This is a genomic window from Aerococcus sp. Group 2, from assembly GCF_905125285.1.
Classification (GTDB): Bacteria; Bacillota; Bacilli; order Lactobacillales; family Aerococcaceae; genus Aerococcus; species Aerococcus urinae_E.
The window spans coordinates 346,029-458,918 of sequence record NZ_CAJHPA010000002.1 but is presented as its reverse complement, the minus strand read 5'-3'; the positions used below and the strand labels follow the sequence as shown (position 1 = coordinate 458,918).

The following is a 112,890-nucleotide window of genomic DNA, read 5'->3' as shown; positions in this document are numbered from 1 at the left end:
TTAATTTGAAGCGCTTATCATCGAGTTTGAGCGGATTATTTTGATAAACAATCAAATAAGCCATATCGATGATGCCAAATTTCACATCGGATATTAAGTTTTCGATGGCTTGCTCATGGATGGAAAATTGGACGCCTAATTGTTCTTGGGCTTGATTGATATGCTGGGTGACTAGTAAACCCTCAAAAGGGGAGTGGTAACCAATATTGAGTGACTGGTATAGGGCTTTATCCTCTCCTTGGAGTAAATGAATCGTGGTATCTAAATTATTGACCATGTCTTTAACATAGTTGTAGAAACGCTGCCCCACTGGGGTGAGATGGATACGGTTCTTTTCACGGATAAATAACTGAAAACCAACTTCCTCCTCTAATTTGCCGATGCTAATTGATACGGCCCTTTGACTAACAAAATTGTTATCTGCCACTTTTTGGAAACTTTTTCTTTCGACACTTTCTAGAAAGTAATTTAATTGTTGAAAATTCATTTCGTCCCTCCCGAAATATTATTTCTACTATCATACATTTTACCCTCTTCCTCATCTTTCAGCAAACGCTTACAATATATGTGAATGAAGTAACAATGCTTATAAGGAGGAATAAAAATGACGACTAAAACTTATGATGCCGTGGTGATCGGTTTAGGTGGTGCAGGGCTTTCAGCTGCTGTAGAATTGGTGGAAGCAGGTAAATCAGTCTTAGTGCTAGAAAAGGGTGAAGACTGGGGTGGCGCCAGCAAGTGGGCTGCCGAAGGAATCTTTGCGGTAGAATCCAAACATCAACGTAATGCTGGTTTTTATCCAACTAAAGACCAGGCTTTTAAACATTTAATGGAGTGGTCACATTGGCGGAATAACGGCCGTTTGGTGAGAAACTTTGTTAACCAATCTGCTGACACCATCGAATGGCTAGAAGAACATGGAATGAAAACCGTCCTTACTGGGAATATTCAAGACTATCACTGGGAAGATCCAGGCACCTACCATATGTTTGTCGATAAGTATGACTCTTTTGATCGCTTAGTGGAATACCTCAAAGAAAAGGGTGGTCAGGTAGAGACCAAAGCCGCTGCTAAAAAATTAATTATGGATAATGATCAATTAGCAGGGGTCGTCTATGAACAAGATGGTCAGGATATCGAGGTAGCAACGAAGACCGTCTTTGTGGCCGATGGGGGCTTTATCGGTAATGAAGAGATGGTTGAGAAGTATGTTGACCAAGACGTGAGTGATTGGTTTATCGCCGGAGAATGGAAAGCGACCGGTGACGGTATTCGCATGGTTCACGAAGTAGGTGGCCAAGTCAGAGCCATAGCTAACTTCCAAAACCATAATGCCTGTGTCTACCCAACCTTTGAAGCTGCTGGTGGCGAAAAGGGTAATTATTCCATCAACCAAATCTATTCCCTACCCTTGCTTTGGATAAACCGTCGTGGGGAACGCTTTACTGATGAGAAGGCTGTCTATGATAGTGTCCTATGGGGCAATGTGACCATGAAACAAAATGGGAAATATTTCTCCATTGTGGACCAAGCTACTTTAGACCGACTCAAATCAGAGAAAGTGCCTATGATTAATGCTTATACCCGCTATAATGCAGTACGTGAGTTTATCGACAACTTAGATGCTGATGAATTGGACAATCCAGCTGAACTTTCAGCGCAAAGAAGCTGCGAAGCGGTGACTGGCCCTTTAGAAAACCTAGATGCTGACTGGCAAAAAGCCATGGATGATGGCTATGTACTTAAGGGCGACAGCTTAGAAGACTTAGCGGAGAAAATGGGTGTTCCGGTAGAGAACTTTAAGGACAATATCCAAGCTTATAACCAAGCGGTTGAAGATGGCTATGACCCAATCTTTAATAAAGATGCTCGTCTCTTACAATTTAAGGTAGAGGAAGGTCCTTTCTATGCTATTAAGGTACGTTCAGCTGTCTTAGGAACAATTGGTGGGATTGAAGTGGACGAATACTGCCGGGCAATTGGCGAAAATGAACAAGTCATTGATGGGGTTTATGTCGTTGGTGCCAACGCTTCCGGTATGTATGATAATTCATACTCTGATATCGAAGGAGTTACCTGTGCCTTTGCCTGGGGATCAGGACGAATGGCAGCCCACCAAGCCCTTGACTATCTTAAATAAGTAACATCCTAATCCAACCGCAAATGCTCTTGCGGCAAAGACATTTGCCATAAGCTAAGTGGGACCCATAGCCCATTATCACTGCCTGTGTTATTATTAATAATGAAAGTGATAAAGGAGCGTGGAAATATGGCAAAAGTTGAAAGTTTTGATTTAGACCACAATAAAGTCAACCCCCCTTATGTGCGGGTGGCTGGTCGTGAAGAGGGAGAACATGGTGACCAAATCACCAAGTTCGATATTCGTTTAGTCCAACCCAATGAACAAGCGATTCCTACTGCGGCCCTCCATACCATTGAGCATATGTCAGCGGCTTATATTCGCGATTATCTGGATGGGGTTATTGACTTGTCCCCAATGGGCTGTCGAACCGGTTTCTATTTGATCATGTGGGGCCAAGCGGAACCCGAAGAAGTTGCGGTGGCCTATACTAAGGTTTTGCGTGACATTGTCAAAAGTGACTGGTCGGATGTCCAAGGAACTGAAGCGGTCTCTTGTGGGAATTATCGGGACCACTCCCTCTTTGGTGCCCAAGAGTGGGCCAAGAAGATCCTTGACCAAGGTTTCTCCAAAGATCCTTTTGACCGTCAAGTGGTAGAAGTTCCCAAAGACTAGTCAAGTTAAAGGCAAAAGAAAAAGCGTTATTCCCAATGTGCGGGTTTAACGCTTTTTTCTGTCTTCTAGAAGGATTTACTATCAGGATCAGGCGCTTCTACGTCAGCTACTGTATCCAGTAATTCTATATCGCGGTCAGTCAGTTGGATATCAAAGACATCTAAGTTAGCCTTGATATTTTCTGGCGTTTTTGAGCGAGGAAGTGGCACAAAGCCGTGTTTCAAGGACCAGGCCAGGGCGATTTGAGCTACGGAGTAACCTAACCGTTGGGCAATGGCTTGGACTTCTTCATTATCGAAGATCTCACCTGAACCGAGTGGACTGTAGCCTTCTAATAAAATATTATGTTTCTTGCAATACTCCACGATTTCGTCTTGGGTGAGTCCGGGAGTTAACTTAATTTGGTTAACCATAGGGATTACCTTAGCTGTTTCTAAGAGGGCATCCAGGTGGTAGGGGAGGAAGTTAGAGACCCCAATGGCCTTGGCTAGGCCTTTTTCATAGATGGTTTCCAAAGCCCGCCAAACTTCGGCGTTCCGTGCTTTATAGCCGGGTTCTTCTCGGTAAGGTTTGGGATTAGGCCAGTGGATGAGGAGCAGGTCGACATAGTCAGTCCCTAATTTCTCTAAGGACTCTTCAAAGGAGGCTAGGGTATCTTCGTAACCGACTTTATCATTCCAAACTTTTGTGGTTAAGAAGATGTCTTCACGGGGAACGGGACTCTTTTTGATGGCTTGGCCCACTTCGTGTTCGTTGCCGTAGTATTGGGCAGTATCAATATGGTGGTAACCCACTTCCAAGGCGTAGGAGACCGCATTGACCGCCATGTCGCCTTCTAATTTCCAGGTACCGAAACCGATGGCAGGAATTTCAACACTGTTAGATAACTTATAGGTTTTCATTGAAACTTTCCTTTCTCTATTTTGTCAGACTGCTTGAATTTGACTTCATAGTAACACGGATCAGATGAGAGACATAACAGTTTGATCTGATCAAGAGTGAATGGCAGAGGAATCCTTTTTAATAAAGTGGTGGTCGAAAAACTCAACCATGGCTTTGGTGGTCTCGATATCCACTAGGTGGCCAGCGTCTTCAGTTAGAAAATGGATATGGGCATCGGGATTTTGCTGAACAAAGGCTTCCGTCTGAGCAAAGGGCACGCGTTGGTCTTGGTGGCCGTGCCAGATAAACAAGGGACGTTGACCTAAGCGCTCACTGTGTCTAGACAGGTCATAGTTTTCTAGCCAGGCGATGAGGTCAAAGTAATCATCAGGCATGAAACGTTGAGCCGCTATGGCGTGTTGGTATAAACGCTCAGCATAGGCTAGAGGTTGGGGTGTTCCCATCAGGACCGCTGCTGCCTGGATCTCAGGGTGTTGGCTTAGGAGAGAAAAGGTGGTCATCCCACCCATAGATACCCCAGCAACCGCTACTTGGTCATTGGCTAGTTGACGCTTTTGGAAGAAGTTGACGATATAGGAAAATTCAAAAAGATTGCTTTGGATACTCTGCCAGAAGGTCTGCGAAGGAATGCCCTGGACCGGGACTTGGCGCTCTCCGTGGTTAGCCGCATCGGGAACGATGACCCGACAGCCTAAACGGGCCAGGCGGCGAGCGGCGGTGAGGTTTAATTCCTTGTGCGACCGCCAACCGTGGTAATAAATGATTAAGGGTAAGGCGGAATGCAGCTGGTCTTTGGGCGCACACTCCAGTAAAGGAATGGTGCCCAGCCAACGATGGCGGATAGTGATGGACAAGTGAAGCCTCCTTTTCTAGTTTAAAATCGTTTGGGACTTTTAAATAAGGATAAAACAAAGTGGAAGAAAAGTATAAAAAAGCGCCTGTCCGTTAAAAATATTTCGCCAGGAGGTATTGAGAAACAGGCAGACTTTTGCCATGATATAATAGAAAGGACCAAAGAGAGAGGATGTCAATATGGCAAAGAAAAAATGGCAAGCGCCCGTTAAGAAGAATCAAATACTCGATGTCACCATCACTGACCTGACCTATGAAGGGATGGGTGTGGCTAAGGTCGACCGCTACCCCCTCTTTATTCAAAATGCCTTGGTGGGGGAGGATTGCCAAGTTAAAGTGGTCAAAGTGCTCAAAAAGTTTGCCTTTGCGATTGTTTTAGAACGCTATAATGACGCAGATAGTCGTGTCCCCCTCCGTGATGAAAACGGCCTAAGAACGGGGACCATGCCACTCCAACACATGGCCTATCCGGCCCAGCTGGTCTTCAAGCGCCAACAGGTGGTCAACAGCTTACAAAAACAAGGCCTGCTGGATCAGACTGAGGTTTTAGAAACCCTCGGTATGGAAGACCCTTGGCACTACCGCAATAAGGCCCAGATTCCGATTGGAGAAGCGGATGGCCAGCTCTATACTGGTTTTTACCGCAAGGGGTCCCATAAATTAGTCCCTATGACTGATTACCAAATTCAACTGCCTGGGATTGACCAGACCTTACAAAAAGTAGTGACCATTTTTAACCAGTATCCCATTTCTGCTTATGATGAAGACAGCCACCAAGGCTTACTCCGTCACTTGATCGTTCGCCAGGGTTATTATACTGGCCAAGTCATGTTGGTGATTGTGATTAACGGGGAAAAACTTCCTGATGAAGAGAAAATTGTAGCAGAATTAAAAGCTCAAATCCCTGCCTTAGTTTCTATTGTGATTAATATTAACCAGAAAAACACCAATGTTATCATGGGCCAAGACCAGCGGGTGGTTTATGGTGAGGACCTTTATGAAGACCGCATGTTTGACTTGACCTTCCGGATTTCCTCTAAGTCCTTCTTCCAGGTCAACACCAGCCAAGCGGAAAAACTCTACCAACAAGCTCTTAAAGCCGCTGATCTCAAGGGGGATGAAGTGGTGGTGGACGCTTATTGTGGGATTGGGACCATTTCACTTTGCCTAGCCCAAGCCGCTAAAGAGGTTTATGGGGTTGAAATTGTTCCAGACGCCATTGATCAAGCCCGGGAAAACGCCCAGCTCAATGGACTGGATAATGTGACCTTCCAAGCTGGAAAAGCAGAAGAAGTCATCCAAGACTGGGTCCAAGCGGGACTCAAACCCGATGTTGTTGTCGTTGACCCACCACGCAAGGGGCTCGCAGAGGACTTTATCCAGTCTGTCTTAGAAGTTCAACCAAAGAAAATTGTCTATGTCTCCTGCAATCCTGCCACCCTAGCCCGTGACTTGGCCAAATTTGTCGACCAGGGTTATCAACTGGGTAAGGTTCAACCCGTCGATATGTTCCCGCAAACCCACCATGTTGAATCAGTCGTTTTGATGACAAGAAGCGACTAGCGACGCAGTCATCAATTACGAATGATTGATGCGATATCTCATAGCTCTTTGAGCGTAGCGAATGAGAGATATGACTGCAAAGCAAAGCGTAGAAGCTGTCGCAGATGCTGCAGCCATTCGAGCAAAGCGAGTTACGGATGGAGTATGCGTTAGCTACGCAGTGAGTTACAGCGTCAGCTCCGTAGCGATAGCGTAGGTGATTTTATGGGAGCGTTCGAGTGCAACGAGATTACGTTCCTAAATGCGTTAGCTGAAAAGAAAAGCTGATAGGGATAGGGTTTGTAGAGGTTTTAGATGTTGAGAGAAGCTCCAGAGATGGGGCTTTTTTCTGTTGGTTGGATAAAAATGGTAGAAATGTGGATAGGCGTATGGGGAAACTGATCGACTGAATAAGGTGGAAATGCAGGCAATGATAAAAAGCAACGACGATTTCAGACATCAAAGCCTTCTTGAAAACTCAGCACCAAGGGATGGTCGAATATGATGAAAGCTTAGTTCATCGTCTGATTGAGAAGGTTATGGTTGAAGATGGCCAGCTTGAAATAACCTTGAAGACGGGAAAAATTGTAAGAATAGATAAATAAGAGAAACCAGGTCTATGTTGTAGTGATGACATAGTTCTATGTCTCTTTTTTGTCACTACTACTTTACACGTACTACGCGTTGCGATATAATATAATTGAAAAAGGGAAAGAAGGTTATGAGATGGTTGCTAAATCAGATCTAGAAAATGAACTCCCTTTAACGGAGACGCATTTTCTGGTTTTATTAACCATGGTTCAACCGAATCATGGCTACAATGTGATGCAGGAAGTAGAAGCTATTACACAAGGTCGGGTAACTTTTGGGCCTGGCACTCTCTATGGAGCCATTAACAATCTCACTAAAAAAGGCTGGATAGAAATGCTGGAACACGATAAAGCAAATCGCCGTAAGATTTATCAAATAACACCCATCGGTCGGAAATTGCTCGATTTAGAGTTAAGACGAATGAATCAATTAATTATAGCCAGTCAAAATTATCTAGCGAAAGGAGAAGAATCATGTTAACTAAATTGAAAACTTTCTTAAATCCCATTGAAGGCAGAGAAAAATATCTCAATGAGATGGCTGATCAGGGCTATCGTCTGATTAAAAGTGGTAGTATGCTACAAAAATTCGAAAAGACAAATAATCATATACACCATTATATCGTTCAATATATCGGTCATATGTCCAACCGAGAGCGAATGAATTATTGTGATTTCTTACATGATTTAGGTTACAAAATTTTCTTTGCCCCTCTTAATATCGGCAAGGTTAGTCTGGGAAATGTCCGCTTACGTCCTTATAATCAAGGTAGAGCCGCTTTGGCAACCAACCCAGGCATGATCAATAAAGAGATCATCATTATTGAAACCGATGGATCCAAAAATATTCCAGCTTTTAGTGAGAAAGAAGGTCAGAAGAATGATCTCAAGCGGAGATTAAGGCCCGCTGTTTATCTAATGATTGTCTCACTAGTGATGCTTCTTGTCGGACTTTTGGTGCATCTCGATATGCCCCGAGATTGGTGGCATTGGACGTATTGGAGTTATCGCCCGGTTGAAAAAGTTTTATGGCCTTGGCTAGGTATCGGGGGATTGTTGCTCATCTATTCTGCTTGGCGTATTATGAAATTGCGATTTTTAATCAAAAACCTAGAATAGATGATAATCACTAAGAGACCTAGATCTATGTTGCATTAATCTAGGTCTCTTTTTTGACATATATATTTTTTGTTACGGGCATTCTAATACTCTTTATGGTTAACAATATGAGTGGACATAAAAATGGATAGAGCTAAAATGATTACATTTACTAAAACTAAAGCAATCAATGTATCGGTCAAATAGTGCTCAATATTTTGAATATACTTCTTAAACAGATCAACCTGTTTACCAAAAAGGGAGGTCATAGCAAACAAGATAAAGAAGGCACCCATCATAATGATACGACCATTTTCAGACCCATATTTTAGGAAGAAGGGAATCTGGATTGAGGTTAATAATACTGGAACCAGGATGATTAATAGTGAAAAAACAACAGCAATAGGAATCTCAGCCCCCTGTTGATAAAACAGATAGAGACTAGAAGCAAGACCTAGCATTGAAAAAACGAATGTGGGAACATATTTACTTGTCACATACACCCATCGGGGAATCGGTGTGGTAAATATAAACTTCGGAAAGTCAGCCTGGTCATCAAATCCAAAAGTTAGTCCACTGAAAATGACAGGCATGTAAATGAATAGTAAGGGAATGAGTAATGGCGTTCCCTGGTATAAGGCATAGCAAGAAATAGCGATAATGATCATAAAGCTGATCATATAAGACAGCTTAGCAGACATAAAGTCTTTATAAATTAGCGCTCTCATTGTGATCCTCCTTAATGGTATAGACCATGATATCTTCAATTGAGGAGATATTAAAAGAATGAATATTCAATCAAAGTACATACTCACTCCCTCATTTTCAATCCATAGCTTATCCACGATACATGTGGAAGCGGTCGTGGGTCTGACGCGGAAGTAATGACGGAATGATGTGGGAATAGTGAACCACTGAGTGCCTAGTATCAATGTCAGAGGCCTAAGTGAAGAGAAATTAATAAACAGCCCCCATGTCAAAAATTTCCAAGAAGTCGACTAAAAAGAAGGATGCTAAGCCCTCTCAAAGACTGCAAAAAGCTCTATTAGTGAATAGTTTTTAAAATTTTAGATCTTTGTTATAGTAAAATAAAAGGAGGAAGAGGGTATATGGCACTATTTGATAAAAAAGATGAAAAGAAATATGAACAAATTGTAGAAGATTTTAATCTTGAAGACCTTAATAAGGATGATTTAGAAGTACTATTGAACAATTCAGATGCAGCAGCTGGTGGCTTAAGTGCCTTGTTAGTCCAAAATTATATCATCATGAGACAACTTGATAGACTAAATAAAAATATAGAACAATTAATGAAAAAATAATAAGTAGAAGTCTAAAAATAGATTTATTATCGATAAACTCAAACAAGCAAAGTCACAAGCCGTGGAATTTCTTTATTCAAAGCCTAACTTGATTGTTCTTGGCTATAAGTAGATGAATTTTCAAAACAGAAGAATGATAAAATAGACCCGACAGGCCTCTTATATTAAAGAGGACCAAGTCGGGTCTTTTGCTTGCAAAAAAATAGCCACACCATATGAGGAATGTGAGGAAGATGATCAAGTAAGTTTCTCAAATCTAATAATTGAAGATTTGAAAATAATTCTTGACCTGTCCCTGAGGCTCCGTGATATCTTTAAATTGAAGGAGGGGATCATATGTTACGTGGTGAAGTGCAAAAGCAAACTGGATTAACACGGAAGGCAATCGAATACTATGAAGAAAAAGGGCTGGTTGCACCTCATAGGGAAGAAAATGGCTACCGTAGCTATAGTGAATTGGATGTTGAAAAATTACATAAGATTGCTACATTAAGAAGGTTAGGGTTAAGACTGAATGAAGTTGAAGATATCTTGAATAATGAGAACCAGCTTGCGACTATCCTTCGAGAAAAACAAATAAAAAGCGAGTTAGATCAACGCAAATATCAACTTCTGCAAAGATTAATTACTGGAGCCTCTATTCAAGGAATTAATCAAAAAATATTAGCGATTGAAAAAAATGAAAGCATGTACGAACGCCTGCAATTGATTTTTCCAGGTTACTTTGGTCAGGCCTTCTTTTATGCCTATCAACCTTTTTTGAATGAGCCAGTAAAGCAGCAAAATGAAGCAGCTTTCACAGAATATATTCATTACTTAGACTCCTTGCCCATGATTAATTTTTCTAAGGAAGAAAAAGACTGGATTGAAAAAATTGCTTCAGACATTGATCTATCTATGTTAGATAAAGTGAATGATAGCAAGCAGGCTGCGGTTGAGGAGCCTAATCGATGGTTTGAAGATAACCAAGAAGCTGTCGAAGCATACCTGGCGTATAAAGAAAGTGATGACTTTAAAAGCAGTCCCTTATATTCGATGAACGAAAAAATCAGAAATTATATGCGTGATAATCACTATTATGAAAAGGCAATCCCCTTAATAAGGAAGTTTAGTCCACAGTATGATGCCTACTATAAAAAATTGCTGAACGCAGATAATTTATTGAAGGATAAATTATAGGAGTAGAATTTTTGTGAGAGTAAGGGATGAGGTTTAGGAATATAATTTGAGTGTAGAGATAAGCTCCAGCAATGGAGCTTTTTTAATGGGATAAATTTTATACCGGATAGTATTTAAATAATTAATAAGATAAATTAAGATATTTAAAATAATAAATTACCATTTGTTTAATGTACACGCTTGATCGGTAAATGATAATTCATTTTTAAAAGTCCCATGATAGAATAACTTAATCATAATGAACTTAAATACTATTGATATTAGATTTAAGTAAAGGAGGAAAAAAGATGAATAAACATTTTACCACACGAAACATTGTTGCAGTCGCTATTGGAGCAGCCTTATTTGGGATTTTGATGACTTATGGAGGGATTCCGGTTTTTACTAATACCAAGTTATCCACGGCTTATATCGTTCCTATCGTCGTTGGCGCCCTCTTTGGACCGGTTCAAGCAGGCTTAGTTGGTTTGATTGGAAACGTCTTTGCTGATGCCTTAGGCGGCAGCGGCTTCTGGGTGGACTGGACCGTGGGCAATATGTTTGCTTGTTTCTTTATCGGCGCTTTAAAACTTTATGGAGCGGATATTCGGCGGGGCATCTTTACCGCTAAACACGCGGTCATTTATGCCTTGGTATCGGTGGTTGGTTTAGAACTTTCCTTTGGTTTGGTCACCCCGCTCTTGACTAAAGTCTTCTACGGTGGTGAATTAGCCATTACCATCACTCAAGCCCAAGTGGCTGTTTTAACTAATTCCATCGTCGTTCTTGTCGTGGGAATTCCATTGCTCTTTACTCTAGCCAAGCGTTATCGGGGGACAACAAATTTGGTGGATGAGGACTAATGGAGCACACTAGCCTTTCACCAATCATTCAATTTAAAGATTTTTCTTTTACCTATGCGTCTGCCCAAGAACCAGCCCTCAAAGACATTAACTTGGAAATTTATCCAGGGGAAAAGATTTTGATTTTAGGCGCCAGTGGGAGCGGGAAATCAACCCTGGGACAGTGCATCAATGGACTGATCCCTAACCAGTTTGAAGGAACTATCACTGGGACAGCGACGGTCGCTGGACACGCGGTGGGATCTTCATCGGTTTTCGATTTGTCCCAAGAGGTAGGGTCTGTTTTGCAGGATAGTGATGCCCAATTCGTTGGTATTAACGTGGCTGAAGATATTGCCTTTGCCCTGGAGAACCGTAATACACTTAGGTCTGTGATGAAGACTTTCGTTGACAAAGTCGCTCGGCGGGTTGGTGTGGTTGACCAGCTAGACTCCCTTCCCTACTCCCTCTCAGGTGGACAGAAGCAAAAAGTTTCTGTGGCCGGGATTCTAGGGGAGAAAAATCAGATTTTGCTCTTTGATGAACCCCTAGCCGCCTTAGATCCCCAGATGGGCCTATCCATGGTTGAACTCATCGATTCCTTGAATAAAGAGGATGGGAAGACTGTGATCATCATCGAACACCGCTTTGAAGACGTCCTCCACCGTCCCATTGATCGAGTGGTCTTGTTGGACCGAGGGCAGATTGTGACCGTGATGACGCCAGATGAGCTGATTGCTTCCGACCTCTTGATTCAATATGGGATCCGGGAACCCCTTTATATTAGTGCCTTGAAGAATATGTATGGAGGCTTGAAGCAAGAGGAGGGCTTAACCCAGTTAGAGACTCTCGACCTTTCTTTCTACCAAGGTAAAAAGCCCTGGCTAGCTGGTGAGGAGTCTGCTTCCAAAGAAGCTGAAACAGGTGGCCAGGATCCGCACAGTGAGGATGAACCGGTCATTATCCACTTAGAGGACTTACGCTTTGGCTACGATCCCAAGCAACCGCTCATTCAAATCCCCAAGCTAAGCATTAGACGGGGAGAACGTATAGCCATTGTGGGGGAGAATGGGTCGGGAAAATCCACCTTGGCTAAGCTGATAACTGGCGTTCTAAAGCCACAGGCGGGTAAGATCGAGCGCCTAGGAAACCCTATTACTATCCAAGAAATCGCTCAACTGATTGGTTATGTCATGCAAAATCCTAACCAAATGCTGGTGACGGATTCAGTCTACCGGGAGATTGCCCTGGGATTGGAATACCGCCAAGTCGATCAGGCTGAAATCGATTATCGGGTCCAGCAAGTTCTCCAGGTCACTGGACTCTATTCTAAACGGAACTGGCCAATTTCGGCTTTAAGTTACGGGCAGAAGAAGCGCTTAACAGTGGCTATTGTGCTGGCCTTGGAGCCAACCTGTATTATTTTAGATGAACCGACTGCTGGATCGGATTATGCTCATTACCGCGAAATTATGGAGTTTATCGATGACTTGAACCAGACCTATCAAATGACCATGATCTTCATTACCCATGATATGCATCTGGCCCTAGAATACACCGACCGGGGCCTGGTCATTGAAGACGGTCAGTTAATCGCTGACCGGCCGATTTTTGATATTTTAGCGGATGATCAACTGGTTGAGCGGGCTTCCTTGAAGAAGACATCCATTTTTGACTTTGCCCAGCGTTTGAATTTACCGGTGGCTGACTTTATCCAAGCCTTTATCAAAAGTGAAAGGGAGGGGAAGTAGATGCATGACCAATTGATTATCCGTTATGACATTGGCGATGGTTACTTTGACCGCCTGGCGGGTTCAACCAAGCTATGGGTCTTTGTGACTGCGCTTGCCCTAATGATGGTCTCTTTCGACCTAAGGATTATCCTTCCCCTCTTTCTCATCCATGCTTGGATTTTTAAGCAGGTTTACCGGAAAAGTCGGGCCCTGAAGTTTATCTTTCGTTTTATGTTAATCATGAACCTGATTAATGTCTTTCTTTATTATTTGGCTAACCCTTTAACCGGGACCGAGCTAGCTGGACAGGTAACGGTTTTGTATCGCTTTAACGATTACTTTGTCGTCACCTATGAGACCTTGGTTTACTTCTTAGCCAGAATTATGAAGATGATCGGCAGTTTGATTATCAGTCTGTGCTTTATCTTAACCATTACCCCCACCCAGTTAGCTAGTGGTTTGTATGCTATGGGAGTTCCTTATCAAATTGGCACCATGTTCTCCTTGGGGCTGAGATATATGCCCGATATCTTCCGTGATTTTACCGCCATTAAGGAATCTATGCAGATGCGGGGCTTGGAGCTCAATCCTAAGCGGGCCGGCCTTTTTAAACGACTCAAGGCCAACACCGCCATTCTCTTGCCCTTAATTATTGTCTCCTTTGACCAGGTGGAAACCATTTCTAGCGCTATGGACCTGAGGGGGTATGGCCAAGGAAAGAAACGGTCATATTATGGGGACCTTGAGCCTGGGGACCACGATAAGCAGATGCGACTCTTGGCCATCGTTCAAGGAGCAATCTTTATTATTTATATGTGGTTACGGCTTACCGGAAGAATCCATGAATTGTGGGTCATTTAGCTAAGTGATGACCAGTAAGGAGAGTCGTAGTCACTGTTCACAGTGATTGGACGCCATGATAGAAGGGAGACCATTAACAAATTGAAACCTATTTTAGTATTTCAGACCGATTTTACCTATAAAGAGGCCGCTGTTAGCGCCATGTATGGGGTGGTCAAGTCAGTCGACCGCGACTTAGAAATTATTACCGGAACCCATGAGATTTCTAATTATGATATCTGGAGCGGCTCTTTCCGCCTCTACCAACCCATGCAATTTTGGCCTAAGGGCACTATTTTCGTCTCAGTCGTTGACCCCGGTGTGGGCACGAGTCGGCGAGCTTGTATTGCCCAGACCAAAAACGGCTACACCATTGTGACCCCTGATAACGGGAGTTTGACCCATGTCGCTGAGCACTTTGGTATTGAACGAGTGGTTGAGATTGATATTGACCGTCACCGCCTCAAAGGCCAGGGGACGGAAGGAATCTCGGTCTTTCATGGCCGTGATGTCTTTGCCTATTGTGCCGCCCAGCTAGCCAGCGGACAGGTGGCCTTTGAAGATTTTGGGACTGAATATCCGGTTGACGAGATTGTCACTTTTGATTTGATCGAGCCGGTGCAAGCCAAGGATCGGTTGACAGGCATGGGGGAAATTATTGATCCTAACTTTGGTAATTATTGGACCAATATTCCCTTTGCTTGGTTAAAAGATCAAGCCGGGAAGTCAGTTTGGGTTATTGTTCGATCAGAAAGTGGAGAAGTGGTTTTCGATGAGCCGATTCAAATTCATAAGACCTTTGGCGAGGTGAGTCTGGGCGAATTAACTATTTACCAGAATGAATTTGCTAACTTGAGTCTAGCCATTAATCAGGGGAGTTTTATTTCTAAATATGACCTGCCGTATGGGGTTGGTGTCAGTGTTGAAGTAGTATTGAGTGAGGAGGAATAGAGAATGGTTGTTGATTTCAGTAAATTACCGGCTTTTCGTCAGCAATTAGTGTTTCAAAGTGACTTTGGACTGAATGATGGAGCGGTATCGGCCATGACGGGAGTGGTGGTGACAGTCGATGAGAGCTTGAGCATTCATCACTTAACCCATAATATTCCCCCTTATGATATTTATTTGGCTGGCTACCGGCTCTATCAGACCTATTCCTACTGGCCTGAGGGGACCATCTTCGTATCGATTGTGGACCCGGGCGTGGGCTACAAGCAAAAGTCAGTCATTGCCTTATTAGACAGTGGCCACTATATCGTCACCCCTAATAATGGGACCCTGTCCTTCCTAGCCAAATATGTGGGAATCCAGGCGGCCTTTGAAATTGACAAGGAGAAAAACTTGTTACCTTCGACCAACCAGTCCTATACTTTCTATGGCCGTGACTTGTACGCCTATACGGCAGCTCGCTTAGCCAGTGGTCAGCTGGACTTGAGTGAGGTGGGTGAAGAACTTGATATCAGCGAGCTTAAGCTCTACGAGATTGATGACTTCCAGATTAATTCTGAGGAAGGTGTACTCAGCGGTCACGTTGCCATTCACGATGAACGTTTCGGCTCGCTCTGGACCAATATCCCTTATGAGTCTTTGCAGGACTTAGAAGTAAAAACAGGAGACCAACTCCATCTCAAGATCAACCACCAAGGGCAAACGGTCTATGATGACGTCGTGCCCGTGGTCCAGTCCTTCCAATCTGTGCCTCAGAGTCGGGCGTTGATCTATTGTAACTCGCTTAGGAATTTGGCGGTTGCCCTTAATCAGAACAGTTTTGCTCAAGCCTACAAGGTCGGTTATGGATCTGATTGGCAGGTCAAGTTTCAAAAAATTAAGTAGCTAATAATGTTTTCGTCTGTGTCTTTAAGGTTATAGAAGAAAATTTGTGAATTGAAAGAAGCTCCAGAAATGGGGCTTTTTTTAGCGAAAAAGGATGAATTGGTTGATGTTTGTAGCAGTTAGACCACTTTGATAAAATTTCATATCATTGAAAAGAAACATAAAAAAATATGAGAAAAAATGAATAATATTGTTTTATGTATAGAATGATTTGCTATAATAGACTTAATTTAAGAAATCCGAGGTAAAAAAGACATGGTAATTTTAATTTAAGCATCTGAGCAAATGAATTCCCACAATTTAGGGGGATCAGTGTGTACTCAGACGCTTGGTTAATTTAGCCATGTCTTTTTGTGTACACATTTTTAGCTCACATTTATTTATTGATGATAGGTGTACTGAACTTAAAGGAGAGCTAAAGATGGAAATGATAAAATTTTTACATGTTTCGAAGATCGTTGCAGATCGTCAATTATTTCAAATTGACCAGCTAATAGCCAATCAAGGAGATAAGATTGGCCTTATCGGCAAGAATGGCGTGGGAAAATCAACATTATTACGCGTCTTGGTTGGATTAGATGAGGACTTTACCGGACAAGTGTTTATTCATCCAAGTTATGCCTATCTTCCTCAACTCAAAAAAACGACTGAAGAATCTGGGGGAGAGCAAGAGAAAAGACTCTTGGAAGAAGTTTTCACTAAAGGGGCAGATCTACTAATTCTCGATGAACCTACTTCTAATTTGGATGTTAAAAATATTGATTGGTTAAGCCAAACTTTAACTAAATATTCGGGGACAGTTTTGTTGGTTTCTCATGACCGCCGATTATTAAATCAAGTTGTGGACCAGATTTGGGAACTCGACCAAGGAAAACTGACTAAATATGTAGGCAACTATGACGACTATCAAACAGCTAAGGCAAAAGCTGTTCAAGGACAGGAAACTGCTTATAAAAATTATCAAAAGAAAGTGCATCAGTTAGAAAAAGAGATCCAAGAAAGAAATCTGCGGGCCCAAAATTTTAAAAAGAAGAAAAAGAATCTTTCCCGCTCAGATTATAAAGTAAGTGGCTACGCGGGAAAGTATGACGGTCAACAGAAAGGTTTAGCCAGGTCAGCTAAGGCCTTGCAAAGAAGAATTGATCAGATTGAACCAGTCAACACTCCCAAGAAAGAAGGGCAGTATCGCTTCAAAGCAGTTGGTAATTTAGCGGTTAAAGCTGGGCAGAGCTTGCTCCGATTAGAAGCAGGTCAAGTCCATGTCGATGAGCGTTTATTATTTACAATCCCAGAATTTAAATTGCAGGCAGGAGATAAAGTAGCTATTCAGGGACGCAACCAAGCAGGAAAAACCACTTTTCTTAGCCAGTTATTCCATCGTCAGCTCCCCGGCTATTACATGGAAAATTTGAATATTGGCTATTTTAGGCAAAATTTTGATCAGCTTCACTTGAATAAAAGCATTCTAGAAAATATTAGTGAAGAAAGTTTGCAGTCGGATGACCTGATTCATCGGGTTTTAGCCGCTTTGGGCTTCGATCAAAACAGAGTGACGGACAAGGTCAATTGCCTATCAGGAGGTGAGCGCGTTCGCTTGGCTTTCGCTAAATTATTACTAGGAGACTACCATCTCTTGCTATTAGACGAACCGACTAATTATTTAGATATTCAAACCCTTGAAAGCGTTGAGGAGTTTATCAGAAGTCATCCTGCTGCCATTCTGTTGGTCTCTCACGACCAGGAATTTGTCAATCATTGCGTGGATAAGCAATTTATCATTAAAAACAAAAAGCTACTAAGTCCTTCTTATCAGAAAGATAATCAGGATCAAGTAGAAAAAGAAATTATCCGCTTAGATTTCCGACTCAATCAGATGATTGCCGATAGAAGCGTAGGCCTAGAGGAGATTAGAGAGGTCCAAAATAAGATTAGGCTATTAAAAGAAAAACATAATATAGAATAAGCATTTATTAATATAGGAGGATAACTGTTGGGAAAATCCGAATAGTTACCAGAAAAGGGAAAGAAATTGAGTAATGTAGGAATTACGCTCATCGTAGTTCACTATTATTCCAAAACAAAACATATTGTGACTTTACTATTCGATTAAACGGCTGATAAGCTTTATACTGATTGTGTATGGATGGAATGCAGCCTAGCTACTCCTATTTGATAGAAGAGAGGAAAAACTAGAAGTCCTATATTTAGGCAAGAAAATAAGGCTGACTAAAAAAGCTAGAGAAGGTGAAGACATGTCTTTTGAAACTGAAGATATTTTTAGAAATATTCAAAAATTCCTCGACCAGCATAGCAGCGAGTTTGAGGATGGGGAAGCAGCCATTACCCACGCTATTCATTTGCATAATGCGGGCTTATTGTCCTTTGATGATGAAGATGAATCGAGTCGCGCTATGGATTTGTTTGAGTCTGCTATGTATACAGAAGATCCAGACCAACAAGCAGTCTTGTTAGAAGAAGCCTATGCTTTAGATTCTGACAACCTAGATATTTACTGTGCTTGGGCACTCAGTCATTTCTCAGATATCGAGGCGATTTCGAAGCTTCAAGCCAAAGCAGATGATTATTTCAAGGCCCACCGTAAGGAAATCAAAGAGTCTGGCTATTTTGCTGTAGAAAATCGGCCTTATTTCCGCGTACAAAATACCTTGTTAGATTTATACAAGGAGGGTTTGTTCATGGAGGAAGCTGAAAAAATAGCTAAGCATATCCTGCGTTTTAATTCCAATGACAATATGGGGGTGCGCTATAAGCTGATGGCGATTTACGTCAATTCATTTCAACATAAGCAGGCCAAAGCGCTTTTCAAAAGAGACTCCAGTTATCGATCAGACGATCAAATGCTGTTCTACATGGCCACCAGTCTTATCTTAGCAAGGGATTTTAAACTGGCCCAGCAACGTATCAAAGATTTACAAGAAATCAATTCGGATATCCTTTATTTCTTTGAAGATGAAAACTTTAATGAACTTAAGGTCTTTGTCAACTTGCCTAAAGAGGACTATCGCCCAAATTCTAAGCAGTCTTTGGCTATCGCTTTAAACGAGGTCTTACCACTCTTCAGCCAGTCTAATCTCCTCTATCAGCACTTTAAACAAAGTTTAAGGGAACTCATTCCTAACTACTTTGACGATGTGCAAGCTCAAAAAGAAAAGAATATTATGTCCTATTTCCAAGCCGATAAACTATCGGGTAAGGGAATTTTCGCTAATATCGCTAGCCAATATGTCCGTGCCTTACTCTTAGAAGATTTGGAAACTGCCGATGACTTTAAAACAAAAACGGAAAAAGAAGTCCTAGCCATTAATGGTATCGGTAAAGGCACAATTAATAAATTAAAGGCCAATGGGGTCCGCTTTAAGGAAAGTTAACTTTAAAAGAAGTTGCCCCCTAAGCGCTTTGCGATTGATAAAAAGTTTAAATTAGCTTCAAAACTCCTTATAAGAGGTATATAATTTAGCCTAATAAAATGCTAGTCCAGCAAGTATTCTAATGATTACTTGAGGCATTTTTATACCTTTATCCATAGGAGATGAAAGTCTATGATCAGATCTATTCAAGAGACTCATGCTAAAGCGATTCAAGAAATATGCCAGGTCGCACTCGGCTACGATGCTGATCTGAATCTTGTCCAATCACAAATCAAAAAATTATCCCAAGACCATGATCACCATATTCTAGCTGTTTATGAAGAGGAGACTGCTTCTAGGGCGGTTGCTTTTGTTCACGCTGAGATCTATGAAGGACTCTACAGTGAAACGGGCTTAAATATTCTTGGCCTTGCGGTAAATCCTGACTATCAAGGCCATGGCATTGGTAGGGAGCTCATGTCTTTTGTAGAAAATTATGCGATTAACCACCAACTCCACTACATTCGCTTAAATTCAGCGGTCCATCGCCAGGAAGCCCACCAATTTTACCAAAGCATTGGTTATCGTCACGATCGTACTCAGAAACGCTTTACGAAGACATTTTGATAGATCGATGAGTCTATTATCACCGACCTATATATTAATGGTCTATTTATCTTTGGGATGATCGACTTAGCTATTATTAATCACTTTTAGGAGGAATTATCATGGCGATCACAGCAATAATCATGGCAATCTTCGGGCCTCTATGGATTATGGGAGCTCTATTTTTGAATTATAATATATATAAGCTGGTACTGATTGATGCTAAAGCAAGAAAAATGAAGCGTCCCCGCTTATGGGCCTTGCTAAGTATGGGCCACAATAACGGGAGTGCCTTTTTACCGATCTATTTCTTCAATAGGCGAAAGTATCCGAGAAAGGCATTCAGTCCTCAGGAAGCTGAAAATTACGAAAGATATAAAAAACAAGCGAAAGTTTCCTTGGCTCTATTTCTAATAGGAGCAGTGGTGTTTTTTATCTGTTTTATTCATTATTTTAAAATTTGGGAGTAGCTGTTTTGCTACTCAATCCTTTGCCGGGCAAAAAAGAGACACAGAGTCATGTCGTTATAACTACACGCTCTGTGTCTCTTTTATTTGTATTAGTTATAATATTTCAAATGAGGTCAGCTTATTGAGCTTGACGCTCTTTGACTAAGTTAGAAATCGCCTTGAAGTGTGGGTTCTTGGCATCTTCAAGCAGGTAGTAGAGTAAGCTCTCACTGGATAAGAGTCGGGCGCCATCCGCTTGGAGTTGGCTGAGAGCCCATTCGTGTTCTTTTGCACTTCTAGCGGTTACTGCGTCACGGACCAAAGTGACTTGGATTTGAGGATAGTCGTCTAATAACTGATGGGCGGTTTGCTCGATGCAGATAGGGGTTTCCATCCCGACAATCACTACATGTTCAATGACAGGAGTGATGTGGTTGACGACTTCGGGAATGCAGGCATTGAAACGGGTCTTCGTGTAAACTGGTGCCTCACTCAAACTACACTTGATGGCAGGATGGGTAGCGCCCAAGCCTTGAGGGTATTGTTCGGTAACTACCTTCTTAACGCCTAAGTGGTTCAAGCCTTCAAGAAGAAATTGCAGCTTAGTCAGATAAGTATCGGAATCATGCATTGCGGGAACCAGCTTTTCTTGGACATCGATCACGAGAACTAGGGTATTATCAACAGTCATTGAAGTCATGGTGAACTTCCTTTCTAAGAATCTTATTTCTTCTTTAATTATAGCAAGCACAAGACCTGATGCCTAGGTTTCTAAAAAATCTCCTAGGAATATAATGAGGCTTAGCTCCTTACAGGAAAGAGTTTCCTTTTTATTGACTGAATTGAGAGTGGTGATTTTTAGGAGATATTCAATGAGAGAATCATCCTGAAAAGCATTTTACAGGGGTAATGTATATACATTTGGATAGTCATTTGGTAAAATAGGATTGAGGAGGCGATAGTATGCAAACGAAAATTGCCCAATGGGGAAATTCAAAGGCGATCAGAATTCCATCAGCGATAGTTAAACAGCTCAATTTAAAGGATAATCAAGTGCTCTCACTTGAAATCAAAGATCAATCCCTAGTGATTAAGCCTAAGGAAGCAGAGACTATTCAAGAATTATTTGCCGATTACAAGACTTCTTTCACTTATGAGGAAGAAATGGATTGGGGACCAGCAGTGGGAGAAGAGATCGAATGGTGATGCGGCAAGGGGATATTTTTTATGTTAATTTTAACCCAAGTATCGGACATGAACAGAGAAATAGTCGTCCAGCCATTGCATTAAGTCATGATCTCATTTTCCAGACGAGTCACATGGCGATTGTTGCGCCTATCTCAACGACAAAACGAAACTATCCAGCCTATTACGAGCTCCAAGAAACTGATCAGATAAAGGGTAAAGTCCTTTTAGACCAAACGAAAGCTCTTGATCTTTATCATCGTCAAGTCAGCCGAGAAAATTTTATTGAACGAGCTAAACCAAATGAATTTAAGCGCATTATTCATCGTTATAAATTGTTATTCGATCTGGTAGATGATTATCAATAGGCAATAATAAAACGCTGAGATTGAAAGAAAACCATTGTTGTGATGGTTAGACTCTATTCAAATTTGTTCCAAGGGCAGAGCAAGCGTCGACTTCAGAAAATGACGATCTTGCTCTTTTTTGTTCTTATCATACTCTTATCCTTATTTGGCGATTAATCCAAACACTCTTCATTCATGAAATATTGTAAGCCTTCTTTTTCAAGCCTTATGAAGTGGACAAGGCAGCCCTTATCCCTTGCTACTTGGACTGGATGGCGTCTTATCTTGCTTATGAATGAACTTATGAATAGCTAATAAGGAAAGACTATAAATTAAGAGCTGTCCATAACCCACATAGGCAAAGATTTGCCAACTTTTTAAATCAATGAGTGATGCGACAAAGCTTCCCAGAGGTGCGAAAATACCGACGATAGTAAAAATGAGAGAAAAAATACGTCCCAAGAAATTGGAAGCGACTGAGACCTGCATGTGGGACATGAAACTGACATTAAACATAGAGACTGTGGTCGAAAAAATAGCGAATAAGATTAAAAGCATGGCTTGATAATTTTTGAAGACCTCTAGGAGGATTAAGGCGATGGCTCCTGGCAGGAGAAGATGGAAGAAGCCTTGCCCTGCAATTTTCAACTTCATCGTTGCAATAAGCAAGGCACCTAAAATACTCCCTAGGGATTGGGCAACGAGAATATAGGCATAGATATTAGAAAACTGTGAGAAGGTTGATGTAAAGGGAAGGTAAAAGTTATAGACCGCCTCTAAAAAATTAAGGAAAGCGGTAGCGCAGAGAATTATAAACAACATTTTATCTTGATAAAGATATAAAAAGCCTTCCTTTAGGCCTGCCAACAAGGGGAGTGGGTGATTTTCAACCTTATGCAAAATATAGAAATGATATTCGCATAAAACTGAAACCATAAAGGAGAGAGAATTGATCAACATACCGTATTTAAAACCAAATTGCTTAATAATAAAGACAGCAACTAAGGGAGCACCAACCCCAACCATTTCGGCGATTATTTTGGAGAAGGAGTTATAGCGATAGATTCCCTTCCTAGACAAGAGATCTTTGATGATGGCCTTATAAGCAGGGCCATTAAAACTGAATAGGAGGGCCAACAGACCGTTCACGATCACTAGGGCCCAGATGTTTTCTGGATTATAAAATAGAAAGAGTAAAAAAGTAGCAATAGCGGCAATCAAATCGGTTAGGATTAAGACCTGCTTGCGGTTAGAAAAATCGGCCAGGTAGCCGGCAAAGAGATTGAAGACGAGACGAATAATGGATTCACTGGATTGGTAGAGCATCATAAAAAAAGACGATTGGCTAGCCAATTGAGCAATTAAGAGCTTATTGGCATAATCAAAAATGATATTACCAAAGTTTGTGGTTTGTCCTCTTACCAACAAAAGAAGCGTATTTTTATGTTCTTTGTTCATGGGAATAATCCTCCAAATGGGTATAATTTTTTAAAGAAGTTTGACTCTTTCGTTCAACATGGATTTCATTGAATATGTCCTTGGTAGCCTAAAATTTTCAAGGCGTCTTGTATATTTCCAAAAGCGCGGAACACTTGGTCGAAATTCAATAAAGTCGCAGACTGAAGCTTTGACTGGGTGATTCCCATTAGTATCGCCATGCCTGCGTACATATCTTTTAAATCAAAGACTTGTCCTGGGCGAGAATAATTCGTTCTTCTTCCTTGGCTTTTTAGGGCGCCGTTTTCGAGATCTTTAATCAAAATTCCCAGTTTTTTTAATTCAGGAATATGACTGGTCCGGTGACTAAAGACTTCATCGAATAAAATGGAGGGAATATTTTCTAAAGCAAAAAATTCCGATAGAATGGGCCCTAAGTCCGTACTGATGAAGGGAGCAGCACCTAAAGGCAGAAATTCAAAATAATTTGAATCAATGGGAGCCGTTTTTTGAAATTGTAAGCTATGCTTATTTTCATACAAGCTCAGACCTAATTTTTTGAAAAAATGATGGTAACTTGCGGGGATATCTTTGATTGTTAAATTATCAAAGAGGATATGGTCTAGCTGATTCCAAAATAAAAGGACATAAGCAACTAACATTGTCATATCAGGTGGGACTTGAATTTCAGTCTCAGTGACTTCGATAAAGTCTACCTTAGGGATGATAATTTTATCTGGACTAAGATAACAAACCTGACGATTGCTGGCTTGTTCAAGTAGTCGAATTAAATAGTTAACGGTTGGGTTTGGCGATAAGCCATTTATTCGAATTTCATTGGGATAGACATAGGCAAGGTTGATCGCGTTAAAGAAGGCACCGACACTTTTACTTCCATCGCCATAACAATTCAGGCTAATATTCTGATTCAAGCGGTCTTTTTTCTGAGCATAGAAAATTTGACTGTTTGAATCATATCGATAGCTAGCTACAGTCGAAAGCATGTCCAAGTGCAGGTCGATAGGACGATGACCAAAATTATCGCCGCCTGGAAAGCTAAAAAGAAGTTTCTGGTAACGATAAGTCAATCCGGAAATAATTCCGATACTTGCACGACTGATTTGATTGAGGGAGACAATATCTTGAGGAATATTATTAGAACGAATGTGAATGGTGTCTCCATGTGTAGAGGTCTCTGACCAGCCATGGTAGCCCAATTCGTATAAGATATTAAGAAAATCAAAGGCTTGCGGACAATTTTTAAGGGTTAAATCATGTTTGTCCAAAAATAAATGGGACAACAAAAGGTGGATAGCAATAACTCGATCACCTTCGATTTTGATATGTGTTGGTTGAGATGCAGATAAAGAATGACTACTTTGTCTCTCTAAGTGGAAACAGAAATGTTTGGGAATTTGTCTGCTTTGTGGCTTAGTGGGTGATTCCTTTAAAGGGGTTTCTGTTTGGTCAAGATGATTTTCTAAGTCTTCAAAAGAGATTTCTAATAGTTTGGCATAGGCAAGCAAATCTCGAAGGTTGATTTCCCGAGAGCCGTTCTCCCAGTTTGAAATGGCTTGCCGACTAAGCTTTAATTGATGGGCGACAAATTCTTGGGTAAAACCCATAGCCAGTCGACGCTGTTTTAAAAAATTACCCAGCATAGGATGAGCTCCTTTCTTTAAATTTGAGCTCTACTATACTCCCTTGATAAGAGATTTCAAGAAATTCTTGGCAACGATTTGTGGCTCTAGTGTGCAGTATTAAAGAAGTCATTCGCTCATTTTAATTAAGAAAGGATCAGCAGCTTGCACCTGGGTTGAGAATATGCTTTACTAAACAGGATGAATTTTTCAGATTGATACAAAATTTACTAATAGAGGGGATTTGCCGATGAAGCACCGTTATCCAAGTGAACAATTAGAAGTGGAAGTGACCGGACTTTCTGAGAAGGGGCTAGGTTTAGCCGAATATCGTTTTCCGGATACAGAATTAGGAAAAGGGCGGAAATTAAAACTTCAAATTCCTAAGGCCCTACCTGGGGATAAATTGCTAGTCACTGTACCCAATGCAAGGGGACGGAGACGGGCAACCCGTACCTATGACCGGATTTTAGAGCCTTCGCCCAGCCGGAATGGGGGATATGAATTAGATGGTCCCCAAGTTGGTGGGGCACCCTTGGAGTATATGAATTACCCGGACCAATTGACCTATAAAAGAGAGCTGACCCAGACCTTTTTAGCTGACCAAGGTTTTGATTCCAGTGTGGTGGGTGAGGTATGGGGGATGGATGACCCTTATCATTACCGCAACAAGCTCGAGTTAAGTTTCTCGATCGATGGCGACTTGGGTTTCTTCGCCCAAGGTGACCAATATCAAATTGTCGATTGGCAGAAGAATATCCTGGCTCCTGAAATCTTCATGACCCTAAAGGAAGAGGTTCAAGCCTGGCAAAAGGCTTGGGGATTAGCTGGTTACGAAAAACAGTCTAAGCAAGGTTTGCTCAGACAATTACTCTTGCGCCAAGGCCAGCAAAGTGGCGAAGTCATGGTAGCGGTTTTTGCTCAAGAGGATGCGGAAAATCTCGATTCGGATGCCATCCACGATCTCATCCAACGCTTGCAGGCCTATCCTGAGATTAAGAGCTTGATGTGGATTAAGAATACCGCCATTGCTGACCGGATGGGGGCTGACAAGGTGGAAGTCCTGGCTGGACGTGACTATATCCGTGATGAGTTGGCTGGCTTTAACTACCGCCTTTATTTCGATACTTTCTTCCAACCAAATCCCACCCAAGCCCAACGAATGATTGATTTAGCCTGTGACTGGGCTGACCTCGATCAAGATAGTCTGGTGATAGATCTTTTCTGTGGGGTCGGTAGCTTTAGCCTACCTCTGGCTAAGCGAGCTAAGGCCTTAGTGGGGATTGAAATTGTGGAACAATCGATTGAATCAGCTAAACGCAATGCTCGGGATAACGGCATTACTAACGCCCACTTTATGGCTCGCGATGCCCGTCATGGCTTGGCTGAAATTGAAGAAGAATGGGGACAAGCGGACCTGCTCTTACTCGACCCACCCCGCAATGGTGCCGGTGGAAAAATTATGCGCCGAATCGGCCGGATGGGTTTAGAGAAGATTATTTATGTTTCCTGCAATCCCAAAACCCTAGCTGAAGATCTAGTCTGGCTAAGAGAGTTCGGTTATGAGATTGCCAAGATCCAATTAATCGACCAGTTTCCTCATACTCAGCATGTTGAATGTGTTACGCAACTAGTCAAAATGAATTAATTGAATGCTTAGTTACAGATAAATCTTATTGAGTCCGATGGATAGTTGGAAAAGAAATAGAATGAAATAAATTGCAGAAGAAGCTCCCGAAAGGGGCTTTTTTATTATTGAAAAAAATGGTGGAAAGGTAGATGTGTTTATGTAGAAATTGAATGACTTAATAAGTTGGGAAAAGTAATTCGAAGCTAAAACTTTATAAATAGTTTCTTTTATAACATAGTTAGCGTTTCATTCAAGATATAAACGGAAACTATGATCAGACAGTGGGGAGCTAACCAGCTTGAAACCACTTTGAAAGCGAGGGGAGTTGTCAGAATAGAAAATAAGAGAGGTCTAGAGCTATCTTGTATCGATAACATAGTCTATGTTTCTCTTTTTGGTATAATGACTTAGAAAGAATTAATCGTGAGTGAATCGTGCGAAAATCGTGCAAAATAATATCAGAATGTTGATTTAATGCGGTGTAGATTAAGAATTAATCGTGAGTGAATCGTGCGAAAATCGTGCGAAATAATATCAAAATGTTGATTTAATGCGATTTATATCAAAATAATCGTGAGTAAATTGATATAAAGAATGGGGGGGCATTCAAGTGAAAGAGTCCGAAGTATTAGAAATTAGTGAGGGAAAATATGTCGAGCTTAAAAAGGCCAAAAATAAAATTCCTGATTCCTTTTGGGAAACATATTCTGCCTTTGCAAATACAGATGGCGGTATAGTTATTTTTGGCGTGGATGAAAAATCAAGGCAAGTTGTGGGAATAGAACAACCAGAAAAAATGAGGGACGATCTATTTAATATGGTAAATAACCCACAAAAAGTAAGTACTAATCTGATTAACGATGATGATGTGCATATTATAGATGTAGACAATGGTGTTCAAATAATGATGGTGAAGATTTCAGAGGCGCCTTATCAACTGAAACCAGTTTATTTAAAAGGTAATCCGCAACTCGCTTTTGAGAGATTAGGTGAAGGGGACAGAAGGTTGACACCTGATAAATATAAGGAATTAGTTGTAGAGTCTCAACCTGAGACAGACAATGAATTGTTATTAAATTATGATTTGTCAGATTTATACATCGATGATTTGGAAGTTTATCGAAAAGAATTATATGAACAAACGAATAATACTCGATACAAGAACATAGATTTTAGAGAATTATTAATAGAAGTAGGCGCTCTTCGAAAGGATCGACAAGGTGACGGTCAATTTCATTTGACGGTGGGTGGCTTGCTATTCTTTGGAAAATATACGTCTATTACTGATCGTTTTCCAGGCTTTCAGTTAGATTATTTTGAGAAGGAATCTTCACTTGATGTAGATTGGAAAGACCGAATATCGTCAGGGGATGCGGCGTTTCCCCAATTAAATGTATACGGCTTTTATAGAATGACACTAGATAAATTAAATGGAACGCTTAAAGATGAGTTTATGTTGGACGAAAATACCAAGTCTAGGCTTCCTTTTAGAACAGATTTATATACAGCTGTTAGGGAAGCTCTAGTTAACTCACTAATGCATGCTTATTATGATTCGAACAGTCCCATCACGATAACAGCTTATCCAGATTACTATGAATTTTCTAATCCAGGGAAAATGAGAGTTACTGAGGAAGAATTTGTTCACGGTGGTCATTCTGATATCAGGAACCACACAATGTCTACAATTATGCGAAGAATAGGTATTTCTGAGAAAGCTGGAAGCGGAGGGCCAAGAATATTTGATGTTGCTTCCAAATATAATTTAAAATTACCTGAGGTTATTAGGGAGCAATATAAAACAACATTGAGAATTTGGAAGGTTGATTTGGAGAAAACATTTGAAGGGTATTCAGAAGATCAGAAAAAGATACTTTATTATTTAATTGAAAATCAATCGATTGCTAGAAGCGAGGCAAAGGATCAACTTTCGATGGATAATTATACCTTTAGAACGACGATCAATCAGCTTTTGGAGAAAGATATGGTTGATGTTATGGGTAAAGGGAGAGCTACTCGATATATCTTGAAACTTTCATCACCAGAACAGTCCTATAATATGAAAAGAATTTTAAGGTTTATAGAAGATAACATTATTAATAGAGGATAGATTGCTACTACACGCTTTATTTACTCATACTTTAGTTTCGACATACCAAAACCAATCCATAGCTTATGGGTGACACATGCTGAATCAGTCGTTGCGTTGGATAAGAAATGAAGTTATCGAAAAATTGCAGAAGACGTTCCTGAAAAGGGGCTTTTTTGCTAACTTATGCAATAAGTTTAAACCACTAAATCTTTTCAATCTATATAATTGATAAACACTTGATTCTGTTTTTGATATGCATTATCATTATATACGAAATGGAAATGCATATAAAGACAGGTGGTTATATGAAAAATATCCAAGTAAGAGTGAATTCGAATATAAAAGATAAATCTGATGAAATCTTTGAGGCGTTAGGAACGACTACAAACGAAGCGATAAAAATATTTTTGAGCGCAGCTATTAATGAAAAAGGGTTTCCGTTTAAAGTTAAGCTACCAAAAAATAATACTTTGGAGGAATATGTTAACGATCACATGCTTCCATTAAGTGATAAAGAAATCGATGAAGGCTATTTCTTCGTGGAGGGCTCTTTTAGCAAATCAACAGAGTTTTTACAAGGAGTTTACCTCGAAAATATAAAAATAAAAGGTTTTCTATTTGAAGAACAAGAGGATAGTATTACAGTAGCAGAAGCTAAAATTATGACAATCGATGGTAGCCGGGAACATATAGCTGAGGTGGCTGACGCGTTTTCGGGTGATACGGAGCTTGTTGGTAGCACAATGATGTACAATAGTAAAGTTGTAGATGCGTATAGTAAAATTGCTATTCTGGATGAATTCTTTGTTTTTTCACAATATGCTACAGCTAAGACAAGAGTGAAATTGTTTGCGGAATATGTGCTCCCTTATTTAGCGGATCGCGATATTGAATATGTAGGATTTATGAATGCTGGGCTATGGAGAACTGAGAGTGCGGAAGAGAGAAGGGCACAGACCAAAGCTTTGAAAGAATTAGATATACTAACAGAAAACTTTAAGTCTGAAAAATGGGCTGAAAGCGTGAATATTATAGAGATTGATGAGATATAGAAGTATTTTATAAAAAGAAGCTCCTGAAAGGGGGCTTTTTATTATGAGAAAAATAGTTGGAAGGAAGTCTTTCTGACAAACCATTATTAATAATATATTAAATAAAATATATAAATAATGAACTTTTATTCATATTTATATTTATTTTCGCTTTGATATGAATTATAATTCATAAAAGTAAAATTTTATGGAGGGCATCATGGCTAAAGATAATAAAGAAAAGTTAATTAAAGCGACTGATCGCTTGCTTAAAGATCGAAGTATTAGCTCGATTACAACTAAGGAGATCACCAAGGAAGCGGGAGTGTCTGTTGGTGTTTTTTACAACTATTTCAATAGCAAAGAAGAGGTCTTTACCGAATTGGTCAAGAGCTTCTTCAATTATTCACTAGCAGAACTGGAAAAACTTCAAGCAGAAATTACGGGCAATAATCTCCGCTCAGAATTAAAGTTTAAAGAATTTTTGGTCAAGGGGATGGATAAGAACTGGGAAAATCGGTTCTTAAATAGCGATATTCTGATGTTGACTCGAAAAGACCAGGTCTTTAAAGAGATGATGCTGGATTTTAATGAGCGGATGGTTGCTATTATTGTTGCTATTTTAACCATTATTCAATCATATGCTCAGGAGAGCGAGTTGACTATTAAGGCTAAATTAATCATGAATTTGATTCAAAATTCCTACCCTGTTTTTTCTAGTTTTGCAGACGACCAAGAGCAAGAAGCATATATGGAGAAAGTGGTCAATATTATTTTTGATCTGAGCTTTAATGAATAGAGGACGAAACTATGGAGAATATATTAACCGTCAAAGACCTATCGAAAACCTATAAAAACGGGAGAAAAGCCCTAGACCATCTGAATTTTCAGGTGAAAAAGGGTGAAATCCTGGGCTTTTTAGGCCCCAATGGTGCGGGGAAAAGTACCACTATTAATATTTTATCCACGCTGTTAAGGGCGGATGAAGGCAAGTTGACCTACTTTGGTGATGAGAGCTTATCCCTTAAGGCCATCAAACAAGAACTCGGCATTGTGCCGCAAGAACTGGCTATTTATGAAGATATTTCTGCCTTTCAGAATGTGAAATTCTTTGCTTCTCTCTATGGCATCAAGAAAGCTGAAATGAAGGACAAGGTGGACAATGCACTCAGAAAGGTCGGTCTTGAAGAGAGAAAGTATGATAAAGCCGCTACTTTTTCGGGTGGGATGAAACGACGGTTAAACATTGCCTGTGCCATTGCCCATGATCCACAATTAATTATTTTTGATGAACCCACGGTGGGAATTGACCCTCAGTCTCGAAACCACATCCTCGACTCCATCAAGTCCTTGCGGGATGAAGGAGCCACGATTATCTATACCACCCATTACATGGAGGAAGTCCAGCAAATTTGTGACCGGGTCATCATTATGGACGGGGGAGTAGTTTTGTTAAATGATCGTTTGGATAATATCCTGGATGATTACAGCGATTCCACTTATCAAATTAGCCTCGACCAGCCTATTTCTCAAGATTTATTGGACAAGGTCCGTCAGCTCCCTCATGTGCTGACGGCTGATCAAGACAGTAATTTGCGTTTGAATCTCAATATGGAGGCTTCAGACTCTTCATTAAATGCTATCTTGTCGCTTTTGCTGCAATCCCACATTGATATTAACGCTATCCAAACCAAGAAGAAGAACCTAGAGGATGTTTTCTTAAGTTTAACTGGGAAGACCTTAAGGGACTAAAAGGGGGGCTGCTTATGTTGACCATCATGAAACAAGATCTGATGAATCTCTTTAAAAATAAGCCGATTATGACCTATCTTTTACTCTATCCGCTGCTCTTAATTACTGTGACAGGCTTTGTGTTTTCTTCGCTTTTTAGCGATGACTTACTCACGGCCCATGATTATTATGGCGTCACTATGATGATCTATTTATCCATGGCCACGGTGATTATCCTGCCCGAGCTCTTGTTTGGTCACCAGGTCAAGTATGCCAATTATCGGATTGTCTATGCGCCCATAGCCAGGTATAAGGTTTACCTTTCTAAATTAATCGTGGCTATTCTGGTTTCCTATACTATTCTAGCCAGCTATATCTTGGTTTTTAATAGGATTGGATTGGTTAACTATGGGGGAAGGTATGTGGGTGATATCTTATTACTTGATTTAAGCTTGGTTATTTTTTCGATCAGCTTTGGGGGAGCTTTTTGCCTCTTACTAAAAAGTGAAGATCTGGCCACTAAGATTCTAAATTTAGTGATTAACCTTTTTGCGATTCTGTCGGGTTTATTCTTTCCCATGTCTATCTTTGGCAAGCGGGCTAGTCAAATCGCTAGCCTGTCACCGATTGGGCAAGTGATGAAGAGCTTTTTTGAGATCATTTACGATGACAATGCTCATTCTCTTTTAACGACCATGATGACCTTATGGTTAGCGTCACTAGGCTTTTTAATCATTATTCACTTAAAGTATCACCCCGAGGATTTTGGAGAATAAAAATGAAATTTATCATTCTAAACAATAATTTAAAGCGACTATTTCAAGCAAAATCTTATCTCTGGCTGTCTATTTTGATTGTTTTTGTAACGGTTGGCGCCAGTGCTTTTGTCCTTACCATGGATCCTCCTAAGCCCATAATAGGAGTCGATTCAAGTGCCAGTGACTTGTTAGCCATGGATAATGATGATTTAACTCTTGAAGAACTGTCAGGAGAGAAGCAGAACTATAGTCAGTTAATTACTGGTCAATATGACGCCTACATCAGTAAGGACGAAGGTAAATACCATGTGACCACGGTAAGAAATGCTGCTTTAGGGGAAGGCTTAAGTCAATGGCTCAATGAGGGAAAAATTCCCAGTCAACCTGCGTCGAGTGATGATCATTTTAAAGTGATTCTCAGCCTTTTAGCCATGAGCTCAATGATCCTCTCCTTAATTCTTTATCGCTTTTATTTTGATGACCGTCAGGGGATTGATCAACGGATTTATTCCAGCGGGCTTTCGACCCTTTCCTACCTTTCCCAGCAAGTGCTTTTTACTTTCTTGTTGCTGTTTACCATTAATGCCTTAGCGTGTGGTATCGTCTTACCTTGCTTTGACCTGGACCTATCTGGGGGCCTTTTCTTAGACTTATTTATAGTTGAATTATTTGCGGCCAATTTTGGCATGGTCTTATCGAGTCTGACCCAGAAAAATCAAGGAGCACTCCTAGTTGGTACCATGTTATCGGTTTTGACTATGCTGCTTTCGGGGGCCCTATTAGCTGTAAAGGAAGACTCTTTACAAGAACAGATCCAGCCTATTTTCCCGCAATTCTACATCGCCAAATTAGGCTCAGCCTTGGATGGTCAAGTAGAAGCATTGAGTCAATCTCTAGGGGTTCTTTTACTATATAGTTTGGCCTTCTTTGTAATCGCGCTGTTGATGCAAAAGCGAAGGATAGTCGATTGATGTAGAGCGCCGGATTTTCCCGTTTTTTGGGAGTTTGTTACAATAAGTCTAGAAATATTTATAAAGGGGATTCGATGACTGGCATAGTTTTTACTGATGAAGATAAGCGGTTAACTGTCGATATTCTTGGTTATGAATTCAAAGATCTATCTGAAAGTGATGATGTTTTTGATCGGAATTGGTTAAAAGTAGGGTTTAGCTATTCGGATTCAGTCAAGTCCTTTAAACAAGTGGATCCTTGCCTATTAAGTTTTGAACTGGGAGAAATCATTGAAAGTATCCATTCGCTGATATTGGGGAAGAAAACGGCTGTCTTGAAGAAATTTACAGAGCCCTATCTGACCCTGGCTATTACGCAAATCGATCATTCCTATACTTTCCAAATAAGCTTTGTCTATGACACTAAGGATAATGATTGGAAAGAAGTCTGCCTGTGTCAAACATTGAATTGTGAAGAGCTTAAGCAGTTGAACCTTCAACTAAAGGATTTCTTTCAAAGATATCCAGTAAGGTAAGAGTGTCATAAATTGCTTTAAAGGAGAAAAAGTTCCAATATGTTTGTATGGAAGAAAGCTGATGAAGTTATGATTAAGCTGTAATTAGGAGGTAGGAAATGACCAAACAAGTCCGGGCTTGCCAAGAACTTTGGGCGCAAAATAAATACCTGGTATTGAGTAAGTCGCAAAAGATTTACCTAAGAATTCGGGAGTATTTAAAAACAGAAGCCCCTGAATTAGCCGTGCTAGAAGCTTACATCGACCAAGCTCAGGCCATGCCCGAAGACCGGGGTCAAGTGATCAATGCCTACCAGCATGTCTGGGGCTACTTTAAAAATAGGGCGACCGACCAAGAGAAGGCTGATTTTATAAAGCTCTTGTCGGCATACCAAAAGGGCGAGGCTAGTCAAGAGGACTTGGCTCAGGCTGTGAAAGACTTACTGGATATTTATCCTAATACTTACTTGGAAAGATCTAGCTTATTAGATAAAAGTTAACGAATGGATTTCAAATCGATTTTAGAAATTTTGAAAGCTCCTGCATGGGAGCTTTTTTAGCGCTTACATGATACTTGCAGCCTACTATTTATCAGGATATAGTGAAGATAATAGATGACTACATTGATAAGTGAAGGAGTTTTAACATGAATTCCCTACTTTTAGTGGAAGATAATCCCATGATTGGCCAAGAGATTGTCGACTTTTTGACCAAGCATGGCTTTGATGTCCAGCTGGCGAAAAATTTTGCTGAAGGGCGAGCGGCTTCTAAGCAGGCTTATGATCTGGCTATCCTGGATTTAAATTTGCCGGATGGGAATGGTTTTGATCTTTTGGCGCTCTTTTTACAGAACCATATCCAAGTGATTATTACTACTGTGGTTGCTGATGTGGATTTTATTGCGGAGGCTCTCGATGCGGGGGCGTCGGACTATCTCACCAAACCCTTTAATCTGAATATCCTGCGGGCCCGGATTGCGGCTTGTTTGAGGGACTTTGGACCTATGGAAATGGACAGCGATATAGTCCTTAAAGAAGACCAGGGGATGATTTGTTACCAGGGGCAGGAGGTTGCTTTGACGGCTTTGGAATATCGTCTTTTGGCCCACTTTATCAGACACCGGGGCCAGCTTCTGACTCGAGACCAATTGCTGGAACGTTTCTGGGATGCCCGGCAGGCCTATGTGAATGACAATACCCTGACCGCCACGATTAAGCGGATCCGCGACAAGACCTCCAAAGACCTGATTGAAACCGTCCGCGGCATCGGTTACCGGTTGAAGCTATGATTTATGTATTGTGGCTTCTAAGCATACTTGTTGTGGTCTGCTGGTTGAAGTTCCGCCAGCGCCGACGGATTCAAGAGCTGACAGACCTGATCGACCAACTCTACCAGAAAGATTATCAGATCCCCATGAAGCAGGATGATTTCTCCCAGTTGGAAGACCAGATCTATAAGTTATTTATTGAGCTCGTTGAAGAAAAGGAAAAGGTTCATCAACTTTCCCAAGATCAGAGTCAGAATATCGAAGACATTGCCCACCAGATTAAGACGCCGATTACGGGCATGCTCTTTGCCTTGGAAAATGATAAGACGGATCCGGCGACTTTCTCCCAGCAATTAAACCGGCTCAACGACTTGTCCAATGCGCTCTTGAAGTTGGCCAGTCTGGATAATAACCTTGAGGGCTTCAAGTTATCGCCAGTTCACTTGAGGGAAGTAGTAGACTATGCTCTGGATATCTTGAGTGATGAGATTGATGACCGAGGAATTGTTGTCGATATCAATATAGGGGAGGCGGTTATGCTTGGCCACTTCAACTGGCTGAGTGAGGCTGTCATTAATATCCTAAAGAATGCCGTCAACCAGGAAGGCACACGTCGAATCTGGCTAAGGGCTAGGGAAAATCCTATTTATTTGGAATTGTCTATCCAAGATGATGGAGGAGGGATTGCTGAAGGCAAGCAAAAGAAGATTTTCCGGCGTTTCTATAAGGATCCTGATTCTAAGGGCTTTGGGATTGGCCTCGCTATGGCCAAGCGCATTGTCGAGAAACACCAGGGGCAAATTAGCTGCCGAAATACCGAACACGGGGCAGAATTTATCCTGCAATTCTATAAGTGAGAGGGAAGTAATCGCGGAGATAATTTTTTCTCTTTTTAGCCGCTTTGTCACCGACTTGTCACCTTCGTCCGCTATAGTCAGACTAGGAGGAGATCTTATGGAAATACTTCGCGTTGAGAATTTGACTAAGATTTATGGCCAAGGAGAAAAGCAAGTGCGGGCTGTCGATGGGGTGAATCTGTCCGTCAACAGGGGAGAGCTTATCGCCATTGTCGGGCCGAGTGGGTCGGGTAAGTCTACCCTACTCCATATGCTTGGCGGAGTGGACCGGCCTAATGAGGGGAAGATACTCATTGAAGGGTCCGATATTGCCAGCTATTCGTCTAAGGAAATGGCCTTGTTCCGGCGGCGCAAGGTGGGGCTGATCTACCAGTTCTACAATCTCATCCCCAATCTGACCGTGGCACACAATATTAAACTGCCCTTGAAGTTAGATGGCCGCCAGGTGGATGACGCCTTCTTTAATGACCTGGTGACTAAGCTGGGCTTATCTGATAAGTTGCAGGCCTTTCCCAGTGAGCTATCGGGAGGTCAGGAGCAGCGTGTGGCCGTGGCCCGCAGCCTGATCTACCGGCCTTCGATCATCTTAGCGGATGAACCGACCGGGAACCTGGACCGGAAGAACTCTCAGGAGATCATTGACCTCTTGAAGTACTTCAACCAGACCCTCAAGCAGACTATCCTGATCATCACCCATGATGAAAAACTGGCCCTTCAGACCCAGCGGATTATCACCATGGTCGACGGGGCTATCGTAGGAGATGAGCCCAATGAATAAGAAGAATTTACCGATTTTCATTTCACTCCTGATTGTTAGCCTCTTTTTCACAGTAATTTTTTACTATGGCTATACCAATATTTCGTCAAGTAACCGCCAGCTGAAGGCAACGAATTTCTACGATGCCCGCTTGTCAGAAGACCTGTCCCAGGAAGAGATCGCTAAACTCAACCAAATGGAAGCGATTGACCTGGCGGGTGGGACTTCTGCCAGAGCCCACAGTGCTAAATACAAGGACCATCTCATTTCTATGGTGGGACAGGATGTTCAGGTCAAGCAGATGCGAGAAGAGTCTTATTTGTTGGCTGGGCGCTTTCCTGAGTCGGCGGATGAAATTGTCCTGAATGAATCTCTAGTTAAGCAGGAAGACCTCTCCCTAGGCGATGAGCTAGCCATCGAGCTAGGGGAGCGCCAGGTGGACGGGAAGACGATCGATGCCCGGTCGACCTATACCGCTGAAGAAAGCTTTGAAACCACAGAAAGGCGCCACTATACCCTAGTTGGTGTCTACAAAGATTTCTATAATGAGAATTTAAAAATCAATTACGGCATGCCTCTGGTGGATGACGACGAAGTATTGATCCCTTTGATCAATTTTCATGACTTCAAGGCAGCCTATGCCCAGAGCGAGGCTATCCAAGATGAGATTCAAGATCTGCTAGGAAAAGAAGTGGAATTGGACTTTAATGACTCCCTGGTCCGCTACTACGGCCTGGATGTCAGCCAGAGTAAAAACCTGATGACCAAGCTGGTAAATGCCCTTTCCCTCCTCTTATGTATGGGAATCTTTGTTTTCTTTATCAAAAATATCTTCTGGGTTTGGGGTCTGCAGAAGATTCGCGAGCTCTCCATGTATAAATCCATCGGGTCGACGAACTTTCAAATTTATCTCTTATTGGTGAAAGGGGCAGTCACAGTCTCCGTCCTGCCCGTTTTAATCGGTCATGTCCTAGGCTTCTTCCTTATTCGTTATCTCTTTGAAGTCGCCAATAGTGGCAAAGCTGAAGTGGTTTTCTTTAACCAGGTTCACTTTAACTGGATCTTGTCTCTGGTCATTATCCTGGTGGCCCTAGCGGTTGTCCTAGTCGCGGTCATCTATCCGGCGCGCAAGATCGCGAAGATCGATATTATTGAAGGACTCAAGGGAAATTTTAGCCTGTCTAAGAAGAAGGGCAAGAAGCGAAGTTCCAAACTCTGGAAAGAACTTCGGCTGAATAATATGGCCAGTATCAAGTCCCAGCGCTATATCTCAGCTATTGGCATCCTGATTGTGGTCATCTTCTGTATTGTCTATGCCATTGCCGACTACAATCGAGACTTCTATGCCTTTGATGATGGCTATGATCTCACGGTCCACTACTACAATGACACCGGTGAATTACCCCCTATCCTGCCAGAAATTCTTGCTGACTATGAGGGGGAGGGCTATATTTCTAAGGAAAAGAACCTAGCCATTGAACCTAACTTAGAGCTATCCCAAACCGCCCAATCACTGGGACTGGATGAGCAATTGGAGCAAATGATGGCTGACACCAAGCCCCAATACATCAGGGGAATTCTGGTCGCCCTCAAAAATGACGACCTCCAGAAACTGGGTGGCAGCCCAGGGGAATTTACCCTCTACAACCAGGTCCAAGCAGATCCCAACGAGCCCCTTGCTCAGGCTGAAAAAGTGCCGTATTTTGATCATCCTGATCAATTAGAGGTTAGTATTAATGAGAAGCGGCGCAGCCTTCCCATTGCGCAGACCATTGATGATCTTGGCCCCTACCAAACTCGGATCCTGCCCTTTAATGTTATGATCTATACGGATTTTGAGACTTATCAAGAGCTGATGGAAGCGGCTCAAGACGATAAAAACTTCAATTACCCCTTCGAATTGAAGCTGAAACTTCCCGAAGGACAAGCTGGCCGGGCAAAGGAGGAAATCACTAGTCGCATCGAAAATACCATAACTTATAATGAAAGTTTCAAGGTCTTCACAGATGAGGAGATCCAGGCCGAACAGTTTACAGATATTCAAAGCTTCAAGCTGATCATCTATGGGATTGCGGCCATCATCTTCCTGATGAATATCACCAACGGCTATTCCTCCATCAACCTCAGCCTGATGAACCGGCGCAAAGAAATCGGGACCCTCTATTCGATTGGGATGGATATCCAAGACTTGAGAAATCATTTCAGTCGCGAATTTCTCTTTGAACAAGGGAAGTCCTTCCTCTTGTCTGTCTTGATTACTTTAGGGATTATGCTAGGGATTGCCGGGCTATTCAAGAGTGTTGATATGAAGTCCTTAATCTTATACTTCCCCTACCTAGTCTTTCTAGGCTTCTCACTCTTAGTTTATGGCTTGAACTTGCTCATTTACTGGACAGGTCTCAGTGCTATTCTAAACCATGAACCGATTGATTTGATCCGAGGAATATAATAAAGATTGAATAAAAAGTAACCGACTTTTTGAGCCTGTTTTTAGGAGGTGAAAAGTCGGTTTTTTTATTGAGGAGAAAGACGCAATGAGTGGGCATGGTACTTTGCTGGTTTATTTTCTCATGGTAAGCTAAAAGCGTAAATTGTAACTCGTGGGGAAGTGACTAGTGTCTCCCACTATTCCGTTAAGGAGGTTACTGATCATGAAATCATTGAAAGAATTAGAAGAAGCTCAACAGGCCGCCCAAGAAGTGTTGATTCATTTAGATAAGGGAATTGAACTGCTCCAATCGGCCTCCAAATGGGGGATGTGGGATTTACTGGGTGGGGACTTTCTGCCTAGTTTGATCAAGCGGCGAAAAATTCAGGCGGCAAACCAAGAAATTGAGGCTCTTGGTCAATCTTTAAGATTTTTAAACCAAGAGTTAGCAGATGTCAGCATGGCTTTGCCCCAAGGAATGGCTGATGGGCTCAAAGATAACTTCTTTGATACCTGGTTTGACAATGTTTTTACGGATGCACGGGTCCAATCAGATATTAAAGACCAGCTCCAAGCCCTACAAAGGATGCGTCGGTCGATCAATCAATTAAAGACAAAATTGGACCGGCAGATTAAAGAATATTAGCCAAGTAAAAAAGACGAACAGTCGTGTTTTCACGAGTTAACTGTTCGTCTTTTTATATCTTTTAATTGATTTTACCTAGGCCTGGTACTGTCCTCTCGCTTTCGGCCAGATCGCTTCTTGACCGGGTTTATCCACCAATTTCTTACCCCAAGTCTCCAGGACTTGGTTGACGTAGGGAAGGATATTATGACAGTATTCCACACAGCCAAGGTAGTGGCCGTCTGCGTCATAGATTCCCTTAAAGGTACAGATAATCCATTCACCTGGAGATGTGGAAGAAATAAAGAACTTTTCGTTAGTCTTCTCTTTAGATTTAAGAGCAGCTAGGATATCTTTGATGGTTTCATGTTCCGTTTGGGGGTAGTTATAGTTTATATCTAGCCCCACTGAGCTGACGGTTTTAGGGTTCAACATTTCATCGACGTCGTTCTTATAATTGAAATAAAGCAGGCGGTCATCCTGGTCATAGTAGGCTACTTCTACAGGGATCTGTTTTAAGAAATGGTTCAAGTGAGAAACCGTGAGAAGGCCGCGGTCTAAGCAGACATAGTCTTGGCCACTGGCTGGATCTTTAGCCTCGATTGCTTGGTCGAGCCAGTGGTTATCAGGATAGACTTGACTTTCTAGCCGGTGGGGAGCTTGGGATCCCTGGGTCCAGTCGTCGAACTTCTTATCGACAAAGCGGGATGAGCGACTGTCTAAGATCACCTGTGGCTTAGACTTGGGATCAGCAGCCTCGTCATCGACCATCTCCTGGCCGGTCATCTGGCAGTAATACTCCAAAATCGGCAGGTTGTCTTGCACCCATTCCATGGTGCCTTCATAGCTCCCATCAGGATTATAGAAGGCCCGGTGGTTATGGGTGACGAAACGCTCGGTCTCACTCCAATTCGACCGCAAAACCACCCGGGGAACTTGGTGAGTCCGCATTTCATAGATGAGTTTGGCGACACTCTCAGCCACTCTTTCGGGGTGGATGTTGAAGAGGGCTTCGCCGACTGCTTCAGGGTTACGTTTGGCGACCATGTCTTCTTTGGGCTTGTGGCGGTTGTAGAAGAGGTATTGGTTATTGGCGTCGCAAGTGGTCACCTCATGGTCAATATTGGCTAAGAGCTGGTTAATTTGATCAACGCTTAATACGCCACAGTCGAGCTTAACTGCATCACTAGCACGAGCCGCCTGGGTTTTCTCGGCAGCGACTTCTACCCAGTTATCGAGAGAACGGTCGATGTCAGTGATGGGGCTTTTCATGGGGTGTTCTACTTTAAGATCTTCAAGGTCTGTATATTTCAATGCTTGGCCTTCCTTTCATGGCTTAATAAAAGTCTAAAACAAAGTGACCTTTTGGGTGATGGAGACGGTCGGAATGGACTTGGTAGGTTTCTTCAATGATGGATTCGCTGAGGATCTCTGCGGGTTTTCCGCCGGCGACTAATTCACCTTCTGAGAGCAGGTAGGCATAATCGCAGTAGCGCAAGACCTGGTTGAGGTCGTGGAGGATCATAACCACAGTGAGACCTTGGTCTTCATTGAGTTGACGAATCAGATTCAGAAAGTGAATTTGATTGCGGATATCCAGGTAGGTCGTCGGTTCATCGAGAAAGAGGAGGTCAGGCTCTTGGGCCAGGGCGAGGGCCAGCCAGACTAATTGTCGCTGGCCGCCCGAGAGTTCCTGGAGTTGTTTATCGCGGTAGTCACTTAAGCCCACCATGTCAAGGACTTGGTCGACAATATCTTGGTCGGTCTTTGAGGATGAGGTCAACCAGGACTGGTAGGGGCTCCTTCCCAGGCTAACAATATCCCTAACCGAAAGCAAGAGCTGGTTGCGGTGGCTTTGTTGGACTACGGCAATCTTTTTGGCCCGTTCCTTTAAGGTGATAGCATGTAAGTTCTGTCCTTCAAAAATGACCTGGCCGTTTGCTAGAGTCTTACGGCCATTCAAGCAGTCAAAGAGGGTGGTCTTGCCCGACCCGTTAGGACCGATTAATCCGGTAACACTTCCTGCTTGAATAGATAGAGAGATATGACTCAAGTGAAAGTCTGACTGCCTTCCATAAGAATAGCTGATATCTTTGGCTGTTAATAAGATGGTCGATCACCTCCGAGTTGATTGGCGGTAAAGCAGGTAGAGGAAGAAAGGTCCTCCAATTAAGGACATGGTGGTCCCAATAGGAATTTCCAAAGGAGCGATGACCGTTCGTGATAGGGTATCAGCCAGAATAAGTAAAATCGCCCCCAGGATTCCGGTAAAGGGGATCAGCCGACTATGCTTGCCACCAACCAATAGACGGGCAACGTGGGGAATGATTAATCCCACGAAGCCGATCATACCCACAAAGGAAACCGTGATGGCAGCTAGGTAAACACCCACCAGAGCCACCATCAAGGCAATGACCTTGGGTGGATAGCCCAGGGAATGGATCAGTCCATCCTCTAATTGCAGTAAATCCATCTTGGGATGGATGAAGAAGAGACAGAGATAAGCCGGTAGGGCATAGAGGAAGAGCAAGAGAATATCTTGCCAACTATGGCCACTGAGATTACCATTTAGCCAGAGGATGGCCCCGTGGAGGCGGTCACTATTCATGGTAACGATCACGCTTTGCAAGCCGCCCAATACTGAGCGGATGGCTAGACCCGTCAGTACAATCCGTACCGAAGAATAACTTGACTGAAAGGCTAAGAGCCCCACCAGGAGAAAGGCTCCCACCCCGCCGACAAAGGCGAAAAGGGGAACCATGGCGGTCTGCTCCGGAAAGAGGATCAAAATCACCACTGCTAGTAGGCTAGCTCCCGCGTTAATCCCTAGAATATTGCTATCGGTTATCGGATTTTTGAGGACGCTCTGGATCAGTAGTCCGGAAAGGCCTAGGTTTAGTCCTGCTAAAAGGGTAATCACGATCCGGGGGTAGCGGATACTCCAGAGAATCTGCCCCCGCTTAGTGGCTTGACCGGTGAAACTTGATAAGATGTCTTCCAGATTGACGGGTATACTCCCTAGTCGCATGCCGATCAGGGCAAAGATTGCCAGCACCACCAGCAAAAACAGAAAGAGCAGCCAGCGACTTCTGCTTTGTTTGATCACACTAATTTTCTCCTAATAGAGCTTTCTTAACGAGGGCCAGGTCATCTGCTAGGCCTAAGCCACCATTGATACTAATATCATTGGAGGTTAGGGAGATAATGTGGTCATTCTTACCTGCCTTGGTTTCTTGCCAGATTGGTTTTTGTAATTCTGCTTCGATTTGCTCTTGGGAAGTGTTTTCGTCAGCGGTCCCCTTGTTCTTTAAGTTAAAGACATTGGAGAGTGAATAGCTGATAATATAGTCTGGATCAGCATCAATAATGGCTTCTGAGCTGAAGTTGACTAGACTACCGTCAGTAATCACATCACTGCCTGCTTCCAGAGATTCATCAGCAATGTTTTTCATGCCTAATTTTTCTAAAATTGAAGCTAGATAGCTATCATCAGAAGCTACAGAACTGCCTTCTTCGGAGTTAAAGATAATGACGAAGGTCTTTCCGTTCAGGTCTTCGGTACCTTTTAAGACCTCTTCTTCTTTGGCGTTGATGTCATCGACAATGCTTTGGGCCTTATCTTGGCGACCGGCTAATTTCCCAATGTCTAGGAGGGTTTGTTTGACGTCGTTATAGCGAGTATAGTCAAAGTAAACCGGTTCAACCCCAGCGCCTTCTACTTGTTGGCGAGTCATGGCTTCCAGTTTCTTATTGTTCAAGTAGTAATCAGCTTCAGTAGCTGCTAGGGTTTCTAAATCGATCTTGGGACCGCTACCCACTTTAGGGAGGTCACGATAGTCTTCAGGTAATTGATCGGGAGCGTGCGAGGTGACGCCGACTAGGGGAATCTCTAAAGCATCGGTCATTTCAGCTAGGGATAGGGTTCCTGCAACGAGGGCTGGTTGTTCTTCGCTCCAGTCAGATTTTTTAACAGAGTCTTTTTCTTCTTTGGGAGCCTCTGCTTGGGACTCTTGGCTAGCCACTTCTTCGTTCTGGTTAGAGGAAGCGGCTTGGTCGTCATTACCATTGCCATCGTTTGAACAAGCGGCTAAAAGCGCCAAGGATGTAAGGGCAGTCAAGGTTATCTGTAATTTTTTTCTCATTTAACAATCTCCTATCTCAAATATTTATTATTTATATATTATTTTATCATGAAGTATACATACAATGTAAGCCTTATCAAAAGTTGAGCGATATAAAAGTCCTATATTGTTCGCTATTTAACAAAATTGCTTGGAGTTGCATACTAGGATTCTTTTTGAAAAAGGGGTTAAATTGGGAAAAAAGAGTGTCGCTTATATTTGACAAGTCAATTATTTGTGACTATACTGATATTTAAAGATGAAATATGACTGATTGAATAGGGAGATGATCAAAAATGGAAATTATCACCACGAAACTTATTGCAATTATTGTCATCCTAGTATTGCTCGCTGGCCTTACGGTTTACGTGATCCGTAAAGCTAAAAAGCCTACTTCATCCCATGACCATAAGGCTAAGCACAAGGAAAAAGAAGCCGATGACCATATTGGTGTGGGGATTGCCCTGGGATTATTCGTAGGGGCTTGCTTCGGGGTGCTTTTCGATAATATGCCTTTGGGGATTGGCATTGGCCTATGCATCGGTACCGCTATTGGGGTGAATTATTAAGCTTTCAGTTTTTAGCTTGGTATGAGCTCTTCCACTATTTAGATCTCATCTCGATAGAGGAAGCAATCCTTCTCGTGGGAATAAATGATTCCGCAGGCTTGGAGATAGGAGTAGATAATGGTGGGCCCGACAAAGGCCATCCCCCTCTTTTTGAGGTCTTTAGCAATAGCTTGGGATAAGGGGCTAGTGGTTTTCCCTAATTCTACCTGCCTTTCGCCTTGGGTAAAGCGGCATAAATAAGCGTAAAAGGAGCCGTATTCCTCCTGGATATTTTGAAAGACTTGGGCATTTTGAATACTGGCTCGAATTTTGGCTTGGTGGCGGATGATTTTCTCGTTAGCTAGTAATTCTTGCACTTTATCCTCACCGTATTGGGTCACCTTATTGACATCGAAATGGTCGTAGGCCTGGCGGAAGGCTGATCTCTTGTTTAAAACGGTTTCCCAGGAAAGTCCGGCTTGAAAGGATTCTAAAATCAGCATTTCAAAGAGATAATCATCCTGGAAGTTAGCCAGACCCCATTCCCGGTCATGGTAGTTGACGTATAAGGGATTAGCTAAATTGCACCAGTGGCAGCGTTGCATTAGTCTGACCTCCTTTGGGCCAGGTAAATTGACGCATATCCTGGCCTTCTAACTTGAGCAGTTGGTATTTATTCTCTAAGCCACCAGCATAGCCGGTGAGTTTCCTATCCTTGCCCACTACCCGGTGACAGGGAATGATGAGACAAATCGGGTTCCAACCGACCGCGCCACCCACCGCTTGGGCCGACATGCTAGTGATGTGACGTTTTTCAGCGATTCTATCGGCAATTTCCTGGTAGGTCATGACTTGGCCGTAGGGAATGCTTAGCATGATTTCCGCTACCTCTTGACGGAAGGAGGTAGGGTCTTGGAGCCGGAATTTAGGGCTAAATTGAGGTTTTTCTCCAGCAAAATAAGCATCTAACCAGGCGATACTTTCTTGGAAGGGTTGGCTGGTCTTTTTAGCGTTTTCTTGCTTCAGTCTGCTAGCATCCTTTGCCCCCGCAAAATAAAGCCCCGTCAAGGCTTGACCATCACTACTTAAGATAATATCATCGAAAGCTTTAGGGGTGGAATAAGTCCAAGTGAAAAACAAAGTGTGCCCTCCTTTTTTGTGGGAAAATGGTTATCAATCGATCAGTCTTATTGTAACATGTTGCTTTTGGAGAGCCGTGTCCGGTCCAATAATGATTGTTTCTTTATCCTTGACAAAGGCTGTTTATATTCGTTTTTTGTTATAATAGAAGTAGATAGATAAGTAAAGCTTAACTACTAAAAGCAGGAGTGAGTCTTATGAAAAACGGTTTATTTATTCGCTTAGTCGCTTATTTTATTAGTAGCTTTTTTACCTTTGTCGTCTATTTCTTATTGACGGATTATTTTGGGATTGAACTCACTCAATTTCCCGGTCTTTTATTGGGGGTCTACTTAGCCCTGGCTTGGTTCCTCTTTCCGAAAGTCGTATTAACTCTCCCATACGATTCTGAGGCGGGCTATATGGTTACCAGTAAGATTCTCTATCCAATCTATTTCTTAATTAGTCCAATCTTATTCTTATATTGGCACTTTAAACGGGTGCTTTAGAGCTGTAGATTTAGGAAGCATTGGTTCACGAATTAGGAAAAATAATAAAATCCGCCTAGTTTTTACCACTGGGCGGATTTTTCAAGTTCACTTCAATAATCAAAAGGGGCTGAGCCGGGGAAGACTACTTTGCCCAACAGACATGGTAAACTATTTTGGAGAAAGATTCGTTCAGATGCTTAAAAAATAGAAAGGAATGGGAGTATATGGAAGGCGCCTTTACTGTGAATTTTATCCAGATTGCGGGGGTACCTCTGGTGGAGATCTATTCACAAGAACAAGAGTCTAAAGATATCGTGATTGGCTACCATGGTTATCAATTGAATAAGGAAGCCTTGATTAAACAAGGATTGATCTACGCTGCCAGCGGTTTCCATGTCTTCTTGCCAGATGCGCCCCTCCACGGTGACCGCCAAGTTGATCCCTTCCCCGAGACTTCTATTAAGATTATGCCCGGAATTATCGTGCAGAGTTTTACCGAGTTTCCCCGTTTACTGACTGCGATTCAAGAACGGCAGGCGGTTGACCGGGTCTTTGTCTATGGGGCCTCTATGGGTGGCATTATGGCTGCCATGATCGGGACGGCATACGCGGAGCGATTAAGTGGGTTAGCTATTCACATTGCTGGGATTAATTTAGAGGACCAGCTACAAAGAATTTACGGGGACCGCTATCCCGAGGAGTTGGATTCAGAAGCTTTAGACATTATCTTAAAGAACAGCCCAAGTGCTCATCCGGACAAATTTTTAAGCCAGCCGGTCTATGTTTACAATGGGGGCGCTGACGATGCTGAAATCTTGGAATTCAACCAGCGCGATATTCAACAGTTAAGGGCTGACTTTCCCCAAGCCCGCTTGGAATGGACGGTTTTAGATGAAGTCGGCCACCGGGTCCCGAGTCAAATCAGCCGGCAAACGGCAGCATTCTTTAGATCTAGCCGATAAATTTATTAGCCAAAAAGCAAAAAAGAAGCACAGTTCCTTGATAAGGAGAGCTGTGCTTCTTTTGCTTTTATTCAATATCCAAATCGATGCGGTCGTTCATGGTTTCGCTAACATATTTGCCATCTTTCTTACGTTGCTTGACACATTCGGTAAGCAGGTATTCGATTTGCCCGTTAAGGGAGCGGAAGTCATCCTCGGCCCAGGCAGCTAATTGCTCATAGAGCTTTTGCGAGATGCGGAGCGGGACCTGTTTCTTAGCCATTAGTAAAGACTTCCCGAGTTCACGATGGGGGAGACTTCGCTATTGCCACAGAGCACGACTAAGAGGTTGGAAACCATGGCTGCCTTGCGTTCCTCATCTAAGTCGACGACTTGCTTGTCTTCAAGCTTGTCCAGAGCCATCTCTACCATGCCAACTGCGCCATCAACGATCATAGCCCGGGCGTCAATGAGGGCAGAAGCTTGTTGACGTTGTAGCATGGCTGCGGCGATTTCAGGCGCATAGGAGAGATGGGTGATGCGGGCTTCGACAATTTCCAGCCCGGCAAAGTCCACCCGATTTTGGATTTCTTCCTTAATTCTAAGGGCAACAATTTCACTCGACCCACGTAGGGACCCGTCATCGGGTTCACCATCTCCGGTGGTATCAATTTCAAATTGTGGATTCACATCATAGGGATATTGGCGAATAATGTTACGAAGGGCAGAATCGGTTTGTAAGGACAGGTATTCTTTATAATTGTCAACATTGAAAACGGCCTTAGCGGTGTCACTCACCCGCCAAATGACTGCAATGCCAATTTCAACCGGGTTGCCCAAGTAGTCATTAATTTTTTGCTTACTGTTATTTAAGGTCATGGCCTTGAGGGAGATTTTCTTGCTAGGGCCAAGCGAAATTTCCATTCCATTTTGATCTTTGGCCGACTTCTTTTCGGCTTTTCGGACGTCTCCACTTTGACCGAGATAGGTGCCGGCCGCAGGATTGATGGCTTGGCAGAAGGGGTTAACAAAGTAAAAACCTTCGCCCTTAAGGGTACCAATATATCTACCAAAAAGGGTCAAAACTAATGATTCTTGTGGGCTTAACACTTTAAGTCCAAAGAGAATTAACCAGGCTAAGGCCAGGTAGGCAAACGCTAGTAGGTTCACTAGGGGGTGTACTTGGAGGATCAGGAGGATGGCAGCGAGGACAAAACCGATAATATAAGTGATCAGTACGGTCATCCCGTTTTTCTTACCTGTTAAAACAGTTTCCGTAATGCCAGTATCTAGTTTTTCATCTGTATTGGCCATGGAAATCTTCCTTTCTAATAAGACCAGTGACGATTAGCCCCTGATAGGTAAATGACCAGGTTGACCGGCTGAGAATGAATGGCCATTGCTATCCTAGGGCTAAAAAGAACTTTTTACCTTTCGACTCAGCTTTTAAGTGCCTATCTATTTGATATCTTTATGATATCACTTTGAAACGGGATAGGCAAGAAAAGAACGATTAAATCCAAAAAATACCGTTAATAAGATTTGTGAGTTAATTTAAAAGTTGTTTTAGGGCTAGTTTTTAGGGATAAATTAGTATATGATGGTAAAAATTTAGCTTTACAAGCAATTGCAAGATGAGCGTTTTTTTACAAGCGCTAAGTAGCAGGTCAAGTGAATCGAGGAGGATGAAGCATGCTGGAAGTAATTGGTGTAGGAATCGTGGTTTATTATCTACTGGGCTGGAAAAAGCAGAGAAGTCAAAACACTTCTGATTCCAAGCAGCCTTTTATGAGCTCACTTAGCTGGTCGCTCTGTTTACTGGCCTGTATGGGGATTATTTTTCATAAATTGCCTCTCTATTTAGGTTTAGGGCTGCTTCTCTTAGTCATTGATTATTTTGATAGGGCTTAGTTATTCCTTTAGATATCAGCGAGTAAAAATAACGGTCTAGCTGGCTTTGATAGCTAGCTAGACCGTTATTTTTATTTTATAGCTTCGACAATGGACCGAGTAAATTGACGGATTGGTTTTTCGGCCTGGTCTTGGTATTGGTCAATCAATTTAATGATAGCAGACCCGATAATTACCCCATCAGAGAGGTCAGCCATTATCTTAGCCTGGCTAGGATTTGATACCCCAAAACCGATGGCGGCTGGAATATCAGGGTTGGCTTGGCGAATGGCTTGAACCATGGAGGCCAGGTCAGTTTGAATGTTTTGTCTGGTCCCGGTCACTCCCAGTGAAGACACCACATAAAGAAAGCCTTCTGCTTCTTTGACAATTTTATGGATGCGGTCATGGGAGGTGGGGGCGACCAGAGAAATTAAGGCGACACCGTATTTTTGACTGTAGGGGAGGAGTTCGCCTTTTTCTTCGTAAGGCACATCAGGCAGGATTAGGCCTTGGATCCCCACTTCCTGGCAGCGGCGCATAAATTTCTCAGGGCCGTAACCAAAGACGATATTGGCGTAGGTCATAAAGACGAGGGGAATGTCGATCTTCTCTTGGAGGCGTTCGACCATGGCGAAGACGTCATCGGTACGCAGGCCAGCCTTTAAGGCGGTTTCAATGGCGTGTTGGATGACAGGGCCTTCCGCGGTAGGATCGGAGAAGGGAATGCCGACCTCAATTAAACTGGCACCCTCCTCAGCCATAGCTTGGATATACTTTTCCGTGCTGGCGAGGTCTGGGTAACCAGCGGTGATGTATGGGATAAAGGCTTTTTTATTTTGGAAAACGGATTGAATACTAGTCATAAATTTCTTCCCCCCGGTAACGTGCAATAGCGGCACAATCCTTATCACCACGACCAGACAAGGTAATACAGATAATTTGGTCGGGGCGCATGGCTTTAGCTAATTTGATGGCGTAGGCAACGGCGTGAGCGGATTCGATGGCGGGAATAATCCCTTCCACCCGGCTAAGGTATTCAAAAGCTTGGACCGCTTCTTCATCCGTGATGGGAACATATTGGGCCCGCTTTCTGGCAGCTAAATCGGCGTGCTCAGGCCCAATGCCTGGGTAGTCAAGACCAGCAGAGATGGAATAAACCGGATTGACCTGGCCATCCGCATCTTGGGCGATGATGGTCTTCATGCCGTGGTATACTCCTGGACGTCCTACTTGCATGGTGGCAGCAGTATCTGGACTATCTACCCCATGACCCGCGCCTTCGCAACCGAATAATTGCACTTCAGGGTCATCGATAAAGGCAGCAAAAGACCCAATAGCGTTAGATCCGCCACCAACGCAGGCCAGGACCGCATCCGGCAAGCGACCTTCGCGTTGGAGAATTTCTTGACGCATTTCTCTTGAAATCACACTTTGGAAGTCACGTACCATGGTTGGGAAGGGGTGGGGACCCATGGCCGAACCGATGCAATAGTGGGTGTCTTCCATCCGCCGGCTCCATTCTTTCATGGTTTCATTGACGGCATCCTTTAAGGTCCCAGTACCTGAATCAACGGCCACCACTTGGGCACCGAGTAACTTCATCCGGTAGACATTTAAGGCCTGGCGTTCAGTGTCGTGCTTACCCATGTAAACCACACAGTCCAGGTTCAATAAGGCGCAGGCCGTAGCAGTAGCAACACCGTGCTGGCCCGCCCCGGTTTCAGCAATGATCCGGGTTTTACCCATTTTTTTAGCCAGGAGGACTTGGCCGAGGACATTATTTATCTTATGGGCCCCAGTGTGGTTGAGGTCTTCCCGTTTGAGATAGATCTTTGGTCCGCCTAGGTCTTCGGTCATATTCTTGGCGTAATAGAGTAGACTGGGGCGTCCAGCATAATTATTTAATAAATCGGTCAATTCGCTTTGAAATTCAGGGTCATTTTTGTACTTATTATAGGCAGCTTCCAATTCAATAACAGAAGGCATCAGCGTTTCTGCGACGAATTGGCCACCGTATTCTCCAAATCTTCCTTTAGACATTCTTTACCATCCTTACTATTGCTTTGATTTTCTTTGGGTCTTTGTATCCTTGACTTTCTACTCCCGTTGAAAGGTCCAGCCCAATGGGATTTACTTGTTCCATAGCCGCTTTGATATTATTGGCATTGAGTCCTCCGGCGAGGATAAAGGGGCGGTCGAAATCCTCTAAGAGCTCCCAGTTAAAAGACTTGCCACTGCCGGCCTCCTTATAGTCGAGGAGAATCTGATCAGCTGGACTGGTTTTAGCCTTTGCTAAGTCGCTAGCCTCACTAATGGCAAAGGACTTCCAAATGGACTTGTTAGTGAGATTTTGTAAATAGATAATGTCAGCTGGGCTTTCTTGGCCGTGGAGTTGGGCGATATCGATGACGCCTTCATTTAATAAGTCAGCAATAACTTCTAAATTGTAGTTGACGAAGACGCCCACTTTTTGAATCTTGGGATCGACGGCTTGACTCAAGTCATTGAGGGTGGAGAGGCTAACTGAGCGCTGACTTTTGGGATAGTCGACAATGAAACCGACATAGTCAATGGGTAGGGGGTTACAGTAGCTGATATCGACTGACCGCTTGAGGCCACATATTTTAAGCTTCATGGATCAAACTTGCCTTTCGAAAGACTTGGATAAGGGCGCTGGGGTCGGCTTGACGCATCAAGGCTTCTCCCACTAAGACGGCATCGGCGCCAATTTCATTCAGGGACTGAATATCTTCTGGTCCTTGTACCCCGCTTTCTGCGACAAAGAGAACCGAATCTGGAATCCGACTCCTTAGCTCGGCTGCATGGTTGAAGTCGACTGAGAAGTCCTTCAAGTTGCGGTTATTGACCCCGATAATCTTAGCGCCACAGGCTAAGGCCAGGTCGATTTCTTCCAGGTTATGGGTTTCCACCAGGGCACTGAGGCCTAGGTCATTACAAATACTTAAATAATTTTCTAACTTCTTGGGGTCTTGGTCTAAGAGGGTGCAGATAATCAAGACCGCATTGGCGCCCATGATTTTAGCTTCATAGATCTGATAGGGGTCGACGGTAAAGTCTTTTCTAAGCATGGGCAGATCAACGGATTGTCGGATTTCTTCAAAGATTTCCTTGGAGCCGAGAAACCACTTGGGCTCGGTCAAGACAGAAATGGCATCGACTTGGTTAGCCTGGTAGTTTTTAGCAATTTCTAAATAGGGAAAGTTTTGAGAAATGATTCCTTTAGAGGGAGAGGCTTTCTTGATTTCAGCAATCAGGCTCAGTCCTTCCTTGGCCAAGGCCTGTTCAAAGATAAGCTCTCCCTTAGCAAGACTGAGTGCGCGCTCTTTAACGGCTTCTAGGGGAAACTTGGCCTGACTGGCTTGGACCCGTTCCTTACTATGTAAGGCTAACTGCTTCAAGATCATGGGCGACTCCTTCCTGGCTAGCGGAAATATAATCTTGTAAAAGTTGGTAGGCAGCGCCAGAATCAATGATTTGACGAGCCAGTTCAATTCCTGCTTCTAGGCTATCGACTTTTCTGGCCGCATAGAGACCGGCTGCGGCGTTGAGCAGGGTAATGTCGCGTTTGGCCCCTTGTTCTTTGCCAGTTAAGATGTCGATAGTAATTTGAGCGTTGTCAGCTGGCGTTCCTCCGACTATATCAGCCTTTTGGTAGTTAGGGAAACCGTAATCTTCTGGTTTGATGGTGAAGCTTTCTTCATAGTCACCATCAAAGAAGAGGGCAGATGTAGGGGCAGAAATGGAAATTTCATCCATCCCGTCTTGGCCGTAAACCACCAATCCACGTTCAACCCCTAAATTCTTAATGACTTTGGCCATGGGTTGAATCAGGTCTTCTTGGTAGACCCCCAACACTTGGTATTTAGGTTTGGCTGGGTTAGTGATGGGTCCTAGGATATTGAAGATGGTTTTAATTCCTAGGTCTTTGCGAACGCCACTGACATTCTTCATGGAAAGGTGGTAGTTTTGGGCAAAGAGAAAGCAGATTCCCACTTGGTCCAATAATTGATTGGCTAGGTCAGGATCTTGGTAGAGATTGATGCCTAGTGCTTCAATACAGTCAGCTGCACCTGATTTGGAAGAGGCTGACCGGTTACCGTGCTTAGTAACGGGAACGCCAGCTGCGGCGATGATTAGGGAAGCGGTCGTTGAAATATTGAAGGAGTAGGATTGGTCGCCACCAGTTCCCACAATTTCTAGAGTGTCTTTTTGGGTGTCGATACTTTTGGCTTGGTCACGCATAGCCGCTGCAGCTCCTGCAATTTCTTGGTCACTGGCGCCTTTGATGGCTAGGGCGGTCAGGTAGGCAGCCATTTGCGCTTGGCTGACTTGGCCAGACATCATGGCCTTAACCGCTTGGTAGGATTCTTGGTAAGATAAGTCTTGATGATTAATTAACTGTTCGATTGCTGCTTTCATTGTTGTTCTCTCCTTTTTAGCTCTTGATAGACAAAAAAACTTGCCCTTATAACTAACTTCATTGCTGATTAGTTATAAGGACAAGTTGTTTAACCTGCGGTACCACCTTGATTGGCATTCTTTGATGCCCACTCAGGAGCGGTCATTCTGACCACCCGGGCTGATAACGCCAGCCTTGCGTCTTGCTTCTGGCTTTAGTTAAAGCCCTTGGCAAGCCTTCCAAAGGTCCATCGCTAAGGCCAGCTAAACGTCTTCCATCAACACGTTCTTGCTCTAAGCTAGCTACTTAGCTATTCCTTCGTCATAAGTTTGATTTGCAAATAAAAAAGCGTTTATCCATAAAACATTAAAAAAGTTAATGTTCTAAGGACAAGCGCTTTTCAACCTGCGGTGCCACCTTAATTGATCGCCTGGGCGATCCTCTCGAGATAAGCTAAGCAGCCTATCCCTCAACCCGGCTAACGGGGGTCAATCCGTTATGGCTACTCTCCGGTTCACCATACCCTCCAAGGCCCATCCATTAAACTAATCAGACGCTCTCACCCTTCGTCCTCGCTAATGATTAGTGGTTTAATGTTACTTCCTCTTTAACGGTTTCTTGATTTCATCCATCATAGCCAAGTCTATTAATAAAAGCAATATAAATTTAATTTTTATGAATTTTGATTATATGATCTAAATTGATCGCCTGAACCGATCCAGGTTAATTAACATGATCCTGACAATAATAGTTAATGGCTTTTTGGGAAAACTTTGCCGTACCTTCTCCTGCAAAGTTGTCGATGTTTTTGGTGAAGTTCTAAGAATAAGATTTTGTGAGTTAATCAGACTTTTTATGATTAGGAAGAGAATGGTATACTTAATAAACCGAGATGTCAGGAAAGGAGCGGTAGAGATGGCTGAGAGAATATTTGTGGTTGAGGATGATCCGGTGATTGCGGCCGGCCTGGAGCGGGAACTGACCAAGTGGCACTATCAGGTCAAAAAGGCAGAAAACTTTGAAGCGATTGACCAGGAATGTCGAAGTTTTGATCCCCATTTAGTCCTCTTAGATTTGAACTTGCCGTCTTATGATGGTTATTACTGGTGTCAGATGATCCGTAAAGACAGTGCGGTTCCCATCCTTTTCCTATCGGCCCGCGATACCAGTATGGACCAAGTCATGGCCATGCAGGTGGGTGGCGACGATTATGTCACCAAACCCATCGACCTGCCCCTCTTACTAGCCAAGGTCCAAGCTCTCTTACGCCGGGCCTATCGCTACAGTTCAGCCAGTGAGCTCTTGTCCTTTGCTGGGGTCCAACTGGATCCCACTAAGGCTAGGCTGCTTTACCAAGGCCAGGTTAGCGACTTAACAGCTACGGAACTGCTCATCCTTAAGCAACTCTTTCAAGCTCAAGGGGACTATGTCAGCCGGGAAAGCTTGATGGAGGAATGTTGGTTGGGGGAGAGTTATATTGATGACAATACCTTAGCGGTCAATATTTCTCGCTTGCGTAAGAAATTAGCTCAGCTGGGGCTGGCAGATTTTATCAAGACCAAGAAGCGGGTAGGCTATGCCTTAAATGAGGAGGTTGCTAGTCAGTGAAAGACTTTCTTAAGCGTCAAGGGTTGACCCTTTTTACTATGGCTTTTACCTTTCTGGTTTTAGTATTAGCGGTCCTACTTTTTGATTTAGATGTCATGGTCGCCCGTTTTCTCTTGCTTTTCTTGGCTTTCTTTTATGGGCTGACCTTGCTGTTGGCTTACTGGCTGTCAGGGCGGCAGGTGGACTACCACCAACTCTATCTGGAGAGTCAGGCTAAGGCTGAAGCTGACCGGGTCCAAGCTGACCTGGTCAAGCAGGAGCAGCAGGGCTATTTTTTGACTTGGCTTCATCAGATTAAGACCCCAATCGCAGCCGCCAAGCTCCTCATCCAGGACCTAGAACCTCAAAGAAAGGATGACTTGGAAGCCCAACTGTTAGCGATCGAGAATTATACCACCATGGTTCTCACCTATTTGAAGGTAAGTAATGAACAAAAGAACCTGCAGATTAAAGCCGTCAGTCTGGATGCCCTCATTGCTCCCTTACTTAAAAAGTACCGACGGATCTTTATTAATAGTCATACCCGCCTCCACTACCAAGCCATTCCTGATCAAGTCATGACTGATCCGACGGCTTCAGAAATCATGATTGAGCAGGTCCTCAATAATGCCCTGAAGTATGCTTCTGGTCGCGAGATTTGGATTACTTATCAAGCGGACCAGGCCTGCCTGACTATTAGGGACAATGGCCGGGGGATCAAGGCCAGTGACTTGCCCAAGGTCTTTGACCAGGGCTATTCGGCCTTCTTAGGCAAGTCTTTGCGACGGTCAACGGGGATTGGTCTCTTTCTGGTCAAGCAATTGGCTGATCGCTTAGATCAACCGGTAGAATTAGACTCTACTTGGGGTGAGGGGACCACAGTTAGGATTTACTTCCACCAAGATGCCTTTAGCGCGTCTTAGCTTACAATTTTGTAAGATTGGGTCCTGCTTTTGTTAGTTTAGATAAAAGCAGGGCGCTTTTTTTCTTTCTATAATAAAGGCAAAGAATGGAGGAAAGAAGAAATGCTATTAAACGTGATTCATTTAGAAAAAATATACGGCCAGGGTGGCAATGCCACGACGGCTTTACGGGACGTGACTTTTCAAGCAGAAGCTGGCGAGTTCGTGGCTATTATGGGGGAGTCCGGCTCAGGAAAATCTACCCTGTTAAATATTATTGCTACTTTGGATAAGGCGACGGGTGGCCAAGTCTTCTTAAATGATCAATCCTTGGCTGCCTTAGGAGAAAGTGACCTCGCTGCCTTTCGCCGCCAGGAGCTGGGTTTTGTCTTCCAAGATTTCAATATGCTGGACACTTTCACCAACCGGGATAATATCCTCCTACCCTTAGTGCTTTCCAATATGGATTATCCAGAAATGGAGCGGCGTTTAGCTAAAATTGCGCCCTTACTCGGGATCGAAGACTTATTGGACAAGTATCCCTATCAGATTTCTGGCGGACAGCAACAGCGGGTGGCCATTGGTCGGGCCATTATTACCCAACCTAGCCTGATTCTTGCAGATGAACCCACTGGAGCCTTAGATTCTAAAAACAGTGAAGCAATCATGAAGCACTTCACCCAGTTAAACCAACAAGGCATGACCATCTTCATGGTGACCCACTCCTTACGTTGTGCGGCTTATGCTAAGCGCGTTCTCTTTATTAAGGACGGGGTGGTCTACCATGAAATTTACCGGGGCGAGGATTCCTTAGCTGATTTTCAGGAGAAGATCGCCGATAGTCTCTCCTTTTTAAACCGGGAGGAGGTCTAGTATGAACCGACGCTTAACTTGGCAATTAGCCAAACGTAATTTAAAGGTCAGCAAGGTGATTATTCTCCCTTTTCTCTTGGTGAATTCGCTTTTGTTTGCCCTTCAATATGTGATGATCTCTTTAATTGGCAACCAATTTGTCTTAGAACGAAATCCTTATTTTCCAACGGTAATGACCTTTGCAGCCGTTATTAGCTTTTTCTTAGCCCTAGCCTTTATCCTTTACGCCAATAACTTTATTCAAAAGCGGCGTAGCAAGGAGTTTGCCCTCTATAGCGTATTGGGCATGGAAAAGCGGCATATCAAGTCCCTACTCGCTCGGGAAAGTCTCTTACAGCTGGGATTTATCCTTCCCTTATCCCTAGTTGGTGGCCATCTGATTGGGACTTTTGCCTTTATGGCCGTCAACAAAGTCATGCGCCAATCGGGGATGACCTTAATGGACTATCCCGTGAAGTGGGAGGTCGCTTTGATCACTATTCTTGAGATTCTTTTGGTGCATGGCCTGATTTATCTATTAAACCGCCGCCGTATTCAAAAAAATAACCCCCTTGAACTGATGGAGAGGGGTCAGGCAGGAGAAAAAGTCCCTAAGGGGAATATTTTTGTGGCCTTACTCGGTCTGGCCTTGGTGGGGACCGGCTACTACATTTCACTGACCACAACCAATATTATGCAGGTCATTTATCAATTGCTCCTAGCTATTGTCTTAGTTGTCTTGGGGACTTATTGCCTCTATAATTCTCTATCAATTATGTTTTTAAACTGGCAGAAACAACGGAAGTCCTATTACTATCAACCTAAGCATTTTCTAACGGTTTCCGGGATGCTTTATCGGATGAAGGCCAATGCCTGGAGTTTAGCTTCCATTGCCGTTCTTTCGACCGGGGTTATGCTGGTCCTCGGTTTAACCGTTTCAACTCAACGGGGGATTGAAAATTTGATTGACCGTTTTCAAGCCAGAGACTATAAAATTGAATTGCGGGGGCCAGTGGTTGAGGAATCATTAGACCAGCAACTCGAGCGTTTAGAGACAGCAGTTGATCAAGTTAGTCAGTTAGCCCCTTTGGAAGAGGTTAACTACCAGTTGAGCTTTGGCCAGTTAGCTCTTAGCCAAGTGGAGGATAAGAGCTTAGTCTTACAAGCCTTTACCCCAGATAACCAAGTCACTGAGGGTCTGGTTTTCTTTGGAGAAAGTTTGGATGGCTATAACCAAAACTATGCCAGTCAAGAAAGTTTGGCAGAAGACCAGGTCTTAATGGCCACTAGCCAAGACCAATTGGATAAGGTAGACCAAATTAAATTAGGGGATAAGGCTTACCAAGTCAAGCGTATGCCTAAGGACCGTTTACCGGTGGTGGCGGGGCTGGATGCCTTGATGCTGGTTTTTCCTAGTCAAGAGGCCTTAGTGCAAGCCTACCAAGCGGCCAATACTAGTCAAGACATTGGTTATCTCAAGAGCCCGCTAAGTTATAATGTGACTTTTGATGCTAAGGACAATAAGGATGTCATTGACCAACATTTGGAGGATTATGATGGAGAAGGGATTGAAATCACTTCTAAAACAGTTTTTCGAGAATCTTTCTATCAGCTCAATGGCAGTTTTATTAGTATCGGCGCCATTGTTTCTCTAGTTTTATTGATTGGTTGTTTCTTGATGCTCTACTACAAGCAGCTCTCTGAAGGGCAGGAAGATATGAAAAACTATCGAATTATGCGCCAAATCGGTTTGCCAAATTCCTTGATCAAGGCAAGCATTCGCCAGCAGATTTTCTGGGTCTTTGTTTTACCGCTCTTGACCGCGGTTATTCATATGGGCTTTGCCTATCCCATTCTGCGCCAGGGTTTAGGTCTGATCGCTATCAAGGACCGGGTGCTTATTTTAAGCAGCTTCTTTGCGGTCATTGTTTGCTTTAGCCTGGTTTATTATCTCATGTACGTCTTGACTTCTAAAGCCTATTACCAGATGGTCACTGCTGACCAGTAATTGAGTCGGCTATTTTAGACTGTTAAAGTGATACAAAAGGAGGTTGCATTGATGACTGAAGAATATACAACAAAAGGGAAGGGTTGGGGCCAGCGTTTCTTGGATATTTTGAAATGGTTGGCCTTGATGGTTTGGGCAACCCTGCCTTTTGGATTAATGTTTGTGGTTAACAGCCGTTCCCACATGTTCTCCTGGCCCGTAGTGGCTGAGCTGACGCTCTTAGTGCTGGTATTTGCCTATCTGACCTATCGCTTTCTTTATAAGTTTTATTACAAGCGCGCCCAAGGCAAGGATAACTTTGATCGCTTGGGGTGGAAAGATATTGGCATTAGCTTTCTCTATTATCTTGGCTTCCGAGTGGTGGCGGTAGGTTTGACCATGGCCAACCAAGCCCTCTACGGCAGTGAGCTATCGGCCAATGACCAGCTGCTATTCTCGGGAGATCCCAACCTGGTATCGCCGATATCCAATATTACCTTTTTCGTAATGATGGGCTTTGTGGTACCTGTCCTAGAAGAATTGGTCTTTCGCGGCATCTTCCAGCACCTTTTCTTTAAGGCCGAAAGTTTCTGGTGGCCGCTAGTCTTGAGTTCGCTAATTTTTGGTCTCAACCACATGTCTAATAACCCCATTGAGGCGCTCATGTATATTCTCCTGGGTGCCGCCCTCTATCTAGCCTACCGGCGACGCAGGAACATTAAGGACGCCATCCTACTCCATATGATGAACAACGGTGTCGCGGCAGTTATCCTGTTAGGCTCCTATCTCTACCAAGTTTTCGGCTAAGTCACTACTCTCACTCCCTTTAAGTTGGGAGCCTAAATTAGATGGCTAGCTTTTCAAGGCAGTCTTTCTTTCAAATGATTGAAAAGACTGTCTTTTTACTATATAAAAATATTTTCAGGTAAGATTTTTCATCTAGCGGAATGGTTTTTACTTGAAAATGAAAGCGCTTTATATTAAATTATATAGGAAGGCTATTTTACTTATTCAAAAGGAGGAAAAATCATATGGCAGATTATGTTGCAGGTACTGAAGTTAAGGACTTAAAAATCGTTAACTTATATGATGTAGAAGAAGAAGCTAGAGAAATTATCCCTGAAGCAGGATATGGTTACATTCGTTCTGGTGCAGGGGATGAATTCACTCTAAGAAGAAATATTACCTGTTTTAACAGCAAAGGGATCCTACCACGGGTGATTGGTGATGTTGAACATCCAGATACATCAACTAGTTTCCTAGGAAAAGATTACTCAGCACCCTTCTTCTATGCACCAATCGCTGCTTTAGGTATTGCTCATGAAGAAAAAGAAATTGGTATGGCTAAAGCCTTTAACGAATTCGGCACCGCCTTTTCAATTTCCTCTTATGCTGGATCAAGCTGGGATGAAATGGCTCCTTCCTATGAAGACTATGAAGACCGCCCACGTTACTTCCAGTTATATATGAGTAAGAACCACGACTTCAATGAAGCCATGTTAAATGAAGCCAAAGACTTTGGTTGCCAAGCTATTATTTTAACTGCGGACTCTACCGTTGAAGGGAACCGTGAATTAAATAAACGAAATCATTTTACTTATCCATTTGGTATGCCAATCGTTGAACGCTACTTAGCAGGTTCCGGCGAAGGAATGGCGCTAAAAGATGTCTATGCTTCCTCTAAACAAAAGATTTCACCAAAAGACATTGAATACATTAAATCCATTTGTGACCTACCCGTAATGCTTAAAGGGGTACAAACGCCTGAAGATGCTTTGAAGGGTATCGGTGCTGGTGCGGATGTTATTTACGTGTCCAACCATGGGGGACGTCAATTAGACGGGGCTCCTGGATCCTTTGAAACCCTTGAAGCGATTGCTCAAGCCGTTCAAGGCGAAGTGCCAATTGTCTTTGACTCCGGTATCCGTCGTGGTGAACATGTCTTTAAAGCCTTGGCAGCAGGTGCAGATGTCGTAGGTATTGGACGTCCAGCCCTATACGGCCTCGCTCTAGGTGGACATAAGGGTGTTCTTTCTGTATTGAACTACTTAAAAGACGACTTAACCCGGATTATGCAGTTAACCGGTTGTCAAACTATTGAAGACATTAAGAATGCACGTCTAACCGACCTACCTGCATATAATGAAGCGGAATTAAGACACCACGGTTACTAAAATCAAATAAATAACTAAGAAGAGACGCTAACGGACGTGACCAAGCTGTTTTTACTGAGCTTTTGGGGCCGTTAGGGTCTTTTTTTGCTTTGAATTTATTTTCACAACCGAAGAAAACTTTGCTAGTGACGACAGCAAAGTCCGCTATAACAACATGTGAAAGCCAATAAAAACTGGGATTTTTTTGTAATTATTTGTCATTTTAATTACCAATCTTTAGTTTAGTAAGGTATAATGGGGTTCGTACAAGTCGTTATAGATTTTAGGAGGTATATTTAATGGCTTTTTTAGTAAATGGTAATGAAATTTTGAAGGACGCACGTCGCAACCAATATGCGGTGGGAGCCTACAATACAAACAATCTCGAATGGACCCGTGCCTTAGTGAGCGGCGCTAAAGAAACCAGAACCCCATTATTGATTCAAGTATCTACTGGTGCTGCTAAATATATGGGTGGTTACAAATTAGTTCGTGACTTAGTGCTTAACGTGATGGATAGCATGGATATTGATGTTCCAGTTATCTTGAACTTAGACCATGGTGATTTCGAATCAGCCAAAGAATGTATCGAGTTAGGTTATTCTTCTGTTATGTTCGATGGTCATAAATTACCAGTTGAAGAAAACCTTGCTAAAACTAAAGAAATCGTTCGTTTAGCTCATGAACGTGGTATTGCTGTTGAAGCTGAAATCGGTAAAATTGGTGAAAACCAAGGTGTCGGTGAATTAGCTTCTGTTGAAGATGCGATTCGTTTTGCTGAAGCGGGCGTAGACCGTCTTGCTTGTGGGATTGGTAACATCCACGGTGTTTACCCAGAAGGTTGGGAAGGCTTAAACTTCGACCGCTTGAAAGAAATTTCTGACGCTGTTGATGTTCCGCTTGTTTTACACGGTGGTTCTGGTATTCCTCAAGACCAAGTGAAGAAAGCTATTTCTTTAGGTATTGCTAAGATCAACATCAATACTGAATTCCAATTAGCCTTCCAAAAAGCTACTCGTGAATACATCGAAGCTGGTCATGACCAAGACCGTTCAAACAAAGGTTTCGACCCACGTAAATTGTTAAGACCTGGTACTGACGCAATTACTGAATCCATGAAAGAAATGATTTCTTGGATGGGTACTCGTCCAATTGACGACAGAGACTCTAAATTTGTCTTCGATGAAGCTTCCTTAAACGAAGAATAATCAAGTTTATATACATAAAAAGAAAGGATTGTGACTTAGTCGCAGTCCTTTTTTCTATAAGCAAAATATTTTTAATTGGTCTACTGGCTTGCTATACTCTGTATATCGTTAATGTAAAAAGCCAAAAAATGGAGGATTTAATTTATGACACAATTTAAAGATCTTGCTGCTAAGCGTCGTTCGATTTACCATATTGGAAAGAATACTGACCACAGTTCTAAAGAAATCGTTGACGCTTTAAAAGCAGTCTTAAAAGATGTGCCAACGGCCTTTAACAGCCAAACTTCACGCATTGTGATTGCTTTTGGTGACAAGCACCAAGCCTTATGGGATGAAATTTACCAAGTCCAAGAAGGTGTTTTAGAAGGTGACATGTGGGAACAAATGTCTGGCGTGATTCAAGGTGCTAAAGAAGGTTTAGGAACCATTCTTTTCTTTGAAGATTTAAATGAAGTTGAAAATATGCCAGCTAACCCAGAACGTTCAACTGCTTACAAGGAAAATAACAGTGCCAACCACCAATACGCTGCTTGGTTAACCTTAGCTGAATTAGACTTAGGAGCAACTTTGCAACACTTTAATATTGGTTATGAACAAGGCTTCGATAAGTCTATCCGTCAAATGTTTGACTTACCAGATTCATACGCCATGTTAGCGCAAATGCCTTTTGGTTCTATTGAAACCCCTGCTGGCGACAAAGACTATATCGACCAAGATGAAAAAGTACGTGTTTACGAATAAAAAATTGTAGTTCAATAAAAGTTAAAACAACCGGTAGGGAGAAAATCCTACCGGTTGTTTTTATTAGCTATTGCTTAATTCTTGGGCTGCGCTGATCCAATTTTTCCACTCTAGGGCCAGGTGGAGGCAGTGGTCTTTAACAATATAGCTGGGACAAGCAGCAGGAAATTCGACTAGGGTCTTGGCTTCCATGCCGGTCTCGGTATTCCTAAATTGGTGACGTATCCCCCCTACTGGGATGCCATTGGCCAAGTAAGCCAGTCCCACCATTTGTAAGGGATAAGCAGGATCAGCTTGACTGACCAGTCCCTGGTCGCTTGAAAAATCAATAAAAAATTGTATGGGCAGGGGACTGGCCCCGGCGGTCTCTATTACCTCAAATAGTTGTCCCCTTGGCTCTAGGACATAGTGCTCAGGATTAGCTTCCAGGTTAATTTGGCGAATTTCAGTACTATCCTTGCTGACGAAATCTTTGGCCAGGGGAGCAAATTCTTCGATAGTTAGTTCATCCACTTCAAGAGTACAAGCGGCATATTTTACCCGGCCAAATGAAAGCCGACTAATATAACGCATAACAAGAGCCATAAGCTTTAACTTCCATCCCAAGCGGTGGACGATTTCTTCATAGCTTAGTGATTGCTTCAATTGATTGAGCTTATTTCTCAGTGTTGTTAAATTGTCTGCAGGCTTAGGCGGATTTCCCAGATTTTTAAGCGCCTGGCGGGTGTGCCGATATTCCCAGTTATCTAGTTTTTCCTGACAGACCACTTGGCCGGCTATGGTTATTTTCATGATGTTTACCTCTAGTTGATTCTTAGTAGTAATGAATTATGGCTTATTTTTGCCTTTAAGTCTACAATTTATTGTCAAAGTATGCTATACTAATCGTATTGATCCAATTTGATCTCGGGATGTAGCACAGCTCGGTAGCGCACTAGCATGGGGTGCTAGGGGTCGCAGGTTCAAATCCTGTCATCCCGATTGTATATTTTCTTTCTAAATGGAAGGAAAGTTAACGCATAAAATCGCTTGAGGAGACCACAGATGTCTGCTTAGGCGATTTTTTCATTGATGTGGTTAATTTCATGATCATTTTTAGCGATCACAGCTAATAGAATAAATATAGTTATATGGAGAAATCCTATCATATCAAGCTTTTTGCTGATAGGATAAGCAAAACAAGATGGTTTTCAAAAAGAAGTCATGCTAGAATAGATTGAGTTTGATAGAGGGGGAGAATGACTATGACTAATAAAATTTTGACCACACATGTAGGTTCCTTACCACGGACAGAGGCCTTGTTGGAGGCTAATAAACGCCGTACTGCGGGTACGATTGCTGAAGACGAATTTAACCAAATTATTGCTGAGTCGGTTGACCAAGTTGTGAAAAAGCAAAAAGAAATTGGGATTGACCAAGTGAATGATGGGGAATACGGTCACGTGACTTCAGGTGCGGTCGACTATGGTGCCTGGTGGAACTATTCCTTCTACCGCTTACGTGGACTAGAGATGACGGATGAAGACCGTTGGGCCAAGAGTGAAGCCATTCGTTCCACTCCAGGGAATATTAAATTGACCAACTTTCCTGACCGTCGTGACCGGCAAAAATTTAGAGCAGCCTATGAAGACCCTGATTCAGGGGTTTTAGGCAGACGTAACAAGGTGGCTAACCCAGTTTTTGCCGATAAGGTGACCTATATCGGCCAAGACCAAGTCAACCGTGACGTCAAACTCTTGACCGAAGCCTTAGAAAAATATGATATTAAACAAGGCTTTATGGCGGCCATTTCTCCAGGAGCAGCGGCGCGTTTGGAAGACCGTTATTACCACGACGAAGAAGCGCTCTTAAATGATGTTGCCGATGCCTTACATGAAGAATACAAGGCCATTACGGATGCGGGCTTAATTGTCCAATTAGATGCTCCAGACCTAGCCGAAGCTTGGGACCAAATTAACCCGGAACCAAGTCTGAAGGACTTCCAAGCTTGGCTGCAAAAACGTGTCGATGCAGCTAACCGGGCCTTGGAAGGTATTGACCCTAGCTTGGTCCGCTTACATATCTGCTGGGGGTCTTGGCATGGACCGCATACCACCGATATTCCGTTTGAAGATATCGTGGACCAATGCTTACAAATCAAGGCGGGCTCTTTCTCCTTTGAAGCTTCAAGCCCTCGTCATGGTCATGAATGGCGCGTCTGGGAAAAAGCAGGGCGCTTGAAAGCCGGGCAAAAGATTGTCCCAGGCTTTGTTTCTCATTCCACCAATGCAGTTGAACACCCACAATTAATCGCAGACCGGATTGAACGTTTTGCTCAATTAGTGGGGCCAGAAAATGTCATTGCCTCAACTGACTGTGGTCTGGGTGGTCGTTTGCATGAGCAAATTGCCTGGGCGAAACTGGAATCCTTAGTTGAAGGGGCAGCCATTGCTTCTAAGCGTCTCTTTGGCTAATCAAAGAGCTTCAATTAGAAATAAGACTTTTCCAAAAGCTGTGACTTTGTTCCCAGCTTTTTTGATTGCCAATTTTTTCAGTGACAGCCTTTTAAATTGTTTTTATGGATAGATAAAATTATGGTAAGCAATTTTTTAATGATAAAATAAGCGTAAAGAGTGAGGAAAGTGTTTTTGGGATCAGGCTAGTCTCTGGTCGTTTGTGTGCTCTTGAAGCATTGAAAGGATGGTTAACCATGCGGATAGGCAAGGTCTTAAAGCGAATTGACCGTGATGAACGCTACGTGGTGGAGAAAGATACCGGTTTAGTTCACGGCCAGGTCAATGGTTATACTTTATTAGTTGATATGATGCATTTAGGTCAAGAATACGATATCGTTTTTCATCTAAGCAAAGAGGGCCAGCTGCCTGACCGGCAAGAACTTCTCTCCAATATGCCTAAGCATAAAAATTTGAAAAATGTGCAGGTTGAAGGCAATAAGGTTACCTATAAGGCGCGAACAGCTTTTTTAGTCCAATCCACTGTAGATAGTTTATTTGAAATGGTGGATTTAATTACTCAAGTCCTTAACGACTTATCCTACCAAGACGCCTCCTAGCTTTGTCGAATGACATGATTAAGCGAAGTAAAAAAGCCATGTTGTTTTTTTCAACATGGCTTTTATTGTTTTCCTTGTGTGTAAAGGGCTTAATTTTGTTTGGCGTAGAGGGATTCGCCGATGGCATTGAGCCGGTCTTCCCATTCTTCATCACTGAGTTCGTGTTCTTTGACGTAGAGATTACGTGGGTGGCGGCGACATTCTGCGGAACAGCCCCGTAAGTATTTATCTTCGTTTTCCTTAGAAGAGAAGAACTGCTTATTGCATTCAGGGTTAGCACAGTTAACGTAGCGGGCACAAGCTTGGCCGTCGTAGTGGTCTTTGGAGATGATGGTTGGGTTGACGTGGTTGATCGGAACTGAGATCCGTTCGTCAAAGACATACATCTTGCCTTCCCACAAGTCGCCTTGTACTTTAGGGTCTTTGCCATAGGTATCGATACCACCTTCGAGTTGGCCGACCTTGTCGCCGATACCTTCTCGTAGCATCCAACCGGAGAATTTTTCGCAACGGACACCCCCGGTACAGTAGACGGCGACTTTTTTATCCATAAATTTTTCCTTGTTGTCTCTAACCCATTGGGGGAGTTCACGGAAACTACGGATATCAGGGCGGATGGCACCTTTGAAGTGGCCAAGGTCATATTCGTAATCGTTTCGGGTATCTAAGACCACGGTATCCTCATCTAAGAGGGCTTGGTGGAATTCTTCAGGTTTCAAATAGTCACCGGTGATATCCAGTGGACTCAAGTCGTCATCCAAACTCAAAGACACGATTTCGTTACGAGACCGCACAAACATTTTCTTGTGGGCGTAGTCATCGGCTTCATCAATCTTGAACCAAACATCTTCAAAACCGGGAAGAGAGTGTAGGTGGTCCATATATTGGTCAGTTTGTTCTACTGTTCCTGACACCGTCCCGTTGATGCCTTCTTCACTGACCAGAATGCGGCCTCTTAAGCCAATCCGTTTACAGAAGACCAGGTGTTTCTTGGCAAATTGGTCGGGATCGTCAATGTCTTGGTACTTGTAATATAGTAATACGCGATAGTCTTTACTCACGTAAAATCTCCTCCTTTGTAGTTGCAGGCTACAAATCACTCTTATATTCACTATACTACCCAGGAGCGGGAATTACCAATTTGCTGGCTTAGTTGGCTACTTTGGATAGAGTCAGGGCATCGTTTGAAGAACGAATTCAAAAAAGGCTGCGACATTTGTCACAGCCTGGTTTTCTGTTTAACTAATTAATATTTTAATTAATAAACGTTATTAAAGTAAGCATCGATGGCATTAGCGGTTGCTTGAACTAATTTGTCTTGGTAATTAGTATTTCTCAAACGACTTAATTCTTGGGAGTTGTCACCAAAACCATATTCAATCAATACGGCAGGAATATCGGTTTCACGTAGGACTGCAAAGGTATTGGATTGAACACCACGGTTTACAGCGCCGGTAGAGCCAATCAATTGATTTTGAATTTGTTTAGCTAAGTAGGCACTATTGGTCAGCCGTTGGGCATTATTGTGGTAAGGGTTAATTTGAGATGGATAATTGGTAAAGTATTGATAATAGTAAGTTTCAATCCCTTGGGCGGTGCCGCGGTTAGCTGCTCCCATGGAGTTATGGTGCATGGAAACAAAGATATCGGCATTGGATCCGTTAGCGATTCGACTCCGTTGGGTTAGGTCAGTATCGCTAGTTCCAGGACGGTCAGTGAGGACGCGGTAGCCGCGGTTTTGTAGGACTCGGGTTAATTTATCGGCTAAGTTCTTATTTAGCGTTCCTTCGTTGACGCCGGCGTATGCGGCACCTGACCAATTACCATGGCCTGGGTCTAACATGACTGTCCGCACCCCATCATAGGTTTGAGTGATGTTCATCGGTTTGACCGGTGCGTTCGGAATTTGTAAGACTTGACCATGAGCCAGATAGTTACCGCTGATGCCGTTCGCATTCCGGAGGGATTGAGGACTGATACCAAAGGCGTTAGCAATACTGTTGACGGTTTCGTTAGGGCCAACTGTGTAAACTAAACTGGTGGTTACAGTGCTTACTTGGTCTTTAGGAATGGTTAGAACTTGGTTAGTGTAGAGCACATTACTGCTTAAACCACTGGCTTGACGGATACCCTCAACGGTTACGCCGTATCTTTGGGCGATGGACCAGAGTGACTCGCCGTGGCTAACCACGTGTTGGTTAGGGCCAGGTGTCTTGGTGCCGCGTTGGACGATTTGGTCGACGGGTTGTTTAGTTACTTTTTCATCAATTTGTTGACGGCTGACTTCCTTACCGTCTTGGTAAGTGACTTCATAAGTGACGGTCTTTTCACCATTTTCACCTTTTTGTAAGACTTTTTGGCTGCCAGCCTTGTAGTCATTATTGTCGGTATACTTGGTTTGGAAAGGAATGCTTACTTTTTGGGTAAGGATTTTTTTCGTGCTTAATGCCTTAGTCCCCACATGGACAACTTTATCTTCAGCCGGAACATATTCAATCGTCTTTTCAGAACGGTTAATTTCTTTACCTGCTTGGCTTTGGATGGTGGTTTCAACTACGCGTTTGCCTTCCTTGCCTTCTTGGACAGTTTTTTCTTGTCCTAGAGCTAATTGGTCATCAGCAACATATCTCACGCCCGGGTGGATAATGAAGGTCTTTTGAAGGCTTACTGAAGTGATTTCGTCAGCTGGCTTTTCTTGATCCTTATTGGTCTTGTCTTCTGCTGTCTTTTCTGGAGCGGGTTGACTAGTTTCGGACTTGTCCTTAGTTGTTTTTTCAGGAGCCGGTTGACTGCTTTCAGCTTTGTCCTTTTCCTTATTGTCGGCTTTGGGGTTGGACTCTGCTTGAACTTCTTTTTCCTTCACTAACTTTTCAGTTGGCGCTTGGTCTTTGTTCTTAGTTTCCTGAGCCTCTGAATCTTTGTTTGTATTGGCGTCTTCTAATTTTTCATCAATAACAGTTGGTTTTTCTTCACTTTCTGCCTTGTTTTGTTCTGGTTCAGCCTTTGCTTCAGTAGCCTGTTGATTTTCCTTACCAGCGTTTTCTTCTGGCAGGGCAGTGTCAACGGATGCAGGATTTTCTACGATGTGCCCGCTAAGACCGCTTTCTGGGTTTACCGGTTGAGAATTGCCTGGTGCGCTGTTTACATCACCTGCTGGTGCTTGGCTTTGAGGGGTTAAGACCGTAATCTTCACATTTTCAGCTAAGTCTTTTTCAATAGCTGCCTCAGTTGCTGCTGGGCTTAAATCAGCACTGGCTTGGTCTTGACCTTGACCGTTGGCTGGCGCCTTTGGTGCGCTAGTTTCACTGGTGGTTGTCGCTGGGCTAACTGTTTTAGTTGATTGAGTCCCACCATTATTTTGGCTAAGTGGGGAGAGGACCCCAGTTAATAAGTCACCAGTAAAGATTAGGTGGATATTGCCTAAATGGTTAGCTTGAGCCAAGCTGTTGAGGTCTTGGCCAGTCGCTTCAGCGAGTACGCTGAGAGTATCTCCCCATTGAACAACGTAAGCTTGGTAGCCGGCTGCTTGTTGGCGGGCGATCTCAGCCTTGACTTGGTCGACACTGTTCTTGGTCCAAGTTCCTTTAATGCGTTTGAGCGCATCCTGACTGGCTTGTTTGATTTGTCCATTTTCGCTCAGTTGGTCTTTACCCGCAAAGTCAGAACTGGAGAAATTTTTAATTCCTTGACTGGCCAGGGTGTTGACATTGGCTCTTACTTCTTCATTACCTAATGAAACCGCACCTAGTGAGCCGGCTAGGAGTAAACTAGCGACCACCCATTTACCTTTTGATTTGTGCATTGTTTTTTTAGATTTTTTCTCTTGGAAAAAATTGCCTTTCATGCTGATACTCCTTTTATGAATTGTTTATTATCTTGTTTTTTAAAGTTTAAATCTTTTTAAAATTGGTTAGACAAATAATATTGTAACAGGAATTTTAAAAATGTTCATTAAAATACGAAGAAATTCACTGATTTTGTTTTTTTATCACCTAATAAAATCGCTTGGCTTTTATAACAAGAACTGCTTGAATGAAGGAGTATCTGCCAGGGGTTTATTTCGCGTGATTATGGGGAAATATGCTATGATAACCATGATTGTATTAGTGAAAAAGAAAAGAGGTATTTATGTTAAAACGAATTGCGAAAATTCCAGCGGGGACTTTCTTAGTGCCAATGATTATTTCTATGTTATTGATCTCTTTCTTCCCCGGAATGTACGATGTTTTTGGTGGAACCACCCAGGCGGCTTTCCAGAATGGAACTAGTGTGGTGATTGGCTTCCTGGTTTTTGCAGCGGGAACGACCTTAGATTTTGAAAAAATTGGTCCTTTACTAAAGCGGCACTTGCCTATGGTTGTCTTCAAGTTGATTTTATCCACCTTGTATATTTTGGCTTTCTACTGGCTCTTTGGTCTGGAAGGGATTTGGGGGATTAATCTCTTAACCTTTGCCTGTGTCATCTATTCTTTAAATCCAGCTGTGGCTTTAGCCATCCATAGTGAGTATGGTGATCAGCAATTTGGTGCTGTTTATGGGATCTACGGTATTCTTGGTATGTCTTTTACCCCTTTAATCCTACTCAGTGTCCTTACTGCGAGTGGGAGCGGTAGTGCTGGAATGGACTGGAATCCGATTATCTCGATTTTTATCCCCCTTATTGTAGGGGCTGTACTGGGGAATCTTGATCCTGATTTTGCGGATTTCTTCTCGCCTCTGATCGGTAAACTGCTTCCCTTTTTAGGTTGGAATTTAGGGGTAGGGATGAACTTGATGGATGCGATTTCTTCTGGCCTATCCGGTGTATTGATGGCAGTGCTTTTCATGGTCTTGATGCTACCTTTAATCTTATTTGATAAGTATGTGGCCAAGGTTAATGATGGGGTAGATGGTGTGGCTATCATGAATGTAGGGGGCGTGTCGGTAGCTAACCCGGCCATTATTGGAGCCGCCTTACCTGCTGCTTTTGCCAATCAAGTGACCTCGGCGACCGCTATCGTGATGATGGTATGTATTATTACCTCTCTTGTTTCACCAGCCTTGGCTCAAAAGCTATCCAAGGAAAGCGAAGACGAACGCTTAGAGAGGGAACTTTCTTAAAAAATATTAGGAAAGAAAATAGAAAAAGCACTTAAATCACGCTGCTTAGGAGTGGCTGTTTAAGTGCTTTTTGTGTTTTTAAAAGCTAACTTCTAAAGGATTGGAGCTTTATGATCGCATTTTATGATCATAGACCATAAAAATTAAGGGCTTGTATCTGACATAAAAAAATATATAATAGACCTATTGAAAAATTACTTATTTAAAGTAAGTGAAAGGGTGACATTGATGTTTGATTTATTGGCATTAATTACGATTCTATTATTATTTTTAGTTTTACGCTGGCAGGCGAGTCAGGGCAAATCCTTTACGGTGCGGGTTTTGACCGCGACCTTTTTAGGAATCGGCGCTGGCTTGGTCTTTGCTGGTCATACGGCCTATGTGGGGGCGATTGGTACCATATACGCTCATTTATTGAAGGCGATTGTGGTACCGGTCCTCTTTTTCTCTATTATCTCAACGGTTTCTTCATTAGGAAACCTAAAAACTTTAACCACAATTGGGGCTAAGACTATTGGCGTGCTTTCCTTGCACAATGTTTTAGCCTCAGTGACCACCATTGTTGCGGCTTTGACCTTAGGGGTAGGGCGTAACGCGCACATTGATCTCCCCAGCAATGTGGAAGTCAAGGAAGTTCCGACTCTCACCCAAGCGGTGATTAATTTCTTCCCGCAAAATATTATTGAGGATGCAGCCAATAACCGGGTGATTCCTATTATTGTCTTTTCTTTATTTGTTGGGATTGCTATTCTGACTTATCAAAATAAGGCAGAAATTAAGGCTTTCACTGATTTTATCGATGCTGGCCACCAAGTGATCTTCAAGGTAGCTGCTTTGATTACCCGCTTTACCCCCTATGCCGTTTTAGCGCTCTTAACTGATAAGCTGGGCGGCTTGAACTTAGCCTCCTTAGGGTCTCTATTATTAGCTTTAGCGACTTTATATCTAGTCACTCTCTTCCATTCATCAGTGACCACTGGGGCAATTATTGGCCTCTTAGGTCGGCTGAATCCCTGGATCTATTTAAAACGTTTCTTCTCAGTGTGGATGATTGCTTTTTCAACCCAAAGTTCAGTAGGCTCGGTTCCTGCTAATGTTAGTGCCCAAAAGGAGATGGGGGTTCCCGAACACATCGCTTCCTTTACTTCTTCCATTGGAACGACTTTTGGGATGCCAGGTTGTGCTGCGGCTTGGCCGGTCCTCTTAGCTATCTTTACCATTAATGCTTTGGGGTTGGATTTTGGTCTACTTGATTATCTTTATATGGTGGTTGTTGCCCTCTTAGTATCAGCGGGGACAGTCGGTGTTCCCGGCACGGCGACCATTACCGCAACGGCTATGTTTACCGCTATTGGCCTACCGGTAGAAATGATTATTGTATTAACTCCAATTTCAGCCATTGCCGATATGGCTAGAACCGCAACCAACGTCACTGCTTCGGGGTCGACGGGACTTTTGGTTGCTCGCTTTGAAAAGGTCTTAAACCTTGACCAATACTATGACAATGATGGACAAGAAGGTAAGGCTTACGCCAATTCATAAGGAATAACTCGAAAGAAAAAGAGTGTGATTAGTCCACTTGGAATGGACTAGCCACACTCTTTTCTTTGATTATTGGTTAATCTCGCGTCGATTTTCTACAACTAGGTTACCTAAGAAGCGGTAGAGCGGCAAGATGTGAGTTTGCTTAGGAAATTCAAAGGTCAAGCTTTGGGTATCTTCCTCACGGGGACGACGGTAAATGTTATTGAGATAAGTGATGGTGATTTCACTATCATCAAAGGCCAAGCCGGCACTCTCCATTTCTACATCAACGATATGGCTGAGGTAAAGGGAACGGAAGGCAGTTTTCTTCCCGCTAGCGCCTTGTTTATCGACTAAGATGATCCGAATATTAGTAAAAATGATAGCGTCCCGGACCAATTGGTAGCCGGAATAAATTTCTTCATCCTTAAAGAGAAAATCGCCGTATTCCTCATTGAGTTCGTCTTGATCTTTTTGGGAAAAGTTTCCCAGGGCTCCTTGCATTAAGCTATTCAAATTAAAAGCCATCCAAACATACTCCTTCTCATACTATTTATCCCATCCTAACACAGTCCGTTCGAGAGAGAAAGAAATTGCCCTTTGTTGGATAAAAAGACCGCTAAGGCTTAGCCGATTGATGCTAGACTTTAGCGGTCTTTATGATTTAAGGATTGACTGACTGTTGTTTATTTTTCATGGCAGCGTAGAGACTGAAGGCGCCAGCGACTAATAATGCTGGCAGAAGCCATTCTAAACCTAGTTGACTAAGAGGAAGCTGGTAAGTGAATTGGGCGAGTGGGCCAAAGAGGCTTTCGAGCACGCCTAACCCAGTGCCAGCCAAGGCTTGAATCAGACCCACGGCTCCAGCGCCAATAACGGCTCCCGTATAGGTTAAGTCATAGCTAATTTTTCGGTCAAAGACGGAGAAGAGAATCAGCACCATGAAAATAGGATAGATGGTGGTTAAGACAAAGGAAGCCAGGTAAATGATCTGGTTAGTCCCTAAGAGAGAAATCAAAAATTCAATGGCGACAGCTACCAGGGTGATGGCTTGGTAGGACCAACGTCCCTTGGAGACTTCCACAAAGAAGTTACTAAAGGCAGAGGTGAGCCCAATAGCGGTGGTTAAACAAGCGAGGGCTACACAAATTCCCATAATTAAGTGCCCCCATTGCCCTAGGATCGCGGTCACCGTGCCGTTGAAACTGGCCGTGCGGTCAATATCCGCGCCCATCAAGCTGGAAACCGTTGAACCCGCGTAAGTCAGGGAGAGGTAAACCACAGCTAAGAGAACAAAGGCAACCAGACCGACTAAGGCGCCGGCCTTGATCTGGGTATTCTTGTCGCTGTAGCCACGTGCCCTTAATTCTGACATGACGATGCTTGCCATTAAAGAGGCTCCTAGAGCATCCATGGTTTGATAGCCTTCTTTAAAGCCATAGGCGAAGGGTTGGCTAATTTGACTGGGAGCTGCAGGAGCTGGCGGATTGAATAGGGTAACCAAAACTAAGAAAAAGAGAATAATTAGAATCCCGGGGGTAAGATATTTACCGATATTATTAATCACTTTACTTGGATTTAAGGCCAGATAAGCGGTCAAAGCAAAGAAAACCAGACTGCTTAGCCAAATCGGAATATTGGGCCATAGGGATTGGATAAAGACCTCATGGGTGGTTGCTCCAGTCCGCGGTACTGAAAAGAGCGGTCCGATTAAGATAATAGCGATTCCGGCTAGGACAGTCCCGAATTGAGGGTGGATCCGCTTACCCAGGTCGTTGGCCCGACCGCCCAGGTAGATGGTCACTAAGACCCCTAAAATCGGAAAGAAGGGGTCTGAGGTGAGAAAGCCTAGGGCAGCACTCAGCCAACTTTCCCCACTGACGATCCCTAGGTAAGGAGGAAAGATTAAATTCCCAGCGCCAAAAAAGATCGCAAAGAGGGCAAAGCCGATAATTAAAATGTCTTTGGTTTTTATTGTCATGATCAATACTCTTTCTGTCTATTTCGTGCTTATTTTTCTCTATAATCAAATCAATAGGACATATCATAGCATAAAATTGTTCCCTTGCGACAAAGGAATCAGTAAGCTGGGCAAGTTTTTATAGGAAAACAGCAGATTTAAAAGTTTACTTAGTCGGGCTTTGTTTTTATTAAAGTCAAGCAAAAAAGTGGATCAAATATTTGCCTAAAGGACTTGTCAACTGGGGGCGATTTGTTTATATTGGCTAGTAATGATTAATCGTGTCTGAACAGAAAGGGGTTTTTAGTCCAGGCAGATTGTTGGGACAATGATAGGGAGAAAGGAAGAAAGTTTATGGCAATAACGGGCGCATTGGTGAATGCTGGCTTAATTTTACTAGCTGGCGTCTTGGGGAGGTTCTTTGGGCATTTTATCCAGGATGATTTGGCTAAGGCCATTAATCAGGTCTTGGGTCTGTCGGTGGTTTTGATTGCTATTCAAGGCGCCTTGACCACAAAGAGTATTATCGTCGTTATTTTATCCATGGTGGTGGGGGTCATTATAGGCCAGCTGATGGATATTGATGGCCGGCTTAACCGCTGGGGCAATCGGATTCAAAGTCGACTTGCAGGTCCAGACCCTGAGTCGCAATTTGCGGAAGGCTTAGTTACAGCGGTTTTGATTACTTGTGTCGGTGCCATGGGTATTGTAGGAGCCATCCAATCTGGCCTATATCATGACCATGCCACCTTATTTGCTAAATCGATTTTGGACTTTATTATTGTGCTTATTCTTGGGGCAACCTATGGGATGAGTCCAGCTTTTGCCAGTTTACCGGTTCTCTGTTATGAAGGGGGCATTGCTCTCCTAGCTCAGTGGCTAGCTCCTTACTTGCCGGAAGCTTCTCTCAATGAGTTATCAGCAGTTGGGTCACTTCTGATCGGGGTGATTGGCCTTAGTCTTTTTGAGGTCAAAGATTTCAAAGTCTCGAACATGTTGCCAGCTACCTTCATCCCCCTGATCCTGGTTCCGCTCTTTCAATATTTGGGCTTATATTAAATAAAAAATGCTTCCGCAGCTGGAGTGCTAAGCGGAAGCATTTTTTAATATATTTCAAATGTTTTATGACAAATTATTGGTCACTGGACTTAATTTTTTCCTGGTAGATTTTATCGATAAAGACAGCGATGGCATTGTCTCCAGATACATTAGCAGCAGTTCCAAAGCTATCTTGGGTGATATATAGGGAGATCATAATTTGTTGCATGGCCTGACTAGCGATCCCAATCATAGGTAGGAAAGGTAGAGCAGACATAATCGCACCCCCAGGAGTTCCTGGAGCAGCTACCATAGCAACCCCTAACATTAAGATAAAACCGAGCATCATCAAGAAACCATGAGGCATATCATAAATCAATAACAGGGTCGTTGCGCAGGAAGTGATGGTGATAATCGATCCTGCTAAATGAATAGTCGCACAGAGCGGTACCACAAAGTTAGCGATCCCTTCAGAAACGCCATTCTTTAAAGCACATTTAACATTGACTGGAATGGTGGCAGCTGAGGATTGAGTTCCTAGGGCAGTCATGTAGCCAGGGATTTGATTTTTGATGAGTTCGATCGGATTCTTGCCGGCATAGGTCCCAAAGACAAAGAAGAGGAAAGTAATGTAAAGTAAATGCATAATCAACACGCAGATAAAGACCTTCCAAAAGACATTTAAAATGGCAAAAACTGTCCCTGTGTATGCCAGGTTAGCAATATTACCAAAAATGTAGACCGGTAAGAGCGGCACAATGATGGTGGCCAGTACTTGGCTAATAATTCCACCAAAGTCACTAAAGGCTTCATAGAGGACCTTTCCGCGGCCACGTTGGCGTAGCCAGGAAATTCCCAATCCCATCATAAAGGCAAAAATAATCGCTCCCGTCACATCAAAGAAAGGTTCTAAGGGAATAGTAAATAAGGGCTTGATCCCTTCACCCGCTTGGCTGAGTTGGTCGACTAGGTCAGTAGTGATGAAGAGGGGGAAGAGGTTTCTGGCAACCAAATAGGCCAGTAAACCACCAATGACGGTCGAAATATAAGAGGTTAAGACTGTGATTCCTAATAATTTTCCTGCCCCGTGGCTCAAGTCAGCAATTCCTTGGACCACAAAACCAATGATCATAAAAGGAATCACAAAGCTGAGGAAGTCAGAAAAAATCGTAGTGAAAGTTGCAAAAATTTGTAGTACAAATTCGGGAACAATTGGTAGGCGGCCCACAATAATTCCTAAAATAATCGCTAAAATAATACGAGGAACCAAACCAATTTTCCGTTTTTCAAGACGCTTGGTCATAATCATGCTCCATTCTAAAAAAATATTAAGCTTGATCGCTTGATATAATAACTATCCTACCAAACTTCATTCAAATTTGGTATAGGCTTTTTTGTGATTTAATAGGAAAAGTTAAATTTTTATAAATACTTTTTAGTTTAAAATAAAGCGATCTGCTTTTCTTAAAGTATCGTAAAAAAATCGTCGCCTGATGAGTCCCTGTTTCCTCAATTTCCCATAGAAAAAAGCCATGACAGCTGGAAGGCTAACATGGCTTTTTTCGCTTATATTAGGTCTTTATCGATTTAAGCTTTTTCCAGCTCTCCTGGATAGTCTGGAACGCCTTTTTCAACGTTGGTGACGTCAAAACCGTTTTCATCTAAAATTTCGCTGGCTTTTTTGGAGCCTTTACCATCATGGCAAATCGCATAGTAATGCTTGTCTTTATCTAATTCATCAAGATGGTCTTCAATTTGTGAAAGAGGAAAATGTTTGGCTCCAGGCACGTGACCTTCTTCATAGAGTTCGCGTGGACGAACGTCTAAAATGTTAAGATCATCTTCATTCTCGACAATTTTATGAAATTCTTCAATAGTAACTTCTTTCATATTCTGTACCTCCTCTTAACTATATAACACACTAACTAAGTATAGAATAACAAACTTACCTATACATATAAACTATTTAGCCTCTGTCAGCTGTCTTTCCCTAAGTCTTCATAAAAATTTGGTGACTTAAATTGAAAGAAAAGGGCAGCATTTTGCCTGTGTTAAGAGGAATTTCTAAGAGTTAGCTGTATAGTCCATAAAAACCCTTATCATATTTTTTTGAAAAGTAAAATCGTCATGTTATATTTAGCGTAAAGGATTTATATTATTTAAAAAAATTATTCATGATGGAGGAATGTTTTTATGAGAATCATCGTAGCAGGCGGAGACGGATTTTGTGGTTGGCCTACCGCCTTATATCTATCCAAACAGGGTCATGATGTGGCAATTGTCGATAATTTGGTGCGTCGGCAATACGATAAGGAGCTCAACTCTAATTCCATCACGCCCATTGCCTCCCTCAACGAACGTGTTGATAAATGGAAAGAATTAACCGGTAAAGCTATTACTGTTTACCAAGGCGACTTAAACCACTATGACTTTCTTTCCATTGTCTTTAAAGAATTTCAACCAGAAGCTTTTGTTCACTATGCAGAACAACGCTCTGCGCCTTATTCCATGATTGACCGAGACCACGCCCGCTATACCCAAGCTAATAATGTCTTAGGAAACCTCAATGTCCTCTTTGCTATCCATGACTATGCCCCAGATTGCCACCTGATTAAATTAGGCACCATGGGAGAGTATGGGACGCCAAATATCGACATCGAAGAAGGCTGGTTAGAAGTTGAACATAAGGGCCGCCGTGACCGCATGCTTTATCCTAAGAAACCGGGCTCTTTCTACCATTTAACCAAGGTGCATGATTCTCATAATATTGAATTTGCTTGCCGGTCCTGGGGGATTCGGGCAACTGACTTAAACCAAGGGGTCGTTTATGGGGTCAACACCCAAGAAACCGCTATGGATCCCGTTCTATATAACCGTTTTGACTACGATGGTATTTTTGGGACGGTCTTTAACCGCTTTATTGTTCAAACCGCCAATGATCTCCCTATGTCGGTTTATGGTAAGGGTGGTCAAACCCGGGGCTTCATCAATATTGAAGATACCGTCCGCTGTATTGAAATTGCCGCTCTTAATCCAGCTGAACGGGGAGAGTTCCGCGTCTTTAACCAAATGACTGAACAATTCTCAGTCATGGATATGGCTCACAAGGTAGAAAAAGTGGCCCAAGAAATGGGCTTAAATCCTGTCATTAACCATGTCGATAACCCACGGGTGGAAGAAGAAGAACATTATTTCAATGCGGTAATGACTGAGTTGAAAGACTTAGGCTTGGATCCACACTACCTAACCGATGAAGTGACTAAGAACCTGCTGGAACTGGCCATGGAGAACAAGGACCGTGCTCACCAAGAAGTGATCATGAATTCACCTTCCTGGAAGTAATGCCATGAAGATTGTTATAATCACGGAAACTTTTTTGCCGGCAACGGATGGGGTAGTAACCCGTTTAACCCATGCCATTGACTATATGTTGGACCGTGGTCATGAGGTGGTTATTTATGCTCCTGAGATGGAGGATATGCCCATACAATATAAGGAGGCTTTGATTATTCCTTTTAAAGCGGTCTGGTTTCCCTTCTATCGTTACCGGCCCTGGGCCATTCCAACTACTGATATTCAAAAGCAGTTAGCTATTGATGAGCCGGATATTGTGCATTCGGTTAATCCCGTAGGCTTCGCTGCTGCCGGAATCCACTACGCGGTCAAGATGGACATCCCTTTGGTGGCGAGTTTCCATACCAACGTTCCCAAATATCTCTCTTATTATCATTTAGATGTGTTGTCTCCAGTCATCTGGTCCTATTTGCGCCACTGGCATAATTTAGTCGCGGCGAATATGGTGACCAGTCAGGCCATGTATGACTTATTGGCTGATAATGCTATTGAGAACTTGGTCATTTTGCCTAAGGGAGTGGACCTTGACCAACGTGATCCTAAATTTTATTCAGATAACATGCGGGAGCGTTTGACGGCTGACCCCAAGCGGGACAAATTATTGCTCTTTGTGGGCCGGGTTGCTGCGGAAAAGGAGATCGATAGCTTACTCCCTTGGCTAGAGCAACGTGATGATGTCAACTTAGCTATTGTAGGTGATGGCCCGGAAAAAGAAGCCTTGGAGGAAAAATTTGCCCAGCTACCGGTGACATTTACCGGTTTCTTGCATGGGGAAGAACTGTCAGCAGCCTATGCCAGTGCGGATGCCTTTATTTTTCCCTCGGTTAGTGAAACCTTGGGTCTAGTGATTACTGAAGCCATGGCTTCGGGACTGCCAGTGATTGCTGCTGAATCAGCTCCAACTAAGGAACAGATTAAGCACTTAGAAAATGGGCTCATTTATCAACAAGGGGATACGGATTCCTTAGACCAATGCTTGGCACTCCTAGACCAAGAAGAGGTCGTAGAGAATATTGTGGCTAAGGGGCAAGACTACGCCCAACAGTTTTCCTGGGAAAATGCTTCCCGGGCCATGGTGGACGTGTATGAGTCTGTCTTAGAAAAACAGAAAAAGTAGAGTAAGGACACTCTAATTGAGGTCGAATAATTGTAAGGAGAAGGCGGTGGCTGCGTGAAAGAAAATAAATGGGAGTTCTCTCAGCTGATCTCGGGAATTCTCTGGATATTAGCCGGACTAGCCTTTATCTTATGGCAGGGACAGGCTTTATTAGGCTTGAATAGTTTGGTGGCTTGGGTTATTGGCCTGCAAGGGATTTTTCGTATATTAGCCCAAGTGATTTTTGATAAAAATGCTGGTGGGGCTAAGAACCGTATTTTTCAGCTCTTTGTCGCTTTAGGACAGGTTGTCGTTGCTTTTATTATGCTGTCTTTCCCTATTTCATCGACCTACTTTTTGATGCGGGTGATTGGGATTTACCAACTATTAATGGGCTTGGTGTCCTTTGTAAGTTATTGCTTAATGCGGATCGACCATGTGCCTGGCCGACTTAAGCGGCTTTTATTTGCCTTGATCCATTTGATTTTTGCTTTGGCGAGTTTGTTTTTGCCTATCCAAGACCATAATGTCCTCTTCTGGTTAGGCCTTTATCTGGTCTTTATTGGACTGACTTATATCTCTGATGCTAGGACCAGCTTGCCGAGTCGAAGTCAAGATCAGAAGATTAAGCGGCGCTTTCGTTTTCCAGTGCCTATTGTGTTTAACCTATTAGAGCCAAATCGTTTGGCCAATAAGTTAAATCATTTTATCCGTCAAGAGGTAGAAGATGAGCTGGCCTTTAGTACGGCTTATCAGGATTATATGGAAGAAAATGAGACCGGTGCGGTTGATAGCCTGCAAGTCTTGGTCCAAACCTCCAATGCCCATCTAGACTTGATCGGCCATTTAAATATTGCCTACCATGGAACGGTTTATTCTTACGGCAATCACGACGTCGATTCGGGGCACTTGTTTCGTTCAATTGGGGACGGCGTCTTATGTAAGATCGACCACCAAAAAAGCATTGAATTTGAATTGGCCAATGGGATTACCATTTTTGAATATGATATTCAATTAAACCAGCGTCAAAAGGAAGCCTTGGAAGCCAAATTAGCTCAAATCGATGACTTACTCATTCCCTGGTCACCGAAAACTGAGAGTCAGTGGGATTCCTTTGGCGGACGCTTAAAACGCGCCACCGATTGCGACATGTTTAAGTTTAAAGCCGGCCAGTATAAGACTTATTTTGTCTTTGGGAGTAATTGTGTGCTCTTCTGTGATGAAATTATTGGTTCTATTGGCTTAGACCAATTTTTGATGGTGGGAGTGATGACTCCGGGGACCTATTTTGACTATTTTAATAAGCAATATGAGAAAGGCTCCACACCGGTCATTAATCGGAGAATTTATTCCACTGACTTATTGCAATTTACCCAGCTAGATAAATTGAAAGATCGATAAATCAGTCTAAAGAAACAAGCTAAGCCTTAGGGCCCGGCTTGTTTTTTTATGCTTGAATCGCTAAGCTTAAGGGAGTAGAGAAAGGGTGGCATGTATGGAAGAAGATAAATTAGTTGAGATTGCTATTGAATTACAAAGTATTGCCCAGGCCGGCTTGCATTACGGGCGTGATGATTTCGACCGGGAACGTTACCAAAGGATTCGCGATATTGCGGCCGAGATTATGGCTGAGAAAGCTCAGCTCAATTGGCAAGAAGTCCAAGACCTTTTTTGTGGGGATGAGGGTTACCAAACCCCGAAAGTGGATACCCGGGCAGCGATTATCCAAGATGATGAGATTTTATTAGTGAAGGAACGCAATGGTCTATGGTCCTTACCTGGCGGCTGGTGTGAGATGAATATGTCGCCGATGGAAAATACCATCAAGGAGGCCCAGGAAGAAGCTGGGCGTAAGGTGAGGGTGAAGTCGGTCATCGCTGTCCAAGATCGTGATAAACATAACCAACCGCCTTATGCTTATAGCATTGTAAAAATATTTTACCTGTGTGAAGACTTGGGCGGTCATTACCAAGAGAATATTGAAACCAGTGCCAGTCAGTATTTTAAAGCCGACCAATTACCCGACCTGGACCCAGAACGAACCACCCAAGAGCAAATTGCTATGTGCTTTCAAGCTTACCAAAGTGAGAACTGGCAGACCCAGTTTGATTAATTCAGAGAGAATATAGTTGAAGTAAGAAAGGAGTGAGGGGAATGATGCCTTATAAAAATCCTAGCCCAGGTAAGATTAAAAACGCCCACCCACTCTTAGTGACTTGTATGCAGTGTAAACACGATCTCTGTGTTTACTGGAAGGTTGGCCGCGGAAATCTGATCAAATTACAAATTCACCGAATTATTGAGTCAGCGTATGACTTTGGCCGGCGTGACAATGCCTTATTATGTCCGCACTGTCAGGAACAGCTGGGCTCCTTGAGTGAACATAAGGGCCGGCCGTGTTATTTCTTGCATCGGGGCCGAGTACAGACCAAACGCTTGCAGCATTATAAATGCTAGCTAGGGCTCTCGTTTTTTTGTTATGATAAAATAAAAGTAAATGAAATTGGGTAGGTTAGGAATTACAAAGCTTGATTTGATAGGGATCCTTTAGTCTTTTTCCCGCACATGCGGGGGTGATCCCGGTGAGGAAATATTAGTTGAATCTGCATTTTTCTTTTTCCCGCACATGCGGGGGTGATCCCCACTAGGTTATCCAATCGCCTATGGTTATACACTTTTTCCCGCACATGCGGGGGTGATCCTGGTTTACGTAAGCCACGTTGTGCTAAAACATACTTTTTCCCGCACATGCGGGGGTGATCCCGGTAATGTCGAAGGCAACCAACAAGCTGAAGACTTTTTCCCGCACATGCGGGGGTGATCCCCAAGGCTGAACAACAAAAAGAAGATTTTGAAACTTTTTCCCGCACATGCGGGGGTGATCCCGAGAAAAAGATGATCTCTATTATCACCTTAACCTTTTTCCTGCACATGCGGGGGTGATCCCACTTATGAAGACGATGGCACAGGGAACTATTACTTTTTCCCGCACGCGCGGGAGTGCCCCCTATAAGCGTTGATTACTCATTAGGACAAACCAATACAAAAGATGGGGTGATTTATATGTCTAAAGAATCTGTTATTAGCGTAAAGGTTGACGATGAGCTGCTAGAAAGTGTTGAGACAATTTTAGATGACTTGGGACTTGATATAAATACGGCGATTATCATGTATCTAAAAAAGGTTAATGCTTATCAAGGTATTCCTTTTGACTTGACGTTAAATTAATTGATAGGGATATAAAAATAGCCTACTATATTATATAGTAGACTAGTGATTATCTTCATATGCTTTAGCTACCAACATTATATAGTCAGCCATGGTAAGATCAAGCTTTTTTGCTTGGTCTTTTAAATATGCGTGTTCTTCTTCTGTCACATAGGCATTTACCTTTTTACTACGCTTGCGACCAGTAGCAGGGCGACCACGTCCGCGCTTCTTCTTAGTAGGTTGTTCGTTCATTGGTTGTCACTCTTTTCTTTTAATGATGTAATATAAATAACCAAAGGCGTCAGCAATGCTGCCGCCAAAGAAAACTACATTATGGGATAAGGCTTACTAACTCTTTTAATAGTTTGATAATGGCCGTTATCAAGTCTATTAATTCTTTATAGTTAGTAGGCTTTTTCTTTTGCTCATTCTTAGCTTTCACCTCCTTTCGTCTAGGAGGCGGTTATTTATTTGTAAGCTAAATAAATCAACTTACGGTATTATTATATGAAATCACATTTAATCAGTAAAGTGTTTTTAAAAATAAAAAATATTTATGATATAGTGTAGATATGCACGATGCCCTCTATATGGCTAGGGATCTTCTTGAAGGATGGCTAATTGTTGCCAAAAAAGAAGGGGATCCAATTCCTGAAGCATCATCTCCTGATGACTTGACAGTTTCTAAAGATGCATTATTGATTCCTATTAAAGTGGATCTTGAACTTGTCTAATTAAATATACTCAACAATTAGTCGAAAAAACTTTAAGCACTCTGTGATAATGAGAGAATTTTGGTTTAAAGGTAGGAGCTTTATTGTTGACTTACGATATTGATAATAGAAAGTAGGAAATGTACTGTGATACAAGAAAAGAAACGTCCTCGTGGCCGCCCAGCAACAGGACGGAAGCGCAATATAGATATCGGGATGAAAGTCACTAGAGAAGAAAGAGATTATCTAAAAAATCAAGCAAAGAAATATGGTCTTACCCTAGCTGACTATTTTTTAACAGTAGCCAAGGAATATGAAAAGAAGCATTAGTTATTAGATTGATTGTACCTATAGAAAGACTCTTAGAATAAAATTAATTAAGATGAAATGTCTTTGTCTTTACGCACTAAGTTCATAATATAATCGGTCATGCTAATGCCATGTTTTTCGGCTTGAGTTTTTATAAGCTCTTTTTCTTCTGATGATAGGTTTATTTTCAATTGTGCATTACGTTTCCTTCCTGTGGCGGGTCGACCTGGTTTTCTTTTATGTTCTGTCATGTGATTACTTTCTTTCTATACATTATGTAATTAAATTAAGTTTAGATGTACTGACCGATTTTAATAAAATATTGTAGCATTGTTGCTGGTTGAATGGGAGCACAATTGTTAAGCAGATAATTGTCAAACTTGATATATATTTCTAATCCAACTTTTTGAGCGGTCTAGTGGCCGCTTTTTTTCTTTTGAAATCTTCAGCTCCAATTATCCAAGCTTAGTAATGAACATGCTATAATATAAAAGTAAAATAAATTTTTCATCCTTTCCTGTGTTAGAGGGATTTAAAGCAAATAGGCATCATTGTAAACTTTAGGAGGTAGTAGCTTATGGCTGAATCTACTCGGAGTGTTTTCATATCTGGGTCGAGAACGCAAAACCAATTATCCCAAGAAGTACTAGATTCCATTGACGCAATTATTGACCAAGGCATAAAGATTAACCTAGGGGATTCCAACAAGGGAGTCGATAAGGAAGTGGCTGACCTGCTTCGACTCGAAAATTATCAGGCGGTTGAAATCTTCACCATTAATCAAAAGCCACGGATTGCCCTTGAAAAGGACTGGAAGGTCCGCTATGTTCATCCTGATGACAATCTTAATGGTCAAGCGCAACAAATGATGAAAGACCGGCAAATGGCCAATGACTCCCATTGGGGCTTAGCGATTTTTGACCCTATCAAGAAGAACCGTTTTGGCGCCCTGCAGGTTTCTTCCGGCACCCTAAGAAACACGATCCAGATGCTCTTGCAAGGCAAATCAGTGAAGTTTTTTTATGTCTTTGAGAATGCTATGCGCTATCACAATTTAAAGGGCCAGGACGGGCTCAAGCAATTAGAAACATTGATTAATAGCTATCAAGAGGAGAAATTGACTGGAGAAGAAACAGACTTAATTCTTTCCTCTCGTGGCGTAAATACAAACGACCATCCCGCTACAATCAAGCGCGATAAAATTTTTAGCAAATTTACTGATTTATTACAAAGCGAACTTCAATTGACGGATAGTGAAGATTCTGATTTTCAACAAACGACGCTTTTTTAGTCTAGAAAGGCTACCATTATGACAGTGAATCAAGCAGAAAAACTAAAACATATTCATCCTATTAAAGAAATCACCGATTTTGAGGCTTATTATCTGGATTGGTATAAGGACAAAATCATTGAGGATAGAGGTCCAGAGCATACCGACATTGGCAAGTGCGTTTATCAATTAAAATATGTATATACGCCCCAAATGCGCCAGCCCTATAGTGATTTACCCGAATGGCTGGAGAAAGCTTATATGGAAGAGTTAATTAAATTAGCGAGTTTTGTCGTCCAAGGAGTTAAAGAAATTGACCTCGCTTTTGATTTCATTATTCCGGCTCCTTCTTTTAATCCACGGACAGAATTTAATCCTCATGGGCAAGTCAAATTTATCTATGATTTAGTCAATGTTCTCTCTGCTCAATTAGGACTTCCCTATCACAAACGCTGTCTCTTTAAAAAGGATAATGTAACAGCAAAAGATAGCATCGTCAGCAGTGAAAACTTCGCAGCAAGCAGTATTCGACTCCCCCAAGATTTTTCCAGCTATTCAAGAACTGGCTCAGCGCAACCGATTGGCTTAGTGATTGATGATCTCTTTGAAAGAGGGGATACGGCTAAGATTTCGCTGGGGCTGTTAAAGGCGAAGAATCCGGGAATGCAATTTAAATTTTTATCCTGTACCAAGAATAAATACCATGGCCTAGGAAAGAAGGTTCAAGTGAAAATCTATTCTTTCCAAGAATTTACCGCAAAAAATGACAGTCAATTTATTAAATTAAAAGTTGTTTCTCCTGGCGAATTTCAGGGCAAGATAGTCCATGTATTTTCTGATAATGCGGGTTATGACATCTTTAAAGAACAGCTGGTAAACCATAATACAAATTCCCATAATAATATCTCTTTCCCAGTTGACCCGACCTTTAATATCAAGATTAAGGAAGGTAAGGATGGTTATATTGACTTTTTTGGTCTCTTAGATAGTCCCCAAGAAGCAAGCAATCAACTCCTTGACCCTGGCTTTGATCCGGTCCCTAATTTTGATCCTGCTCCGATTCCTGATCCCTACTTTGACTTTGACCTGCCTTTTTAGTGAAGGACAAGAGTTCGCTAGTTTGTTGATAGCGAGCTCTTTTTCATTGCTTTAGGCTTCTATTAATTAGGCTTTTATTACTATAAAAGCACTGAATTTAGTATAATTACATTGAATAAGTAAACTGAGGTGGTGGAAGTCGTGAAAGAGGATTCTAATCATTACCATAAGCGCAGGCATTTTATTCGCTCACTTTGGCAGAAAGACCGGTATTTTTACCTGGCCGCAATAATTTTAGAAATCGCCTTTGTAGGGATTATGGTAGAGTTTATGGTCAATCCTTCCTGGTCGATTGCCCTGGTATTTCTGTTTTTAATTTGGCTGCTTTTAACCGCTTTTGTCAATGGGTCGCTGTTAGTTCGAAATCTTCCTAAAAGCTCCTATTGGCACCGAGTCGGGAGCATTTTAGTGGAGAAATCCATTGAGGCGCTTTTGGTGGGCTTAGTGGCTGCGGGAGCAATTATGATTTTAACGATGGCTAGTTAAGTAAACTTAGTAAAAAATATCATCTTGAGCGGAAAACTATCAACAGTCAAGTCCCTTTTATATAATAAGAGAGTAAGAAGACAGAATTAAACCAAGAGGAGGGCTTTTATGACAACCGTTTATGCCAAAGATTATGATTACCCCGTTGAGAGTGGCCGCTATCAGTTAGTGATTTCTCAGTCTTGTCCCTTTGCGCAAAGAACTGATATTGTGCGCTCTTTGTTAGGTTTGGAGGAGATTATTGGAAAATCAGTCGCCTCTCCTATTAAGACGGATAAGATTTGGGAATTTTCTAACCAAGAAGGTAATAAAGATGCTGTCTTAGAAGTGGAATATTTAAGTGAAATCTATCATAATACCGATCCTGATTATGATGGACCTTATTCAGTGCCGGCCCTAGTCGGCTTGACTACTAAAAAGGTGGTCAACCAAGAATCTCTCGATATTATCAAGGATTTTGCTAGTCGTTTTAAGGACCTAGGGACGAGTCAAGTGGAGGACTTGTATCCCCAAGACCAACGTCAAGCAATTGACCAATGCTTTGACTGGGTGGGTGCTGACCTCATCGGAGCGCCAGCAAAGGCCCACAAGGCCAGTGACCAAGCAGAATACGATCAATATGCCGATCAATTCTTTGACCGACTAACAGAAATCGACCAAGTTCTAGCTGACCAAGATTATTTAGTGGGCGACCACTTGACCCTAGCAGATGTGGTTCTCTACACCCCTTTGGTTCGTTTTGATACCACTTATTACACGGCCTTTCAGCTCAATAAATACCGCTTAAGTGACTTCCCCAATTTATGGAGCCATTTACAGAAATTACATCAAATCCCAGCCTTCCAGCAATCGACTAACTTTCAAGCCATCAAGGAAGGCACCTACCTGGGCAAGAATGGGCGCGATTCCTTTGGTAAAGAAATCCTCCCCCAAGGGCCAGTTTTGGATATGTGGGAAGTGAAATAAGGCATTCATGACCATAAGAAAATAGCGCACCTCGCTTTCATTAAAAGCGTAGATGCGCTATTTGTTTTTTTACCGGTCGTTTTTGCTTATCTTTTGACTTATTAAGCAGAGAACAATGGTTATGGTAGCTGGGAGGAGCCAGGCAAAGCCGAGGTCGAAGAAGGGCAAGTAATGACTAGCCCATTGAGTTAGACTACTTCCCAAGGCGCTTTGGCTAATAAAATCAGGCGAAGCCTTGATAAAGTCTAAGCAGGCTGGGATGAAGGTCACTGCCATAGAAATTTGGTAGAGAGCCGGACTTTGCCAGCGATTGGGCAGCAGACTGAGCAAGATTAACACACAAGCTAAGGGATAAAGTAGCATCAATACTGGCAGGGATAGGGATAGAATCGCTTCGAAACCGATATTGGCCACCAGAAAGGCTAAGAGGCAGGCGATAATGGTCCAGTGTTTTTGCTTAAGATTAAAAAAGTGAAATTTAGCAAAGGTTTCTGCTAGAGCTACCACTAAGCCAATGGCGGTTTTTAAACAAGCGACGGTAATCATAACCGCTAAGAGAACTTGTCCCGCTAAACCAAAATAGTGACGGGTAATCAGTGACAAAGCCTGGCCACCGTTTACGGATAAGGGGATAAATTGTAAGCTGTGGGTACCGAGTAAGGCTAGGGCAATATAGATGAAAGCCATCAAAAGAATACTTAAGCTGCCCGACGTCATCACTTCTCGGGAGATTTGCCGAGGTTGTTGAATGCCAAAGTCACGGATGGATTGAATAATAATAATCCCAAAGGCTAGCCCGGCTAAACTATCCATGGTGTTATAACCTTCTAATAAACCCATGGCTAAAGGGGCCATCTGGTAGGCGGGGGTAGGATAGAGCACCTGGCGAAAGCTGCCGGTGTCAAAGAGGGCTCGGACTAAGATGACTGCCAGTAGGATTAGAAAGGCTGGGGTTAAATATTTACCCACCCATTCAATGATCTTAGAGGGACGTAAACTAAAGAACAGGACCAAAAGGAAGAAGAGCGCCGAATATAAGAACAGGGCGGGAGCTTCTAAGTGGGGAGGGACAAAATCAGTGATACCGACCTCGTAGGAAACGGTGGCTAAACGCGGTGTGGCAAAGAGTGGTCCAATGGTGAGGTAGAGGGCGATGGTAAAGAAATAGGCAAAGGGGCGGTTGACCTTATTGGCGATTTGGAAGACAGATTCGGTTTCTGAAAAGCCCATAGCCGCAATGGCGAGTAAGGGTAAGCCGACCGCCGTAATGTTAAAACCGGTCACAGCCAGTCCCACATTGCCGGCTGCTTGTTGACCTAAAGAGACGGGGAAGATGATATTCCCGGCCCCAAAGAAAAGACCAAAGAGCATGAGAGCGATGATCAGCCGCTCTTTCCAATTTAAAGCAATTTTAGACATAAATAATTCCTCGTTTCTAACATTGAGGATTATAGCATTAAAGCCACTTGGCTGAACAGTAAGAAAGTAGAAAAATTGCAAGATAGTTGCTGTGCTTTGCTTGAAGATTAGTGCGAGTGGAGTTTGAGTATATTGGATCATTTCTGTTTTGTTTGAAAGCGCTCAATGATGAATTGGTTTTGGAAGAAGTTATTATAGCCAAAGCCTAATTTTCATAGTACTATTATTAAAAAGTGAAAGAGGCGATTTTATGACTAAAATTATCGTTTATGCTGTGACTGCTGAAGAGAAACCTTTGGTAGAAGCCTGGGCCAGTCGTCATCAAGTTGAAGTGAAGCTGGTAACAGAAGAGTTGACAGTGGATACTGTGGACTTGGCGGCAGGTTTTGACGGAGTATCGACTTCCCAAGTGCCTCGGATTGAAGAACCGATTTTTTCGCGTTTACATGACTTAGGCATTCAACAAATCGCCCAACGTTCAGCAGGTGTGGATATGTATGACTTAGACCAAGCTAAGGAAAATGGCATTATTATTACTAATGTGCCTACCTATTCCCCTGTTTCTATTGCTGAATACACCTTAGGGACAATTATTTATTTAAACCGACGCTTGAATAATATTCTGCCACGGACCAAGGCTCATAATTTCTCGCGGTCTCCTGAGGTACGTGGTCGGGTCTTAAAAGATTTAACCCTAGCTGTCATTGGGGCTGGGCATATTGGGCAAGAATTAGCCCGTATCTATTCTGGCCTTGGTGGGAAGGTTGTGGCTTACGATATTGCTCCTGACCCAGCGGCTGAAAAATACTTAAGCTTTGTCGATTCGGTAGAAGAAGCGGTAGCTCAAGTAGATATTGTCAGCTTGCATATGCCATTAACTAAGGATAATTACCATATGTTTAATGCTGACTTATTGGCCCAATGTAAGGAAGGCACCATTCTGGTTAACAATGGTCGGGGAGCATTAGTCGATACTGATGCCTTGTTAGCAGCCATCGATTCCGGCCATATTGCTTCAGCGGCTCTGGATACCTATGAGTCTGAAGGCCCTTATGTCTTCAAGGACTGGAGTGATAAAACCGTTGAAGATGAACGGCTAAAAACTCTGATTAACCATCCTAAGATTCTCTACACTCCGCACTTGGCCTACTACACCGATGACGCCATTAAAGCTTTAGTGGATGGCGGTTTGGATAGCGCCTTGGAAGTCATTGAAACGGGGGACGCTAAGAACCGGGTCAATTAATCCTTGGAAAGAACTCAAAAAATCTAGCTACAATAACCTCTGCAGGTGGCGACTAACTTGCAGAGGTTTTTCTTTACTTACCAGTCGCTTTCATTTTAGTATAATGATGATAAGCACCTTAAGGAAAGGAGGGCAATCGTTATGCGCTTACTGGGTCAAGAATTCCCTAAAAAAATCTATGAACGCGGCTATCGCTATTATGCTGATGACCGGGTGGAAGATAGCTATGTCAAGGATCAAACCTACCATTTCTGGGTCAGAGGCAGTGAAAAGTATCAAGTTCAATTGAACCTGGACCCAAAAGAAGAAGTGTCAAAGATGACCTGTGACTGTCCCTATGCGGATAGTGGTAAAGCTTGTAAACACATGGCCGCAGCGGCTTTATACTATCAGTTTGGTCCCTATAGTGAATATGCCATGAGCCATCACTTCCCTGAATTGGACCGCTTGCTTTCCCAATTGCCCAGGCTAAGCTTACTCCACTACTTTAAGCAAGTCCTCCTTGACCATCCTCAACTTGTTCATGATGTTTATGATAGTCTCCTAGCAAGAGAAGATGAAGTTGCCGATGACGAGTTAAATGTTATTCTTGATTTGTTTGATGAGGTCGATGACATTTACTATAAACATAGTCAGTCTGGAAAAATTCCTATTTTTAAGGGCTTTGCTTTAATTGAAGACTTGACCAAGTATTTAAACAGCAACCTGAATGACATTCTCCACCATGGTCAGACTCTCATTGCTTTGATGTTGTTAAATCATGTTATTGAAATGGTCGACCAGGTCGAATTTGAAGAGGAATTTGGGCAAGCCGCGATTGTGATCAACCTCTGCGACCAGGCTTATGAATCAATTGTGGATTATCTCAGCCAGGAAGAGCGCGAAGAAGGGCTAGCCATGCTACTGGCTCTATTAAACAACCACCATAGTTTCTGGATTGACCTCCTCCTCCCCCAAGTGATCAGACGCCACTTTGACCGTTTTCACGAGCGCCAGCGCTTACTGAGAACGTGTTTGTATCGCATGGAAAGCTTGCAAGAAAAGTTTCCTAACCAGGACTTAGAATGGTATTTTGAGGCCCTGTTTAAACTCTATCAAGAGCTAGAACCTCGTGAGAAGGTGGTTGCTTTTGCTAGCCAGCATCTAGATTACCTAGCTAGTGTCGATTACTTGCGTCGTTATTCTCTCAGCGAGAGGGAAGATAGTGGCCAAGTTCCTGATAAAAGGGAGAAATATCCTGTGCAAATCTTAACTGGCTACTTGAAACAAGCTATGGTAGAAATACAGACCGCCAATAGTCGACCACAATACCAAGCAATAGCGACTTTTCTCAAGAATATGGATACCATTAGCGGGGGCCAATTTGTTCGCCACTGCTTTATTAGTCAATTGAAGGCTCATTACCCTGAACGCCAAGCATTATTGGAAGAATTTGAAAGGTCTTGGTGATGAATGTGTTTCCTATAATGGGGCCAGTGGAGTCAGGATATTTTTAGCGATCCTTAGTAATAGGGCATTACGCTGCTTTATGATAAACTGAAAGAACTGAAAGAAAATGTAAAGGAGCCGACTAATTAATGAAATTTATCTCATGGAACATTGATTCTTTAAATGCCGCCTTAACTAGCGATTCCAATCGGGCTCAATTGTCACGCCAAGTCTTAGAGACCATTGACCAATATGATCCAGACGTTATTGCTATTCAAGAAACCAAACTATCTGCCAAAGGGCCTACTAAAAAACACCAAGAAGCCTTAGCCGAATGGTTTCCTGACTATAATAATGCCTGGGTCAGCTCAGTCGAACCTGCCCGCAAATCCTATGCCGGGAATATGGTCCTCTATAAAAAAGACTTAGAACCAACTATTTCCTATCCTAAGATCGGGGCGCCAGAACCCATGGATAGCGAAGGACGGATCATTACCCTCGATTTTGGTGAATTTTACTTTACTCAAGTGTATACGCCTAATGCAGGGAATGCCTTGAAACGCTTGGCTGAACGTCAGGTTTGGGATGAGAAATATGCCCAATATCTCAGTCAACTGGACCAAGAAAAGCCTCTTATTGCGACGGGTGACTTTAATGTGGCCCATAAGGAAATCGACTTAGCTCATCCAGAAAACAATCATAAATCAGCCGGCTTTACCGATGAAGAGCGGTCCGGTTTTACCAAGCTATTAGACCATGGCTTTACCGATACTTTCCGCCACATTCATGGAGATGTAGAAGGTGTTTATAGCTGGTGGGCGCAAAGGGTCAAAACCAGCAAAATCAATAACTCAGGCTGGCGGATTGACTACTTCTTAGTCAGCGATCGGATTGCCGACGCCGTTGAAAAGTCGGAAATGATCGATTCTGGTACCCGCCAAGACCATACCCCCATTTATTTGGAAATTTCTGATGAAATTAGAGAAGAGGCTTAGTTTTCTTTCTATTAGCAGGACTAGCTAGGGGTCAAATAGAAACTGTAATTGATAATTCCCGCACTCGCGGGGGGTGATCCTATTGTCATTTTGATAAGATGGAAAGCACAGTTTTACAATATGGTATGGCTTCTTGATTAAAATCAAGAAGTTTTTTTGTAAAATGCTAAATTTAAGGCAGTTGTAATTAATAAAAAAGGGGTGATCATATCAACCGAATGATTTCTGCTTTATGGGGCAAAAAAAGCGAAAAGTTTGGACAGTTTTATTGGCTACCTTTAATTCAACATTTAAAGGATACTTATGGGGTAGCTGGAGCACTTTGGGAACACTGGATGAGTCCAGGTCAAAAAGAATTTATTCAAATAGCTTCACACACTGATAGTGATAGTGCTAAAAAACTTTATCAATATCTTGCTGCAGTCCATGACGGCGGGAAAGCTAGTCCCGCTTTTCAGGCTATGCCCAACTTTTCGCATAATTCAGAAGACCTTGAAAAGTTATTGTTAGAAAAGCTAGAGAGAGTTGGGTTTATAGGAATAAGTAAGGTGCAGTTATCCGATCGTCAGAAAAGCCATCATAGTTTGGCGGGTCAAGCTCTTCTGATAGATGATCAAATCAATAAGGATATTGCTTCGATTGTTGGGGCCCACCACGGGAAACCGGTAGATTCTAATCGAGACTATAAACATCAGTTAAAATCTTATGGGAATAATTATTTTCAAAGTGATAATCCAGATGCGCCTATTTACCGAACCTGGCAAAAAACACAAAAAAAGATTTTTAACTGGGCTTTAAATTTATCTGGTTATACTCAGGTGGATGAACTTCCTGAGATTAGTCAAGCAGGACAAGTTTTGTTAGCAGGAGCCTTAATTATGGCTGACTGGATTGCTAGTAATGAACATTATTTTCCTTTAATTCCAATTGATCAAGAATACATTTTAGACTCGCAAAGTCGACTGGAAAAAGGATTTACACAGTGGAAGCAGACTGATCCCTGGCAACCTCATGAGGCAAATGACATTGATAATTTTTACAAAAAACGTTTTAAGTTTCTACCGCGAGATATGCAGCGAGTATTTTCAGAAACCATTGAAGCAAGTGATCAACCAGGAATCTTCATTTTAGAAGCACCTATGGGGTTAGGAAAGACAGAAGCTGCTCTTGCAGGAGCAGAGCAATTAGCCTTTAAAACCGGGCGTTCTGGTGTGTACTTCGGTCTACCCACCCAAGCCACTTCGAATAGTATTTTTTCGCGTATAAAAGATTGGTTAGAAAGAGTTGAAGAACTTAATGGCGATAGAGCGTCCCTGCGCTTAGCTCACGGAAAGGCAGCACTGAATGATGACTTTGCCAAGCTAGCGCATCAAGTTGACCCTGATGGTGGGGAAGAGAGTACGATTATTGCCAATGAATGGTTTTCCGGCCGAAAAACAACCGCTTTAGATGATTTTGTCGTTGGTACTGTCGATCAGTTTCTCCTATTAGCGCTTAAGCAAAAACATTTGATGCTTCGTCACCTGGGCTTTAGCAAGAAAGTTGTTATCATCGATGAAGTCCATTCATATGATGCTTACATGAGTACTTATTTGTATCGAGCTCTTGAATGGATGGGAGCTTACCAGGCACCTGTTATTATTCTTTCAGCTACTTTACCAGCGGATAGACGACTAAAAATGGTACAGTCCTACTTAAAAGGAAGAAATAAACAAGTAAAGAAAATTGACTTATCTGACCAATTTGAAACGACTGATTATCCTTTAATCACTTATACTGATGGAGACACTATCCATCAAGAGACACATTTTGATAAAAATGAGATTGAGCATAAGACTGTAAAGGTTCATAAATTGCCTGTGATGGAACAGATGGACCCTCTCATAGAATTAGTGGAGGATTTGTTACAATCAGGAGGAGTCGTTGGTATTATTGTGAATACTGTCAAACGAGCTCAAACTCTAGCAAAAGCTCTTTCTGAAAGAATAGGGGAAGAGTTCGTAGAATTGCTTCATTCTAATTTTATTGCGACTGAACGTGCTGCTAAGGAAAACCAACTCCTTCAGCAAATTGGTAAAGATAAAAAACGGCCAGAAAGAAAAGTAATTATTGGTACTCAAGTGATCGAGCAATCCTTAGATATCGATTTTGATGTATTAATTAGTGATTTAGCCCCTATGGATTTTCTAATTCAAAGGGTTGGCCGCATGCACCGTCATGATATTGACCGGCCTAATAAACATCATGAGCCCGTTCTCTATGTTTTAGGAATAAGTGAATCTTTAGATTTTGAAAAAGGATCAGAAGCGGTGTATGGCGGCTACCTTTTAGCCAGGACGCAATATTTCTTGCCGAATAAATTATATATACCAAGCGATATTTCCTCATTGGTACAAGCTGTTTATAGTAATCAAACCATAGATTTAAATAAGGACTTTCAAGCAAATTATGAAGAAATGGGCTTAAAACATGAGCGCTATCTTAAAAGTAAAAAAGCCAAGGCAAAAGGTTATTTACTAGCGTCACCTGATCATAGTGGAAGAAAATCTTTAGTTGGGTGGCTAAAAAGTCCCTCTACGGAAGAAAGTGAAGAAAGAGCTTATGCGCAGGTCCGTGATAGCCAAGAGACTATTGAGGTAATTGCGCTTAAGAAAATTGGAAGTGGTTATGGTACTTTTGCTGAAGAAATGGATCTTTCTGAAAGAATAGACGATCCAGATGTAGCTAAAGAAATTGCCAAAGAAACACTGCGTTTACCTTATCAATTGGGCTACTTGTATAATGATATAATTGATAAAAATATTGATTTTTTAGAAAGATATAATCTTAAATATTTATCAGAATGGCAAGGACAAAGCTGGCTAAAAGGTAGCTTAGGTATTATATTTGATGAAAATAATGAATTTGTAATTAATGACTATAAATTAATTTATGATCGAAAATATGGTTTGATTTGTGAAAGGATGTGACATAGTGGCTAAGTTTAATTTAATTGATGAGCCTTGGATTGCTGTCATTAGTAAAGATAGTGGCGAAAATTCACTGCTTTCTCTACGTGATGTTTTCGAACAAGCACCAAGTCTCAAACAGCTAGCTGGAGATAGTAAAACGCAAGATTTTGCCGTCCTACGGCTATTGCTTGCTATCTTACAGACAGTTTATTCGCGAATGGATGCTAGTGGTCAACCCTATGATCAAGTAGATTTAACGGATCGCTATCAACAAATGAAAGATGTTGATGAGTTTGATGAAGATGATTATGTTGAGTGTTTAGAAGAAACCTGGCAGTCAATCTGGGAAGAGGGAGAATTCACTGAAGCGGTTAATAATTATTTAACAGCTTGGCATGATCGCTTTTACCTTTTTGATGACCAATACCCATTTTTCCAGGTTACTCAAGCTGACATTGGGGAAGATAAGATTAGTATGTCTAATGGAACTAGTATTAACGCTAAAAATATTAATCGTACAATTTCTGAGAGTAATAATAAAATAGCTTTATTTTCACCTAAATCTGGGAAAAATAAAGATTTCTTAGAAGCTAATGAAATAGCGCGCTGGCTATTAACTTTTCAGGGGTATACTGGTCTATCTGACAAAGTTATTTTTGGTAAAGAAAAGTATAAAGTGTCTAAGGGCTGGTTATTTGACATTGGAGGACTCTATTTAGGCGGGGGAAATTTATTTGAAACTTTGTGGTTAAACACAATCTTAGTGCATCCACGAGAAGAGTATCGTTTAAATAGACAAAAACCCTGTTGGGAATTTACCGGATCAGAAAACATAGATCACTATTTTTCAACTGATAATTGCAATAATCTAGCGGAACTTTATAGCAATTGGAGTCGGGCTATTTATATCGATCCGGAGACTGATTTAAATAAGCCTTTTGCTTTTGAAGTGGTTAAGTTACCAGAAATCAAGCACGTAGATAACTTTTTAGAACCGATGACAGTCTGGCGTAAAAATGCCAGCGGTGAAAATAAAGGGAGGTATACCCCCAGAAAACATGTTGTCGGACAATCCCTATGGCGGTCTTTCGGTTTAGTTCTTCCGTCGAATTCTAAAAAAGAAGAGGGAGAGGGGGAAAGCCATCGCCCGGAAATAATAAATTGGCTTGACTATCTAGACGATATGACAGATTCATTATTGGATGATTACCCCCTAACTATTCATGCCGTAAGTATGCAAGATAATGGAAAGTCTACTTCCTGGGTACCTACTGATTAAATTTATGATGAGCTAAAGATCGATGACCAAGTAGCTGCTGATCTCAGTTCAGCGGGGTGGATTCCTCGGATTAATGATACTGTGACAGAGACAAAAGAAATTATTGAACGTACTTTCTGTTACTTTTTAATGGAAATAAAAGATATTCGAAACTTGGGAAACAATGATTTTGTTGACCAAAAAATTGAAGAGTTATATTTCTTAATTGATTTACCCTTCAGAGATTGGTTAATAGAGATAAAACCAGAAGATGCTAAAGATAAAAAGATTATTCAGTGGCGCCAAACTTTGCGGAAGATTGTTATAGATAAAATTAATCATATGGTCCAAGAAGCTGGTCCACAGGATTATAAAGGAAAGGTGTATGAAGCTAAGGACGGGCAAAGATATTTAAAAAATATCGCTACGGCTTACAACACTGTGACCTACTTTATTAATAAAAAATTAAATGTAAGGGAGGATCGAAATGACTGAGACAAACGAAAAACAAATATCTGTCTACCAAGTAACAGCTAAAATAATTGATGATTTGAACCGCAATGATGGGACTTCTACGAGTAAAGCGTATCTCGCTAGATTACGTCAGTCAATTGGCAAACCCTTAAGTCAGACGGTTGATATTTGGCCATTACTATTCCAATATCTACCAGAAGAATTTCTAAGCAAGAGCGGACAAACAACCTCAGAACAAAAGGCGATATTATCGACATTGCAACTCTATGCTCTATACCATCAAGGTAGCACTATTGGAGAGGCCAGATTAAATAGTCAGGAAAAAGCAACTAATATTGGCGCTTCTTTATCCTATTTGCGAAGAGAAAAAGACCAACGAGTTGCTAGCGATCGCCGTTTTAATACTTTAATTACAGCAACGGATTTTACAGAATTAATCTACTATTTGCGCCAAATGATTAAATTATTAAAAGGTAAATCGCAGGGGCAAGTCCTTATTAACTATCCACGTTTAGCCGAAGATCTTTACTGGTATTTGAGAGGATACGAAGAAAATGTGCGCATTCGTTGGGCGCAAAGTTACTATAAGAACAGAGAAGAAGGAGTAGATAGTGATGAAGAATAATGAGAGAATTTTTGTTGATATCCATGCCATTCAAACCGTTCCGCCTTCCAATATCAACAGAGACGATACGGGGTCGCCAAAGACAGCCCAATACGGGGGTGTTAGACGGGCGCGCGTTAGTTCTCAATCTTGGAAACGGGCGATGAGAGAATATTTTTATGAGAATAGTGTTCAAAGTCATGTAGGGATACGAACTTTACAAATTGTTCGTTATTTAGCAGATAAAATTCAGATTTTGGATGAGACTATGGACGATGAAACGGCAATGAAATTAGCTGATGAAACGATTAATAAGGCTGGAATTAAAACAGTAGCGCCTAAGGGCTCTAAAAATAAGGGGCATAAACAAGCTAAAGCCTTATTTTTCTTAGGAGATACACAAGCCAATGAATTGGCTCAAGCTGCGGTTGACGGAGTGACTGATAAAAAAGTACTTCAGAATATTTTGAAAGAAAACCTACCTATTGATATTGCTCTCTTTGGTCGCATGGTGGCAGGGGAATCTCCCTTGAACGAAGATGCTTCTTCCCAAGTAGCTCATGCTATTTCTACACATGCGGTTCGGCCAGAATTTGATTTTTTTACTGCGGTAGATGATTTAGCACCAGAAGATAATGCTGGAGCCGGAATGATAGGGACAATTGAGTACAACTCGTCAACTCTTTATCGTTATGCTAATGTAGCTGTTCATGAGTTAAGCCGGCAATTAAATAACCCTCAAGCAACCTTAAATACTTTGAAATTGTTTATAGAATCTTTTACTAAGTCTATGCCGACTGGAAAAATCAATACTTTTGCTAATCAAACCTTACCTCAGGCACTCCTGGTAACGGTTCGGGACGATCGCCCAGTGAATCTGGTTTCAGCTTTTGAAAAACCAGTCAAAACACAGGAAGGTTATGTTGAGCAATCGATTGAACAATTATTTAGTGAATACCATAAAGTAGAAAAAATAATTGATCAACCTCTAAAAACTTTCTATCTTGTTTTAGATGACCAGAATATCAATTGTGATGAAGGCAAGCAAGAGGATAGTCTCTCTCAATTATTGAATGATTTTGATAACTTTGTTGGACCACTTATCGAGAAAGTACAGGATCAAGGGGATGCTTAGTGAAAACTTTAGTTTTGAAGTTTGCTGGCCCCCTCCAAGCCTGGGGAACAAACTCTCATTTTGAAACTAGACATACTGATCTCTATCCTTCTAAAAGTGCCGTCATTGGAATAATTAGTGCGTGTTTAGGCTATAAACGTGATGACGATGAACACATTCAAGCTTTAAATGCCTTAGATTTTGCTGCCCGGATTGATCAACAAGGCAATTTACTCCGTGATTACCACACGGCTAGAAAAAATAAAAATAATGGGAAATTTGAACATACTTATGTAACGAATAGGTATTATTTAGAAGATGCTATTTTTTTAGTGGCAATTGGTTCAGAAGATGTAGGTTTAATGAAGAAAATTGAGATAGCACTTAAGTCTCCCTATTATCAACCTTTTATGGGGCGTCGGGCTCTCCCTGTGAATGCTGATTTTATTTTCCAGTCAACCGATAAGGATGTACTGACAATTTTAAAAGAAATTCCTTGGCAAGCTGCTCTATGGTATAAAAAGAACCATAGTAAGCGACTATCGATCTATGCTGATGCGCACTTACAAACAAATCAACCTTCACATCAACGTAGAGATAAAGTAAATTCATTTTCACAAAAGGGACGTCAATTTACTTATCGAAGTGAATGTCGCATTGATATCATAGTTAAAGATACGGGTGCTTTTGGGGATCATGATGCCTTTTCTGTTTTGAAGGAGGTTGATTAATTGTGTATATGTCTCGCGTAGCTATTGATACTAATAATCCAAGGAAAATGAAGTCCTTAAATCATCTTGGGGCCTATCATAATTGGGTGGAAAGTAGTTTTCCTAAAGAATTTATTGACCAAGTTCGTACACGTAAATTGTGGCGTGTTGATAAAGTTAGTGGACAAGAATATTTGTTGATCGTCAGTCCTAGTAAACCTGACCTTGAGTCTTTAGAAAAATATGGTGTTACTGGCAGTGCTCAGTTAGCCGATTATAGTTCATTTTTAGATAGCTTAGAAGAGGGGATGGAGGCGCAATTTCGCGTGCGGTTAAATCCAGTCGTTTCCCAATCCCAAGCAGGTAAGAAGAGAGGCCGTGTAGTTCCTCTCTATGGTGATGAAGCTCAATTGAACTTTTTGCTGGATAGAGATAAAAAGAATGGTTTTGAAATTAATCCAGCAACACTTTGTATCGTAGAAAAGGGTTTTGAACCGGTAAAGAAGCGAAAAGAAAACACCCTCAAGCTTAGTTTTGCAACTTATGAAGGTGTATTAAAGATTACTGATCTTGAACAATTTAAGCAAACTTTAAAGGAAGGTTTTGGTCGTAAGAAAGCCTATGGTTTTGGCTTAATGACAATTATTCCCATGAGGTGAGTATATGATTAAACAGAGTGGTGCCAAAAAAGCTAATCTTACGGAGTTACCTCGGATTGGGGATCGGGTCTCTTTTATTTATATTGAACATGCTAAGATTAATCGAATAGATAGTGCGATTACAGTAGCGGATAGCAGAGGGACAGTACGCATTCCCGCTGCCATGATAGGGGTTCTCTTATTAGGGCCAGGGACAGATATTAGTCATCGGGCAATAGAATTGATCGGAGATACGGGGACGAGCTTGGTATGGGTAGGAGAATATGGTGTGCGTTATTATGCACATGGTAGATCTTTGGCTCATTCAACGCGTTTTCTAGAAAAGCAGGCAAAATTAGTTTCGAATCGTCGCTCGCGATTAGCCGTTGCTCGTAAAATGTACCAAATGCGTTTTCCTAAAGAGGATGTCTCCTCGTTTACCATGCAGCAATTGCGGGGGAGAGAAGGAGCACGAGTTAGAAAAATTTACCGTCAAGAAGCAAAAAGATGGCAAGTCGAATGGACTAGGCGGGACTATGATCCGGATCATTATGATGAGGGCACCCCAGTGAATCAAGCTTTATCTGCTGCTAATGTTTCTCTCTATGGCGTAGTTCACAGCGTTATCACAGCCTTAGGCCTATCCCCTGGACTAGGATTTGTTCATACAGGGCATGATAAATCGTTTGTATATGATATTGCAGATTTATATAAGTCGGAAATCACTATTCCTATTGCTTTTCAAATAGCAGCTGAGTTTAATAGTGATGACGAGATAGGGAGAATTGCTCGATTAAGTGTTCGAGATGCTATGGTGGATGGGAAACTTATGAAGCGCATTGTTAAGGATGTTCAATACTTATTAGATGTCAATCCAGATGAAGAGGTAGACATAGATGTTATTAATCTTTGGGACGACCGGAAAGGCTTAGTTAAATATGGAATTAATTACCAAGATTATAATGGAGAGGATTAGATGCCATTAACTGTCATTACTATGAAGAACTGCCCGCCATCTTTGCGTGGGGACCTTAGTAAGTGGATGCAGGAAATTGCCACAGGTGTCTACGTTGGTAATTTTAATAGCAGAGTTCGTGAAGCGCTATGGGAACGTGTGAGTCAAAATGTGGGAGTAGGAGAAGCTACTATGTCTTATGCTTACCGCAATGAAATTGGCTACCGATTTGAAACAATTAATGCTAAACGCCAAGTAGTGGATTATGAAGGAATTCCTCTAGTCTTACTACCTAATACTTTGGCGGATAAAAAAACGAGTAAGAAACATGGTTTTAGTAAAATCGCTAAGCAACGGCAGGCTAAGAAGTATTCGATTTCTTCAAAAAATAGACGAGATGGTAAAGAACAATTGTCGTATATAATTATTGATATTGAAACAACTGGTCTGGATCCATTGAAAGATTCTATTATTGAAATTGCAGCGCTTGCGATTAAAAATGGAGAAATAGTTAAAGAATTTGACTGTCTTGTAAATTATGAGGGCATATTGCCTCTTGAAATTACTTCATTAACAGGCATTGCTGATCAACTTTTGAAAAAAGAAGGTCAGAAGCTAGAAGATGTTTTGAAAGATTTCAAAGCCTTTATTGGTGAGGCAGATCTTGTAGGGTATAATATTTCCTTTGACATTAAATTTATTAATTATCATCTAAAACAATTAAAGTTGCCTAAATTAAATAACAAAAGTATCGATTTAATGAGTTTTGTTAAAAAGGAAAAATTATTTTTGTCTAATTATAAATTAGAAACAGCTCTACCGGCCTACGGTATTAATGAGGAAGTTCCTCATAGGGCTTTAGCTGATGTGCATTTGATTTATCGGTTAGCGTTAAAAGTAAATAAATTTTCAAAATTTATGAATAAACAGTCGCGTCGTTAAAGGGATCCTTTAGTCTTTTTCCCGCACATGCGGGGGTGATCCTTTTAGAGATGGATCAAGAAATCGACATAGACCCTTTTTCCCGCACATGCGGGGGTGATCCCGACTAACCACCTCTCCGACTCCTTTATGGAGCCTTTTTCCCGCACATGCGGGGGTGATCCTTGAAAAGGAAAACATCCTAGACTTTTCAGAAACTTTTTCCCGCACATGCGGGGGTGATCCTAAGCCATATCTTCTACATATAGCCAACAAAGAGATTAAGTTGCAATACCGGGAGCTTTTGAAATTTGATAGCTAGTGATATCGCTTTTTAGAAGTTTTTCTATTTTGCTTGTATCTATAATCAAAATCATCTCTTCTTTCTATCAAATGTTAACCAAACAACTAAACAACAAAGCATAACAAAAATAAATTCTTTCATGATAATAATTCCTTTCTATGATAAGATAAGGATAGGAAGAGGAGTGGTGTCTCCTCTACATCCTTTAGACGATTTACTTACTCCTGCTCGGAAGGTTGATCGTCTTTTTCTTTGACTTTAAGTACTTCGATTAGCTTAGCAATTCCAGCAATCAAAGCACCAAGGCCGCCTGTTACACTTTTCCCGCACATGCGGGGGTGATCCTAACTATTTTGGGATTAAAGGCGACGGGGTCGTGCTTTTTCCCGCACATGCGGGTGATTTTGTTTAATTGTTATAAGATTATTTTTATAATCTTTCTTCCATCTTCTAATTTTGGACAGAATAAAAGCACCTCACCTTCGATTAGCTGGTGCTTGTTAGCGTATTGGTTCTACTTTAGGTAAATTAATAAACTCTTTATAAGCTTCAACTACTTCACTTGGAGCACCTGGTCTAAGTCTTCTCTTGTCTTTAGAATCAGAAAAATCAAAATAAATATAATCTTCTATGACTTTATATAATTTTTCTTCTTTTTCAATTAGATTCATTTGATTTACTCCTTTATAATAGTTACTTTAAAATCAAAGTTTGAGAGTGCACTAATAAGCGATACTTCAGCAAAAATTGTACATTCTTTCTTAATTAATCGATTTCATTCCTAGATATTTACTAATGTCTTTAATTAAATTATATCCGTCGCCATTTAACATATCAATGATCGCATCAGCGTTTTCAACTTTTCTTGCCATTATTTTCTCATTACTTAAGCTTGAATTATACATCTCAACGCAAGAGTATCCTTTAGATCTTGCTCTATGGCTTAGATACCCTTAAAATCGTTATAAATATATAGATGTCTTGGTAACGGATTATTGGAAGCTAACACACTTTTATAGAATTCACTATTATCAGCTCTGACAATTTTTTTAGGATTAAATCATAATTGTTCATTTTTGCAGAAATAATTCTTTTTTATAATATGAAGCAGCTAAATATAGACCAGTCTATTTTTGATATATAATTAATTTGAAACACACAGCATTTGAAAGGAGCAAGCCATGAAAAGATCTTATCCGGCCCTTTTCTATTTTGACAAAGAATTTGATGGCTACTTTATAAGTTTTCCAGATTTGGATGATGGCGCTACCCAAGGAGAAAGTATTTCTGATGCCTTGTATATGGCTTCGGAGTATTTAGGGATTGTTTTAGGGGATGCCTTGGAAAGTAATAAAAAAATCCCTCAGCCATCCAATATTAATGATCTATCGCTGGTTGAAAATTATCCCTATAAAGAGGATACCAATTGGCAAGACGACTATGATATGGAACAATCATTTATATCGATGGTGGTGACTGATGTTTCGGTGTATTTAAATCTCGATGAATTAGTTGATGTCACTGTCAGTATTCCGGTTTGGGCTGAAAGTCTAGCTGAGGGAGATGGGTTTGATTTATCGAAGTTACTTACCGAAGCTATCAGTGATAAGCATATTCATTTATAATTTCTAATGACTTCTCGATTTAGAAATTTTTATTTAAAGTAAAGTTGTCATCTACATGGAAAGAGTTGAAAGATGTGTTAGTATTTCCAGCTATCTTTGAAAGAGAAGTATATTATTGTCAAATTTCCTGATATTCCTGCGGCAATGACCCAGGGAGAAGACCTGTCACAAGCTTATGAAAAGGCTGTGGAAGTCTTAGGTGCTGTTCTTGACGATTACGATAACTATCCTGAACCGAGCTCGATTGAAAGTGTTAGTGAACAGTTTCCAGATAGTGATCTTGCGCTTATTGGTGTTGACTTAGTTGCTTATCGGCGCAAATATCACTCTAAAACAGTGCGCAAGACGGTTACTATACCCGAATGGTTAAATGATTTAGCCATTGAAAAACAAATTAACTTTTCGCAAACTTTAACTGAGGCGCTCAAAGAAAAATTAGGCGTCTAATTTCTAGATACAAAAACAGCTGTCAAAAGCGGTGACCAGTATGCATCATACCGGGCCACTATTGGCAGCTGTTTATCTATTATTCATTCAGCGGTTAGAAGGGGAAGGATTATTTTGTTTGTCCTTTACCATGGTGTTCCGCTTGGGCTTGTTTGAGTTTTTCTGGGGTGATATCGGTGCCTTCAGGGTCGATGACTTTGGTATTCATCATAATGTTTTTGAAGTTACCGCGGAAGATCTTCAAGTATTCTTGACGAAGTTGTGTTTGTTCTTCCTTTTCTTCGGCAGTTAAGCCGTCTTCTTTTTGTTTTTTAGCTAATTCATTGATGCGTTTGAGTAATTCGTCCATGTTAAGACCTCCTTTAATCTTGGTCTCTTGACCTTAAGCTTTTTGCAGCTAGTACAATATACCAAGTATCTGATTAGCCTGCAACTTTCTTGCTTCTAAGTGCCAAGCTAGCACCTAGCCCCATTCCTATAATAATGTTAGAATAGACCTACATGAGTTTGAAGCACAAAGGGGATTATCATGCGAACATTAGCTATCGATACATCAACGGTTTCTATGAGTATTGCGCTGATTGAAGATCAGACCAGCAAAATGGAAATCACCACAAATACTAAAATTAAACATTCTAAAGCCCTTTTACCCTTGATTAAACAGTTGTTTACTACGGTTGCTTGGGAAGTAAGTGACCTGGACCGAGTGATTGTTACTCGGGGACCGGGTTCCTATACTGGACTTCGAATCGGGGTAACCACTGCCAAAACCTTGGCTTGGACCTTAAATATTCCACTTTATTCAGTGACCAGTTTAGAAGCCATTGCTGCCAATGCCGTCGGGGAGGATGGCATCATTTGTCCTCTAATTAATGCTAGACGCCAAACCGTTTTTGCTATGGCTTATGATAGTAATGGAGAGGAAGTAGAAGGCCTAACTATGGGGCATTACCGGCTAGCAGACTGGCTAGACCAGTTAAAGACAGCTTGTCCAGACCAAAGCTTGTATTTTATCAGTTCGGATATTGACCAATTTGAGGAACTAATTAAAGAACATTTAGGCGAGCAAGCTAAGTTATTACCGGCAGAAAAAGGGGTTATCCACGCTCCCTTACTGGCTAAGCTAGAACTAGAGGAAGAAGATGTCGCCACTTTCTTACCAGACTATGCTAAATTAGCGGAAGCCGAAGAGCGTTGGGAGGAGAAACACCCCGAAGAAGCGGAAGCAAACCGAGGCCATTATGTGGAAAGAATGCTTTGATCGCTGGCTGTTTCAGCTGGGCAATAAAATTACCCAGTTATTTGCTGATGAACCTAGCCAGGCTCTGAGTCAGCAGATCGATTTGGATAAGTCTACTTTGACTTACGGCCTAGATCAGGAGCTCGATTTAGCCATCTCCGATTCGGAGTGGATTGACCAAATGGTGGCTTTGGAGCGGGCGGCTTATGATGGGCATCAGATGTGGTCCAAGAAGGATATCTATAATGATATGCTTTACAATCCGTCAACTTTTTACCTACAAGCCTTTAAGGAAAAGGAACTGCTGGCCTTTGTAGGTTGTCGGCGGGACAAAGCATCGATTCATATTTCGAATTTAGCCGTACGACCCAGCTACCAGTCCTTAGGGATTGGGTCCAAGCTCTTAGACTTGGTCAAACACTTAGCTCCTGAGCTGGAACGTGACTCGATAACCTTAGAAGTGCGTTTATCCAATGAAGGAGCTCAGAAATTCTATCTACGAGAGGGGTTTAAGGCAACGGGAAAAATGCCGCGTTATTATCGTGATAATCATGAGGATGCGCTTACTTTGACTTGGCAAAATGAATCCCACCAGGTTGCCCAAGAAGATGAAGCAAATCATAGTCTACCACCGACCGGAGGCCAAACAGATACCCGGGATTAGCCAGCAGGTGCTAGCTTTTTACCAGGAGGCTTTTGACCATATGCCCCACATCGCCAGGGATTGGTTGGAACGGGGCTTAGCCAGTTCGCGACTCTATTTATTCTTCTTGTTAGATGAAAAGCAAGTCGTCTTAGCGGCAGCTACTTTTCAATTATTGGCTGATGAAGGGGAATTATTGCATTTTGCAGTCAGCCCCCAAAGAAGGCGCCAGGGCTTGGGGGCCTTACTTTTGACTCAAGCCCTGGTCTATTTAGAAGAAAAAGGTTTAGCCCGCTGTTTCTTAGAAGTCCGCGCCCACAACCTCCCCGCCCAGGCCTTGTACGAGAGCCAGCGTTTTAAGTGTATTGACCAACGCAAAAACTATTACCAAGATAATCATGAAGATGCAAAAGTTTATTTATGGGAGAGATCGACCAGTGACAACAATATTGGGAATTGAATCAAGCTGTGACGAAACCGGTGCAGCGATCGTTATTGATGGCAAAGAGATGAAGTGTAATGTCGTTGCCACACAAATTAAAAGTCATATGCGTTTTGGTGGGGTAGTCCCAGAGATCGCTAGCCGCCACCATGTCGAGCAAATCACACAGGTGATTGATTATGCCATGAAGGAAGCAGAGGTGACCTGGCCAGAGATTGATGCTGTGGCGGTTACCAAGGGGCCAGGCTTAGTGGGCTCTTTACTTATCGGGATTACTGCGGCTAAAACCCTGGCCTTTGCCCATGACAAACCCTTAATCGGCGTCAACCATATGGCAGGTCATATCTATGCCAATAATATATCTGATCAAATGGTTTTCCCTTTATTAGCCTTAGTGGTTAGTGGGGGACATACTGAATTGGTCTATATGAAAGAAGATGGTCATTATCAAAAAATTGGCGATACCCGTGATGACGCTGTGGGGGAAGCTTATGATAAGGTCGGCCGTATTTTAGGGGTTCCTTATCCTGGGGGCAAACGCATGGATGAAATGGCCCAAGAAGGTCAGGCCATTTATGACTATCCTCGCCCCATGATCAATGAGGATAATTTTGACTTCTCATATAGTGGACTGAAATCCGCGGTCATTAACCATGCCCATAATGCGGAACAAAAAGGGGAAAAGTTAAATCCCAATGATGTAGCAGCTAGCTTCCAAGCAGCCGCTGTTGAGGTCTTAGTAACTAAAACCATGCGGGCGATAGAGGCCTACCCAGTCAAACAATTAGTGGTTGCCGGAGGCGTGGCCGCAAATTCTTCACTTAGACAGGAATTAGAAAGTCAGCTGGCCCAAGAACATCCTGAAGTGCGCCTCTCCTACCCACCATTAAGTTTATGTGGGGATAATGGCGCCATGATTGCAGCGGCTGCCTATCCGCAATACCAAAAGGGCGACTTTGTCGGCTTGGACTTAGATGCTAACCCTGGTTTAGACTTAGGTGATGAAAATTAGTTGCCCTTAGGCGAAGGTCAATTGATTTTTAGAGAAAGCTTAGGGAGGAAAGATGGTCTTAATCGGTTTAGAAGTCACTTTTATCATTGACCAAGCTTATACTTTGAAGGATAAGCGCCGGATCGTCAAAAGTATGGTGGAACGGGCCCAACAACGTGAAAAGATGACTGCTGCTGAGATTGCTGACTTAGACTTAGTTAACCAAGCGGTAGTTGCTTTTGGCCTAGTTTCTAATTCATACAGTAAGAGCCGGCAGCGTTTGCTGAACTATCTGGATAAAATTGAAGCCTGGTATCCCATTGAGGTCATTCATACCGAATGGCTGGAAGCCTAAAAAGAAAAGGTATGCGCACAGGAGGACTTGGTCTTGAGTCCTGGTGTAGGCATACCTTTTTTATCTTTATTGGCCAAATTCTTCTAATTGACTTTGGACGGTTTCCCATTCCTTAAAGAGTTCTTCTTGTTGGGCTTGTTTATCTTTAAGAGATTGGTCGAGTTGGTTTAATTCATAGTAATTTTGTAAAATATCAGGATCAGTCATTTTTTCTTGGATCTCTGCTATTTCTTCATCTAAGCCTTCAATACTTGCTTCAATTTTTTCGCTTTGTCGTTGGAGTTTTCTTTCTTCTTTTTGGCGTTCCTTACGATTTTGATAGGCTTGGGCGGACTGGCTGGGTGCTGGCTTTTCTTCAGTAAGACTGTCTTGATTTTCTTTGTTTTCTTCTTCTAGCCGCGCTTCCTGCTCGGCTTTTTTATTGAGATAATAATCATAATCGCCCAGGTAGAGAGTGGAACCCTCCGGACTGATTTCAAGCACTTGGGTGGCAATTCGATTGATAAAGTAGCGGTCGTGGCTGACAAAGAGCAAGGTTCCATCATAGGCAATCAGGGCATTTTCGAGAATTTCCTTAGAATCGATATCTAAGTGGTTAGTTGGTTCGTCCAATACCAAGAAATTATCATGGTTAAAGGAGAGTTTGGCGAGGGCAAGCCGGGCCTTCTCCCCTCCACTCAGCATGGCAACAGATTTTTCCACGTCTTGTCCGGAAAAGAGAAAAGACCCCAGGATGGTACGAATGTTTTCCTCGTTAATGGTCGGATGGTCATCCCAAAGTTCGTGGAGGACATCCTTATTGCTGTGGAGTTTGGCTAATTCTTGGTCATAGTAGCCAATAGTCACGTTGGCGCCATAGTGAATTTCCCCTTTGATGGCGGGAATTTCTTGGATAATGGTTTTTAAGAGGGTAGATTTACCCACGCCGTTGGGCCCCACTACTGCGATAGCTTGTTGCTTTCTAACATCCAGTTCAATCGGATAGGAAAGTAAGTGATCATCGTAACCAATGCCTAAGTGGTCGGCAGTAAGGACCACATTGCCACTAGACTTGTCGGTTAGAAATTGAATGTGGGGACTTTTTTCGTCTTGCTTAGGCTTTTCGATTTTGGGCATCTTTTCGAGTTGCTTACGCCGACTCTGGGCCATCTTGGTGGTTGAAGCCCGGACCAGGTTACGAGCCACATAGTCTTCTAACTTGGCGATTTTCTTTTGTTGTTTATCATAGGCCTTTTGCCAGCTTTCTAGGCGAACAGCCTTTTCTTTGAGGTAGAAGGAATAATTCCCCTTATAATATTCCATACTGTGTCCAGTCATTTCATAGGTTTCATTGGTGACATGGTCTAAGAAATAACGGTCGTGGCTGACGATCAAAAGGGCTCCAGGATAGGAAGGTAGGTAATTTTCTAGCCAGGTTAGGGTTTCAATGTCTAAGTGGTTGGTGGGTTCGTCGAGGATGAGAATATCGCGCTTTTCAAGGAGGACCTTGGCCAGGGCTAGTCGCGTTCGTTGACCACCAGATAATTGATTGATAGGTTTGTCGTAATCTGATTCGGGAAATTGAAAGCCGTGGAGGACCATGCGAATCTCGGAATCATAACCGTAAGCATTGCTTTGGTTGACTTCTTCTTGTAATTGATCATAGCGTTTGAGGGCCTCTTGGTAGCTTGCTTCATCCTGGGCATCGGCCAAGTCTTGAGCGGCTTGCTCGGCATGGTGGATGAGGGCGATGGATTCTTTAAAAACCGACCGCATTTCTTCATAAATTGTCCGTTGACTGTTTTCAATGGCGGCATGTTGGTCCATGTAGGCAATGGTCTTGCCCTTAGCCCGAGTGACTTGCCCTTGGTCAGGCTCTTCAATCCCTGCCAACATTTTGAGTAGGGTGGATTTGCCGGTACCGTTTCTACCGACTAGGGCAGTACGACTATTATCTTGGATGGTCATTTGGACATCTTGGAAAAGAATATCGGAGCCAAAACGTCGCATGAGTTTTGATCCTTGTAATACAATCATTGGATCCTTTCCTCCTAAATCGTTTATTATTGTCTTCACTAGTGTATCATATTTTATCGATAGATATTTTTTGGCTTTGTGAACTTTCCCTTAGAAAGGGGCGGAATTATTCACAAAGTTTTAAAATTAATGAAAATTAGCCAAAAAGATTTATGTGATTTTTCACAAAGTTCTTTCCATTTTATGATTTAGGTGATAAAATGTATTTGATATCTTGTGAAAAGGAGTGGAAACATGAAGGAAATTCCACGTGCAACGGCTAGGCGGTTACCGCTTTATTACCGTTACTTGCATAATTTTAAGAATATGGGTAAGACACGGATTTCTTCCAGTGAACTCAGTGAGGCGATCAAAGTGGACAGCGCCACTATTCGTCGGGATTTCTCACATTTTGGTGCCCTAGGGAAGCGTGGTTATGGCTATGATGTTGAAGCTCTATTGGACTTCTTTAGTCGCCAACTCTACCAAGACCGCCTCACCACAGTGGCTTTGATCGGGGTCGGTAATTTAGGGAACGCCTTATTAAATTATAACTTTAAACGGACCAATAATATCCGGATTGGGGCGGCCTTTGATATTAATCCTGAGATTGTAGGAACCGTCCATAGTGGGGTACCGGTTTACCCCATGAGTGAATTAAAGGAACGGATTCAAGAAATGGAAATTCTGATTGCTATTATGACCGTTCCGGAAAAGGTCGCCCAAGATACCGTGAGTGAATTAGGTGAAGCCGGTATTCAAGGCATCTTGAACTTTACGCCGGTGGTTTTAGATGTTCCTGAAGATATTCATGTCCAAAACGTCGATTTAGCCAATGAGCTGCAAACCTTGATTTACTATATTGGTAATCGAAATGGCAACAATAAAAAGAAAAATTAGTAGAACTAGCAGAAGTTAGCAGAAACCTGACAGAATGATCAGGTCTAACTTATGCCAGTCGCTTAGTAAAGCTCTCTTCAAGTGAGGGCTTTTTTCTTGTCATCAATAGTAAAAATCAAAGAATAAAGAGTTTAATCTAGCGTTATATTTTCTGGTTTCAAGCATAATATACTTTTTAAATGATATTTTATACTTTTAAAGTGATAAAAAGAAAAAAGGTCAAAAAAAGTCAACGAATTACTTGATTTATATCTGGAAATGTTTTACTATAAACATTGTAAGTTAGCAGTCGGAGATGATGAGTGCTAACAAATCGTTAAAAGTGTTATTAATTAGTATGTGAAATTTGGAGGGATATTTTAAATGTTAAAGCCGTTAAATGAACGTGTGATTATTCAAGTCCAAGAAGAGGAAGAAAAAACCGCTTCTGGCATCGTTTTACCATCTGCTGCTAAAGAAAAACCTCAAGTAGGTCAAGTGGTAGCCGTTGCTGATGCTACTGATGACTACACCCCTCAAGTTAAAGTGGGCGACCAAGTTATTTTTGAAAAATATGCAGTAAGCGAAATCCGCTATGAAGGGGAAGATTACCTCATCATTAAAGAAAAAGATTTAACTGCTGTAGTTGAATAATCATTGACTGAACTTCGACAATCAACAAAAAACATTGAATTCTCGATCATGCTTAGATTTAGAATAGGAGATAGATAGAATGGCCAAAGATATTAAATATTCAAGTGATGCAAGACAATCTTTAGTAGAAGGTATTGATAAATTAGCTAATACCGTGAAAGTGACCTTAGGACCTAAGGGACGTAACGTTGTCCTAGAACGTAGCTACGGGTCTCCATTAATCACCAATGACGGGGTGACCATTGCTAAAGACATTGAATTAGAAGATCACTTTGAAAATATGGGAGCTAAATTAGTTTCTGAAGTCGCTTCTAAGACCAATGATGTTGCTGGTGACGGGACAACTACCGCTACCATCCTAACTCAAGCCCTCGTCCATGAAGGTTTCAAAAACGTGACAGCAGGGGCAAATCCTGTGGGCATTCGTCGTGGGATGGATCAAGCTATCCGCAAGGCAGTAGAAGCCTTGAAAGAAATTTCTGTTCCAGTGAATGCTAAAGAATCCATTGCTAACGTTGCGGCAATTTCTTCCGGCGACCAAGAAGTAGGTCAATTAATTGCTGACGCTATGGAAAAAGTAGGCCAAGATGGTGTTATTACCATTGAAGAATCACAATCCATGGACACTGCCTTAGATGTTGTTGAAGGGATGCAATTTGACCGCGGTTACTTATCCCAATACTTTGTAACCGACAATGATAAGATGGAAGCTGTTCTCGATGATCCTTACATCCTTCTCACTGATAAGAAGATTTCTAATATTCAAGATATCCTTCCATTATTAGAACAAATCGTACAACAAGGTAAATCCCTATTATTAGTGGCTGACGATGTTGAAGGTGAAGCACTTCCTACTTTAGTCTTGAACAAGATTCGTGGGACATTCAATGTCGTTGCTGTGAAAGCGCCTGGCTTTGGTGACCGTCGTAAAGAACAATTAGAAGACTTAGCTGTTCTTACCGGTGGTACAGTCATTACTGAAGACTTAGGTCTTGAATTGAAAGACACCAGCATTGATCAATTAGGTCAAGCTGCCCGCGTAACCATTACTAAAGACGATACCACCATTGTTGAAGGTAAGGGTAACAAGGAACAATTGGAACAACGTGTGGCTCATATCAGAAAACAAATTGAAGAAACTACTTCTGACTATGACCGTGAAAAATTACAAGAACGTCTTGCTAAATTAGCTGGCGGGGTTGCCGTTGTTCGCGTGGGTGCAGCGACCGAATCTGAACAAAAAGAACGTAAATTACGTATCGAAGACGCTTTAAACGCTACTCGTGCTGCGGTTGAAGAAGGTATCGTAGCTGGTGGTGGTA

General features: G+C 42.2%; 116 protein-coding genes, 1 tRNA gene, 1 CRISPR repeat array and 1 other annotated feature (2 of these 119 running past the window's edge). Of the genes, 84 read left to right on the top strand and 33 right to left on the bottom strand.

Annotation, left to right across the window (positions count from 1 at the left end):
• A protein-coding gene (locus tag JFU01_RS04480; protein ID WP_195855731.1) for a LysR family transcriptional regulator crosses the window boundary here: on the bottom strand, positions 1 to 487 show its 5' portion. It extends 404 nt beyond the left edge of the window; the window shows 487 of its 891 coding nt (coding positions 1-487); its start codon is at positions 485 to 487; its stop codon lies beyond the left edge, outside the window.
• A gap of 117 nt (positions 488 to 604) precedes the next feature.
• On the opposite strand from JFU01_RS04480, the gene JFU01_RS04475 reads away from it, so the two are divergent.
• Positions 605 to 2,140, top strand: a complete 1,536-nt coding sequence (locus JFU01_RS04475) for an FAD-dependent oxidoreductase (protein WP_195855732.1) — start codon at positions 605 to 607, stop codon at positions 2,138 to 2,140.
• Between the two features lie 129 nt (positions 2,141 to 2,269).
• Positions 2,270 to 2,755, top strand: coding sequence for an S-ribosylhomocysteine lyase (locus JFU01_RS04470; RefSeq protein WP_195855733.1), 486 nt, complete (start codon positions 2,270 to 2,272; stop codon positions 2,753 to 2,755).
• 65 nt (positions 2,756 to 2,820) lie between these two features.
• Here JFU01_RS04470 and JFU01_RS04465 read toward each other — a convergent pair whose 3' ends face one another.
• Both JFU01_RS04465 and JFU01_RS04460 read right to left on the bottom strand, forming a co-directional pair.
• Positions 2,821 to 3,657: an aldo/keto reductase gene (locus JFU01_RS04465; protein ID WP_195855734.1), complete on the bottom strand. Its 837-nt coding sequence runs from the start codon at positions 3,655 to 3,657 to the stop codon at positions 2,821 to 2,823.
• Between the two features lie 90 nt (positions 3,658 to 3,747).
• On the bottom strand, positions 3,748 to 4,512 hold the full coding sequence (locus JFU01_RS04460) for an alpha/beta fold hydrolase (RefSeq protein ID WP_195855735.1): 765 nt from the start codon (positions 4,510 to 4,512) through the stop codon (positions 3,748 to 3,750).
• 178 nt (positions 4,513 to 4,690) lie between these two features.
• Between JFU01_RS04460 and rlmD (JFU01_RS04455) the strand changes: the two genes are divergently transcribed.
• The 3 genes from rlmD (JFU01_RS04455) to JFU01_RS04445 all read left to right on the top strand — a co-directional run bounded on the left by rlmD (JFU01_RS04455) (position 4,691) and on the right by JFU01_RS04445 (position 7,761).
• Positions 4,691 to 6,073, top strand: coding sequence for a 23S rRNA (uracil(1939)-C(5))-methyltransferase RlmD (gene rlmD, locus JFU01_RS04455; RefSeq protein WP_195855736.1), 1,383 nt, complete (start codon positions 4,691 to 4,693; stop codon positions 6,071 to 6,073).
• A 705-nt stretch (positions 6,074 to 6,778) separates the two neighbouring features.
• Complete coding sequence (locus tag JFU01_RS04450) at positions 6,779 to 7,123, top strand: PadR family transcriptional regulator (protein ID WP_195855737.1); 345 nt, start codon at positions 6,779 to 6,781, stop codon at positions 7,121 to 7,123.
• Positions 7,117 to 7,761, top strand: coding sequence for a DUF2812 domain-containing protein (locus tag JFU01_RS04445; RefSeq protein WP_195855738.1), 645 nt, complete (start codon positions 7,117 to 7,119; stop codon positions 7,759 to 7,761). The genes JFU01_RS04450 and JFU01_RS04445 overlap by 7 nt, the downstream gene beginning before the upstream one ends.
• An 83-nt stretch (positions 7,762 to 7,844) precedes the next feature.
• On the opposite strand, the gene JFU01_RS04440 is transcribed toward JFU01_RS04445, so the two are convergent.
• Positions 7,845 to 8,468, bottom strand: a complete 624-nt coding sequence (locus JFU01_RS04440) for an ABC-2 transporter permease (RefSeq protein WP_195855739.1) — start codon at positions 8,466 to 8,468, stop codon at positions 7,845 to 7,847.
• Between the two features lie 381 nt (positions 8,469 to 8,849).
• Between JFU01_RS04440 and JFU01_RS04435 the strand changes: the two genes are divergently transcribed.
• From JFU01_RS04435 to JFU01_RS04385, 11 genes are all read left to right on the top strand, one after another.
• Positions 8,850 to 9,062, top strand: coding sequence for a hypothetical protein (locus tag JFU01_RS04435; RefSeq protein WP_195855740.1), 213 nt, complete (start codon positions 8,850 to 8,852; stop codon positions 9,060 to 9,062).
• Positions 9,063 to 9,398: 336 nt separating this feature from the next.
• On the top strand, positions 9,399 to 10,241 hold the full coding sequence (locus JFU01_RS04430) for a MerR family transcriptional regulator (protein WP_195855741.1): 843 nt from the start codon (positions 9,399 to 9,401) through the stop codon (positions 10,239 to 10,241).
• 287 nt (positions 10,242 to 10,528) lie between these two features.
• Positions 10,529 to 11,083, top strand: coding sequence for an ECF-type riboflavin transporter substrate-binding protein (locus JFU01_RS04425; protein ID WP_195855742.1), 555 nt, complete (start codon positions 10,529 to 10,531; stop codon positions 11,081 to 11,083).
• Positions 11,083 to 12,813 (top strand): ABC transporter ATP-binding protein, encoded by a 1,731-nt coding sequence (locus JFU01_RS04420; protein ID WP_195855743.1) that lies wholly within the window; start codon positions 11,083 to 11,085, stop codon positions 12,811 to 12,813. Before JFU01_RS04425 ends, JFU01_RS04420 begins: the two co-directional genes overlap by 1 nt.
• Entirely contained in the window at positions 12,814 to 13,656 is an 843-nt protein-coding gene (locus JFU01_RS04415) for an energy-coupling factor transporter transmembrane component T family protein (RefSeq protein WP_195855744.1), read from the top strand.
• 81 nt (positions 13,657 to 13,737) lie between these two features.
• On the top strand, positions 13,738 to 14,586 hold the full coding sequence (locus JFU01_RS04410) for an SAM hydrolase/SAM-dependent halogenase family protein (protein WP_195855745.1): 849 nt from the start codon (positions 13,738 to 13,740) through the stop codon (positions 14,584 to 14,586).
• 3 nt (positions 14,587 to 14,589) lie between these two features.
• Positions 14,590 to 15,468, top strand: a complete 879-nt coding sequence (locus tag JFU01_RS04405; protein WP_195855746.1) for an SAM hydrolase/SAM-dependent halogenase family protein — start codon at positions 14,590 to 14,592, stop codon at positions 15,466 to 15,468.
• Positions 15,469 to 15,889: 421 nt separating this feature from the next.
• Complete coding sequence (abc-f, locus tag JFU01_RS04400; RefSeq protein WP_195855747.1) at positions 15,890 to 17,431, top strand: ribosomal protection-like ABC-F family protein; 1,542 nt, start codon at positions 15,890 to 15,892, stop codon at positions 17,429 to 17,431.
• A gap of 289 nt (positions 17,432 to 17,720) precedes the next feature.
• The gene (locus JFU01_RS04395) at positions 17,721 to 18,857 is read left to right on the top strand and encodes a hypothetical protein (RefSeq protein WP_195855748.1); all 1,137 of its coding nucleotides are present in this window, start codon (positions 17,721 to 17,723) and stop codon (positions 18,855 to 18,857) included.
• 171 nt (positions 18,858 to 19,028) lie between these two features.
• Positions 19,029 to 19,463, top strand: coding sequence for a GNAT family N-acetyltransferase (locus tag JFU01_RS04390; protein WP_195855749.1), 435 nt, complete (start codon positions 19,029 to 19,031; stop codon positions 19,461 to 19,463).
• Between the two features lie 101 nt (positions 19,464 to 19,564).
• Positions 19,565 to 19,912 (top strand): hypothetical protein, encoded by a 348-nt coding sequence (locus JFU01_RS04385; RefSeq protein ID WP_195855750.1) that lies wholly within the window; start codon positions 19,565 to 19,567, stop codon positions 19,910 to 19,912.
• A 118-nt stretch (positions 19,913 to 20,030) separates the two neighbouring features.
• Here the strand turns inward: JFU01_RS04385 and JFU01_RS04380 are convergent, their stop codons facing one another.
• Positions 20,031 to 20,591 carry an isochorismatase family protein gene (locus JFU01_RS04380; protein WP_195855751.1) on the bottom strand — a complete coding sequence of 187 codons (561 nt, stop codon included), beginning with the start codon at positions 20,589 to 20,591 and terminating at the stop codon, positions 20,031 to 20,033.
• Between the two features lie 263 nt (positions 20,592 to 20,854).
• On the opposite strand from JFU01_RS04380, the gene JFU01_RS04375 reads away from it, so the two are divergent.
• Complete coding sequence (locus JFU01_RS04375) at positions 20,855 to 21,097, top strand: AbrB/MazE/SpoVT family DNA-binding domain-containing protein (protein ID WP_195855752.1); 243 nt, start codon at positions 20,855 to 20,857, stop codon at positions 21,095 to 21,097.
• Positions 21,091 to 21,444, top strand: coding sequence for a type II toxin-antitoxin system PemK/MazF family toxin (locus JFU01_RS04370; protein WP_230086930.1), 354 nt, complete (start codon positions 21,091 to 21,093; stop codon positions 21,442 to 21,444). Before JFU01_RS04375 ends, JFU01_RS04370 begins: the two co-directional genes overlap by 7 nt.
• A gap of 228 nt (positions 21,445 to 21,672) precedes the next feature.
• On the opposite strand, the gene JFU01_RS04365 is transcribed toward JFU01_RS04370, so the two are convergent.
• On the bottom strand, positions 21,673 to 22,881 hold the full coding sequence (locus tag JFU01_RS04365; RefSeq protein WP_195855753.1) for an MFS transporter: 1,209 nt from the start codon (positions 22,879 to 22,881) through the stop codon (positions 21,673 to 21,675).
• Positions 22,882 to 22,946: 65 nt separating this feature from the next.
• A complete protein-coding gene (locus JFU01_RS04360; protein ID WP_195855754.1) occupies positions 22,947 to 24,521 on the bottom strand; it encodes a helix-turn-helix domain-containing protein in 1,575 nt (524 codons plus the stop codon).
• Positions 24,522 to 24,750: 229 nt separating this feature from the next.
• Between JFU01_RS04360 and rlmD (JFU01_RS04355) the strand changes: the two genes are divergently transcribed.
• The 14 genes from rlmD (JFU01_RS04355) to JFU01_RS04290 all read left to right on the top strand — a co-directional run bounded on the left by rlmD (JFU01_RS04355) (position 24,751) and on the right by JFU01_RS04290 (position 39,162).
• Positions 24,751 to 26,148: a 23S rRNA (uracil(1939)-C(5))-methyltransferase RlmD gene (rlmD, locus tag JFU01_RS04355; protein WP_195855755.1), complete on the top strand. Its 1,398-nt coding sequence runs from the start codon at positions 24,751 to 24,753 to the stop codon at positions 26,146 to 26,148.
• Between the two features lie 592 nt (positions 26,149 to 26,740).
• A complete protein-coding gene (locus JFU01_RS04350) occupies positions 26,741 to 28,240 on the top strand; it encodes an RNA-binding domain-containing protein (protein WP_195855756.1) in 1,500 nt (499 codons plus the stop codon).
• A gap of 287 nt (positions 28,241 to 28,527) precedes the next feature.
• A complete protein-coding gene (locus tag JFU01_RS04345) occupies positions 28,528 to 29,274 on the top strand; it encodes a type II toxin-antitoxin system RelB/DinJ family antitoxin (RefSeq protein ID WP_195855757.1) in 747 nt (248 codons plus the stop codon).
• Positions 29,275 to 29,473: 199 nt separating this feature from the next.
• Complete coding sequence (locus tag JFU01_RS04340; RefSeq protein ID WP_195855758.1) at positions 29,474 to 30,052, top strand: TetR/AcrR family transcriptional regulator; 579 nt, start codon at positions 29,474 to 29,476, stop codon at positions 30,050 to 30,052.
• An 11-nt stretch (positions 30,053 to 30,063) separates the two neighbouring features.
• Positions 30,064 to 31,005 carry an ABC transporter ATP-binding protein gene (locus JFU01_RS04335; protein ID WP_195855759.1) on the top strand — a complete coding sequence of 314 codons (942 nt, stop codon included), beginning with the start codon at positions 30,064 to 30,066 and terminating at the stop codon, positions 31,003 to 31,005.
• A 14-nt stretch (positions 31,006 to 31,019) separates the two neighbouring features.
• Complete coding sequence (locus JFU01_RS04330) at positions 31,020 to 31,760, top strand: ABC transporter permease (RefSeq protein ID WP_195855760.1); 741 nt, start codon at positions 31,020 to 31,022, stop codon at positions 31,758 to 31,760.
• Positions 31,761 to 31,762: 2 nt separating this feature from the next.
• Entirely contained in the window at positions 31,763 to 32,713 is a 951-nt protein-coding gene (locus tag JFU01_RS04325; RefSeq protein WP_195855761.1) for an ABC transporter permease, read from the top strand.
• Between the two features lie 74 nt (positions 32,714 to 32,787).
• The gene (locus JFU01_RS04320) at positions 32,788 to 33,228 is read left to right on the top strand and encodes a WapI family immunity protein (protein WP_195855762.1); all 441 of its coding nucleotides are present in this window, start codon (positions 32,788 to 32,790) and stop codon (positions 33,226 to 33,228) included.
• 98 nt (positions 33,229 to 33,326) lie between these two features.
• A complete protein-coding gene (locus JFU01_RS04315; protein WP_195855763.1) occupies positions 33,327 to 33,707 on the top strand; it encodes a YbgA family protein in 381 nt (126 codons plus the stop codon).
• 146 nt (positions 33,708 to 33,853) lie between these two features.
• Positions 33,854 to 34,495, top strand: coding sequence for a response regulator transcription factor (locus JFU01_RS04310; protein WP_195855764.1), 642 nt, complete (start codon positions 33,854 to 33,856; stop codon positions 34,493 to 34,495).
• Positions 34,492 to 35,331, top strand: a complete 840-nt coding sequence (locus JFU01_RS04305; RefSeq protein WP_195855765.1) for a sensor histidine kinase — start codon at positions 34,492 to 34,494, stop codon at positions 35,329 to 35,331. Before JFU01_RS04310 ends, JFU01_RS04305 begins: the two co-directional genes overlap by 4 nt.
• A gap of 97 nt (positions 35,332 to 35,428) precedes the next feature.
• On the top strand, positions 35,429 to 36,109 hold the full coding sequence (locus JFU01_RS04300; protein ID WP_195855766.1) for an ABC transporter ATP-binding protein: 681 nt from the start codon (positions 35,429 to 35,431) through the stop codon (positions 36,107 to 36,109).
• Positions 36,102 to 38,537, top strand: coding sequence for an ABC transporter permease (locus JFU01_RS04295; RefSeq protein ID WP_195855767.1), 2,436 nt, complete (start codon positions 36,102 to 36,104; stop codon positions 38,535 to 38,537). The genes JFU01_RS04300 and JFU01_RS04295 overlap by 8 nt, the downstream gene beginning before the upstream one ends.
• A 202-nt stretch (positions 38,538 to 38,739) precedes the next feature.
• Positions 38,740 to 39,162, top strand: a complete 423-nt coding sequence (locus JFU01_RS04290) for a hypothetical protein (RefSeq protein ID WP_195855768.1) — start codon at positions 38,740 to 38,742, stop codon at positions 39,160 to 39,162.
• 75 nt (positions 39,163 to 39,237) lie between these two features.
• On the opposite strand, the gene JFU01_RS04285 is transcribed toward JFU01_RS04290, so the two are convergent.
• From JFU01_RS04285 to JFU01_RS04270, 4 genes are all read right to left on the bottom strand, one after another.
• A complete protein-coding gene (locus JFU01_RS04285) occupies positions 39,238 to 40,455 on the bottom strand; it encodes a PAS domain-containing protein (RefSeq protein WP_195855769.1) in 1,218 nt (405 codons plus the stop codon).
• A gap of 22 nt (positions 40,456 to 40,477) precedes the next feature.
• Positions 40,478 to 41,194 (bottom strand): ABC transporter ATP-binding protein, encoded by a 717-nt coding sequence (locus JFU01_RS04280; protein WP_195855770.1) that lies wholly within the window; start codon positions 41,192 to 41,194, stop codon positions 40,478 to 40,480.
• Positions 41,195 to 41,257: 63 nt separating this feature from the next.
• Entirely contained in the window at positions 41,258 to 42,247 is a 990-nt protein-coding gene (locus JFU01_RS04275; protein WP_198434188.1) for a FecCD family ABC transporter permease, read from the bottom strand.
• Between the two features lies 1 nt (position 42,248).
• Positions 42,249 to 43,283 carry an ABC transporter substrate-binding protein gene (locus JFU01_RS04270; protein WP_195855772.1) on the bottom strand — a complete coding sequence of 345 codons (1,035 nt, stop codon included), beginning with the start codon at positions 43,281 to 43,283 and terminating at the stop codon, positions 42,249 to 42,251.
• A gap of 275 nt (positions 43,284 to 43,558) precedes the next feature.
• Between JFU01_RS04270 and JFU01_RS04265 the strand changes: the two genes are divergently transcribed.
• On the top strand, positions 43,559 to 43,831 hold the full coding sequence (locus JFU01_RS04265; RefSeq protein ID WP_198434193.1) for a hypothetical protein: 273 nt from the start codon (positions 43,559 to 43,561) through the stop codon (positions 43,829 to 43,831).
• Positions 43,832 to 43,869: 38 nt separating this feature from the next.
• Here JFU01_RS04265 and JFU01_RS04260 read toward each other — a convergent pair whose 3' ends face one another.
• Both JFU01_RS04260 and JFU01_RS04255 read right to left on the bottom strand, forming a co-directional pair.
• Positions 43,870 to 44,415, bottom strand: a complete 546-nt coding sequence (locus JFU01_RS04260) for a DNA-3-methyladenine glycosylase I (RefSeq protein ID WP_195855773.1) — start codon at positions 44,413 to 44,415, stop codon at positions 43,870 to 43,872.
• The gene (locus JFU01_RS04255; RefSeq protein WP_195855774.1) at positions 44,384 to 44,950 is read right to left on the bottom strand and encodes a methylated-DNA--[protein]-cysteine S-methyltransferase; all 567 of its coding nucleotides are present in this window, start codon (positions 44,948 to 44,950) and stop codon (positions 44,384 to 44,386) included. The genes JFU01_RS04260 and JFU01_RS04255 overlap by 32 nt, the downstream gene beginning before the upstream one ends.
• A gap of 197 nt (positions 44,951 to 45,147) precedes the next feature.
• Between JFU01_RS04255 and JFU01_RS04250 the strand changes: the two genes are divergently transcribed.
• Both JFU01_RS04250 and JFU01_RS04245 read left to right on the top strand, forming a co-directional pair.
• Entirely contained in the window at positions 45,148 to 45,438 is a 291-nt protein-coding gene (locus JFU01_RS04250) for a hypothetical protein (RefSeq protein WP_111852389.1), read from the top strand.
• A 206-nt stretch (positions 45,439 to 45,644) separates the two neighbouring features.
• On the top strand, positions 45,645 to 46,382 hold the full coding sequence (locus JFU01_RS04245; RefSeq protein WP_195855775.1) for a serine aminopeptidase domain-containing protein: 738 nt from the start codon (positions 45,645 to 45,647) through the stop codon (positions 46,380 to 46,382).
• 67 nt (positions 46,383 to 46,449) lie between these two features.
• On the opposite strand, the gene JFU01_RS04240 is transcribed toward JFU01_RS04245, so the two are convergent.
• Both JFU01_RS04240 and JFU01_RS04235 read right to left on the bottom strand, forming a co-directional pair.
• Positions 46,450 to 46,644, bottom strand: a complete 195-nt coding sequence (locus JFU01_RS04240) for a PTS ascorbate transporter subunit IIC (protein WP_060777595.1) — start codon at positions 46,642 to 46,644, stop codon at positions 46,450 to 46,452.
• Positions 46,644 to 47,642: an SPFH domain-containing protein gene (locus JFU01_RS04235; RefSeq protein WP_198434191.1), complete on the bottom strand. Its 999-nt coding sequence runs from the start codon at positions 47,640 to 47,642 to the stop codon at positions 46,644 to 46,646. The genes JFU01_RS04240 and JFU01_RS04235 overlap by 1 nt, the downstream gene beginning before the upstream one ends.
• A gap of 411 nt (positions 47,643 to 48,053) precedes the next feature.
• Here JFU01_RS04235 and JFU01_RS04230 point away from each other — a divergent pair, with 411 nt between their 5' ends.
• Positions 48,054 to 48,272: a hypothetical protein gene (locus JFU01_RS04230; RefSeq protein ID WP_195855777.1), complete on the top strand. Its 219-nt coding sequence runs from the start codon at positions 48,054 to 48,056 to the stop codon at positions 48,270 to 48,272.
• Positions 48,273 to 48,343: 71 nt separating this feature from the next.
• Here the strand turns inward: JFU01_RS04230 and trpA are convergent, their stop codons facing one another.
• The 5 genes from trpA to trpD are packed head-to-tail and all read right to left on the bottom strand — an operon-like array spanning position 48,344 to position 52,694.
• Entirely contained in the window at positions 48,344 to 49,117 is a 774-nt protein-coding gene (gene trpA / locus JFU01_RS04225) for a tryptophan synthase subunit alpha (protein ID WP_195855778.1), read from the bottom strand.
• Positions 49,110 to 50,294 carry a tryptophan synthase subunit beta gene (trpB, locus tag JFU01_RS04220; protein ID WP_195855779.1) on the bottom strand — a complete coding sequence of 395 codons (1,185 nt, stop codon included), beginning with the start codon at positions 50,292 to 50,294 and terminating at the stop codon, positions 49,110 to 49,112. The genes trpA and trpB overlap by 8 nt, the downstream gene beginning before the upstream one ends.
• Positions 50,287 to 50,889, bottom strand: a complete 603-nt coding sequence (locus JFU01_RS04215) for a phosphoribosylanthranilate isomerase (RefSeq protein ID WP_195855780.1) — start codon at positions 50,887 to 50,889, stop codon at positions 50,287 to 50,289. Before JFU01_RS04215 ends, trpB begins: the two co-directional genes overlap by 8 nt.
• On the bottom strand, positions 50,879 to 51,679 hold the full coding sequence (gene trpC, locus JFU01_RS04210) for an indole-3-glycerol phosphate synthase TrpC (protein ID WP_195855781.1): 801 nt from the start codon (positions 51,677 to 51,679) through the stop codon (positions 50,879 to 50,881). The genes JFU01_RS04215 and trpC overlap by 11 nt, the downstream gene beginning before the upstream one ends.
• Positions 51,651 to 52,694, bottom strand: coding sequence for an anthranilate phosphoribosyltransferase (trpD, locus tag JFU01_RS04205; protein ID WP_195855782.1), 1,044 nt, complete (start codon positions 52,692 to 52,694; stop codon positions 51,651 to 51,653). The genes trpC and trpD overlap by 29 nt, the downstream gene beginning before the upstream one ends.
• Before the next feature lie 362 nt (positions 52,695 to 53,056).
• Positions 53,057 to 53,294 (bottom strand) — a binding site (T-box leader).
• A gap of 295 nt (positions 53,295 to 53,589) precedes the next feature.
• Here trpD and JFU01_RS04200 point away from each other — a divergent pair.
• The 8 genes from JFU01_RS04200 to JFU01_RS04165 all read left to right on the top strand — a co-directional run bounded on the left by JFU01_RS04200 (position 53,590) and on the right by JFU01_RS04165 (position 62,104).
• The gene (locus JFU01_RS04200; RefSeq protein WP_195855783.1) at positions 53,590 to 54,282 is read left to right on the top strand and encodes a response regulator transcription factor; all 693 of its coding nucleotides are present in this window, start codon (positions 53,590 to 53,592) and stop codon (positions 54,280 to 54,282) included.
• Positions 54,279 to 55,184 (top strand): sensor histidine kinase, encoded by a 906-nt coding sequence (locus tag JFU01_RS04195; protein WP_195855784.1) that lies wholly within the window; start codon positions 54,279 to 54,281, stop codon positions 55,182 to 55,184. Before JFU01_RS04200 ends, JFU01_RS04195 begins: the two co-directional genes overlap by 4 nt.
• 102 nt (positions 55,185 to 55,286) lie before the next feature.
• Complete coding sequence (locus tag JFU01_RS04190; RefSeq protein ID WP_195855785.1) at positions 55,287 to 56,036, top strand: ABC transporter ATP-binding protein; 750 nt, start codon at positions 55,287 to 55,289, stop codon at positions 56,034 to 56,036.
• Between the two features lies 1 nt (position 56,037).
• Entirely contained in the window at positions 56,038 to 58,023 is a 1,986-nt protein-coding gene (locus tag JFU01_RS04185; protein ID WP_195855786.1) for an ABC transporter permease, read from the top strand.
• Between the two features lie 51 nt (positions 58,024 to 58,074).
• Positions 58,075 to 58,809 carry a CPBP family intramembrane glutamic endopeptidase gene (locus JFU01_RS04180; protein ID WP_195855787.1) on the top strand — a complete coding sequence of 245 codons (735 nt, stop codon included), beginning with the start codon at positions 58,075 to 58,077 and terminating at the stop codon, positions 58,807 to 58,809.
• 224 nt (positions 58,810 to 59,033) lie between these two features.
• Positions 59,034 to 60,176 (top strand): alpha-hydroxy-acid oxidizing protein, encoded by a 1,143-nt coding sequence (locus JFU01_RS04175; protein WP_195855788.1) that lies wholly within the window; start codon positions 59,034 to 59,036, stop codon positions 60,174 to 60,176.
• 278 nt (positions 60,177 to 60,454) lie between these two features.
• On the top strand, positions 60,455 to 61,363 hold the full coding sequence (locus JFU01_RS04170) for a class II fructose-bisphosphate aldolase (protein ID WP_195855789.1): 909 nt from the start codon (positions 60,455 to 60,457) through the stop codon (positions 61,361 to 61,363).
• Positions 61,364 to 61,507: 144 nt separating this feature from the next.
• Complete coding sequence (locus JFU01_RS04165; protein WP_111852405.1) at positions 61,508 to 62,104, top strand: nitroreductase family protein; 597 nt, start codon at positions 61,508 to 61,510, stop codon at positions 62,102 to 62,104.
• A gap of 63 nt (positions 62,105 to 62,167) precedes the next feature.
• On the opposite strand, the gene JFU01_RS04160 is transcribed toward JFU01_RS04165, so the two are convergent.
• Positions 62,168 to 62,896: a hypothetical protein gene (locus tag JFU01_RS04160; RefSeq protein WP_195855790.1), complete on the bottom strand. Its 729-nt coding sequence runs from the start codon at positions 62,894 to 62,896 to the stop codon at positions 62,168 to 62,170.
• Between the two features lie 115 nt (positions 62,897 to 63,011).
• Between JFU01_RS04160 and JFU01_RS04155 the strand changes: the two genes are divergently transcribed.
• The 3 genes from JFU01_RS04155 (at position 63,012) to JFU01_RS04145 (ending at position 65,156) form a co-directional block, all read left to right on the top strand.
• Positions 63,012 to 63,085, top strand: a tRNA-Pro gene (locus JFU01_RS04155).
• 263 nt (positions 63,086 to 63,348) lie between these two features.
• Entirely contained in the window at positions 63,349 to 64,557 is a 1,209-nt protein-coding gene (locus JFU01_RS04150; RefSeq protein ID WP_195855791.1) for a cobalamin-independent methionine synthase II family protein, read from the top strand.
• Between the two features lie 236 nt (positions 64,558 to 64,793).
• Positions 64,794 to 65,156 (top strand): hypothetical protein, encoded by a 363-nt coding sequence (locus JFU01_RS04145; RefSeq protein WP_195855792.1) that lies wholly within the window; start codon positions 64,794 to 64,796, stop codon positions 65,154 to 65,156.
• 89 nt (positions 65,157 to 65,245) lie between these two features.
• Here the strand turns inward: JFU01_RS04145 and trhO are convergent, their stop codons facing one another.
• Both trhO and JFU01_RS04135 read right to left on the bottom strand, forming a co-directional pair.
• Positions 65,246 to 66,217, bottom strand: a complete 972-nt coding sequence (gene trhO, locus JFU01_RS04140; RefSeq protein WP_195855793.1) for an oxygen-dependent tRNA uridine(34) hydroxylase TrhO — start codon at positions 66,215 to 66,217, stop codon at positions 65,246 to 65,248.
• A 197-nt stretch (positions 66,218 to 66,414) separates the two neighbouring features.
• Positions 66,415 to 69,000 carry an N-acetylmuramoyl-L-alanine amidase gene (locus JFU01_RS04135; protein WP_195855794.1) on the bottom strand — a complete coding sequence of 862 codons (2,586 nt, stop codon included), beginning with the start codon at positions 68,998 to 69,000 and terminating at the stop codon, positions 66,415 to 66,417.
• 284 nt (positions 69,001 to 69,284) lie between these two features.
• Between JFU01_RS04135 and JFU01_RS04130 the strand changes: the two genes are divergently transcribed.
• A complete protein-coding gene (locus tag JFU01_RS04130) occupies positions 69,285 to 70,256 on the top strand; it encodes a 2-keto-3-deoxygluconate permease (RefSeq protein WP_195855795.1) in 972 nt (323 codons plus the stop codon).
• Between the two features lie 228 nt (positions 70,257 to 70,484).
• Positions 70,485 to 71,798, top strand: a complete 1,314-nt coding sequence (locus JFU01_RS04125; protein ID WP_195855796.1) for a dicarboxylate/amino acid:cation symporter — start codon at positions 70,485 to 70,487, stop codon at positions 71,796 to 71,798.
• A 69-nt stretch (positions 71,799 to 71,867) separates the two neighbouring features.
• Here JFU01_RS04125 and JFU01_RS04120 read toward each other — a convergent pair whose 3' ends face one another.
• Positions 71,868 to 72,308, bottom strand: coding sequence for a PH domain-containing protein (locus JFU01_RS04120; RefSeq protein ID WP_195855797.1), 441 nt, complete (start codon positions 72,306 to 72,308; stop codon positions 71,868 to 71,870).
• Between the two features lie 136 nt (positions 72,309 to 72,444).
• Positions 72,445 to 73,761 (bottom strand): branched-chain amino acid transport system II carrier protein, encoded by a 1,317-nt coding sequence (gene brnQ / locus JFU01_RS04115; RefSeq protein WP_195855798.1) that lies wholly within the window; start codon positions 73,759 to 73,761, stop codon positions 72,445 to 72,447.
• Between the two features lie 333 nt (positions 73,762 to 74,094).
• Here brnQ (JFU01_RS04115) and JFU01_RS04110 point away from each other — a divergent pair, with 333 nt between their 5' ends.
• Complete coding sequence (locus tag JFU01_RS04110; protein WP_195855799.1) at positions 74,095 to 74,799, top strand: DUF554 domain-containing protein; 705 nt, start codon at positions 74,095 to 74,097, stop codon at positions 74,797 to 74,799.
• 73 nt (positions 74,800 to 74,872) lie between these two features.
• On the opposite strand, the gene JFU01_RS04105 is transcribed toward JFU01_RS04110, so the two are convergent.
• Positions 74,873 to 76,081, bottom strand: coding sequence for a dicarboxylate/amino acid:cation symporter (locus tag JFU01_RS04105; RefSeq protein WP_195855800.1), 1,209 nt, complete (start codon positions 76,079 to 76,081; stop codon positions 74,873 to 74,875).
• A 284-nt stretch (positions 76,082 to 76,365) separates the two neighbouring features.
• The gene (locus JFU01_RS04100) at positions 76,366 to 76,668 is read right to left on the bottom strand and encodes a rhodanese-like domain-containing protein (RefSeq protein ID WP_060777622.1); all 303 of its coding nucleotides are present in this window, start codon (positions 76,666 to 76,668) and stop codon (positions 76,366 to 76,368) included.
• Between the two features lie 303 nt (positions 76,669 to 76,971).
• Here JFU01_RS04100 and JFU01_RS04095 point away from each other — a divergent pair, with 303 nt between their 5' ends.
• The 6 genes from JFU01_RS04095 to JFU01_RS04070 all read left to right on the top strand — a co-directional run bounded on the left by JFU01_RS04095 (position 76,972) and on the right by JFU01_RS04070 (position 82,456).
• On the top strand, positions 76,972 to 78,120 hold the full coding sequence (locus JFU01_RS04095; protein WP_195855801.1) for an NAD-dependent epimerase/dehydratase family protein: 1,149 nt from the start codon (positions 76,972 to 76,974) through the stop codon (positions 78,118 to 78,120).
• A gap of 4 nt (positions 78,121 to 78,124) precedes the next feature.
• Positions 78,125 to 79,249: a glycosyltransferase family 4 protein gene (locus tag JFU01_RS04090; protein WP_195855802.1), complete on the top strand. Its 1,125-nt coding sequence runs from the start codon at positions 78,125 to 78,127 to the stop codon at positions 79,247 to 79,249.
• A gap of 54 nt (positions 79,250 to 79,303) precedes the next feature.
• Positions 79,304 to 80,629, top strand: coding sequence for an HdeD family acid-resistance protein (locus tag JFU01_RS04085; protein WP_195855803.1), 1,326 nt, complete (start codon positions 79,304 to 79,306; stop codon positions 80,627 to 80,629).
• Positions 80,630 to 80,723: 94 nt separating this feature from the next.
• A complete protein-coding gene (locus JFU01_RS04080) occupies positions 80,724 to 81,341 on the top strand; it encodes an NUDIX hydrolase N-terminal domain-containing protein (protein WP_195855804.1) in 618 nt (205 codons plus the stop codon).
• 41 nt (positions 81,342 to 81,382) lie between these two features.
• A complete protein-coding gene (locus JFU01_RS04075; protein ID WP_195855805.1) occupies positions 81,383 to 81,685 on the top strand; it encodes a hypothetical protein in 303 nt (100 codons plus the stop codon).
• Between the two features lie 95 nt (positions 81,686 to 81,780).
• Positions 81,781 to 82,235: direct repeats of the CRISPR family, unit length 28 nt; unit sequence CTTTTTCCCGCACATGCGGGGGTGATCC.
• Between the two features lie 56 nt (positions 82,236 to 82,291).
• Positions 82,292 to 82,456 (top strand): type II toxin-antitoxin system RelB/DinJ family antitoxin, encoded by a 165-nt coding sequence (locus JFU01_RS04070; RefSeq protein ID WP_195855806.1) that lies wholly within the window; start codon positions 82,292 to 82,294, stop codon positions 82,454 to 82,456.
• A 42-nt stretch (positions 82,457 to 82,498) separates the two neighbouring features.
• Here JFU01_RS04070 and JFU01_RS04065 read toward each other — a convergent pair whose 3' ends face one another.
• Positions 82,499 to 82,690, bottom strand: coding sequence for a plasmid mobilization protein (locus JFU01_RS04065; protein WP_195855807.1), 192 nt, complete (start codon positions 82,688 to 82,690; stop codon positions 82,499 to 82,501).
• 338 nt (positions 82,691 to 83,028) lie between these two features.
• On the opposite strand from JFU01_RS04065, the gene JFU01_RS04060 reads away from it, so the two are divergent.
• Both JFU01_RS04060 and JFU01_RS04055 read left to right on the top strand, forming a co-directional pair.
• Positions 83,029 to 83,172 carry a type II toxin-antitoxin system HicB family antitoxin gene (locus JFU01_RS04060; protein ID WP_195855808.1) on the top strand — a complete coding sequence of 48 codons (144 nt, stop codon included), beginning with the start codon at positions 83,029 to 83,031 and terminating at the stop codon, positions 83,170 to 83,172.
• Positions 83,173 to 83,298: 126 nt separating this feature from the next.
• Positions 83,299 to 83,481, top strand: coding sequence for a plasmid mobilization protein (locus JFU01_RS04055; protein WP_195855809.1), 183 nt, complete (start codon positions 83,299 to 83,301; stop codon positions 83,479 to 83,481).
• A 47-nt stretch (positions 83,482 to 83,528) separates the two neighbouring features.
• Here JFU01_RS04055 and JFU01_RS04050 read toward each other — a convergent pair whose 3' ends face one another.
• On the bottom strand, positions 83,529 to 83,711 hold the full coding sequence (locus JFU01_RS04050; RefSeq protein WP_195855810.1) for a plasmid mobilization protein: 183 nt from the start codon (positions 83,709 to 83,711) through the stop codon (positions 83,529 to 83,531).
• A 326-nt stretch (positions 83,712 to 84,037) separates the two neighbouring features.
• Between JFU01_RS04050 and JFU01_RS04045 the strand changes: the two genes are divergently transcribed.
• From JFU01_RS04045 to JFU01_RS04030, 4 genes are all read left to right on the top strand, one after another.
• The gene (locus JFU01_RS04045; RefSeq protein ID WP_195855811.1) at positions 84,038 to 84,751 is read left to right on the top strand and encodes a hypothetical protein; all 714 of its coding nucleotides are present in this window, start codon (positions 84,038 to 84,040) and stop codon (positions 84,749 to 84,751) included.
• A gap of 18 nt (positions 84,752 to 84,769) precedes the next feature.
• On the top strand, positions 84,770 to 85,828 hold the full coding sequence (locus JFU01_RS04040; RefSeq protein WP_195855812.1) for a hypothetical protein: 1,059 nt from the start codon (positions 84,770 to 84,772) through the stop codon (positions 85,826 to 85,828).
• 141 nt (positions 85,829 to 85,969) lie between these two features.
• Entirely contained in the window at positions 85,970 to 86,314 is a 345-nt protein-coding gene (locus JFU01_RS04035; RefSeq protein ID WP_195855813.1) for a hypothetical protein, read from the top strand.
• A gap of 108 nt (positions 86,315 to 86,422) precedes the next feature.
• Entirely contained in the window at positions 86,423 to 87,280 is an 858-nt protein-coding gene (locus JFU01_RS04030) for a glutathione S-transferase C-terminal domain-containing protein (RefSeq protein WP_195855814.1), read from the top strand.
• A gap of 69 nt (positions 87,281 to 87,349) precedes the next feature.
• Here the strand turns inward: JFU01_RS04030 and brnQ (JFU01_RS04025) are convergent, their stop codons facing one another.
• Positions 87,350 to 88,699, bottom strand: coding sequence for a branched-chain amino acid transport system II carrier protein (brnQ, locus tag JFU01_RS04025; protein WP_195855815.1), 1,350 nt, complete (start codon positions 88,697 to 88,699; stop codon positions 87,350 to 87,352).
• Positions 88,700 to 88,949: 250 nt separating this feature from the next.
• Here brnQ (JFU01_RS04025) and JFU01_RS04020 point away from each other — a divergent pair, with 250 nt between their 5' ends.
• The 12 genes from JFU01_RS04020 (at position 88,950) to cas2e (ending at position 102,014) form a co-directional block, all read left to right on the top strand.
• Complete coding sequence (locus tag JFU01_RS04020; protein ID WP_195855816.1) at positions 88,950 to 89,945, top strand: D-2-hydroxyacid dehydrogenase; 996 nt, start codon at positions 88,950 to 88,952, stop codon at positions 89,943 to 89,945.
• Positions 89,946 to 90,086: 141 nt separating this feature from the next.
• Entirely contained in the window at positions 90,087 to 91,394 is a 1,308-nt protein-coding gene (locus JFU01_RS04015; RefSeq protein ID WP_195855817.1) for an SWIM zinc finger family protein, read from the top strand.
• Between the two features lie 128 nt (positions 91,395 to 91,522).
• Complete coding sequence (locus tag JFU01_RS04010; protein WP_195855818.1) at positions 91,523 to 92,368, top strand: exodeoxyribonuclease III; 846 nt, start codon at positions 91,523 to 91,525, stop codon at positions 92,366 to 92,368.
• A 218-nt stretch (positions 92,369 to 92,586) separates the two neighbouring features.
• Complete coding sequence (gene cas3 / locus JFU01_RS04005; RefSeq protein ID WP_195855819.1) at positions 92,587 to 95,337, top strand: CRISPR-associated helicase Cas3'; 2,751 nt, start codon at positions 92,587 to 92,589, stop codon at positions 95,335 to 95,337.
• 4 nt (positions 95,338 to 95,341) lie between these two features.
• The gene (locus JFU01_RS04000) at positions 95,342 to 96,598 is read left to right on the top strand and encodes a type I-E CRISPR-associated protein Cse1/CasA (RefSeq protein WP_230086931.1); all 1,257 of its coding nucleotides are present in this window, start codon (positions 95,342 to 95,344) and stop codon (positions 96,596 to 96,598) included.
• Positions 96,599 to 96,679: 81 nt separating this feature from the next.
• A complete protein-coding gene (locus tag JFU01_RS08885; protein ID WP_230086932.1) occupies positions 96,680 to 97,072 on the top strand; it encodes a type I-E CRISPR-associated protein Cse1/CasA in 393 nt (130 codons plus the stop codon).
• Positions 97,065 to 97,676, top strand: coding sequence for a type I-E CRISPR-associated protein Cse2/CasB (gene casB / locus JFU01_RS03995; protein ID WP_195855820.1), 612 nt, complete (start codon positions 97,065 to 97,067; stop codon positions 97,674 to 97,676). Before JFU01_RS08885 ends, casB begins: the two co-directional genes overlap by 8 nt.
• Complete coding sequence (cas7e, locus tag JFU01_RS03990) at positions 97,666 to 98,790, top strand: type I-E CRISPR-associated protein Cas7/Cse4/CasC (RefSeq protein ID WP_195855821.1); 1,125 nt, start codon at positions 97,666 to 97,668, stop codon at positions 98,788 to 98,790. The genes casB and cas7e overlap by 11 nt, the downstream gene beginning before the upstream one ends.
• Positions 98,790 to 99,500 carry a type I-E CRISPR-associated protein Cas5/CasD gene (gene cas5e / locus JFU01_RS03985; RefSeq protein WP_195855822.1) on the top strand — a complete coding sequence of 237 codons (711 nt, stop codon included), beginning with the start codon at positions 98,790 to 98,792 and terminating at the stop codon, positions 99,498 to 99,500. The genes cas7e and cas5e overlap by 1 nt, the downstream gene beginning before the upstream one ends.
• 2 nt (positions 99,501 to 99,502) lie before the next feature.
• Positions 99,503 to 100,138, top strand: coding sequence for a type I-E CRISPR-associated protein Cas6/Cse3/CasE (gene cas6e, locus JFU01_RS03980; RefSeq protein ID WP_195855823.1), 636 nt, complete (start codon positions 99,503 to 99,505; stop codon positions 100,136 to 100,138).
• A 4-nt stretch (positions 100,139 to 100,142) separates the two neighbouring features.
• A complete protein-coding gene (cas1e, locus tag JFU01_RS03975) occupies positions 100,143 to 101,093 on the top strand; it encodes a type I-E CRISPR-associated endonuclease Cas1e (RefSeq protein ID WP_195855824.1) in 951 nt (316 codons plus the stop codon).
• Positions 101,094 to 102,014 carry a type I-E CRISPR-associated endoribonuclease Cas2e gene (gene cas2e / locus JFU01_RS03970; RefSeq protein WP_195855825.1) on the top strand — a complete coding sequence of 307 codons (921 nt, stop codon included), beginning with the start codon at positions 101,094 to 101,096 and terminating at the stop codon, positions 102,012 to 102,014.
• 783 nt (positions 102,015 to 102,797) lie between these two features.
• On the opposite strand, the gene JFU01_RS03965 is transcribed toward cas2e, so the two are convergent.
• Positions 102,798 to 102,968 (bottom strand): hypothetical protein, encoded by a 171-nt coding sequence (locus JFU01_RS03965; protein WP_195855826.1) that lies wholly within the window; start codon positions 102,966 to 102,968, stop codon positions 102,798 to 102,800.
• A gap of 510 nt (positions 102,969 to 103,478) precedes the next feature.
• On the opposite strand from JFU01_RS03965, the gene JFU01_RS03960 reads away from it, so the two are divergent.
• Positions 103,479 to 103,922: a type II toxin-antitoxin system HicB family antitoxin gene (locus JFU01_RS03960; protein WP_195855827.1), complete on the top strand. Its 444-nt coding sequence runs from the start codon at positions 103,479 to 103,481 to the stop codon at positions 103,920 to 103,922.
• Positions 103,923 to 104,066: 144 nt separating this feature from the next.
• Positions 104,067 to 104,369 carry a type II toxin-antitoxin system HicB family antitoxin gene (locus JFU01_RS03955; RefSeq protein WP_440201605.1) on the top strand — a complete coding sequence of 101 codons (303 nt, stop codon included), beginning with the start codon at positions 104,067 to 104,069 and terminating at the stop codon, positions 104,367 to 104,369.
• Positions 104,370 to 104,478: 109 nt separating this feature from the next.
• Here JFU01_RS03955 and JFU01_RS03950 read toward each other — a convergent pair whose 3' ends face one another.
• Positions 104,479 to 104,718 carry a DUF896 domain-containing protein gene (locus tag JFU01_RS03950; RefSeq protein WP_195853688.1) on the bottom strand — a complete coding sequence of 80 codons (240 nt, stop codon included), beginning with the start codon at positions 104,716 to 104,718 and terminating at the stop codon, positions 104,479 to 104,481.
• A gap of 180 nt (positions 104,719 to 104,898) precedes the next feature.
• Here JFU01_RS03950 and tsaB point away from each other — a divergent pair, with 180 nt between their 5' ends.
• Genes tsaB through JFU01_RS03925 form a run of 5 tightly spaced genes read left to right on the top strand, consistent with a single transcriptional unit; the run spans position 104,899 to position 108,040 of the window.
• Positions 104,899 to 105,630, top strand: coding sequence for a tRNA (adenosine(37)-N6)-threonylcarbamoyltransferase complex dimerization subunit type 1 TsaB (gene tsaB / locus JFU01_RS03945; protein ID WP_195855828.1), 732 nt, complete (start codon positions 104,899 to 104,901; stop codon positions 105,628 to 105,630).
• Positions 105,611 to 106,273, top strand: a complete 663-nt coding sequence (gene rimI, locus JFU01_RS03940) for a ribosomal protein S18-alanine N-acetyltransferase (RefSeq protein ID WP_195855829.1) — start codon at positions 105,611 to 105,613, stop codon at positions 106,271 to 106,273. Before tsaB ends, rimI (JFU01_RS03940) begins: the two co-directional genes overlap by 20 nt.
• The gene (gene rimI / locus JFU01_RS03935; protein WP_195855830.1) at positions 106,218 to 106,712 is read left to right on the top strand and encodes a ribosomal protein S18-alanine N-acetyltransferase; all 495 of its coding nucleotides are present in this window, start codon (positions 106,218 to 106,220) and stop codon (positions 106,710 to 106,712) included. The genes rimI (JFU01_RS03940) and rimI (JFU01_RS03935) overlap by 56 nt, the downstream gene beginning before the upstream one ends.
• Positions 106,690 to 107,706: a tRNA (adenosine(37)-N6)-threonylcarbamoyltransferase complex transferase subunit TsaD gene (tsaD, locus tag JFU01_RS03930; RefSeq protein ID WP_230086934.1), complete on the top strand. Its 1,017-nt coding sequence runs from the start codon at positions 106,690 to 106,692 to the stop codon at positions 107,704 to 107,706. The genes rimI (JFU01_RS03935) and tsaD overlap by 23 nt, the downstream gene beginning before the upstream one ends.
• Positions 107,707 to 107,758: 52 nt before the next feature.
• Entirely contained in the window at positions 107,759 to 108,040 is a 282-nt protein-coding gene (locus JFU01_RS03925) for a DUF503 domain-containing protein (RefSeq protein WP_111852438.1), read from the top strand.
• Positions 108,041 to 108,106: 66 nt separating this feature from the next.
• Here JFU01_RS03925 and JFU01_RS03920 read toward each other — a convergent pair whose 3' ends face one another.
• Positions 108,107 to 110,056 carry an ABC-F family ATP-binding cassette domain-containing protein gene (locus JFU01_RS03920; protein WP_195855832.1) on the bottom strand — a complete coding sequence of 650 codons (1,950 nt, stop codon included), beginning with the start codon at positions 110,054 to 110,056 and terminating at the stop codon, positions 108,107 to 108,109.
• A 234-nt stretch (positions 110,057 to 110,290) separates the two neighbouring features.
• On the opposite strand from JFU01_RS03920, the gene JFU01_RS03915 reads away from it, so the two are divergent.
• From JFU01_RS03915 to groL, 3 genes are all read left to right on the top strand, one after another.
• Complete coding sequence (locus tag JFU01_RS03915) at positions 110,291 to 110,935, top strand: redox-sensing transcriptional repressor Rex (protein WP_064293403.1); 645 nt, start codon at positions 110,291 to 110,293, stop codon at positions 110,933 to 110,935.
• Between the two features lie 363 nt (positions 110,936 to 111,298).
• Positions 111,299 to 111,568 carry a co-chaperone GroES gene (locus tag JFU01_RS03910; protein ID WP_013668958.1) on the top strand — a complete coding sequence of 90 codons (270 nt, stop codon included), beginning with the start codon at positions 111,299 to 111,301 and terminating at the stop codon, positions 111,566 to 111,568.
• Between the two features lie 79 nt (positions 111,569 to 111,647).
• Positions 111,648 to 112,890: the 5' portion of a chaperonin GroEL gene (gene groL / locus JFU01_RS03905; protein ID WP_195855833.1), read on the top strand. The gene runs 386 nt beyond the window's last position; the window shows 1,243 of its 1,629 coding nt (coding positions 1-1,243); its start codon is at positions 111,648 to 111,650; its stop codon lies beyond the right edge, outside the window.

What these genes read in the sequence shown, in the direction of transcription:
- JFU01_RS04475 (WP_195855732.1), top strand. Translation starts at nt 605, where the DNA reads ATGACGACTAAAACTTATGATGCCGTGGTGATCGGTTTAGGTGGTGCA.
- JFU01_RS04470 (WP_195855733.1), top strand. Translation starts at nt 2,270, where the DNA reads ATGGCAAAAGTTGAAAGTTTTGATTTAGACCACAATAAAGTCAACCCC.
- JFU01_RS04465 (WP_195855734.1), bottom strand. Translation starts at nt 3,657, where the DNA reads ATGAAAACCTATAAGTTATCTAACAGTGTTGAAATTCCTGCCATCGGT.
- rlmD (WP_195855736.1), top strand. Translation starts at nt 4,691, where the DNA reads ATGGCAAAGAAAAAATGGCAAGCGCCCGTTAAGAAGAATCAAATACTC.
- JFU01_RS04450 (WP_195855737.1), top strand. Translation starts at nt 6,779, where the DNA reads ATGGTTGCTAAATCAGATCTAGAAAATGAACTCCCTTTAACGGAGACG.
- JFU01_RS04445 (WP_195855738.1), top strand. Translation starts at nt 7,117, where the DNA reads ATGTTAACTAAATTGAAAACTTTCTTAAATCCCATTGAAGGCAGAGAA.
- JFU01_RS04440 (WP_195855739.1), bottom strand. Translation starts at nt 8,468, where the DNA reads ATGAGAGCGCTAATTTATAAAGACTTTATGTCTGCTAAGCTGTCTTAT.
- JFU01_RS04435 (WP_195855740.1), top strand. Translation starts at nt 8,850, where the DNA reads ATGGCACTATTTGATAAAAAAGATGAAAAGAAATATGAACAAATTGTA.
- JFU01_RS04430 (WP_195855741.1), top strand. Translation starts at nt 9,399, where the DNA reads ATGTTACGTGGTGAAGTGCAAAAGCAAACTGGATTAACACGGAAGGCA.
- JFU01_RS04425 (WP_195855742.1), top strand. Translation starts at nt 10,529, where the DNA reads ATGAATAAACATTTTACCACACGAAACATTGTTGCAGTCGCTATTGGA.
- JFU01_RS04420 (WP_195855743.1), top strand. Translation starts at nt 11,083, where the DNA reads ATGGAGCACACTAGCCTTTCACCAATCATTCAATTTAAAGATTTTTCT.
- JFU01_RS04415 (WP_195855744.1), top strand. Translation starts at nt 12,814, where the DNA reads ATGCATGACCAATTGATTATCCGTTATGACATTGGCGATGGTTACTTT.
- JFU01_RS04405 (WP_195855746.1), top strand. Translation starts at nt 14,590, where the DNA reads ATGGTTGTTGATTTCAGTAAATTACCGGCTTTTCGTCAGCAATTAGTG.
- abc-f (WP_195855747.1), top strand. Translation starts at nt 15,890, where the DNA reads ATGGAAATGATAAAATTTTTACATGTTTCGAAGATCGTTGCAGATCGT.
- JFU01_RS04395 (WP_195855748.1), top strand. Translation starts at nt 17,721, where the DNA reads ATGTCTTTTGAAACTGAAGATATTTTTAGAAATATTCAAAAATTCCTC.
- JFU01_RS04390 (WP_195855749.1), top strand. Translation starts at nt 19,029, where the DNA reads ATGATCAGATCTATTCAAGAGACTCATGCTAAAGCGATTCAAGAAATA.
- JFU01_RS04385 (WP_195855750.1), top strand. Translation starts at nt 19,565, where the DNA reads ATGGCGATCACAGCAATAATCATGGCAATCTTCGGGCCTCTATGGATT.
- JFU01_RS04380 (WP_195855751.1), bottom strand. Translation starts at nt 20,591, where the DNA reads ATGACTTCAATGACTGTTGATAATACCCTAGTTCTCGTGATCGATGTC.
- JFU01_RS04375 (WP_195855752.1), top strand. Translation starts at nt 20,855, where the DNA reads ATGCAAACGAAAATTGCCCAATGGGGAAATTCAAAGGCGATCAGAATT.
- JFU01_RS04370 (WP_230086930.1), top strand. Translation starts at nt 21,091, where the DNA reads ATGGTGATGCGGCAAGGGGATATTTTTTATGTTAATTTTAACCCAAGT.
- JFU01_RS04365 (WP_195855753.1), bottom strand. Translation starts at nt 22,881, where the DNA reads ATGAACAAAGAACATAAAAATACGCTTCTTTTGTTGGTAAGAGGACAA.
- JFU01_RS04360 (WP_195855754.1), bottom strand. Translation starts at nt 24,521, where the DNA reads ATGCTGGGTAATTTTTTAAAACAGCGTCGACTGGCTATGGGTTTTACC.
- rlmD (WP_195855755.1), top strand. Translation starts at nt 24,751, where the DNA reads ATGAAGCACCGTTATCCAAGTGAACAATTAGAAGTGGAAGTGACCGGA.
- JFU01_RS04345 (WP_195855757.1), top strand. Translation starts at nt 28,528, where the DNA reads ATGAAAAATATCCAAGTAAGAGTGAATTCGAATATAAAAGATAAATCT.
- JFU01_RS04340 (WP_195855758.1), top strand. Translation starts at nt 29,474, where the DNA reads ATGGCTAAAGATAATAAAGAAAAGTTAATTAAAGCGACTGATCGCTTG.
- JFU01_RS04335 (WP_195855759.1), top strand. Translation starts at nt 30,064, where the DNA reads ATGGAGAATATATTAACCGTCAAAGACCTATCGAAAACCTATAAAAAC.
- JFU01_RS04330 (WP_195855760.1), top strand. Translation starts at nt 31,020, where the DNA reads ATGTTGACCATCATGAAACAAGATCTGATGAATCTCTTTAAAAATAAG.
- JFU01_RS04325 (WP_195855761.1), top strand. Translation starts at nt 31,763, where the DNA reads ATGAAATTTATCATTCTAAACAATAATTTAAAGCGACTATTTCAAGCA.
- JFU01_RS04320 (WP_195855762.1), top strand. Translation starts at nt 32,788, where the DNA reads ATGACTGGCATAGTTTTTACTGATGAAGATAAGCGGTTAACTGTCGAT.
- JFU01_RS04315 (WP_195855763.1), top strand. Translation starts at nt 33,327, where the DNA reads ATGACCAAACAAGTCCGGGCTTGCCAAGAACTTTGGGCGCAAAATAAA.
- JFU01_RS04310 (WP_195855764.1), top strand. Translation starts at nt 33,854, where the DNA reads ATGAATTCCCTACTTTTAGTGGAAGATAATCCCATGATTGGCCAAGAG.
- JFU01_RS04305 (WP_195855765.1), top strand. Translation starts at nt 34,492, where the DNA reads ATGATTTATGTATTGTGGCTTCTAAGCATACTTGTTGTGGTCTGCTGG.
- JFU01_RS04300 (WP_195855766.1), top strand. Translation starts at nt 35,429, where the DNA reads ATGGAAATACTTCGCGTTGAGAATTTGACTAAGATTTATGGCCAAGGA.
- JFU01_RS04295 (WP_195855767.1), top strand. Translation starts at nt 36,102, where the DNA reads ATGAATAAGAAGAATTTACCGATTTTCATTTCACTCCTGATTGTTAGC.
- JFU01_RS04290 (WP_195855768.1), top strand. Translation starts at nt 38,740, where the DNA reads ATGAAATCATTGAAAGAATTAGAAGAAGCTCAACAGGCCGCCCAAGAA.
- JFU01_RS04270 (WP_195855772.1), bottom strand. Translation starts at nt 43,283, where the DNA reads ATGAGAAAAAAATTACAGATAACCTTGACTGCCCTTACATCCTTGGCG.
- JFU01_RS04265 (WP_198434193.1), top strand. Translation starts at nt 43,559, where the DNA reads ATGGAAATTATCACCACGAAACTTATTGCAATTATTGTCATCCTAGTA.
- JFU01_RS04260 (WP_195855773.1), bottom strand. Translation starts at nt 44,415, where the DNA reads ATGCAACGCTGCCACTGGTGCAATTTAGCTAATCCCTTATACGTCAAC.
- JFU01_RS04250 (WP_111852389.1), top strand. Translation starts at nt 45,148, where the DNA reads ATGAAAAACGGTTTATTTATTCGCTTAGTCGCTTATTTTATTAGTAGC.
- JFU01_RS04245 (WP_195855775.1), top strand. Translation starts at nt 45,645, where the DNA reads ATGGAAGGCGCCTTTACTGTGAATTTTATCCAGATTGCGGGGGTACCT.
- JFU01_RS04240 (WP_060777595.1), bottom strand. Translation starts at nt 46,644, where the DNA reads ATGGCTAAGAAACAGGTCCCGCTCCGCATCTCGCAAAAGCTCTATGAG.
- JFU01_RS04230 (WP_195855777.1), top strand. Translation starts at nt 48,054, where the DNA reads ATGCTGGAAGTAATTGGTGTAGGAATCGTGGTTTATTATCTACTGGGC.
- trpA (WP_195855778.1), bottom strand. Translation starts at nt 49,117, where the DNA reads ATGACTAGTATTCAATCCGTTTTCCAAAATAAAAAAGCCTTTATCCCA.
- trpB (WP_195855779.1), bottom strand. Translation starts at nt 50,294, where the DNA reads ATGTCTAAAGGAAGATTTGGAGAATACGGTGGCCAATTCGTCGCAGAA.
- JFU01_RS04215 (WP_195855780.1), bottom strand. Translation starts at nt 50,889, where the DNA reads ATGAAGCTTAAAATATGTGGCCTCAAGCGGTCAGTCGATATCAGCTAC.
- trpC (WP_195855781.1), bottom strand. Translation starts at nt 51,679, where the DNA reads ATGATCTTGAAGCAGTTAGCCTTACATAGTAAGGAACGGGTCCAAGCC.
- trpD (WP_195855782.1), bottom strand. Translation starts at nt 52,694, where the DNA reads ATGAAAGCAGCAATCGAACAGTTAATTAATCATCAAGACTTATCTTAC.
- JFU01_RS04200 (WP_195855783.1), top strand. Translation starts at nt 53,590, where the DNA reads ATGGCTGAGAGAATATTTGTGGTTGAGGATGATCCGGTGATTGCGGCC.
- JFU01_RS04190 (WP_195855785.1), top strand. Translation starts at nt 55,287, where the DNA reads ATGCTATTAAACGTGATTCATTTAGAAAAAATATACGGCCAGGGTGGC.
- JFU01_RS04185 (WP_195855786.1), top strand. Translation starts at nt 56,038, where the DNA reads ATGAACCGACGCTTAACTTGGCAATTAGCCAAACGTAATTTAAAGGTC.
- JFU01_RS04180 (WP_195855787.1), top strand. Translation starts at nt 58,075, where the DNA reads ATGACTGAAGAATATACAACAAAAGGGAAGGGTTGGGGCCAGCGTTTC.
- JFU01_RS04175 (WP_195855788.1), top strand. Translation starts at nt 59,034, where the DNA reads ATGGCAGATTATGTTGCAGGTACTGAAGTTAAGGACTTAAAAATCGTT.
- JFU01_RS04170 (WP_195855789.1), top strand. Translation starts at nt 60,455, where the DNA reads ATGGCTTTTTTAGTAAATGGTAATGAAATTTTGAAGGACGCACGTCGC.
- JFU01_RS04165 (WP_111852405.1), top strand. Translation starts at nt 61,508, where the DNA reads ATGACACAATTTAAAGATCTTGCTGCTAAGCGTCGTTCGATTTACCAT.
- JFU01_RS04160 (WP_195855790.1), bottom strand. Translation starts at nt 62,896, where the DNA reads ATGAAAATAACCATAGCCGGCCAAGTGGTCTGTCAGGAAAAACTAGAT.
- JFU01_RS04150 (WP_195855791.1), top strand. Translation starts at nt 63,349, where the DNA reads ATGACTAATAAAATTTTGACCACACATGTAGGTTCCTTACCACGGACA.
- JFU01_RS04145 (WP_195855792.1), top strand. Translation starts at nt 64,794, where the DNA reads ATGCGGATAGGCAAGGTCTTAAAGCGAATTGACCGTGATGAACGCTAC.
- JFU01_RS04135 (WP_195855794.1), bottom strand. Translation starts at nt 69,000, where the DNA reads ATGAAAGGCAATTTTTTCCAAGAGAAAAAATCTAAAAAAACAATGCAC.
- JFU01_RS04130 (WP_195855795.1), top strand. Translation starts at nt 69,285, where the DNA reads ATGTTAAAACGAATTGCGAAAATTCCAGCGGGGACTTTCTTAGTGCCA.
- JFU01_RS04125 (WP_195855796.1), top strand. Translation starts at nt 70,485, where the DNA reads ATGTTTGATTTATTGGCATTAATTACGATTCTATTATTATTTTTAGTT.
- JFU01_RS04120 (WP_195855797.1), bottom strand. Translation starts at nt 72,308, where the DNA reads ATGGCTTTTAATTTGAATAGCTTAATGCAAGGAGCCCTGGGAAACTTT.
- brnQ (WP_195855798.1), bottom strand. Translation starts at nt 73,761, where the DNA reads ATGACAATAAAAACCAAAGACATTTTAATTATCGGCTTTGCCCTCTTT.
- JFU01_RS04110 (WP_195855799.1), top strand. Translation starts at nt 74,095, where the DNA reads ATGGCAATAACGGGCGCATTGGTGAATGCTGGCTTAATTTTACTAGCT.
- JFU01_RS04105 (WP_195855800.1), bottom strand. Translation starts at nt 76,081, where the DNA reads ATGACCAAGCGTCTTGAAAAACGGAAAATTGGTTTGGTTCCTCGTATT.
- JFU01_RS04100 (WP_060777622.1), bottom strand. Translation starts at nt 76,668, where the DNA reads ATGAAAGAAGTTACTATTGAAGAATTTCATAAAATTGTCGAGAATGAA.
- JFU01_RS04095 (WP_195855801.1), top strand. Translation starts at nt 76,972, where the DNA reads ATGAGAATCATCGTAGCAGGCGGAGACGGATTTTGTGGTTGGCCTACC.
- JFU01_RS04090 (WP_195855802.1), top strand. Translation starts at nt 78,125, where the DNA reads ATGAAGATTGTTATAATCACGGAAACTTTTTTGCCGGCAACGGATGGG.
- JFU01_RS04080 (WP_195855804.1), top strand. Translation starts at nt 80,724, where the DNA reads ATGGAAGAAGATAAATTAGTTGAGATTGCTATTGAATTACAAAGTATT.
- JFU01_RS04075 (WP_195855805.1), top strand. Translation starts at nt 81,383, where the DNA reads ATGATGCCTTATAAAAATCCTAGCCCAGGTAAGATTAAAAACGCCCAC.
- JFU01_RS04070 (WP_195855806.1), top strand. Translation starts at nt 82,292, where the DNA reads ATGTCTAAAGAATCTGTTATTAGCGTAAAGGTTGACGATGAGCTGCTA.
- JFU01_RS04065 (WP_195855807.1), bottom strand. Translation starts at nt 82,690, where the DNA reads ATGAACGAACAACCTACTAAGAAGAAGCGCGGACGTGGTCGCCCTGCT.
- JFU01_RS04060 (WP_195855808.1), top strand. Translation starts at nt 83,029, where the DNA reads ATGGCTAGGGATCTTCTTGAAGGATGGCTAATTGTTGCCAAAAAAGAA.
- JFU01_RS04050 (WP_195855810.1), bottom strand. Translation starts at nt 83,711, where the DNA reads ATGACAGAACATAAAAGAAAACCAGGTCGACCCGCCACAGGAAGGAAA.
- JFU01_RS04045 (WP_195855811.1), top strand. Translation starts at nt 84,038, where the DNA reads ATGGCTGAATCTACTCGGAGTGTTTTCATATCTGGGTCGAGAACGCAA.
- JFU01_RS04040 (WP_195855812.1), top strand. Translation starts at nt 84,770, where the DNA reads ATGACAGTGAATCAAGCAGAAAAACTAAAACATATTCATCCTATTAAA.
- JFU01_RS04030 (WP_195855814.1), top strand. Translation starts at nt 86,423, where the DNA reads ATGACAACCGTTTATGCCAAAGATTATGATTACCCCGTTGAGAGTGGC.
- brnQ (WP_195855815.1), bottom strand. Translation starts at nt 88,699, where the DNA reads ATGTCTAAAATTGCTTTAAATTGGAAAGAGCGGCTGATCATCGCTCTC.
- JFU01_RS04020 (WP_195855816.1), top strand. Translation starts at nt 88,950, where the DNA reads ATGACTAAAATTATCGTTTATGCTGTGACTGCTGAAGAGAAACCTTTG.
- JFU01_RS04015 (WP_195855817.1), top strand. Translation starts at nt 90,087, where the DNA reads ATGCGCTTACTGGGTCAAGAATTCCCTAAAAAAATCTATGAACGCGGC.
- JFU01_RS04010 (WP_195855818.1), top strand. Translation starts at nt 91,523, where the DNA reads ATGAAATTTATCTCATGGAACATTGATTCTTTAAATGCCGCCTTAACT.
- cas3 (WP_195855819.1), top strand. Translation starts at nt 92,587, where the DNA reads ATGATTTCTGCTTTATGGGGCAAAAAAAGCGAAAAGTTTGGACAGTTT.
- casB (WP_195855820.1), top strand. Translation starts at nt 97,065, where the DNA reads ATGACTGAGACAAACGAAAAACAAATATCTGTCTACCAAGTAACAGCT.
- cas7e (WP_195855821.1), top strand. Translation starts at nt 97,666, where the DNA reads ATGAAGAATAATGAGAGAATTTTTGTTGATATCCATGCCATTCAAACC.
- cas1e (WP_195855824.1), top strand. Translation starts at nt 100,143, where the DNA reads ATGATTAAACAGAGTGGTGCCAAAAAAGCTAATCTTACGGAGTTACCT.
- cas2e (WP_195855825.1), top strand. Translation starts at nt 101,094, where the DNA reads ATGCCATTAACTGTCATTACTATGAAGAACTGCCCGCCATCTTTGCGT.
- JFU01_RS03965 (WP_195855826.1), bottom strand. Translation starts at nt 102,968, where the DNA reads ATGAATCTAATTGAAAAAGAAGAAAAATTATATAAAGTCATAGAAGAT.
- JFU01_RS03960 (WP_195855827.1), top strand. Translation starts at nt 103,479, where the DNA reads ATGAAAAGATCTTATCCGGCCCTTTTCTATTTTGACAAAGAATTTGAT.
- JFU01_RS03955 (WP_440201605.1), top strand. Translation starts at nt 104,067, where the DNA reads ATGACCCAGGGAGAAGACCTGTCACAAGCTTATGAAAAGGCTGTGGAA.
- JFU01_RS03950 (WP_195853688.1), bottom strand. Translation starts at nt 104,718, where the DNA reads ATGGACGAATTACTCAAACGCATCAATGAATTAGCTAAAAAACAAAAA.
- tsaB (WP_195855828.1), top strand. Translation starts at nt 104,899, where the DNA reads ATGCGAACATTAGCTATCGATACATCAACGGTTTCTATGAGTATTGCG.
- rimI (WP_195855829.1), top strand. Translation starts at nt 105,611, where the DNA reads ATGTGGAAAGAATGCTTTGATCGCTGGCTGTTTCAGCTGGGCAATAAA.
- rimI (WP_195855830.1), top strand. Translation starts at nt 106,218, where the DNA reads ATGAAGCAAATCATAGTCTACCACCGACCGGAGGCCAAACAGATACCC.
- JFU01_RS03925 (WP_111852438.1), top strand. Translation starts at nt 107,759, where the DNA reads ATGGTCTTAATCGGTTTAGAAGTCACTTTTATCATTGACCAAGCTTAT.
- JFU01_RS03920 (WP_195855832.1), bottom strand. Translation starts at nt 110,056, where the DNA reads ATGATTGTATTACAAGGATCAAAACTCATGCGACGTTTTGGCTCCGAT.
- JFU01_RS03915 (WP_064293403.1), top strand. Translation starts at nt 110,291, where the DNA reads ATGAAGGAAATTCCACGTGCAACGGCTAGGCGGTTACCGCTTTATTAC.
- JFU01_RS03910 (WP_013668958.1), top strand. Translation starts at nt 111,299, where the DNA reads ATGTTAAAGCCGTTAAATGAACGTGTGATTATTCAAGTCCAAGAAGAG.